Here is a 109,636-nt window from a genome sequence, read left to right as displayed (position 1 = left end):
CTCCTTCAACGGCTTCCTCCCGCAGGCCGGTGTCGCGACGCACGTGGCCTGGGCACGCGGTGACGGCGTCCGGGTCGACCACGCGCTCGAGCCGGGCCAGGAGGTCAGCACGTCCTACGACCCGATGCTCGGCAAGGTCATCGCCGTCGGCGCCGATCGCGAGGAGGCGCGCGGGCGCCTGGTCCGCGCGCTGGACCGCACCGAGATCGCGGGTCTGACCACCAACGCCGGGTTCCTGCGGGTGCTGGCCGAGTCCGACGAGTTCCGCGACGCCACGATCGACACCGCGTGGCTCGACCGCAACGAGGTCCCGGCTCCCGACGACGCGGTGGCCGTGCAGCTGGCCGCGGCCGCGCTCGCCCCGCCCAGAGGGTCCGGGCCGTGGCAGTCCGACGGCTGGCGGCTGGGCGGCGACGCCGCGCCGGTCCGGGTCGTCGTCGGCACCGAGCTGGTCGACGTACGCCCGACGGCGTCCGCACCGGCCGCGTTCGTCCGGGTCACGTCGAACGCCGTGGAGGTGATTGACCGCGGACAGCGCTTCGTCTTCGACCGTCACGACCCGTTCGCCGACACGGCCGCGGCCGCGGGCGACGGCACCCTCCTCGCGCCCATGCCCGGCACGGTCCTGGCGGTCAACGTCGCCGAGGGCCAGGCCGTGGAGGAGGGTGAGACGCTGGGCGTGATGGAGGCGATGAAGATGGAGCTCGCGCTCAAGGCGCCCTTCGCCGGCACGGTCACCACCGTCGGCGCCACCACCGGCGACCTCGTGAAGCTGGGCGCGGTCCTGTTCACCGTGGAGGAGCTGTCGTGAGCACCCTGCCGATGACCGTCCGGGCCGAGGGGATGCCGGAGCGGGTGACGATCTACGAGGTCGGTCCCCGCGACGGCCTGCAGAACGAGCAGGCGATCGTCCCGGTGGCGGTCAAGGCCGAGTTCGTACGACGCCTCGTGGCGGCCGGCCTGCCGACCGTGGAGGCGACCAGCTTCGTGCACCCCACGTGGGTCCCACAGCTCGCCGACGCAGCCGAGCTGATGACCGAGCTGGGCGACGAGGGTCGTGACCTCCCGGTGCTCGTGCCCAACGAGCGCGGGCTCGACCGGGCCCTCGAGCTCGGGCTGCGGCACGTGGCGATCTTCGGCAGCGCGACGGAGACCTTCGCGAGCAAGAACCTCAACCGCACCTTCGACGAGCAGTTCACGATGTTCGAGCCGACCGTGGCCCGGGCCCGCGAGGCCGGTCTCGACGTGCGGGCCTACGTCTCGATGTGCTTCGGCGACCCCTGGGAGGGCGCGGTCCCGATCGACCAGGTCGTCTCGGCCGGCACCCGGCTGCTCGACCTCGGGGCGAGCCAGCTCAGCATCGGCGACACCATCGGCGTCGCGACCGCCGGCCACGTCACCGCGCTCGTCGCGGCGTTCGCCGAGGCCGGCGTCGGCACCGACCGGCTCGCGATGCACTTCCACGACACCTACGGCCAGGCGCTGGCCAACACGTTCTCCGCGCTCCAGGCGGGCATCACCACCTTCGACGCGAGCGCCGGCGGCCTCGGCGGCTGCCCCTACGCCAAGTCGGCCACCGGCAACCTCGCCACCGAGGACCTGGTGTGGATGCTGACCGGTCTCGGGATCGAGCACGGCGTCGACCTCGACGCCGTCGTGTCCACCAGCACCTGGATGGCCGCCCAGCTCGGCCGGCCCAGCCCCAGCGCCGTCGTACGCGCCCTCGGGACCCCCGGGTAGTCCACCGGGATCCTGTCGTCCGGCGGGTCGCGGGGCAGCCATTTCCCGGTGGACCACCGGGCTCGGGCACAATCAGCGCCATGAGCCGCGTCGTCCACCTCCACATCGGCGCCCCCAAGACCGGCACGACCTACCTGCAGGACCGGCTGCTGCTCAACACCGCCTCGCTCGCGCGTCACGGCGTGACCATCCCCGGCCCGCGCGGGGGCCGGTCCGACATGTTCCACTTCCGGGCGGCGCTCGACCTGCTCGACCAGGACTGGGGCGGGGCGCCCGGGCACGCCGAGGGCGCGTGGGCCGCGATGATGCGCAAGGTGCAGCGTGCCGAGGGCAACGTCGTGATCAGCCACGAGATCCTCGCCGGCGCCAAGCCCGACAAGGTGGCCAAGGCCCTCAACGACCTCGCCGGCCACGAGGTGCACGTCGTCTACTCGGCGCGCGACCTCGGCCGCCAGCTGCCCGCGGCGTGGCAGGAGTCCATCAAGCAGGGCCGCAAGTGGCCGTTCAAGCGGTTCCTCACCAAGGTCGAGCGCGGCCAAACCTGGTTCTTCAACGCGATGGACCTCCCGACCGTGCTCGCGCGCTGGGGGGCCAAGCTGCCGCCCGAGCGCGTCCACGTGGTCACCGTCCCGCACGACCGTGGTCCCAACGGCGACGAGCTGTGGCTGCGCTTCTGCCGGGCGTTCGGCATCGACCCGGCGTGGGCACCGCTCGACTCCGAGCGCGACAACCGCTCGCTCGGCATCGCCGAGACCTCGTTGCTGCGCAAGCTCAACCGGCGCCTGGAGCTCGGCGTGTGGCGCGACCCCGCGTACGACGCCCTCATCCGCGAGCTGCTCGCCCAGCAGGTGCTGGTCTCCCGCGAGGCGATCCCGGTCCGGCTGCCGCCCGACCGCTACGACTTCGCGGAGCAGCAGGCCGACGCCTGGATCGAGTGGATCAAGGGCAGCGGCGTCGACGTGGTCGGCGACGTGGAGGACCTGCGCCCGCGCCGTCCGGCCGAGACCGAGAAGTGGAAGGACCCCGACCAGGTGCGCGCCAAGCTCGAGCTCGGCGCCGCCCTCGACGCCCTGACCGTGATGACTCAGGAGGCGGCCAACCGCGCGACGGCCGAGACGGTCGGCGGCCGGCTCCGCGACGCCGCGCGTCGGCTGCGGGACCGGTGACCGCCAGCGCCACCCGACCGGCGGGGTCCGTGCACGGGTGGGTCGCCCACCTGCGTGCCGGAGGAACGACGCCGTGGCTGGAGTGGACCGGCCCCGGCGATGCCGGCGAGCAGCACGCCCGCGCGCTGCCCGGCGCCCAGCAGCTCGAGCTCCTGCGCCTGGTCAACCTGGCCCGCGGCCGCCACGCCGGCAGCGACGAGCGGCTCGCGGACCGCGTGCTGGCCGCCCCCGCCGCGGGGCGCGGCAAGGCCGACCTGCCTCTGGTCGGCGCCCCCGCGACCGGCTTCGGCGCTCGGCCGGTCGACCCCGCGACCGTGGGCGCCCACGAGCTGCTGCGGGTGGCGAGCACCCTGCTCGCCGACGACCTCGTCGCGCTGGGCCCCGACCCGGTGAGGCGCGGCGTGCCGAGACCGTGGCGCCGCCGCTTCCGGCTGGTCGGCGACCCGGTGGTCGTCGCCGCCGCGCGCGAGCATCTGCTCGGCCGCGGCCGGCCCGAGGGCGGTCCCCGGCCGTTCGTGGTCGCGGTCGGCGGCCCCCTCGACGACCTGCTGGCCCACACGTGGACCCAGCGCTGCTTCGAGCACGGCAGCAGGCCGTGGGGCGACTGGCTGCGATTCTGGCGCGAGCGCGACCAGCTGCCCGCGCGCGTGGACCTCGACGACTCCGTACGACGCTGGGGCGGGCGCCGACCGTTGGTCCGCGTCGTCACCGACCTCGACCGGCTCCCGGGCCACGTCGGCGTGCGCCGGCTGCCCCCGGTCCGCGTGCCGGGCGCCGACCAGGCCGAGCTCGCCCGTCGCATCTCGGCCGTCGTCGGCATCCGGGTGCCCGTCGCCGAGCGGCCGGCGCTGATGCGGACGCTGCAGCGACGGATGCCCGACAACGGCGTCGCCCCCGTCGTCGTACCCGATGCGGAGCAGGACTGGGTCGCGTCGTCCGCGGCCCGCATGACACGGCGGCTGACCCGCGCTGGCTACCCTGTCGTCGGCGACCTCGCCGACCTCGCGCCGCGCGCCGCGGCGGACCGACCCGGCCCGTCCGGGCCTGCCGGGGTGGACGGCCGGCAGGTGCTGGACCTGGCGATCAGGATGATCGTCGACCCCGGCTGGCGCGCGGGGCAGAGCAGCACGGAGAGGAGCGTGGAGCGGTGAGCAGGCGGGTGCTGCTGCACGTGGGCTGCCCGAAGACCGGCACGTCCTACCTCCAGGACGTCCTCTTCCGCAACCAGCCCGTGCTGCGCGAGCACGACATCCTCTACCCCGCCGACCGGTTCGACGCCCACTTCCTCGCCGCCCTCGACCTGATGACCCTTCCGTGGGGCGGCATCGAGACCGAGGCCGTCGGCGCCTGGGACCGGCTGGCCGCCGAGGTCCGGGAGTGGCACGGCACCTCGATCATCAGCCACGAGATCTTCGCCCGCGCCACCCCGACCCAGGTGGAGCGGGCGCTCGCCTCCCTGGGCGACGCCGAGGTCCACCTCGTGCTGTCGGTGCGCGACCTGGTGCGCCAGGTCCCGGCCGAGTGGCAGGAGAACGTCAAGCACCGCAGCCACATCACGTACGCCAGGTTCCTGCGCACCATCCGCGACCCCGACCGCGACTCCCGCATCGGCTCGTGGTTCTGGGCCGTGCAGGAGATCCCCGACATCCTCGAGCGGTGGGGCTCCTCGCTGCCGCCCGAGCGCGTGCACCTGGTGACGCTGCCCCCTCCGGGCGCGGACCGCGGCGAGCTGTGGCGCCGGTTCTCCCGGACCTTCGGGCTCGACGGGCTGCCGCTCGACCTCACCGCCGAGCGCGAGAACCCGTCCCTCGGCGTCCCGGAGACCTCGCTCCTGCGCACCATCAACGAGCGCGTCACCTCGATCATCGCGCCGCCCGACTACCGCCCCCTGGTGCGCGAGACGCTGGCCCACCAGACGTTGTCGCGCAGCGTGGCCTCGGCGCGGCTCGGCCTCGCGCCCGAGGACCACGCGTGGGCGCGCGGGCTGTCGGCGCGCTGGATCGAGGTGCTCGCCGAGCGGGGGTACGACGTCGTCGGATCGCTCGACGACCTGCTCGGGCCCGACGCGGGTGCCTTCGCCGACCCCGACTCCGCGACCGCCGACCAGCTGCTCCCGCCGGCGCTCGATGCGATCAGCGCGCTGCTGGTGGAGGGCGCGCGGCTGCGGGCGGTCGAGGAGCGGCTGCACGGCGAGCTGCGCGACGCCCGCGAGGAGCTCGAGCGCGCCCGGGCGACCACCGCCTACCGCGCGAGGCGCAAGGTGGTCACCACGCTCGAGGGCAGCCCCGCCGGCCGGGGCTCGCTCGACGCCTACCGGAGGCTGCGCGGGCGCAAGGGCTGACGGGCGCCTGGCGACCACGTCCAGGGCTCAGCGCCGGCGCGGCAGCATCTCGCGGTCGGCGTAGCGACCGATCCGCCAGGTGGCGTAGCCGTCGGCGCCCATCCCGACGACCCCGCCGACCAGCGGGATCTTGCGGCCCAGGGTGGTCGCCAGTCGCTTGCCGGCGATCCGGGTGACGATGTCGGTCGCGACGACGGCCGAGATGGAGCCGTCGATGGTCGGGTCGTGGACCGGCGCCGTGGCGATCGCCATCGGCGTGCTGGGCAGCTTGCGCTTCCTCACGAGTTCGTCCACCTGCTCCTCGCCCAGCAGGAGGGTGAGGATGGCGTTGCGCACGCGTGGGTCGGCGAGGTCGTGACCGCGCAGGTGGGCGATGCCGGCCACCATCCGGCACTGCAGGACCGCGAGGCCGGTGACGTTGGCGGGGATGGTGATCGCCATGGTGATCATGCCGCCGACGTTGGTGGCGAACCCCTGCGCGCCGGCAAGCCGGACGTTGTTCTCGATCACCTCGTGGATCGCGCGCTCGACGTTGCCGCGCTGCTCGCGCAGCTGCTTGTCGGCAGCGATCGCGGCCGGGGCGAGCGGGCCGACGCCGTCGATCGCCCGGTTCAGCGCCTCGCGCACGAACGCGCCGGTCAGCCCCGGCGCGATGTCGTGCATCCGGGGTGCGAGCTGTCGCTCGACGGTCTCCTTCAGGCCCATGCCCCCGATCGTACGGTCGCTCGCCCAGCCGGCGGAGCGCCCTGCGTGCGCACGAGGGACACCAACGGGCGTCCCGGTCGGTTGGGTTGTTCGCTAGCGTGCGAAGGGTGCCCATCGTCCCCGCTCCGACGCCGTGGGCCTTCCCGCCGTGCTCGACGTGGGACCCCGACGACGACCTCGTCGCGCTGGGCGCGGACCTCGAGCCGGGCACGCTCGTCACCGCCTACGGCCTGGGCCTCTTCCCGATGCCGGTCACCCTGGACGGCGAGGAGCACCTCGGCTGGTTCTCGCCGGTGGAGCGGGGCGTGCTGCCGCTCGACGGGCTGCGCGTGTCCCGGTCTCTGCGCCGGTCGGCGCGCGACGTCGAGATCCGCATCGACACCGCCTTCGACGAGGTGGTCTCCGCGTGCGGGAGCCCGGACCGGGCCGACGGCTGGATCACCCCGGACTTCCGGCACGCCTACGGCCGTCTGCACCGCCTCGGATGGGCGCACTCCGTCGAGGCCTGGCGCGACGACCGGCTGGTGGGCGGGCTCTACGGGGTGAGCGTGGGTGGACTCTTCGCCGGCGAGTCGATGTTCCACCGCGAGCGCGACGCCTCGAAGGTGGCACTGCTGTCGCTGGTCGAGCTGCTGCGTGACCGGCACGCCGACCGGAGGGTGCTCGACGTGCAGTGGCAGACACCGCATCTCGCGTCGCTGGGTGTCGTACGACGTCCGCGCGCGGACTACCTCGCCGCGCTCGGCCGGGCCCTCGAGGCGCCGCTGCCGGATCCCTTCCGGGTGGACGATTAGCGACCGCCACGGGAGGGTAGGCCCGATCGTGACGTGGTCCCGACGGGGGACGCGTCCCACCAGAGGGGGAAACCATGACCATCCGTGCCCGCCTGACCCTGACCAGCGCCGTGCTGCTGGTCGGCACCGTCACCTCGGCCTGCGGAGGGGGCGGCGGCGCTCCGAGCGACGCGAGCAAGGACGGGTTCTGCGAGGCGGCCAACAGCCTGATGTCCGACCTGGTGCCCGAGGACACCAACACGCCTGATCTGCCCAGCGACGAGGACATGGCCCAGGCGGTCAAGGACTGGGGGTCGCGGATGGAGGAGGTCGGCACCCCCGAGGGCATCTCCGACGAGGCGCGCAAGGGATTCGAGGCGGTCGTCGACCAGGCCAAGGACACCGACGCCGACGACTTCTCGATGGACAACCTCGAGGAGCTCGAGATGGGTGGCGCCGACGCCTCGGCGGAGGAGAAGGAGCAGGCCGAGGCCTTCGGCAACTACCTCACCGACACATGCGGCAACCCGATGGACGACATCGAGATGCCGGAGCTCCCGGAGGTCCCCGACTCCACCGAGTGACGTTGCTCGCGCCTCACCGGCGCAGCAGCCGCGGGCGACGTACGATGGCGGGCGGGGTTGCGGAGGGAGGATGCGGATGGCGATCACGCGCGAGGGCAGGATCTGCTCCTTCTGCGGCGAGCCCGGAGGCCCGGGGACCGACCTGCGACTGGTCGGCGGGCTGGGTGCCCAGGTCTGCGAGCGCTGTGTCGACGACTTCCACGGCATCCTCCACGACGAGGCGCAGTGGACCAGTGCCCGCGGGCCGTTCCCGTGGGAGCGGATGGACGACGCCGAGCTGCTGGCGACGCTGCCGCAGATCCTCGCGTCGGCCGAGCAGAACACCGCGTTCGCGCACGAGTGGGTCGACCTGCTCCGCAGCCGCAACATCTCCTGGGCGGAGATCGGCCGGGCTCTCGGGGTCTCGCGCCAGGCGGCGTGGGAACGATTCTCGCGCCGGACGGGCGACAAGGGCGCCACAGCGTGAAATCACCAGCGTCGTCAGGGTAGGCTTGACGCACGAGGCGTCGGTCGGGCTGTCACGGGGGTGGGCCCAGCCGGCGCCTCGACCACGTCCCGGGCAGGTGACGCGACGTCCGAGCAGCGTCCGAGCGAATGCGCGAGACCTACTTGAGCAGCTTGGACATCCGCCGGTCGGCGAGGGGCTTGCCGCCCGTCTGGCACGTCGCGCAGTACTGCAGGCTCGAGTCGGCGAACGACACCTCGCGCACGATGTCGCCGCACACCGGGCACTTCTGGCCGGTCCGCCCGTGGACGGCGAGGTTGCTCTTCTTCTCGCCCTTGAGCTCGCTGGCGGCGAGCCCGCTCGAGCGCTGCACCGCGTCGCCCAGCGTCGTGCGGACGGCGTCGTACAGCGTCTGCAGCTCGGCCTCGTCGAGGCTGTTGGCCGGCTTGAACGGCGACATCCGCGCGGCGTGCAGGATCTCGTCGGAGTAGGCGTTGCCGATGCCGGCGACGATCGACTGCATGCGCAGCACCCCCTTGAGCTGCTTGCGCCCCTCGCGCTCGAGGATCTGCTGGAGCACCTCACGCGTGAAGTCGTCGGAGAGCGGGTCGGGTCCGAGCCGGGCGACGCCCTCGACCTCCTGGGGGTCGCGGACGACGTAGATCGCGAGGCCCTTGCGGGTGCCGGCCTCGGTGATGTCGAGGCCGGGGCGGGTCTCGAGGTCGGGGTCGTCGATCACGATGCGGGCGGCGAGCGGGTTCTTCGAGCTGGGCTTGGCCGGCAGCGCGGGCACCTCGTCGCGCCACCGGATCCAGCCGGCCCGCGCGAGGTGGATGACGAGGTGCACCCCGCTCGCGTCGATGTCGAGGAACTTGCCGTGCCGGGTGACGTCGTCGACGAGCGTGCCGTGCAGCGCGTGCAGCGGCGGGTCGAAGGTCTTGAGCGCGCTGAAGGCGGCCAGGTCGATGCGGCTGATGGCGCGGCCGACCAACCGACCGCGCAGGTCCTGGGTGAGGGCTTCGACCTCGGGGAGCTCGGGCACGTGCATGAGTCTAGGCAGGGACTTGTGGGCCGAGTCACAATGGAACATGGCCCGTCAGCAGCTTCCTCGCACCGGAGCGGTCTTCTTCGACCCTCGCGGCGAGGACCGCTCGCTGCGCGTGACGTGGCACCAGGAGCAGCAGCTCGTCGTGCTGTCGCTGTGGCGCGACAACGTCTGCGCCGGCACCTTCCGGCTCTCCGCCGACGAGGTGCCCGACCTGATCGCGCTGCTGCGGCGTGGGCTCGACGAGGCGTACGACGCCGCCCGCGCGCGGGTGCAACGACTCGACCGGCCCAGCGAGGCGGGCTGACTCGCCGACTATCCGGCAATCTAGGGACCTGCCTAGATTGACGAATATGGTCGGATCGTGGACCCGATCCGGAACCCCTACGCCCCCGGTGCCGGGCAGCGCCCGCCCGAGCTCGCCGGCCGCGACGAGCAGCTCGCCGCGTTCGGCGTCGTCCTCGAGCGCGTCGCCAACGGCCGGCCCGAGCGCAGCCTCGTGCTCACCGGGCTCCGCGGCGTGGGCAAGACCGTCCTCCTCAACGCGCTGCGCGGCGCTGCCGTGCGCAAGGGCTGGGGCACCGGCAAGCTCGAGGCGCGGCCCGGCCAGGGCCTCCGCCGACCGCTGAGCAGCGCGCTCCATCAGGCCGTGCGCGAGCTCGGGCACCGCGACGAGGACTCGGTCGACCACGTCCTCGGCGTCATCAAGTCCTTCGCGCACCGTGACGCCGGCGCGGGCGCGAAGCTCAAGGACCAGTGGAGCCCGGGCATCGATGCCGCCGCCGTGCGCGGGCGCGCCGACTCCGGCGACATCGAGATCGACCTCGTCGAGCTCTTCACCGACCTCGGCGGACTGGCCGCCGACGTCGGCAAGGGCATCGGCATCTTCATCGACGAGATGCAGGACCTCGGGGCCGACGACGTGTCCGCGCTGTGCGCCGCCTGCCACGAGCTCAGCCAGTCGGGCCTCCCGGTCATCGTCGTCGGCGCCGGCCTGCCGCACCTGCCCGCCGTGCTGAGCGCGAGCAAGTCTTACAGCGAGCGGCTCTTCCGCTACCAGCGCATCGACCGGCTCTCCCGCGAGGCCGCCGACCGCGCGCTCGAGGCTCCGGCGGCCGACGAGGACGCGGCCTACGAGCCCGGCGCGCTCGCGGCGATGTACGACGCCACCGGCGGCTACCCCTACTTCATCCAGGCCTACGGCAAGGCCGTGTGGGACCTCGCGCCCCGCTCGCCGATCACCGCCGCCGACGTCGCCGTCGCCGCCCCCGAGGCGGAGTCCGAGCTCGCCGTCGGCTTCTTCGGCTCACGCTACGAGCGCGCGACCCCGGGGGAGCGCGACTACCTGATGGCGATGGCCGACGTCGCGCTGGGCCAGGCCGGGGCGGGCGGGGACGAGGACTCCGTCCCGAGCTCCGACGTCGCTGCGGCGCTCGGCAAGAAGCCGCAGTCGCTCTCCCCGGCGCGCGACTCGCTGCTCAAGAAGGGCCTCGTCTACTCCGGCGAGCGCGGCCGCATCGCCTTCACCGTCCCGCACTTCGGGCGCTACCTCCGCGAGCGCGGCTGAGCGGTGGCCCGCGGCTGAGCGGTGAGTGAGGCACGTTCTGAGGCCCGGAAACATGTCTCACTCACCGCCCGGCGCGCACCACCGGTTCTCGTCCCTCCTCGACCAGCTAGGCGGGTGTGGGAGGCGGTGTCCGGAAGGACGGCGGCAGCTCCTCGAGGAGCCGGAGCCAGAGCTCCGAGGCGGTGGGGTACGACGGCACGGCGTGGCGCAGCACGTGGACGGGCACGCCGCCGGTGATCGCCACGGTCGCCGCGTGGAGCATCTCGCCGGCCTCGGGGCCGACGAAGGTGGCGCCCAGCAGCAGCCGGGTGTGGGCGTCGACGACGAGCTGCGAGTCGCCGGCGACGTGGTCGCGCTGGAGGCTGGTGCCGGCGGCCGAGGAGGTCGGCACCCGGGTGACCACCACCTCGTGGCCGGCGTCGCGGGCCTGCGCCTCGGTGAGCCCGACGCTGGCGACCTCGGGCTCGGTGAACACCACCTGCGGGACCGGCGCCTCGCGGTCGGGCTCCCACGCGACCTCGCCGGCGGTGCGGGCCGCGATGCGGGCGCCGACGACGCGGGCCTGGTGCTTGCCCCAGTGGGTGAGCGGCGGACCGCCGGTGGCGTCGCCGACGGCGTACAGCCACTCGGGCATCCGGCCGCCGGTGACGTGGTCGGCGGTCAGGTCCACCGACGACAGGCCGAGGTCGTCGAGGCGCGGGCTGCGGCCGATCGCGAGCAGGACCTCGTCGGCCTCGAGCTCGCCGTGCGTGGTCGTCAGGGTGACGGTGCCGCCGTGGACCCGCCCGGTGCCGGTGGCCTCGGGGTCCGCACGATGCACGGCCTCGACGGTCGTGCCGAGGAGGACGCTCACGCCGCGCTCGCGCAGGCCGGCGAGCACCGCCTCGCCGGCGAAGGGCTCGGTGCGGCTCAGCAGCTGCCGGCCGCGGACGACCAGGGTCACCGACGACCCCAGTGCGGCCATCCAGGTCGCGGCCTCGCAGGCGACCACGCCGCCACCGACGATGACCAGCCGCTCGGGCACGTCCATGACGCCGGTCGCGTCGCGGGAGTCCCAGGGGAGCGCGTCGGCGTACTCCTGCGGGACGTGTGCCCCGCTGCCGGTGGCGATCACCACGGCCCGGCGCGCCCGGACGACCACGTCGCCGTCGGCCGAGGAGACGTGCACCGTCCGCTCGCCTGTCAGGCGCGCGTCGCCGCGCAGCACCGCGAGGCCGGCGCCCTTCGCCCAGTCGACCTGGCCGGAGTCGTCGTAGTGGGAGACCCAGGTGTCGCGGCGCTCGAGCAGCGCCTTGGGCGCGACGTGGGCCGTCGAGACGCCCGGCAGGTCGGCCGTCACGTCGGCCACCGCGACCGGGCGCAGCAGCGCCTTGCTGGGGATGCACGCCCAGTAGCTGCACTCGCCGCCGAGCAGCTCGCGCTCGATGAGGACGGCGGTCATGCCGGTGCCCTCGACGGCGTACTGCGCGGCGTTCTCCCCGGCGGGACCGGCACCGATGACCACGACGTCGTACTCGACTGTCTCCATGCTGGGACCCTACGGGTGCTCCGCGCGGATTCGAGGTCCGCTTGCCCGTTCAACTAACATTTGCGCCGAGGGGAGTACCCCACCAACCTCCGTCGGTCACTACGGCGCCTCAGCAGGCGCCCCGGCGGGGACCGGCACCAGCACGAGCCGGCGGGAGAGACCTCAGGAACTGACACCTGAGGAGACCCATGTCGTCCATCGCGTCCCCCACCCTGTGGTTCGTCACCATCGGTGTGGTGCTCGCCCTGCTCGTCGTCGACTTCATCGCCACCCGCCGCCCGCACGAGGTCTCGATGAAGGAGGCCATCGGCTGGTCGGCGTTCTACGTCGCGCTGCCGCTGACCTTCGGCCTCTACGTCTGGAACGTCCACGGTGGCGACAGGGGGCTGGAGTACTACACCGGCTACCTCGTCGAGAAGACGTTGAGCGTCGACAACCTGTTCGTCTTCATGCTGCTGCTCGCCGCCTTCGCGGTGCCCGAGGTGCTCAAGCAGCGGGTGCTGCTCTACGGCATCGTCGGCGCGCTCGTGCTCCGCGGCATCTTCATCGCCCTCGGCGCGGCCGCGTTGTCCCGCTTCGACTGGGTCTTCCTGGTCTTCGGCGCGATCCTGCTCCTCACCGGCGTCAAGCTGCTGCGCGACGCGATCCGCGGCCAGGAGCACGAGGTCGACGTGGCCGAGATGCGCATCGTGAAGGTGCTGCGCCGCTTCATGCCGGTCAGCGACGAGTACGACGGTGCGAAGCTCACCGTGGTCCGCAAGGGCGTGCGGATGCTCACGCCCTTCGCGCTCGTGACCGCCGCGGTGTTCGCCACGGACATCGTCTTCGCCGTCGACTCGGTGCCGGCGGTCTACGGCATCACCGGCGACCCCTACCTGGTCTTCGTGACGAACGCCTTCGCCCTGCTGGGCCTCCGCGCGCTCTACTTCGTGCTCGAGGGTGCGCTCGGCGCGCTGCGCCACCTCAGCTACGGCCTCGCCGCGATCCTCGGCTTCATCGGCGCCAAGCTGGTGCTCCACTGGGCGCACCTGGTCTGGCCGTCGGTCCCCGACGTGCCGACGCTGACCTCGCTGTTCGTGATCCTCGGCATCCTCGGTGTCACCATCGCGACGAGCCTGTGGGCCAACAGGCGCGACGCCGACACCACCGACGACGAGCCGGAGGTCGTCGGCACCCGCTGACGGGGTCAGTCGACCGTCAGCATCGTCGCCCCGAGGCCGATCATCATCGTGCCGCCGGTGGCGCTGAGGGCGTCGAGCCGCGCGGGGCGGCGTGCGAACCACGTGCGCGCCGTCCCCGCAGCGATCGCCCAGGTGCTGTCGGACGCTGCGGCCAGGACGCCGAAGACGAGCCCGAGCAGCATCGTCTGCAGCGCCACCGGGCCACCCGGGTCGGTGAACTGCGGGAGGAAGGCCACGAAGAACACGATCGTCTTGGGGTTGGTCGCCCCGACGGTGAAGCCGATCCGCACCGGGTGCCCGCGCCGGACCGGCGCCGAGGCGTCCATCGCCAGCCGCGCGTCGCTGCGGTGGCGGATGGCCTGCACGCCGAGCCACACGACGTACGCCGCACCCAGGACCTTCACCGCGGTGTACGCCGTCGCGCTCGCGGCCACGACCGCGCCCAGGCCGACCGCGACGAGGGCGACCTGGGTCACGAGGCCGAGCGCGTTGCCCACGACCGAGAGCAGCGCCTCGCGCCGGCCCACGGTGAGCGCGCGGCCGATGGTGAAGAGCAGGCTCGGGCCCGGCACCTGGATGAAGAGGATCGAGGCAACGAGGAAGGCGACCCACTGGCTCGACGACGGCATGGCCACAGTGTGCGGCCCGCGCCGGTGTGACGCGAAACTGTTTTGCCGTGGCCGCTGAGTCTCTGGGAGACTCAGGGTCCAGGGCGCAGTCCGCCGCCCAGCCCGACGCGCCGGCCCCAGTCCGCGCACACGGCGAAGGGGAGCAGATCCTCGGACGCATCCGTGAGTCAGGTTCGTCGACGCCCGCTGCAGCGGCGTACTGGGGGCGCAGCGCAGTCGAAGGTGATCGACCATGACCAGGAACAGTGACTTCAAGCAGGTCGTCCGCGCCCGCATGGCCGCGACCGGCGAGGGCTACACCGCCGCCCGGGCGGCCCTCGAGCAGGAGGCGTACGACGCCGCGCGCACCGAGCAGGAGCGCCTCGTCGGACGGCTCTTCACCGACGGGCGCATCGAGCGCGTGCCGGCCAAGCGCAAGGTGCGCGCGGCCGTGCTGCTCGAGGTGCTCCGCCGCTTCGAGCCCGGCCGCGACTACTCCGAGCCCGAGGTCAACGGGGTGTTGCTCGGGGTGCACGAGGACTTCGCCTACCTGCGCCGCGAGCTGGTGAACTACCACTACCTCGAGCGCGCGGACGGGCGCTACCGGACAGCCGCGCAGGCGCCGACCCGCTCGGCGGTCGAGCGGCAGGAGATCCCGGCCTGGGAGTCCCACTGGCTCCCGGCGTTCCTCTCCGGGTCCTTCCCCCGCGAGCGGTGACGCGGCAGGCTGGGCGCATGACGGCAGGCATCGATCCCTCGGCAACCCCCTCCGGCACCGGGTGCAAGGAGTGCGAGGACGGCGGCGGCTGGTGGGTGCACCTGCGACGGTGCGCCCAGTGCGGGCACATCGGGTGCTGCGACTCGAGCCCCGCCCAGCACGCGACCGCGCACCACGAGGCCACCGGGCACCCGGTCGTGCAGAGCTTCGAGCCCGGCGAGGACTGGTTCTGGGACTACAGCCGCTCCGAGGGCGTGTCCGGCCCCCGGCTGGCCGACCCGCAGAGCCGTCCCGGCGAGCAGACCGTCCCCGGCCCGGCCGACCGGGTGCCGGACGACTGGCGCGACCACGTGCACTGAGGCCGGTCCCGCCCGCCGGGGTGCCGTGTCGCGCGTCCTGCGCGTGCCATGGTGAACCCATGCGACGTACGCCGCGCGCCCGCCGCGACCGGCCGGCCGTGGACCGGCCGCAGGTGGTGGCCCACCGCGGCAGCAGCCACGAGCAGGCGGAGCACACGCTCGCCGCCTACGTGAAGGCGCTCGACGAGGGAGCCGAGGGCCTGGAGTGTGACGTCCGGCTGACGGCTGACGGACACCTGGTGTGCGTGCACGACCGCAACCTGCGGCGTACGGCGGCCATGCCCGGGATCGTGTCGACGATGAACCTCGCCGAGCTCGACGAGCTCGACTTCGCCTCGTGGAAGAACCCGTGGGGCGACCTCGACGACGACGCCCCGGAGCGGGACCCGGACGCCGGCAAGGTGCTCACGCTGCGCAAGCTGCTGGAGACGGCGGCCGACTACGACCGCCACGTCGAGCTCGCCATCGAGACCAAGCACCCCACCCGCTACGGCGGGCTGGTGGAGCGCCGCCTCGTCGAGGTCCTCGGCGACTTCGGGTGGGACCGGGCCGGCTCGCCGGCGCGGGTGATGAGCTTCTCCCTCAACGCCGTGAACCGGGTGCGCCGGCTCGCGCCCGGGCTCGACGTCGTGATGCTGGTGGAGAAGGCGCACCACTGGCCCGTGCTGCGGCCGGTCGTCGGGGACGACTGGATCATCGGTCCCGGGGTCAAGGAGCTCCGCGACCACCCGGGGCTCGGACGCCACCTCGTCAAGGAGGGGCGCGAGATCCACGTCTGGACGGTCAACACCGCCGACGAGCTGGACGTCTGCCTCGACCTCGGGGTCACCGCCGTCATCAGCGACCGGCCGGCCTACATGCTGGAGCTGCTGGGGGCCCAGCCGCCCTCCGCGGGAGGCGGAGCGGACAACTAGGGTTCGCGGTATGGCCAAGAAGTCCCGCAACCGCACCCAGTCCGCCCCCGCCGCCGGCGAGGTCGGCCCCCGCCAGCCGTGCCCGTGCGGCTCGGGCAAGCGCTACAAGGCCTGCCACGGCGCGGCCGGCGGCGCGGCGCCCACCTTCGTCGCGCGTCCGTTCGAGGGGATGCCGAGCGAGTGCGACGTCATCGCGCTGCGCGAGCTCGTCCCGGCCGCCACGGCCCCGCTGACGCTGAAGGACGGGGACCGGAAGGTCCGCCTGGCGACCCTGCTGCCCGGCGCCGCCCCGGCGATGGTGCGCGAGTCGGGCGACATCTGGCTCGGCCTCCAGGTCCAGCACTCGTACGGCAACCCGGCCCGTGACCTCGGCGCCGTCCTCGAGGCCGCGCTGGCCACCGAGGAGCCCGGCATCGTCGGCCTGATGACGGCGCCCGGCGAGGGGCCGAGCATCCAGGACCTGATCAGCGACTCGAGCCTCGACATCACCGTGCACGACGGCTTCGAGTACTGGATCGACGACATCCCCGAGCGCGACGCGACGATGGAGGCGGCCCTCGAGCAGGCCAACGGCGGCGTGATGCCCACCAGTCGGCTGACCTCGGTCGAGGCGGCGTACTGGACCAACGTCGGCACCAAGGAGCACCTGCGCTGGGTCATGCCGCACCCCGAGGAGGAGCTCCTCGACGCGCTCGCCCGGCTCCACGCCGCCGGCAAGGATTCCGTGGCGGAGGACTCCCGGTTCGTCGGCATGTTCCGCGCGCACGGGCTGCTCGCGCCGGTCTGGGACCTTCCGGTCGGCACGGGGGCAGAGGTGCTCGAGGAGCCCGCGGCGCAGTTCGCCAAGGACCTCGAGGAGGCGCTGCAGGGCGGGGAGCTGAGCGCACCCGAGCGGTCTGCACGAGCAGGACTCGCCAACCGTCAGGTGACGATCCGGTAAGTCCCGCTCCACCATCTGACCACGGCTCGAACACAACGGATTCAACGGTTGTGCCCGCCCTTCCGGGCGGAGTAGATTCGTCTCTGCCCGGTCGTTGTTGTTTCCCCCGTCAACAACGACCGGGCGTCCTATTTCTCCGGGGTTCGTCCTCAGGCGGCGTGGCGGCCGACCCCGCGGAGTCGTCGTTCCAACGGTGACCACCACCAGTAGGCCAGGACGATGACTGCGGCGGCCACCCAGACCCTGACGTCGTACGTCGCCACGTAGAACGTGACCGCCCCGAGGACGCAGCCCGCGAGCATCACCACGTCGCTCTTCCTCCGCCTGACGGCCAGGTTGTACGGCTGGCGGTCCGACCAGCCGAGGCCGGACCGACGGCTGGCCCGCACCGTGCCGTACGCACGGAGCACCAGCCCGCCGAGCACGAGCACGAAGGACACGTCGACCAGCGCGCCGTGGACGCCGGCCAGGCCCAGGGGGATGCGCTCGCCGCCAGCGGTCCCGGAGAGCGCCACGACCCGTCCGTCCACGCGGTGCGCGACGGCTCGTCCACCGAGGTCGACGGCCTCGTCGACGTCGGCGGGAAGGAGGTGGACGATGTCGCTGTCACCGGGCTCGGCATCGACGTTCCTGACGTAGGCGTCCACCATCCGCGTGCGGCGTGAGTCGTTGTACGGACCCAGGACGACCGGCTCCTGCGCCAGGCAGTCGGTCCCGGTCGCCGCCGCGCAGACCGCCCCGGCACGGAGCACGCGCGCCTCCGCCACCGACGTCCGGATGTCGGCCAGGAGCAGGACGACCACCCCGAGGGCGAGCACGGCGAGGGCAGTCACCACCCACAGGCGGCCGCCGGCCGCGGCGCGCGGATCGACACCCCCGAGACTCATGGGGCGAGGCTAGGCCTCAGCCGTCCTCGCGCGGCGCTCTCACGCGCCACGCCTCTAGGTTGTCGAACCCCTTGGCCGAGACCCGTCGGGCCCGGCGGAACCGCCAGGGCGTCTCGCCGTCGTCGCTGCCGAGCGCCTCGTGGACGCCGGCGTCGACCAGCACGCTGCCGGGCCGGGCGGCCGAGGTCAGACGGGAGGCGGCGTTGACCGTGGACCCGAACACGTCGCCGAGGCGTCGTACGACGGACCCGTGGGCGACGCCGGCCCGCACGGCCGGGAACGGGTCGTCCTCGTCGGCCCCGCGGGCGGTCAGCTCCAGCGCGACGTCGACAGCGGCGGCGGGGTCGGCGACGGTGAACAGCACCTCGTCCCCGATCGTCTTGATCACCTGGCCGCCGTGGTCGACCACGAGCGCGGTCGTCTCCTGCTCGAAGCCGTCGACCCACTGCACGAGCGCAGGTCCGTCCAGGCTGCGGCTCTGCGTGGTGTAGCCAACGATGTCGACGAAGCAGACAGCCAGCTGTGACTCGGTCGTGGTGAGGGTGCTGGCGTCGTCGAGCAGGTGCTCGGCCGCGCTCGCCAGGTGGCGGCGCCAGACGTAGCTCTGCAGCGCCTCGACGCGGGGCAGCACGTCGCTCGCGAGCCCGGTGAGGTCTGCCAGCCCGGCGACCGGGTCGCCGTCCTCGCCGTCCTCGCCCGCGAGTCCCGCGAGGAGGCTGGTCTGCCACTCCGCGAGCCTGGCGTAGCTGCGGCCCCAGGTCCGGACGAGGGCGGCCTGCGAATCCGGGGGCAGGATCCCGATGCGGACCAGGTCGGCGGCGAGCCGCAGCGCCTCGACGTCGCCCTCGACGAAGGCGACGTCGTCGTCGGCGCGGTGCGGGAAGCCGAGCTGGTGCCAGAGCGTGACCGCGAGGTCGAGCGGCACGCCGGCGCGCTCGGCGACCTGCACGCGGGTCAGGGTCGGCTCCTCGCCGAGGACGAGCGCGCCCAGGGCGCGGGCCGCGTCCGGCCCGACGTCCGGCCCGCCCTCCACCGGGTCAGCTCCCCTCGAGGCGGCCCGCCGCCGCGGCGCGGATAGCGGCGCCGAACGACGGGACCTGCTCGACGAGCTCCTCGATCGTGTCGCGGGTGAAGTGGACGACCTTCAGCGGTGTCAGCGCCACGACCGTGGCCGAGCGGAGGGTGCGGTTGACGATCGCGCCCTCGCCCACGACGGAGCCGGGGCCGAGGGTGGCGACCTCCACGCCGCCCTTGCGGACCGACACCTCGCCCTCGGTGATGAGGTACGCCTTGTCGGCGGGGGTGCGCTCGGCGATCGGCGACCAGCCCTGCGGGAGCGTCAGCGTGCGACCCGCTGCGAGCACGCGCCGGGCGTCGGCGGGGTCGAGCGCGTCCAGGATCGATTCGGTCATGCCCCCTCAACGATCCACGGGGCCGGACGTGATGCCCTCGAGCGGAATTCGGTCAACAGGTGTTCACCATTGCGTCGAGGCACCCCGGGTCAGTCGGCGTGCAGCGGCTCCCGCGCGATCGGGCAGCTCATGCAGCGGGGCCCGCCGCGACCCGAGCCGAGCTCCGACCCGGCGATCCGGACGACCTCGATGCCCGCGTCCTCGAGCCGGTCGTTCGTCTCGTCGTTGCGCTCGTAGGCCACCGCCACCCGCGGCGCGAGGGCCAGGGTGTTGTTGCCGTCGTCCCACTGCTCGCGCTCGGCGGTGACCGGGTCGAGGCCGGTGTCGATCTGGTGGAGCGTGTCGATCTGCATCGCCTTGGCCGCCGCGACGAGGAAGGGCTCGGAGTCGCTGACGCTCAGGGTGAGGTCGGACTCGCCCGAGCCCGGGTCGTCGAGCGTGACCGTCACCGCGCGGAGGTTGTCGGCGACGTTGGGGTACATCACGACCTTGTCGACGTCGACCATCGTGCAGACGGTGTCGAGGTGCATCGTGGCGCGCTCCTGCGCGATCGGCACTGCCAGCACCGTGTGGGCGAGGTCGGCGTGGAAGACCTGGCGGGCGAGCCGCTCGACGCCGGCGGGCGTCGTACGCTCGCCGACACCGACGGCGATGACGCCCGGGGCCAGGAGCAGGACGTCGCCGCCCTCGACGTGCTCGTTGTGCCAGCCATGGATCTTGCGGGTGCCGGCGAAGCGCGGGTGCTCGGTGTAGATCAGCTCGGTCAGCTGGGTCTCGCGCTTGCGGGCGGGCATCGCGAGGCTGGTGACGGCCACGCGGTCGCGCACCCACACGCTGGAGTCGCGGGTGAAGAGCAGGTTCGGCAGCGGGTCGATGAGGAAGTCGTGCGGGTCGAGCAGGCTGGTCACGAGGCCGTGCCCGCCCTTGACCTCGTCGTTGCGGATGCCGGCGGTCAGCACGTCGGTCAGCTCGGCGGGGGAGAGGTCGCGCAGCGCCTGCGCGAGGTAGCGCCGCATCGTGTCGCCGAGGTGCAGCCCCGACAGCGCGCTCGTGATCGCGTGGTTGCGGGCCATCTCGCTGTCGAGCGTCTCGGTGAGCAGCTCGGTCAGGTAGAGCACCTCCACGCCGCGGTTGCGCAGCGTCTCCGCGAACGCGTCGTGCTCCTCCTGCGCCCGGCTCACCCACGGGATGCCGTCGAAGAGCAGGCGGTCGTTGTTGCGGGGCGTGAGCCGCTTCAGCTCGTTGCCGGGGCGGTGGAGCATGACGGTGGCCAGGCGGCCGACCTCGCTGTCTGCTCCGTGCGGGGTGGTGACCATAGGCGGGACTCTAGCGCTCGCCCTCGGCTCGACACGTGTCCGAAAAGCTGCCCCCGATCCGGGGCTGCAGGGGCAACATCCCGGACACGTGTGGGTACGGCGTCACGCGGCCTCGGCGTGGCCGGGGAAGTGCGGTCGCCAGTCGTCGCCCAGCCGCAGGGGGACCCCCGGCATGCCTCGCGACAGCAGCACCCGGTGCACCCGTCGCAGGGTGCGCAGTGGGTCCTTGTAGATGCCGGATGCGACCACGACGACGAGGCGCCACTCTGCGTCGTCGATGTCGGCCTTCCGCTCGAGGTCGTCCTCCCAGGTGTCCAGGACCTCGACGTGGTGGCGCCCGTCGTACTCGACCGCGAGCCGGGCGAGTGGGTAGCAGAGGTCGTACCTACGTACGACCGCCCCGAGGTCGTCGCGGACCACGAGGTTCACGACCGGTTCGGGCAGGCCGGCGAGCACGAGCAGCATGCGCAACCGTGTCTCCATGGGAGAGTCGACGTCGCGCCGGACGAAGCGCGCTGCCGCCAGCGCCTTGCGGGAATCCCGGTGCCTGCTGTGCTCGCAGGCGCGGACCAAGCCCTCCGGTGTCACACCCCGGCGACGTACGAGCCAGTCGCCCACGACGACCAGGTCGACGAGCCCGAGCTGTCCCCCGAGCTCGATGAACATCGCTACGTCACCGGAGACCCGCAGACCCCGCTCGACCACGACACCGGTCGGGTCCCCGACGTGGCAGCGCAAGCCACGGTGGTGGCGCCGGAGCTTCTGGTGCCACACGCTCACGTGCTCGTCGGCGATCGTCGGGACCGGAGCGCCCTTCACCCGGGCCGCGGACACATGGCTAGCCCAGGCATCTTCGCACTGCAGCACGAGCGCTCCCCGGACACGCTGGAGGGCCGTCGGCGGTGTCGTCGAGGAGACGAACACGTTGCGGAACAGACGTCGGTAGCCAGGGCCGCGCAGCACCCTGTCGGTGAGCCCGTTCTCGAGACCATCGGCGCGAAGGAACGGCAGGCTGGGGTCGAAGGTCATGCCCCAGCGTCGGCGATCCGGCGCCAGCGCGTCGGTCGTCCTCCACAGCCCACCCGCCACGCGCACACGTGTCCGAGTTGTCGCCCCTCAGACGAGAATCCGAGGGGAACATCTCGGACACATGTGCAGCGGCGGACAGTCGGCCTCCGGCTGGTCAGGACTCCCCGCGCCACTCCTCGCGGAGGAGGGCGTACTCGTAGGAGTCGGTCCAGCGGCCCTTGGACCAGAAGTCACCGATCCGGTGCACCTCGCGGCGCATGCCGAGGCGCTCGCAGAGGGCGGCGGAGCGCTCGTTGCGGGCGTCGAGGTTGGCGACGATGCGCCGCAGGCCGTAGTGCTCGAAGCCGAGGCGCAGCACGGCGCGCGCGGCCTCGGTGGCGTAGCCGCGGCCGGCGTGCTGCGGGAGGACGGTCCAGCCGATCTCGCCCTCGCTGAGCCCGGTGCCCTGGAGGATCAGGACCGAGTCGCCGACGACCTCGCCGTCGTGCTCGACGACCAGGCCGACGAAGAGCCCGTCACCGGGCTGGGCGCGGCGCCGCACCATCTCGCGCACCTCGGCCGCGTTCATCGTGCGGGTGAGCAGGAGGCTCGCGTAGGCCTCGTCGGCCCAGGCGCCGACGAAGGCCTCGCCGTCGCGGGCCTCGAAGGGACGCAGCACCAGCCGCTCGGTGCGCAGCGGCCAGACCGGCGGCACCGGGGTGAGGAACTCCGCGCGCGGACCGTCCACCCACTGCTCGCGCGACGTCGGGCCGCCGAAGCGCAGCCGGTCGTACGCCGTCATGGGCAGCAGGATGGAGTCGAGGCCCGGCACCGCGAGGACGCCGTCGACCGCCTGCCCGAGCGTGCCGCGGCCGACGGGGTCGTGCGGGTCCCGTCGCAGGACCTCGACCGCCGCTGACACCTCGGCGATGCGCTCGGTCTTCTGCCGGATCCGCACCGGCGACACGTCCTTCAGGCACACGTACTGCCCGGAGAGGTAGGCCTTCCACTCCAGCTCGCCGACCTCGGGCTCGTCCTCCCAGAAGGCGACGAACCAGTCGTGCAGCCGCTCGACCCCACCGGCGACCTCGGCGAGCTCGCCGTGCGCGGCGGGGACCATCGGCGTGCCGTCGGAGAGGACGTACGACGGCAGCGGCAGGCGGCCGGCCAGCATCTGCTCGATCGCCTCGGGGGTCGCCTCGACGAAGTGGTCGCGGACGTAGGCGTCGTCCTGGTCGGTCATCGGATGGTCGCCGTTCACGGCGACGAAGCGGTCCCGGACGGCGGCGACCGGGTCGCCGCTCATCGCGTCATCTCCCACACCGTCAAGGCTGCCATGAAGACGCAGACGGCCGCACCCACGTAGTGCAGCACCGAGAGCCTCACCCGCTGCAGCAGCAGCCGGCCGACGATGACCGCCAGCCCGGAGACCGCGAGCAGCGCGCCCCAGGCGCCGAGGAACACCGAGACCGGGTCGTCGTACTTGGCCACGAGCGAGATCGTCAGCAGCTGCGACAGGTCGCCCCACTCGGCCGCGAACAGGACGACGAACGAGGTCGCCACGACCTTGAGGCCGTGGGCCGCGGAGTCGGCCCTGGCGGCGTACTCGTCCTCCTGTGCCTCCTCGTCGGCGTCGGCGGTGCGCGCGGCGCGGAAGAGGATGACCGCGCCGATCGCGAACATCAGCGCGGCGACGGTGTGGATGAGCTGCTCGGGCAGGAACGAGGCGGCCTTGCCGATGCCGACCGCGACGGCCGTCTGGACGAGGAAGGCGAGCCCGACGCCGATCCAGACGAAGAGCGGTCGCATCTTCGTGGACATCACCAGGGTGGCGATGAACGTCTTGTCGGGGAGCTCGACGACGAAGATGGCGCCGAAGGCCAGGGCCACGACGAGGGGATCGATCACCGAGCGAGTGTGCCAGTCGTGCGTCGCGCCTGATCAGTCGGCCCGGAAGGAGTCGGCGGGGTAGACGCCGAGCACCTTGACCTCGGTGGTGAAGAACGCCAGCTCCTCCAGCGCGTTGCGCACGCCCGGGTCGTCGGGGTGGCCGTCGACCTCGGCGAGGAACTGGGTGGCGGTGAAGTGCCCGCCGACCATGTAGCTCTCCAGCTTGGTCATGTTGACGCCGTTGGTGGCGAAGCCGCCGAGCGCCTTGTAGAGCGCGGCGGGGAGGTTGCGCACGTTGAAGATGAACGTCGTCACGACCGGGCCGTTGCCGGCCGGCGCCTGCTCGAAGTCGCGGGACAGGACGACGAAGCGGGTGGTGTTGTGGTCCTCGTCCTCGATCTCCTCGCGCAGCACCTGCAGGCCGTAGATCTCGGCGGCCAGCGGCGGCGCGATCGCGGCCTGGGTGGGGTCGCCGGACTCCGCGACCTCGCGGGCGGCGCCGGCGGTGTCACCCGCGACGACGGGCGTCAGGCCGAGCTCGCGGATCACGCCGCGGCACTGGCCGAGGGCGTGGACGTGGCTGTGCACGGTGCGCAGCGACTCGGTGCTCGCCTCCGGCAGGGCCATCAGGGAGAACTGGATGCGCAGGAACCGCTCGCCCACGATGTGCAGGTCGGAGGTCGGCAGGAAGTGGTGGATGTCGGCCACCCGGCCGGCGATAGAGTTGTCGATCGGGATCATCGCCAGGTCGGCCTCGCCGCTCTCGACGGCCGCGAAGGCGTCCTCGAACGACGCGCACGGCAGCGGCTCCCAGTCGGGGTAGGCCTGCTGGCACACCAGGTGGGAGTTGGCGCCGGGCTCCCCCTGGTAGGCGATGCGTCGGGTCACGTCGGCGAGTGTGTCACCTCCGGCCGTGTCCGACCGGCCGTGACCAGTCGCCGAACATAGGCTTCCCCGCATGCTCGATGTGGTCGCCGTCGTCCTCGCCGCCGTCGCCTGCGCGCTCGCCGCGCTCGCCCTCCGTCGTACGACGACACGCTCCGGCGGCGAGGGCGTCGACGCCCTGCCCGAGGACGTGCACGGCCTGCGGCAGGAGGTCGCGGCCCTCAAGGCGGAGAGCTCCGACGCGCTGCGGCACCTCTCGGTCGTGCGCTACGACGCGTTCGGCGACGTCGGCGGGCACCTCAGCTGGAGCCTCGCGGTGCTCGACGACTCCGGTCACGGGGTCGTCCTGACGTCGATCCACGGTCGGAGCGAGGCCCGCACCTACGCCAAGTCCATCTCCTCCTGGTCGTGCGAGCAGCAGCTCTCGCCCGAGGAGGAGGAGGCGATCGAGCACGCCCGTCCCTGAGGGACGACCTGCGCTCAGCGGGGAACGCGGACCAGCAGCCGCCCGTGGATGCACTCCATCCAGAGCTCGCGGCCCTCGCCGATGGAGTCGCCGTCGAGCTGGCGCGGGGTGTCGGCCGACGCCTTGATCCGCACCCGCGAGCCGGTGCGTCGGTCGAGGGTCTCGTCGACGACGGAGCTCTTGCGGAGCACGCGCATCGCGACCGTGATCCATGACAGGAACTGGCGCGGGTGGATGATCACCACGTCGAGGATGCCGTCGTCGAGGGTGGCGTCGGGCAGCAGCGGCATGCCGGCCTGGAGGAACCCGACGTTGCCGACGACGACCGTGCGGGCGCGGTGGACCGTGGGCTCCTCGTCGTCGATCTGGATCTCGACCTTGACGGCGGGGAACATCAGCGACCGCAGCCCGGAGACGACGTACGCGACCCAGCCGATCTTCTTCTTGATGTCCTCGTTGACGCCCTCCATGATCGCGGCGTCGAAGCCCATCCCTGCCATCACCATGAAGTGGGTGTCCTCGATGCCGTCGCCGCCGACCTCCACCATGTCGATGGCCCGGTCCTGGCCGTTGAGGGCGATGTCGATCGCGGAGCGGATGTAGAGCGGCACCCCGAGGTTGCGCGCGAGGAGGTTGCCCGTGCCCGCCGGGATGATGCCGACCGGGATGCCGGTGCCGGCGAGCTCGGCGCACACCTCGCGCACGGTGCCGTCGCCGCCGCAGACCATGACCAGGTCGGCACCGGCGACGGCGGCCTTCTCGGCCATGCCGGTGCCGGGGTCCTCGACGGTCGTGTACTGCCACGTCGGCTCGGACCAGCCCGCCTCCTTCGCCATCGCCGAGACGAGCGACCGGAACTGGCCGACGTCCTCGACCTTGATCGGGTTGAGGATCACGGCGAGCCGCTTCTCCGAGGCGTACACCTCCGGGAGCGGCTCCGACCTCGCCGCGATCGAGCGTGGCCGCGGGTCGATGAACGCGAGCGCCAGGAAGAAGACCGCGAGGGCCATGAGCGAGCCGCCGATCACGTCGGTCGGGAAGTGCCGACCGAGGAGCACGCGGTCCACGCAGACGAGCAGCCACCACGCGACGACGACCGCGATGCCGGCGCGGCGCAGGCTCGTACGACGTACGAACAGGACGAGGAGCATGACGAGCAGCGCGGCGAAGGCCGCCGTCGAGGACGCGTGTCCCGACGGGAAGCTGAAGTTGGCGTGAAGCCCCAGGGCGTCCTGCCAGTCCGGGCGGTCGCGCCCCAGCAGGCGCTTCAGCACGGTCGTGGCGACCGAGGTCACCGTCATCACGACGACGACCAGCAGGGCCGCCCACCGGTGGCGGCGCAGGAGCAGGACGAGCGCGAGCACGATGGTGAGGACGGTCATCCCGATCGTCCCGAACGCGACCTCCACCACGCGGAGGCCGTCCACCAGCAGCGCGTGGTCGTCGGCCCAGTCCTCGAGCTGCCGGCCCTCCACGTCGAACGCGTCGAGCGGGGCCCGGTCGCGGGTCACGAGGAAGGCGAGCACCGCGAACAGGGCGGCCGCGAGGGCTGCCCCGCCGAGAGCACGGCTGCGGGAGGCGGGAGTCACCCGCGAAGTATGCCCAAACCCGATCGTGCGCCCCACGCCCCTCCGGATAGCCTTGCGCTTGTGATCGATCCGCGCCTGCTCCGTGACGACCCCGACCGCGTGCGCGCCGCCCAGGCCAAGCGCGGCCTGTCCGATGACGTGGTGGACCGGGCGCTGGCGGCGGACTCCGCCCGGCGGCAGGCGATCGCCGACTTCGAGGCCAAGCGCTCGGAGCAGAAGGCCAGCGGCGCGCTCGTGGCCAAGGCGCAGGGCGAGGAGAAGCAGGCCCTGCTCGCGCAGGTCAAGGAGCTGGCCGCGAGCGTGAAGGCGGCCGAGGCCGCCCGCAACACCGCCGAGACCGAGTGGGACGAGGCGATCAAGGCCATCCCCAACATCGCCGCCGACGAGGCCCCGGCGGGCGGCGAGGACGACTTCGTCACCCTCGAGCACGTCGGCACCCCGCGTGAGTTCGACTTCGAGCCGCGTGACCACATCGAGCTCGGCCGGATGCTCGGGGCGATCGACCTCGAGCGTGGCGCCAAGGTCAGCGGGTCGCGCTTCTACTTCCTCACCGGTGTCGGCGCGCAGCTCGAGCTCGCGCTGGTCAACATGGCGATGGACCAGGCCCGCAACGCCGGCTTCACGCAGGTGATCGCGCCGTCGCTGGTCAAGCCCCGCGCGATGGAGGGCACCGGCTTCCTCGGCCAGGCCGCCGACGACGTCTACCGGATCGAGGGAGAGGACCTCTACCTCGTCGGCACGTCGGAGGTCGCGATGGCGGCCTACCACTCCGACGAGATCCTCGACGCCGGCTCGCTGCCGCGCCGCTACGCCGCCTTCAGCCCGTGCTTCCGCAAGGAGGCCGGCTCGCACGGCAAGGACACCAAGGGCATCATCCGCGTCCACTGGTTCGACAAGGTGGAGATGTTCGTCCACACGACCGTCGAGGAGTCGTACGCCGAGCACCAGCGGCTGCTGGCGTGGGAGAAGGAGTTCCTCGACAAGCTCGAGCTCGCCTACCGCGTCATCGACACGGCTGCGGGTGACCTGGGGCTCAGCGCGCAGCGCAAGTTCGACTGCGAGGCGTGGATCCCCACGCAGGGCAAGTACCGCGAGCTCACCTCGACCTCCAACTGCACCGACTTCCAGGCGCGCCGCCTCGACATCCGCACCCGCGACGACAAGGGCCAGACCGTGCCGGTCGCGACCCTCAACGGGACGCTCACGGCGATCCCGCGCGCCATCGTCGCGGTGCTCGAGACCCACCAGAACGAGGACGGCTCGGTCACGGTGCCGCAGGCGCTCCGCCCCTACCTCGGCGGCCTGGAAGTGCTGAAGCCCCTTGGCTGACTGGGAGCCCAAGGTCGTCGCGCTGGACATCGACGGCACCCTGCTCAAGTGGGTCGACGGGCAGACCGAGGACTACGAGACCATCAGCGAGCCGGTGCACGACGCCGTGCACCGCGCGCTCGACGCCGGCGCGCACATCGTGCTGGCGAGCGGCCGCTCGCCCCACGGCATGACGACCATCGCCGACCTCCTCCACCTCCCGCGTGAGGAGGCCGACCGGCTCTGGGTCGTCGCGTCCAACGGGGCGGTCGTCTTCCGCTACCCGCCGATGGAGGTCGTCCACGAGGAGACCTTCGACGCCGCCCCGGCGGTCGCAGCGGTGCTGGAGCACCACCCGCGCGCGCTGGTCGCCGTCGAGGAGCGTGAGGTCGGCGGCTACCGCGTCAACCGCGTCTTCCCCGAGGGCGAGCTCTCCGGCGAGCAGCTGATCACCCACGTCGACGACATCGTCGGCGAGCCGGTGAGCCGCGTGATCGTCCGCGACCCCGAGGCGACCGCCGACGACTTCATCGAGCTCGCGGCCAACCTCGGCCTGCACGGCACCGACTACGTCGTCGGCTGGACGGCGTGGCTCGACCTGTCCCCGGTGGGGGTGTCGAAGGCGTCGGGGCTCCAGCACGTCTGCGACGAGCTGGGCCTCACCGCCGCCGACGTGCTCGCGATCGGCGACGGCCGCAACGACATCGAGATGCTCCGCTGGGCCGGCCGCGGCGTGGCGATGGGCCAGGCTGTCGAGGAGGTCATCGCCGCCGCGGACGACGTGACCGCGACCGTCCACGACGAGGGCGCTGCCGTCGAGATCTCGCGCTGGTTCCCGCAGGACTCCTGACCGTGGACGAGGGCGTCACCTTCACCGCGGAGCTGTGGCGCTGGACGGCGCGCGAGGAGTCGGCCGACGCGGGCGCCTGGTGCTTCGTGACCTTGCCCCTCGACCTCGCCGACGAGGTGCGCGAGCGGGCGGGTGAGCCGCGCGGCTTCGGGTCCGTGAGGGTGCGGGTGCGGGTCGGCACGACCACCTGGGACACCAGCGTCTTCCCCGATGCCGCCTCCGGGAGCTTCGCGCTCCCGGTGAAGAAGTCGGTCCGCACGGCCGCAGGCGTCGCCGAGGGTGACCTGCTGACGATCACGCTGTCCGTCCGGGACGGCGCGTGAGCGCGCCCCGGCTGGTGGCGACCGACCTCGACGGCACGCTGCTCGACTCGGAGGGACAGGTCTCGGCACGCACCCGCGCGGTGCTCGACCAGCTCGACGCGGCCGGCGTACCCGTCGTCTTCACCACCGGCCGTCCCATCCGCTGGATGGAGGAGCTGTGGGCGGCGGTCGGCGGGCACGGTCTCGCGATCTGCAGCAACGGCGGGATCGTGTACGACGTCGCGCGCCGCGAGGTGCGCACCGCACGGACCATCCCGGCCGAGGTGCTCCTCGAGGTGGCCGCGCGGCTGCGCGCGGACCTTCCCGGCACCGTATTCGCGCTGGAGAAGACCACCGGCTTCGCCAAAGAGCCCGACTTCATGCCGCGCCTGGCGGTCAACCTCGCCCCCGACGTGCCGACCGGCCCGCTCGAGGACCTGGTCGACGACACCGTCGTCAAGCTGCTCGCCCGCCACGAGGACCACGAGCCCGAGCCCTACTGGGAGCTCGTCGCCGGGCTGCTCGGCGAGCAGGTCGTCACCACGTGGTCGTCGGTCGGCACGCTGGTGGAGATCAGCGCGGCCGGCGTCACCAAGGCGTCGACGCTGGCCACCGTGGCCGCGGAGATGGGGCTCGGTCCGGACGACGTCGTGGCGTTCGGCGACATGCCCAACGACCTGCCGATGCTCGAGTGGGCCGGCACGTCCTACGCGATGGCCAACGCCCACCCGACCGTGCGCGAGCTCGCCGACCACCTCGCGCCCCACCACGACGAGGACGGTGTCGCCACGGTGCTCGCCGAGCTCTACGAGCTCCCTCGCTAGGCTTCCCGCCATGATCCGTGCCGTCCGACTCGCCTCTGCACTGCTCCTCGCGTGCCTCGGCCTCGTGGTGACGGTCCAGGCCCCCGCCTCGGCGGCCGACTGCACCTGCAGGCAGAGCGGCAAGCTCGATCAGCAGGTGGAGCGCGCCGACGCGGTCTTCATCGGCACGGTCGACAACGTCGAGGTGGCCAGCAAGGACCACACCTACGACGTGACGGCGTCGCGTGCCTACAAGGGCTCGCCCGAGCGCTCGACGCAGGTCTTCTCGGCCGGCGGCACGAACGCCTGCGGCCTCGGCGAGCTGGCCGTCGGCACCTCCTACCTCTTCCTCGCCACCGGCACCGAGGCGCCCTTCGAGGCCGACAGCTGCGGTGGCACCAGCGAGGCCAACCCGACCAAGGTCGCCAAGGTCGAGGCCCTCCTCGGTGAGGGCACCTCCGTCGAGCCGCCTCCGCCGCCGACCGCCCAACGCACGCTGGTCGAGGACTCCCCGCCCGCCGGCTTCGCCCGCGCTGCGGCCCCCGGCGCTGCGGCCGCGATCATCGGCCTCCTCGGCCTCGTCGTCGTACGACGCCTCGCGCGCTGACGTCGTGCTCGCCCGCGTCCTCGCCGCCCTGGCGGTGCTGGCGGGCGGGCTGGTGCTCGGCTCCGCGGGTCCGGCCGTGGCCTGCAGCTGCGTGGGCGGTGATCCGGTCGACCTCGCGCACAGGGCAGACGTCGCCTTCGTCGGCGTCCTGGCCAGCGAGCGCGCGGACGGCGACGTCGTCGCCCACCTCTTCACGGTCGAGGACGTCCGCACCGGCGACGTGCGCCGAAGCCAGGACGTCGTGACGCCCGACGCGGGAGAGGCATCCTGCGGTGTGGACTGGGCGACCGGGACCAGGATGGTCGTGCTCGCCCACGTGGACGAGGACGGCCGCCTCGCGTCCGACCGGTGCAGCGGCTCGGTGCTCACCACCGACGCTGCGTACGACGCCACGCTGCAGGCGCTGGGCGACCCCCGCGACCCGCTGCCGGGACGATCGATGGTCGCCCTCGACGAGGCGAGCGGTCAGGAACTGCTCTGGTCCGCCGCCGCGGTCGGGGTCGTCGGCGCGCTCGGGATGGTCGTCGTACGTCGTCTCGTGCGCTGAGGCGTCAGAGGTACATGCCGCCGCGGTTGCCGGCGGAGTCGTCGTCGCCACCGGTGGGCATGTTGGGCATGCCGGTCGGCGGCTGCGGTGCGTGGCCGCCGTGGCCGGCCGGAAGGGCGCGGCGCATCTGCTCGAGCTGGGCGCGCGAGGCCATCTGCTGGGCGTAGATCGCCGTCTGGATGCCGTGGAAGAGGCCCTCGAGCCAGCCCACGAGCTGGGCCTGCGCGATCCGCAGCTCGCCCTCCGACGGGGTGCCGTCCTCGGTGAACGGCAGCGACAGCCGCTCGAGCTCCTCGACCAGCTCCGGGGCGAGGCCGCTCTCCAGCTCCTTGATGGAGGCGGCGTGGATGTCCTTGAGGCGGTTGCGGCTGGCCTCGTCGAGGGGCGCGGCCTTCACCTCCTCGAGGAGCTGGCGGATCATGCTGCCGATCCGCATGACCTTCGCCGGCTGCTCGACCAGCTCGGTGATGTGCCGCTCGCCGTCGCCGTCCTCGTCGTCACCGTCGTCCGCCACCTGCGTCATCGCCGGGAGAGCGCTCGCCGGGATGGTGCCGATGGGCTGGCCGTCGGGACCGACGACCACGACCTGGTCCTCCTCCTGGCCGCTGGGGCCGCCGGTGGACTCGGGCTGCTGCTGGTCGGTCATGGCCCAACCCTATGACCCGCCCGGTGGTCGCCGCCTCGGGCGCGGTGCGTGAGCCACATTCCGGAGGAGGGGAATGTGGGTGGGACACCGCCCGCGGCGTGTCGTCCTCCGACTCGCCGTACGAGCGGTGCGTGAACCACATCCCGAGCAAGCCGAATGTGGGTCACTCACCGCCCGCGGAAGCCTCAGAGGGTCAGGACGATCTTCCCTGCGCGGCCGCCGTCGTCCATCAGCTGGTGCGCGCGGGCGACGTCCTCGAGCGGGAGCGTGGTCTCGACGATCGGGCGCACCTGCCCGGAGGCGACGAGCGGCCAGACGTTCTCGACGACCCCGCAGCAGATCTGGGCCTTCTCGGCGAGCGGCCGGGCGCGCAGCGACGTCGCGGTCACCGAGGCCCGCTTGCGCAGGAGCGCGTTGATGTCGAGCTCGCCCTTGGCACCGCCCTGCATCCCGATGATGACCAGGCGGCCCCCGGTGGCGAGGGCGGTGACGTTGCGGCCGAGGTACTTGGCTCCCATGTTGTCGAGGATGACGTCGGCGCCGCCGGCCTCGTCGAGCACCTCGACGAAGTCCTCGTCGCGGTAGCTGATCGCCCGCTCCGCGCCGAGCGAGCGGCACAGCTCGAGGGTCTCGGGGGAGCCGGCGGTCGTGTAGACCTCCGCGCCGCGGGCCGCTGCGAGCTGGATCGCCATCGTGCCGATGCCGCCCCCACCGCCGTGCACGAGGAAACGCTCACCCTTCTCGAGGTGGGCGGTCATGAAGACGTTGGACCAGACGGTCGCTGCGACCTCGGGCAGGCACGCCGCCTCGACCAGGGAGACGCCGGACGGCACCGGCATGACCTGGCCGACCGGCACGGCCACGCGGGCGGCGTACCCCCCGCCGGCCAGCAGCGCGCAGACCTCGTCGCCGACCTTCCAGCCCTCGACGCCCTCGCCGAGCTCTGCGATCCGGCCGCTGCACTCGAGGCCCAGGATGTCGGAGGCGCCGGGCGGCGGCGGGTAGAAGCCCTGCCGCTGCAGGGTGTCGGCGCGGTTGACGGCAGTGGCGACGACGTCGAGCAGCACCTCCCCGGCGGCCGGGCGCGGGTCGTCGACCTCGCCGACGGACAGGACGTCGGGTCCGCCGGACCCGGTGGAGACGGCAGCACGCACGTGATCAGTCCTCGTAGAGGTCGCTGGAGTGGTCGACCGAGGAGTCGTCGGGCACCTCGTCGTCGATGTCGTCGGGGTCCTTGGCGTCGGCCGGTCGGTCCCAGCTCTCGGCGAGCTGCTGGGCGCGGGCGGCGAGCCGCTCGACCTCCTCCGGGTCCGCGTCGCCCGCCCCGACCGCCACGCCCAAGAGGTAGGCGGTGATGGGCGCCGCGGTCTTCTGCACGTTCTGCGCGGCAACGCGGGCGAGGTCGAGGACCAGCCCCTCGTCGACCTCGGTCTCGACGTCGAGCACGTCGGCGAGCTCGTCGATCCAGTCGTGGAGGTTCACGGGTCCAATCTCTCGCACCCCACCCGGGTGCGGCAAGGGAGCCCCGTCAGCGCCGCAGGTCCCTCAGGTCGGCCCACGAGTCGACGTCCACGGCCTCCTCACCGGTGGCCGGCACCGCGGCGAGGTCGAGGGGTGCGAGCAGGCGGTGCAGCGCCATCCCGTGCTGCCCCTCCCGGTCGGGGCGTACGACGGCCAGGCGGGCCGCGTCGAGCACACCGGCCAGCTGCCGACGGCCGTCGCCGCCGACCAGGAACGCCCCGTCCCGGCCGGCCGCCGCCTCGCGCAGGCGACGCATCGTCGCGGCGGTGACCCGAGGCATGTCCACTGCGAGCACACCGACGAGGCGGGGCTCGCGCAGCAGCGCGTCGACCCCGGTGAGCAGACCGGCCACCGGCCCGCCGCGGGGCGGGTCCTCCACGACGCATGTCACCGGCCGCGCGGTCCGCACGGTGTCCGGTCCGACGACGACGACCTCGTCGGCGTCGAGGAACGCGTCGACGGCGTACTCCAGGAGCGACCGGCCGGCCAGCTCGACGGACGCCTTGTCGACCCCGTCCATCCGCGCGGCCGTGCCGCCTGCGAGGACCACGCCGCAGAAGCCGCCGGCGGTGAGGTCGAGGTCCATGGCGGCATCCTCCCAGCCGCACGTGCGCCCGACGCCGCCCGCAGGGTGGCCGCTCTACGCTGGGGTCATGGACCCCACCCCAGGGCTGGCCGACCAGCTGCGCGTGCGCGTCCACCAGTGGGCGAGCGGGCTCGACCCGGACGCCAACCGCGCGCGCCTCGCCGAGGTGTCGCCGGGGGCCGACCTCGTCGTCCTCCCGGAGGCCTTTGCCCGTGACTTCGGCCAGGCCGGGTCCGACGTCAGCCCGTTCGCGGAGCCGGCCGACGGCCCGTTCGCCCGCGAGGTGGCGCGCGTGGCCGACGCGACCTCCTCCACCGTGGTGGCCGGGATGTTCGAGGTCGCGGACGACCCCGCCCGACCGTTCAACACCCTCGTCGCCGGCGGGCCCAGCCCGGCGACGTACCGCAAGATCCACCTCTACGACTCCTTCGGCTACCGCGAGTCCGACCGCCTCACCGGCGGCGCGGTCGAGCCGGTGGTCGTCGAGGTCGGTGGCTGGCAGGTCGGCCTGATGACCTGCTACGACCTCCGCTTCCCCGAGCTGGCGCGACGCCTCGTCGACGCCGGTGCGGAGGTCCTCGTCGTCCCCGCGGCGTGGCTCCCGGGCGACCGCAAGGTCGCGCACTGGCGGACCCTGCTCGCGGCCCGCGCCATCGAGAACACCTGCTTCGTCGTCGGCGCCGGGCAGCCCGAGCCGCGCTACGTCGGTCACTCCGCGGTCATCGGCCCGCTGGGTGACGTCCTCGCCGAGGCCGACGGCGCCGATCAGGTCATCGAGGCGGTCCTGGACCGCGCCGACCTCGACGAGGCCCGCCGCACCAATCCGTCGCTGGCCAACCGACGGCTGTAACCTCCTCCGTCGTGCCTTCCCCGTCCTCCGACAGCCCCCGCGGGTCCTCCCGCGGCAAGCGGGCTGCCGAGCGCCCGCCCTCGCGGCTGCGGCTGAAGCGGAAGGCACCCGCGCCCGAGCCCACGCGGGTTGTCCGGGACGAGACAGCAGCGCCGCCCGCGCCTGCGCCTCGTGCGGAGCCGGTGCCCGCCCCGGTCGCGGAGCCGGTCGAGGAGCCGGCCCCCGAGCCCCGCGCCGTACCCGTGACACCCGTTCGTCCCACCGCGCCGGCCGAGCCGGCCCAGACGGACGAGACCGGCCCCGACGGACCCCGTCGGTCGCTGCTGGCCTTCTGGTTCGCCGTCCTGCTCCTCGGCGCGGTCGCCCTGGGCTGGTCGGCCCTGAGCGGCACGTTGAGCGACGTCCCGGCCCTCGGTGACACCGGCACCGCGCCCGGGTGGCTCGACGGCGCGGGCGCCACCGCCGTCGTCACCGCGCTCTCCTGGCTGCTGGCCACCCGCACCGCCGGTCGCGCGCTCGTCTCCGCCGGCCTCGCACTGGTGCTGGCCGTGGCCAGCCTCCTGGTGGGCGGCAAGGTGCTCCCGACGGGGGCCGCGGTGATGACGTGCGTGGTGGGCAGCGTGTACGCCGTCATGGTGACGGTGCCGGCGATCACCGGCTGGAAGGCGATGCGCGAGGCGTTGATCGCCTCACTGGTGGCCGCGGTCGCCGCCTTCGCCGCGGTCGGCTTCGAGCCCACCGTCGCGATCGAGCGCTTCGAGATCGTCTCCCTGCTGCTGGCGCTCGTCCTGGTGCTCGCGATCGTCTACCGCCTCGGCGCGGGCCTGCACGGCCTCGGTCGTCGGGGGATGATCGTCGTCGCCATCGGTCTCGGCGTCCTCTTCGCGACGCTGGCGTACGCCGAGCTGCTGCGGCGCTACGGCGCGCAGAGCTTTGTGTCGTCGGTCCTCGACTTCGCCGACTGGACCGCGGCCCGCATCGGCGCGTTCCCGCGGCCGCTCGTGGTCCTGCTCGGCATCCCGGCGCTCGTGTGGGGCACGCACGTCCGTGCCCGGCGGCGCCAGGGGTGGTGGTTCTGCGCCTTTGGCGTGGCTGCGACCGTGCCGCTGGCGACGGGGCTGGTCAACCCGGACACCTCCTACCTCGAGGCGGGCCTGCGAGCGGCGTACTCCCTCGCCCTCGGACTGCTGATCGGCTGGCTCGTGATCCGCGCGGACCTCGCCCTCACCGGGCCGAAGGGACGCGGCGGACGCCGCGCCGAGGAGGCCGGGCCGCACCGTCCCGAGCCGCGCCGCTTCGCCGAGCTCTGAGTCCGCCCACGGCCTGCTGCGGGCCGGTGCCGCGATCAGCGGCTACGCCCGGGTAACCGCTAGCGTCGGGTCCATGGCCCGCCCCACCTCCCTCGAGATCGTCTCCGAGCTGGTCGCCAACGTCCTCACCATCGAGGTCGCGGAGGGCGACCGCGTGGAGGCCGGTGACACCGTCGTGCTGCTGGAGTCGATGAAGATGGAGATCCCGATGCTCGCCGAGCGCGCGGGCACCGTCACCGCCGTCAAGGTGACCGAGGGCGACGTCGTGCAGGACGGCGACATCCTCGTCGTGCTCGACTGAGGCACCCGATCGCGCGCTGGCGCGCGTGGCTAGTGTCGGAGGAATGGAATTCCGATACCTCGGCAACAGCGGACTCAAGATCTCCGAGATCACCTACGGCAACTGGCTCACCCACGGCTCCCAGGTCGCGAACGACGTCGCCAAGAAGTGCGTGCGCGCGGCGCTCGACGAGGGCATCTCGACGTTCGACACCGCCGACGTCTACGCCAACACCGCGGCGGAGACCGTGCTGGGCGAGGCGCTGAAGGGTGAGCGGCGCGAGTCGCTGGAGATCTTCACGAAGGTCTACTGGCCGACCGGCCCGAAGGGCAAGAACGACACCGGCCTGTCGCGCAAGCACATCATGGAGTCGATCAACGGCTCGCTGCAGCGTCTGCAGACCGACTACGTCGACCTCTACCAGGCGCACCGCTACGACGTGGAGACCCCGCTCGAGGAGACGATGCAGGCGTTCGCCGACATCGTCCGGCAGGGCAAGGCGCTCTACATCGGCGTCAGCGAGTGGACCGCCGACCAGATCCGCGCCGGCGTCGAGCTGTCGAAGGAGCTCGGCTTCCAGCTGATCTCCAGCCAGCCGCAGTACTCCATGCTCTGGCGCGTCATCGAGGACGAGGTCGTGCCGACGTCGAAGGAGCTCGGTGTCTCGCAGATCGTGTGGAGCCCGATCGCGCAGGGCGTGCTGACCGGCAAGTACAAGCCCGGCCAGGCCCCGCCCGAGGGCTCGCGCGCCACCGACACCAAGGGCGGCGCCGACATGATCTCGCGCTTCATGCGTGACGAGGTGCTCACCGCCGTCCAGGACCTCGAGCCGGTCGCGAAGGACTGCGGCCTGTCGATGGCCCAGCTCGCCATCGCCTGGGTGCTGCAGAACGACAACGTCGCCGCCGCCCTCGTCGGCGCCTCCCGCCCCGAGCAGGTCGCCGACAACGTCAAGGCCGCGGGCGTGAAGCTCGACGCGGACGTGATGTCCCGCATCGACGACGCCCTCGGCTCCGTCGTCGTACGCGACCCGGGCAAGACCGCCGAGGGGACGCCCAAGACGCGCGCCGTCTGAGGTCTGTCCGGATCGTCGCCTGGAGTCACCGGATACCCGGTGACTCCGGGCGGATCGTGAAAGTCTCGAGCCACCTGGTGGCACCGAACCTCCACGATCCCTGTCAGGGGACGTGAGCCTCGGCCCAGGCGGCGCCGGCGTCGCGGGTGCGTCGTACGTCTCCCACGGTGACGACCAGCACCGTCCTCGGCTCGTCCACGGGGTGACCGTGGACCACCGCACGTGCGGCGGATGTGGCCCCGGAATCGGTGGTTCGAGGGCCGCATCCGCCGCACGTGCGCACACGTGTCCGAGATGTCGCCCTCGTGCCCCGTGTTCAGGGGCCGTTTCTCGGACACGTGTCCGAGCGGAGCGTCAGACGACGACCCGGGTCACCCGGTAGCGGACGAAGGCAGGCACGGCGAGGGCGGCGACGACCGTGCCGATGATCACGAGCACCCCGCCGCCGGCCGCCGCGACGGCGGCGCCGGTCACGGCAGCGGTCGCGCCGTGGAGGACGTCGGCGACGCGTGGTCCGCCGGCGACCACGACGATGAAGATCCCCTGCAGCCGACCGCGGACGGCGTCGTCGGCGGCGGCCTGGAGCATCGACATGCGGAACGCTGCGGAGGCCATGTCGGCCGCGCCGCCGACGGCGAGCATCAGCACCGCGATCGCGAGGAACAGTGCCGGGGCGAGCGGCGTGAGGAGCGCGGCGACGCCGAAGCCGACCATGGCGGCGCCCCAGACGAGGATCGACACGACGACCGCGAGGCCCTGACGCTCGACGCGCGACACCCAGCCGGACAGCACGCCGCCGACGACGGCACCTGCCGGGATCGCGGCGAAGAGGAGCGCGAAGGCGAGGCCGCCCTCGTCCGGTCCGTCGAAGTAGACGTGCGCCATCTCCGGGAACAGCGCCCGCGGCATGCCGAACACCATCGCGATCAGGTCGACGACGAAGGACATCATCAGCACCGGCTGGGTCCGCAGGTAGCGGAAGCCGTCGACCACCGCGCGGATGCCCGGGGTGACGCTCGCCCCGATGACGGGGATCGGCGGCAGGCGTACGACGGCACCGAGCGTCGCGAAGAGGGTGATCGTGTCGAGCAGGTAGAGCCACGAGAAGCCGATCAGCGGGATGAGCGCGCCGCCGACGAGCGGGCCCGCGATGCCGCCGGCCTGCATGACGGTGGTGTTGAGCGTGTTGGCCGCCGGTAGCAGGTCGGGCTCGACGATCCGGGGCAGCAGGGCCGAGCGCGTGGGCTGGTTCACCGCGAAGAACGCCTGCTGGGCCGCGAAGAGGGACAGCAGCAGCCACACGTCCTCGGCGCCGAACGCGGCCTGGAGCCAGAAGCCGGCGCTCGTGGCGATCAGGCCCGTCGTGGTGATGAGCAGCAGGGTCCGGCGGTCGAAGACGTCGGCCAGCGCGCCGCCCCACAGCCCGAAGACCACCAGCGGGACGAGGCCGAAGATGCCGGTCAGTCCGACGTACGCCGACGACCCGGTCATCGCGTAGATCTGCGCCGGGACCGCCACGACGGTCAGCTGCGCGCCGACGACCGTGACGATGTTGGCCCGCCACAGCCGCCTGAAGTGCGGGTTGGCGAGGGGGCGGGTGTCCGCCAGCAGTCGCCTCTCCACCAGCGCAGGCTAGGTCAGGTGGAGGGGCTCGACGACGCCGGGTCAGGTCGGGACCGGGGGCAGGTACGGCGACCGGCCGAGGAGCCGCGTGACGATCACGCCGGTCACGGTCATCGCCAGGGCGATGCCGGCCAGCACGACGAGCTGGAACTGCGCCGCCACCGCGGGACTCGCGCCCCCGAAGAGGGCGCCCACGAAGGCGCCGGGCAGCGTGACGAGGCCGGTGGACCGGGTCTGGTCGAGGGTGGGGAGCAGCGACTCCCGCACGGCCTCCTGGCCGATCTCGAGGTGCGCCCGACGCGGAGTCGCGCCGAGCGACAGCCAGGCCTCGACCTCGTCGCGGCGGTGCCGGACACCCCGCAGGAAGTTGCGGCCGGACAGCGTCGCCGCGCTCATGGCGTTGCCGATGATGATGCCCGCCACCGCGACGAGGTAGCGCGGCTCGAGGTCGACGAGCCGCAGGGCGAACACCAGCGACAGGGAGACCCCGGCGCCCACCACCACGCCGACGACCGCGGCCCGTCGGCCGTGCCAGAGCTCGTGGAGCCGCCCGGACGCGGTGAACGACGCCGTCGCGAGCATCAGGGCCAGGAAGGCGACCACGGTCCAGGGGACCGCCAGGATCCCGCGCAGCAGGAGGGCGACGATGCTGAGCTGCAGCACCGCGCGGGCGAGCGACGTCAACGGCGTCCAGCCGAGCCCCACGCCGGAGCGCCACGCGAGCAGGACCGTCGCCAGGACGACGACCAGCAGGCCGGCGCCGAACCGGGCGTAGTCCAGGACGTCGTTCCCCACCCGGCGACCGTAGCCGCTCGGGGACCTCGTCCCGCTAGCATCGTCGGGTGGCGATGAGATCGGAGGCGACCGGGCTGGCGGCCGAGGCGGCCCTGTTCCACGCCCTGTCGGACCCGTCGCGGTTGCTGATCGTGCGCCACCTGTCGCTCGGCGAGCACCGCGTGGTCGACCTCACCGCCCACCTCGGCCTCGCGCAGAGCACGGTGTCGAAGCACCTGGCCTGCCTCAGGGACTGCGGGCTGGTGGCCTCGCGCCCCGAGGGGCGCGCCTCCGTGTGGTCGCTGACGCGCCGCGAGGAGCTGCTCGAGGTGGTCGCGACGGCCGAGCGGCTGCTCGCGCTCACGGGGGTCGGCCCGGAGCACCACTACGAGGAGCGGCACTCGTGACGGGCGGTCCTCAGAGCAGCGACGACCAGTAGGACCAGAAGCGCTCGAGGATCAGCAGCACGACCACCAGGAAGGTGCCGAAGACCAGCGGTCCGCGCCAGTCGCGCAGCACCTCCGCGAGCCGCCCGCCCGGGTCGGCCCCGAGCGCACCCGCGGCGACGTTGCGCGCCGTGACGTACCAGAAGAGCGGGATCACGACCGCCCACACCACCATGCAGTAGGGGCACAGCGCGCCGATGCGGTAGAGGCTCTGGAAGGCGAGCCAGCAGATGAGCGCGAAGGCCGCGGTGACCCCTGCCTGCAGGCCGAGCCAGTACCACCGCGCCAGCCGGCCGCCCGCGAGCAGTGCCGCTCCCGTCGCGATGACGACAGGGAAGGCGGCGACCCCGATGATCGGGTTGGGGAAGCCGAGCAGCGCGGCCTGCGCCGACTCCATCACGTTGCCGCAGCTGAGGACCGGGTTGATGCTGCAGGACGGCACGTAGCTGCTGTCCTCGGCCAGCCGGATCCGCTCGATCAGCAGCACCGCCGAGGCGAGGAGGCCGATGAGCCCACCGACCAGCAGTCCGATCGCGAGCGGGCGCTCCTGCGGCTCGTGGACGTCGACGAGGTCGTCGACGGAGGAGGGGGTGGTCATGGTGAGCCGGTCTCCTGGGCAACGGTGCGGTGCGGGTCGCCCCCATCCTCCGGCATCGCCCAACACGCAGCCCGACGGGGTTTGACGCGGCATCGCCATCTGGCGATGATGTAGACAGACGACGATGGAGGTACGGCGATGGGCGCAGGACACGGGCACGGCCACGCCGGTGCCCGGCACCGGTGGCGGCTAGCCCTGGCGTTCGGCCTCGTCGCGAGCTTCTTCGGCGTCGAGCTGACGGTCGGTCTGGCGACCGGTTCCCTCGCGCTGATCTCCGACGCCGGCCACATGGCGGCCGACGTCGTCGCACTGGGCGCCGCGCTGGTCGCCACGAAGATCGCCACCCGCCCCGACGGCACCGGCCGGCGCACCTACGGCTCCTACCGCGCGGAGGTCTTCGCCTCTGGTCTGACCGTCCTGATCATGCTGGGGGTCTCGGCCTACGTGGTCGTCGAGGCCGTACGCCGCATCGGCGAGGACGTCGAGGTCGCGTCGGGCCCGCTGCTGGTGGTCGGCGCCGTCGGGCTGGTCGTCAACCTCGTCTGCCTGGTGCTCCTGCGTGGCGGGGCGTCGGAGTCGATCAACGTCAAGGGCGCCTACCTCGAGGTGGTGGCCGACGCGGCGGGGAGCGTCGGCGTCCTCGCGGCCGGTCTCCTCGTCGAGGTGACGGGCGACGGGTGGTGGGACACCGTCGTCGCCGTGGCGATCGGCGTCTTCGTCTCGGTCCGCGCCGCGGTGCTCGGTCGCGAGGTGCTGGCGGTCCTCGGCCAGCACGCACCCCACGACGTCGACCTCGAGGCCGTCGTCCGCGACCTGGAGGCCGTGTCCGGCGTGGCCGAGGTCCACGACCTGCACGCCTGGACGCTGACCTCGGGCATGAACGTCGCCACCGCCCACCTCGTCCTGCGCGTCGGCGCCGACGCCCAGGTGGTGCTTGCCTCGGCCGGTGCCGCGCTGCGGGAGGGCCACGGCATCGAGCACGCGACGCTCCAGGTCGAGGCGCTCCCCGCGCAGGAGTGCCACGCAGCCACCTGGTGAGCGCTCCGAGCGCTCCTGACACACTGGGGCCCGGCCGCCCGACCGTCGTGGCGCCGAGAAGGGGGACCGGGTGACCGAGGCGGCAGCGACGACGATCGAGCACCCCGCGACACCCACCCTGGCGAAGACGGCCAACGTCCTCGCCAAGGGTGCGCTGGTCCTGATGCTGCTCTTCGCGGTCCTCTACCCCGACCAGGCCAACCTGCGCGACAAGGCTGCCGGCATGCGGGCCATCGGCTACCCGCTGATCTCCTTCACCGTGCCGGTCCTGTGGTGGGCGCTGTGGCGCGACCGCATCTCGTTCCCGTGGCTGCCGGACCTGCTCATCACCCTCACCTGCTTCACCGACATCCTCGGCAACCGGATGGACCTCTACGACACGGTCGTGTGGTTCGACGACTGGATGCACTTCATGAACACCGGCCTCCTCGCGGCGGCGTTCATCCTCCTCACCCTGCCGCGCGACGTCGGCTTCGGACGCGTCCTCGAGCGTGCGCTCGCCTTCGGCGCGACCGCCGCGATCGCGTGGGAGGTGGCTGAGTTCTTCGCCTTCATCAGCCGCTCGACGGAGCGCGAGTTCGCGTACGCCGACACGCTGGGCGACCTGTCGCTCGGCACCGCCGGAGCCGTGGTCGCGGCCGTCGTCCTCCACCGCACGTGGCGGCGCGGGCACCTGGTGCATCCGCGCCCGCTGGCCTGAGCATGCCCGCCTCCACCGGGCCCACGCGTGACGTGATCCCGCTCCGCGAGGCCGCCAGGGCCTGGTTCGCCATCTCGCTGCAGACCTTCGGCGGACCGGCGGGCCAGATCGCGGTCATGCAGCGCACCCTCGTGGAGGAGAAGCGCTGGATCGGCCAGCAGCGCTTCCTGTTCGCGCTGTCCTACTGCACCCTGCTGCCGGGGCCCGAGGCCCAGCAGCTCGCGACCTACGTCGGCTGGCTGCTCAACGGCGTCAAGGGCGCACTCGTCGCGGGCATCCTGTTCGTCCTGCCCGGCGTCGCGGCGCTCCTCACGCTCTCGGCCGTCTACGTCGCGTACGGCGACACCACGCTCGTCGAGGCGCTGTTCCTGGGCCTGGCCCCCGCGGTCATCGCCATCGTCGTCCAGGCGGTCGTCCGAGTGGGACGGAAGGGGCTGGGCCATCCCGCCCTGGTCGCACTGGCCGTGGCGTCGTTCGTCGCCCTGACCTTCCTCGGCGCACCGTTCCCGGCCGTCGTGCTCGTCGCGGCGGTCGTCGGCTGGGTGCTCGGTCGCCGCATCCCCGGCCTCACCCGACCGCCGAGGTCGGCCGTCGACGACGGGCCGCCGCCCCTCATCAGCGACGACCAGCTCCACGCCGAGAGGCCGTCCGGTCGCCGGGCGGCCCTCACGCTCGTCGTCGGCCTGGTCGTGTGGTTCGCCCCGGTCGCCGGTGCGGCGCTGCTGTTCGGCCGGCAGAGCACGTTCGTCGACCAGGGCCTGTTCTTCTCCGGGGCGGCGATCGTCACGTTCGGTGGTGCCTACGCCGTCCTGGCCTACGTCGCCCAGCAGGCCGTGGAGGTCTACCACTGGCTGCTGCCGGGCGAGATGGTCCGCGGCCTCGCGCTCGCCGAGACCACCCCCGGACCGCTGATCATGGTCGTCCAGTTCGTCGCCTTCGTCGGTGCCTACCGGGCTCCGGGAGACCTCGACCCGTGGGTCGCCGCCGTCCTCGCCGCGCTCCTGACGACGTGGGTGACGTTCGTCCCCTGCTTCCTCTTCATCCTCCTCGGGGCGCCGTACGTCGAGCGCCTCCGCGGCAACCGCGACCTCGCCGCTGCACTCGCCGGGATCACCGCCGCGGTCGTCGGCGTCATCGCGAGCCTCGCGGTGTTCTTCGCCCTGCACACGCTGTTCGACGAGACCGCACGGCTCACCGCCGGCCCGCTCGACGTCGAGTACCCCGTCCTCGGCTCCCTCGACGTCGCAGCGCTCGCCATCACCGGCCTCGGCTTCGGCCTCGTCTTCTGGCGGAGGTGGTCGGTGCTCCGCACCCTCGGCGCCTGCGCGCTCGCCGGCGTGGTGATCGGGCTCGCGACGCTCTGAGGACGCCCGGACACCCACGGCCGACGAGCCTGCGTGGACCGGGCTGACAGGATCGGCGGCATGCCTCCCGAGCGCACCACCCGGCAGGACCTGTCGGCATGGGCGGCGGTGGCACTCGTCTTCGGATCGTCGGCGGCGGTGCTCGTGGTCGAGCTCGTCGCGCTGCGGTTGCTCGCACCCCACTACGGGCTGACCCTCGAGACCAACACCCTCGTCATCGGTCTGGCGCTGACGGCCATCGCTGCCGGCACGTGGGCCGGCGGGTGGACCGCCGACCGAACCGCACCTCGCCCGCTCCTCGGGCCGCTGCTGGGCGTGTCGGGGGCCGCGGTCGCACTGACGCCCGCGGTGGTCCGCGGCGCCGCAGCCGCCGGCGACCCCGGGCTGCTCCTCCTCGCGGCCACGCTGTCGATCCTCGTCCCCGGCGTGCTCCTGTCGGCGGTCAGTCCGGTCGTGATCAAGCTCCGCCTCACCAGCCTCGCCGAGACCGGCACCGTCGTGGGTCACCTGTCGGGCATCGGCACGGTGGGCGCCATCGTGGGCACCGTCGTCACCGGCTTCGTGCTCGTCTCACGCGTGCCGGTCAGCGGGATCCTCGTGGGCCTCGGGGTCGTGCTCCTGGTGGCCTCGGTCCTGGTGCAGGTTGCCGGTCGTCGAGGACGCGGCGACGCCGTGCTCGGCGTCGTGGTGGCGCTCGGCGGGGTGGGAGCGGCGGCGGCGCCGAGCGGCTGCGACGTCGAGACGACCTACCACTGCCTGTCCGTCTCGACGGACCCCGACCGGCCGGACGGCCGCGTGCTGGTGCTCGACGGGCTGCGGCACTCCTACGTCGACCTCGAGGATCCGACCCACCTCGACTTCGCCTACGTCCGGGCGATGGCTGCCGCGATCGACGCGTCCTTCCCGGTCGGCCAGTCCCTGGCGGCGTACCACCTCGGCGCGGGAGGACTGACCCTGCCGCGCTGGCTGGCGGCCACCCGGCCCGGCACGACGAGCCGGGTCTCCGAGATCGACGCGGGCGTCGTCGATGCGGACCACCGGCTGCTCGGCGGCGGGCTCCCCGCCGGCGTCGAGGTCGTGGTGCAGGACGGTCGCCTGGCCATCGACGACCTCGACCCCGCCGGCCTCGACCTCGTCGTGGGAGACGCGTTCGGCGGGGTCAGCGTGCCGTGGCACCTTGCGACGCGGGAGGCGCTGGCGGGACTGGCAGCGAGCCTGGGCCAGGACGGGGTCTACCTCGCCAACGTCATCGACCACGGTGACCTCGAGTTCGCCCGCGCCTACGTGCGGACGAGCGGCGTGGTCTTCGAGGAGGTGGCAGTGCTCTCCGCCCCGGACGTGCTCGCCGGCGACGACGGCGGCAACCTGGTGGTGGTCGCCTCCCGCGAGCCGCTCGACCTCGCCGCCGTCGCGGCGGGGCTCGCCGAGCGCGGCCTCGGGTGGGAGGCGCTCACCGGCGCAGACCTGGACGCCTGGGTGGGCGACGCCCCGGTCCTCACCGACGACTTCGCGCCGGTCGACCAGCTGCTGACGCCGTACGGCCCGCCCGCCTGAGCAGGGCCTACGTGTCCTCGGGCAGGCACTTCTCGGCGACGTAGGGCACGACGTCGGCGATCGAGTCCACGACCTTCGTCGGCCGGTAGGGGAAGTCCTGCACCTGGTGGCGCTCGGTCGCCCCGGTCGCCACCAGGACGGTGCGCATGCCTGCCTCGAGGCCGCTGATGATGTCGGTGTCCATCCGGTCGCCGATCATCACGGTCGTCTCGGAGTGGGCGTCGATGCGGTTGAGGGCGCTGCGCATCATCAGCGGGTTCGGCTTGCCGATGAAGTAGGGCTGGCGGCCCGTGGCCGTGCTGATGAGGGCCGCGACCGACCCGGTCGCCGGCAGCATGCCCTGGGCGCTCGGGCCGCTGGGGTCGGGGTTGGTGGCGATGAAGCGCGCACCGTCGTTGATCAGCCGGATCGCGCGGGTGATCGCCTCGAACGAGTAGGTGCGCGTCTCGCCGAGCACGACGTAGTCGGGGTCCTGGTCGGTCATGACGTAGCCGATGTCGTGGACGGCCGCGGTCAGCCCCGTCTCGCCCACGACGTACGCCGACCCGCCCGGGCGCTGGTCGTCGAGGAACTGCGCGGTCGCGAGTGCCGACGTCCAGATCGACTGCTCCGGCACGTCGATCCCGCTGCTGCGGAGCAGGCGCACCCGCAGGTCGCGCGGGGTGAAGATCGAGTTGTTGGTGAGCACCAGGAACGGCACCCCCTGCTCGCGCAGCGCGGCGATGAACTCCTTCGCGCCCGGGATCGGGTCCTCCTCGCGCACGAGGACGCCGTCCATGTCGGTGAGCCAGGTGTGGACGGCGCGGGGTTCGGTCACCGGACCATTGTGGTGCACCAGCGCGACGTCATGGGAACCTCCGGCCCGGACCGGGGTCCCCATGACGTCCGCGTCATCGCGCGGAGTGGGCCCCGGCGGGTGCGTCGACGTGGCCCTCGACCGGCTCGTCCTCCACCGGGTGGCTGCGCTCGAGCCGGGCGCCCTCGACGTCGACGTCGGGCAGGATCCGGTCCAGCCAGCGGGGCAGCCACCACGCCGACTCGCCGAGCAGGTGCATCGCGGCCGGGATGAGCAGCATCCGGACGACGAAGGCGTCGAGGAGCACGCCGAAGGCCAGGCCGAAGCCGATCGGCTTGATCGTGGCGTCGTGGCTGAAGATGAAGCCGGCGAACACCGAGATCATGATGATCGCCGCCGCGGTGACCACCGAGCGTCCGGCGTGCAGGCCGTGCTGCACCGCGACCCGGGCGGGCGCGCCGTGGGCGTAGGCCTCGCGCATCCCGGACACCAGGAAGAGCTGGTAGTCCATCGCCAGCCCGAAGAGGATGCCGGTGGCGATGATCGGCAGGAAGCTCAGCACCGGCCCGGGCGCGTGGACGCCGAACAGGTCGGAGAGGAAGCCGATCTGGAAGATCGCCGTGATGCCGCCGAAGGCCGCCAGCAGCGACAGCACGAACCCGAGCGTCGCGGTGATCGGCACCAGGATCGAGCGGAACACCAGCACCAGGATGAGCAGGGACAGCCCGACCACGAGGACCAGGTAGGTCGGCAGCACGTCGGCGAGCTTGTCGGAGATGTCGATCCCCGCGCTGGCGTTCCCGGCCACGCCGAGGGTGGCCTCGCCCCCCGAGGCCGTCTGCGGGGTCAGCGTCCGGAGGTTCTGGACGAGCTCCGCGGTCGACTCGCTCGACGGCGATCCCTCGGGGATGACCTGGAAGGCCAGTGCGGACCGGTCCTCCGACGCGCCGATCGGCACGACCGCCTCGACGTTCCAGACCTGCCCGAGCTGCTCGCCCACGGCGGCCTGCTCGGCGACCACGTCGTCCTCGGCGACGGCCCCGGGCAGGTCGGCGACGACCAGCAGCGGTCCGTTGGACCCGTCGCCGAACTTCTCGGCCTGGACGTCGTACGCCTTGAACGCGGCGGAGTCCGGCGGCTGGGTCGAGCCGTCGGGGAGGCCGAGGCGCATCTGGGTCGCGGGAGCGGCCACGACGAGCAGGGCGACCACGCCCAGGGCGAGGACGGTCCAGGCCCGGGGGGTGCTCATCGGCCGGTCGCGCTCGGTGATCTCCGCGTCGCGGGTGCGCTCGCCCGCGGCCAGCCGCTCCCGCTCGCGACGACGCAGGATGCGCATGCCGGCGAGGGAGAGGATCGCGGGGGTGAGGGTGACGGCCATCAGGATCGCGACCAGCACGGCGACGGCGCCGACGGTGCCCATGAGGCCGAGGAACCCGACCCCGGTGACGTTGAGGGCGAGCAGCGCGACGATGACGGTCACACCGGCGAAGACGACCGCGTTGCCGGAGGTGCCGTTGGCCAGCCCGATCGACTCGTGCAGGTCGGCGCCCTGCTGGAGCTGGCGGCGGTGCCGGTTGATGATGAAGAGCGAGTAGTCGATGCCGACCGCGAGGCCGAGCATCACGCCGAGCACGGGCGTGACGGACACGAACTCGACCATCCCCGAGAAGGACAGGGAGGCGAGCGACGCGACGCCGACCCCGAGCAGCGCGGTGAGCAGCGGCAGTGCCGCGCCGAGCACGGTCCCGAGCATGACGAACAGGACGATCGCGGCGATGACGACACCGGCGACCTCGCCCGGGCCGAGGATGGACGGAACGGTCTGCGCGATGTCCTGGGAGGGGTAGAGGTCGACCCCGTCGATGCCGGCGTCGGCGACGAGGTCCTCGATCTCGGTCTTCACCTCGGTGGTGACCTCGTTGGTCGAGACGTCGAAGGTGACGTTGGCGACTGCCGCGCTGCCGTCCTCCGACACGGTGCGGAAGCCGGACGAGAGCTCGGACAGGGTGGCGCCCTGCTCCAGCCGGGGTGCCTGCTCGTCGACCTTCGCCTGCTGGCGGTCCAGCTCGGCCTGCCCGTCGTCGAGCTGCTTCTCGGCGTCCTCGAGCTGCGGGCGGATGGCGGCGATCGTCCCGTCCTCACGTGCCTGCGCCCGCTGCTCGTCCAGCAGCTGGCGGCCGGCGTCGATCTGCGCCTGCGCCGCGCGGAGCTGGCCGAGGCCGTCGTTGAGCTGCCGGCGACCGTCGGCGACCTGCTCCGCCGACGAGTCCAGGTCGTCCTGGGTGGCGAAGGGGTCGGACACATCCGCGACGGAGTCGACCTCCTCGAGCCGGTCGAAGAGCGCGTTCAGCTCGCGCTGCTGGTCGGAGGTGAAGGCGCTCCCGTCGGTGGTCTCGGCGACGATCGAGCCGTTGCCCCCGCCCGTGCCCTCGAAGTCCTCCTCCAGCTGCTGGGACACGCGCGTCGTGGGCGTGTCGGGAAGCGTGATGTTCGACGACAGCGCGCCGGCGAAGGACAGGTAGGTCACCACGGTGACGGCCAGGACCGCCAGCCAGGCGCCGATGACGGCCCAGTGGCGGCGGGCCGCGAAGCGACCGATGCGGTAGAGGAGCTCAGCCATGGTGGCGGCGTGCCTTTCGTTGCGGTGTGGGAGTCGGGTGGGTCAGCCGGCGTCGCCGGTGCGGAGGCGGACCAGGACGCGGTCGAGGAGCGCGTCCCAGTCGGCTCGCGCCTCGGCAGGCACGTCAGGTGCGAGGTCGGGGTGCCCCTCCAGCCAGAGGCCGGCGATGGTCACGATCCCGGTGAAGAGGAGTGCGAGGTCGAGCTCCAGGTCGACGGGGTCGAGGCCGGGTGCGCGGTCGACGAGCTGCTCGCGCAGGCGGCCGCCGACGTGGTCGAAGGCGGTCCGGGAGATGCCCTGCGCCCGCTCGTCCCCGATCTCCGGGCAGCCGAGGACGCGGTGGATCGTCGCGATGGCCGTGGGCAGGTCGACGCCACGGGTGGCCTCTGCCACCGCGTCGAGCGCGGCCCGGCCTCCCGCGGCGCCCGGCGGGAGGTCGGCCGTACGCCGATCGACCTCACCGAGCAGGTCCACCGTCGCCTCGGCGAGGATCTGCTCGCAGACCGCCACGAGGAGCTGGTCGAGGCCGGCGACGTGGTTGAAGACCGTCCGCCGGGACACCCCGGCGCGTGCGGCCACCTGCTCGACGGTGAAGCCGTCGGGGCCGTGCTCGGTCGCGAGGGCCCGGGCGGCGTCCAGGATGGCGTGCCGCCGCTCAGCGCGCAGCGCGCTGCGGCCGTCGGTGGGCGGGGCGGTGGTCACGCACCCCATTGTTGCACTCAGTGCAAATAGATCCACATCGGCGTCGGGCCTGTGAAATGACACACGGCACGGCCCCTGCGAGGGCCGTGCCGCAGTCGCGTTGGTGATGCGCGGTTCCACCGCCGCTGGGGGGACCGGATGTCGGCGGGAGGACGACGTCCGGGGACGGTGGACGAGCGCGACGGAACGCGACCGCCGTGCCCAACCAGTGATGGGACGGGCCCACCCGAGCCCCATGACGCGAAGTCGGACAGAATTTTCTGCCGAGCGGTCAGCCGGCCTCGGCGACGGTGGCGGGGCGCGTCGCGCTGCGCACGCGGTCGACGAGCTCGGCGAGCGCGAACGGCTTGCCGAGGACGTCGTCGGCACCGGCGCCCAGGCAGGCGGCGACGTGCTCGGGCCCGGCGTGGCCGGAGGTCACCACGATCGCGCCGAGGAAGCCGTCCTCGCGCAGCGATGCGGTCGCCTCGAGGCCGTCCATGTCGGGCAGGCCCCGGTCCATCACGACGACGGCGACGTCGTTGCGACCGATCGTGGCGCGAGCGTCGGCACCGGTGTCGACGGTGAGGACCTCGAAGCCGGCCCGTCCGATCGCGAGGGCCATCACCTGTGCGAGGTCGGGCTCGTCCTCGACGATCAGCACGGTGGGCACGCACCTACGGTACAAGCGAAATACACGGCACACCCACAGAACGGTGAAATGCCGTCAGGTGGGACGGCAGCACCCGTGGCGCGGGGTCAGCCGGGGGCGGGTCCCCCGTGACGCGCCTCGCCGTAGAGGCGCTCGAGCATCAGGTGGGCCGAGACCGGTCGGCGCTTGGTGGGCGTGCGGTCGCTGGTCGCCGCCTCCAGCAGCACCCGGGCGATGTCGCGGACCTTGCGGTTGGTGTCCACGGAGAAGACCTGCAGCAACGCCCATGCCGTGTCGGCGTCGACGCTGTAGAGCTGCATGAGCACGCCCTTCGCCTGCTCGATCACGGCGCGGTGCTCCAGGAAGTCGCCGACCGCGGAGTCCACCTCGGAGTGCACGGCGTCCTGCCGCAGGTCGGTGATGTCGACGAGGTGGCCGTGCACGACCGGCGTACCGTCCTCGCGCTCGAGGTGGCCGGCCGCGAGGACGACCCGCAGGTCGTTCCGTGCGGTGCGGATGCGGTGGAGGAAGGAGAAGGGTTGGTCGCGCCCCAGCAGCGCCTCGCGCGACTCCCACGCCGCCGCGACGTCGTCGGGGTGGATGTGCCGCATCACGAGCTCCGTCGTGGGCACCACGGCGCCGGGCTCGAAGCCGTGGATCGCGAACATCGTGTCCGACCACGTCCACTCGTCGCTGTCGGGCCGGTAGGTGTAGCGACCGACCAGGGCAGCGCCGGAGGCCCTGAAGCCGTCCCCTGCCGACCGGTGCATGGTCGAATCCTGCACAACCGGGTGCCCGTCGTTCAAGGGGACGATCGCGGTCCTCAGGCCGGGTCGGTGACGTCCGCGACCTGCGCGCCGAGGTGCGTGACGAGGTCGTCCGCGGCGAGGGCCGCGGCGACCCCGTGCGCCCCCGCGCCGATGGAGATCGTCCGACCGGCGATGCGTTCGTCGGCGACGACGGGCAGCTCGGTCCGCGACCCGAACGGCGTGATCGTGCCGCGCTCGTAGCCCGTGACCTCCCGCGCCGCGTCCGCCGACGGCATCGAGATCCGGTTGACGCCGAGGAGCGCGCGGAGCTTGGGCCACGAGATCTCGCGGTCGCCCGGCACGAGGACGAGGAGGTGGTCGCCCTCCCCGCGGCGCACGACCATCGTCTTCACGATCGCCGACGGCTCGACGCCGCGCGCGGCGGCCGCCTCGGCGAGCGAGCCCACCCGCCCGTGACGGGTCACCCGGTGCGCGATGCCCGACGCGGCCAGGGCTCGGAGCGCGGGGTTGTCGTCGTCCACCCGGCGAGCGTACGACGGGCCGGACAGCCGCGGAACGACGATCGGGCCGGTCCGCGGAGGACCGGCCCGATCGGGTGGCGGTGACGGAGGGATTTGAACCCTCGGTGGACTTGCGCCCACAAACGCTTTCGAGGCGTTCTCCTTAGGCCGCTCGGACACGTCACCGCGCCGAACGTTACTAGAGGGCGGTCGCGAGCCGGAAACCGGCGGTGGTCCAGCCGTCGGCCACCAGTCACGCCGCAGCCATGGCCACCGGCGGCGTACGGCGGTAACTTTCGGCGCACGCCCGTGCTCGTGCCGAGCCCGGGCGGGAAGGAGCGACCGTGGCCGCCGTCCGTCGAGTACGAGACCTTGCCCGTGCCGCCCTGCCCCGCAGCGTGGGGGAGCGCCTCCCGGCCGCGCCGCCGGAGGAGGTCACCCAGCTGCTCCACGACACGCGCTTCCAGCGCGCGGTCGCCGCGGCGGCCGACGAGCAGGGCCGCGACGAGGGGGAGGTCTGGTCGGAGGTCACGGGCTACCTCCACGAGATGGCCGCCGCTCACGACGACCGCACCGCCCAGGGGTGGGCGCGTCTGGGCGACTGGTTCCTGAGGGCGTACGACGTCCTGGTCGACGAGGACGACATGCAGGCGCTGCGGCGCCTCGACCGCTCCCACAGCCTGGCCCTCGCGTTCAGCCACCGGTCCTACCTCGACGGGATGGTCATCCCGAACGCCCTGTCGTCGCGGCGCTTCTCGCCGACCTACACCTTCGGCGGCGCCAACCTCAACCTGCCGGTGATCGGCACGGTGGCCAGTCGCACCGGCCTCATCTTCATCCGCCGGGCCACGCAGGAGATCCCGGTCTACCGGCTCGCACTGCGCTCCTACATCCGGCAGATGGTCACGAACAAGCGCAACCTCGCGTGGTCGATCGAGGGCGGCCGCACCCGCACCGGCAAGCTGCGCCCGCCGGTCCACGGCATCCTCAAGTACCTCGCCGACACGGTGGAGGGCGAGGACGAGGGCGGGGAGGCGCCCGACGTGCAGGTGGTGCCGCTGTCGGTGGTCTACGACCAGCTGCACGAGGTGTCGCTGATGACCGAGGAGGCGCGCGGGGCCAAGAAGACGCCCGAGGACTGGCGCTGGCTGGTGCGCTTCGCCCGGCTGCAGCGCAACCGGCTCGGCCGGGCCTACCTGACCGTCGGCGAGCCGTTCTCCCTGCGCGAGCGGATGGCCGAGCTCGCCGCTGAGGGCGTCACCGGCCACCAGGCGGTCGAGCGGGTCGCGCTCGACATCTCCCACCGGCTCAACCGGGCCACGCCCGTCACCACCACCGCGATCGTCTCGCTCGCCCTCCTCGGCGCCGACCGCGCGTTGACCGTCGAGGAGGTCCTCGACACGGTCGAGCCGCTCGCCGCCTACATCGACGCCCGCCAGTGGCCCGTCGCAGGTGCTGCCGACCTCCGGGACCGCTCGACGATCCGTCGGGCGCTGGCCGACCTGACCCGCAGCGGCGTGCTGACGGCGTACGACCGGGGCACCGAGCCGGTCTGGAAGATCGGCGACGACCAGCACCTGGTCGCCGCGTTCTACCGCAACACCGTCATCCACATCCTCGTCGAGCGCGCCATCGGCGAGCTCGCGCTGCTCACCGTCAGCGAGCTCGAGCCGGGCGCGGAGCTGCCGCCCGGTGGCGAGCTGCAGGTGGGCTGGGAGGAGGCGAAGCGGATGCGCGACCTGCTGAAGTTCGAGTTCTTCTTCCCCTCGCGCGCCGGCTTCGAGGACGACCTGCGCACCGAGCTGCGGCTGCTGGTCGGCGAGGGCATCAGCGAGATGACGCCGACCAAGGCCCGCGAGCTGCTCGTCGGCGCGCGCCCGCACCTCGCGCACCTGGTGCTGCGGCCGTTCCTCGACGCCTACCTCGTGGTCGCCGACCGGCTGGCCGACCGCGGTGACGGCCCGGTCGACGAGGCCGACCTGCTCGCCGACTCGCTGGCCGTCGGCCAGCAGTGGGCGCTGCAGCGGCGGGTCGCCAGCGAGGAGTCCGTCTCGCTCGAGCTGTTCCGCACCGCGCTGGCGCTCGCCCGCCACAAGGGCCTGCTCGAGGGCGGCGAGGGCGTCGGGTCCGCGCGCGAGGCGTTCGCCGCCGAGCTGCGCGACTCCGTGCGGCGGGTCAACATCATCGGCGAGATCGCGGGCGACACCACGACGGTGGGCCACCCCGCGCCCCAGCCCAGCTCAGTGTCCGACCAGGAGCGCGTGTGAACGGGCTGTCCACCGCGGTCACCGACGCCATCACGGCGATCGAGGCCGGACCGCAGGGGCCGTCGGTCGCCGCGTTCTTCGACCTCGACGGCACCCTCGTCGCCGGTTACACCGCCGCCACGTTCTACGGCGACCGCCTCAAGGGCCGCGACGTCTCGCCCGCTGAGTTCCTCCGCACGGTCGTCACCGCGGTGGACGGCGAGCTCGGCGGCGACCCGACCCGCATCGCCCACGTCGCGTTCGCGGCGATGCGCGGCGAGTCGGAGGAGGCCTTCGCCGACCTCGGCGAGCGGCTCTTCCGGTCCAAGATCGCCGGCACCATCCGCCGCGAGTCCCGCGCGCTCGTGATGGCCCACCAGCGGGCCGGCCACACCGTCGCGGTCGCCTCGGCCGCCACGAAGTACCAGATCGCCCCCGTCGCCCGCGACCTCGGCGTCGAGCACCTGGTGTGCACCCGGCTGGTCGTCGAGGACGGACAGTTCACCGGCGCCACCGACGGCCCGATGCTGTGGGGGCGCCACAAGGCCAGCGGCGTCCGCGCCTTCGCGCGCGAGCACGGGATCGACCTCTCCCGGTCCTACGCCTACGGCAACGGCTACGAGGACGTCGCCTTCCTGTCGTCGGTCGGCAACCCCACCGCCCTCAACCCGCACCGCGACCTGCGCGCCGCGGCCGCGCGCCTCGGCTGGCCGGTGCTCGACCTCAGCGACCCGGTCGGAGGCTCGCTGCTAGCCGCCGGTCGTACGGCGGCCGCGCTCGCCGGCATGAACGCCGGCGTCGGCCTCGGCCTGGCCTACGGTCTGGCGCGCGGCGACCTGCGCGAGGGCCGCAACACCGCGATCCGCCTCGCCACCCACCTGCCGATGGCCCTGGCGGGGGTCTCGATGGACGTGCTCCACCAGGAGCGGCTCTGGACCCACCGCCCCGCGATCTTCGTCGCCAACCACCAGAGCTCGCTCGACATCCCCGTCCTCGGCCGGCTGCTCGAGCGCGACTTCACCATCGTCGCCAAGAAGGAGGCGCGCTGGGACCCGCGCGCCGTGGTCGGCTCGGTCGTGATCGACCCGGCGTGGATCGACCGCTCCGACTCGGAGTCCGCCCGCGCGACGCTCGACGGCGTCGTCGACCGGATCCGCTCCGGGACGTCGCTGATGATCTTCCCGGAGGGCACCCGCTCGGCGACGCCGGTGCTCGGGCCGTTCCGCAAGGGCGCCTTCCACCTCGCGGCGCAGGCCGGTGTTCCCGTGGTGCCGGTCGTGCTGCGCAACACCGGTGAGCTGATGCGACGCAGCTCGCTGGTGCTCAACCCCGGCGTCGTGGACGTGTGCGTGCTGGAGCCCGAGACTGACTGGAGCGTGGACGACATGAGCGAGCGCATCGCGGCGCTGCGCACGAAGTTCGAGGAGACCCTCGCGAGGTGGCCCCAGTGAGCACCGAGGAGGACGTCGAGCGCTGGGTCGGTGCGGCGGGGTGGTCGTCCGCACCTGACCTGACGCCGATGCAGACGCTGCTGTGGCGCGCGGAGCGCCACCCGGTGCAGTCCTCGACCTCGACCGTCGTGATCGACCTCGACCAGGCGCCGGACTGGGACCGCTTCGTCGCCGCGACCGAGTGGGGCACCCGGCTCGTACGCCGCCTGCGCCAGCGCGTCGTCGAGCCGGTCGTGCCGACGGCCGCGCCGACGTGGGCCGACGACCCGACCTTCGACCTCGGCTACCACCTCCGCCGCGAACGGGTCGCCGACCGCGAGGAGATGCTCGTCCACGCCGCCCAGATCGCGCTGCGACCCTTCGACCGCACCCGCCCGCTCTGGGAGGGGGTGCTCTTCGAGGGCATGCCGGACGGGGCGGCGTACGTCCTCAAGATCCACCACGCGCTCGCCGACCCCCTCGGCACGGTGCAGCTGCTGTCGATGCTCCAGTCCGGACGGCGCGCCCACACCCCGCGCAAGCCGCTGGGCGAGGAGGCCGAGGCACCGGTGGAGCCCGACCCGGTCGACCTCGCCGTCAGCGGGCTGCGCACCGGCGTCGCCTCGTTGCCCGAGGTGGCGGTGGCGACCGTGCGCCGCGTCGGGCGCGCGGTCGTGCGGCCGCAGGTGGTCGCCGGCTCGACCCTGCGCTACGGCGCGTCCGTGCGTCGGCTGCTCACGCAGGCCGCACGACCGTCCCCGGAGCTGTCGCCGCGCACCGGTCGCATGTGGTCGTTCCTCACGCTGGACGCGCCCCTCGAGCAGGTGCGCACGGTCGCCCGGCTCGGCGGCGGCACGCTCGACGACGCCGCCGTGGCGCTGGTGCTCGGCGGGTTGCGCCGCTACCACGCCCGCCGCGGCAGCACGGTCGGCGAGCTCCCCGTCGGGGTGCGCGTCTCGCTCGACCGGGCCGACGACCTCGGCAACCGGTTCGCCGGGGCGTTGATCTCCGGGCCGATGTCCATCGAGGACCCGGTCGACCGGGTCGCCGCCGTGCGCGGGGAGGTCCTGTCGCTCCACACCGAGCGCGCCCTCGAGGTGCTCGACGCCGCGGCGCCCCTGCTCAACCGGATGCCGTCGTTCGTCGGGGCGTCCGCCCTCCGCACGGCCGAGGCCCCCGACGCCTTCGTCCTCACCCTGCCGGGACCCCCGCGCCGGCGCTACATGGCCGGCGCCGAGGTCCAGGGGATGTACGTCCTCGGGCCGCTGCCCGGCGCCGCGCTGACCGTCTGCCTGGTGACCTGCGGCGACACCGCCTGCATCGGCGTCAACGTCGACGCGAGCGCGGTCGCCGACCTGGCGGGGCTGGCCGACTGCCTCGCCGAGGAGGTCGCGGCCTTCACGGGTTGAGCGGGTTGGGCGGTCCGTGAGCCACATTCGGGCGCCGCGGAATGTGGCTGGGACACCGCTCGGCGACACATCAGTCGGTCGGACCGACGTAGCAGAGCATCCGGTAGTCGACCCCGTCCTCGATGTTGACGAAGCCGTGCCGCTCGTAGAAGCGGCGGGTGTCGACGTCGACCTCGTCGACGTTGATGTGCATCTCGGGGGCCCCGAGGTCGCGCACGAGGCGCCGGCACAGGGCGAGGACCTGGGTGCCGATCCCGCCGGAGCGGAGCCGGGGTACGACGTAGAGCTCCTCGAGCTGCGCGACCGGGCCGTCGAACCAGATGGCCGGGCGCAGGCTCACCAGGGCGAACCCCACCGCCTCGTTCTCGTCCTCGGCGAGCACCGCGACGATCTCGGGCAGCACCAGGAGCCGGCCGAACCGCGCGGTCAGGACGTCGGCGTCGTCGGTCTCGGTCTCGAACTCGGTGTTGAAGTCCCAGAGCATCCGGCCCAGCACGGCCGCGTCCCCGGGGGTGGCGCGGCGGACGGTGGTCACCGGAGCCCGGCCGAGCGGTGGCCGGCGAAGAAGCCGTCGAGGAGCGTGGTGGACTCGGCGGCCAGCACCCCGGCGACGACCTCGGGACGGTGGTTGAGCCGACGGTCGCGCACGACGTCCCACAGCGAGCCGACGGCGCCCAGCTTGTCGTCGTACGCCCCGAAGACGAGGCGGTCGACCCGGGAGAGCACCACCGCGCCGGCACACATCGTGCAGGGCTCGAGCGTGACGACGAGGGTGCACCCGGTGAGGCGCCACTCGCCGCGGGCGGCCGCGGCGGCGCGGATCGCGACGACCTCGGCGTGGCCGGTGGGGTCGTGGTGGGACTCGCGGGTGTTGTGTCCCGTGGCGACGACCGCGCCGGACGCGTCGAGGACGACGGCGCCGACCGGTACGTCGTCCGCCTCCAGCGCAGCCCGCGCCTCGGTCAGGGCCAGGCGCATCGCGCCGTCCCAGGGTCCCGGGGCGGTCATGAGGGGGTGCTCATGCCGAGGTGAGGCCGACCGCGTCGTCGAAGAGCTCGCCGAACCCGAGACGGCGGGCGATCTCGGAGAGCATCTCGTCAGGGTAGAGCTCGACGTCGTCGAGGAGGGCGCCGAGATCGATGGCGTGGAGCCCGAGGTCGTCGAGCAGGCCGAGGTCGCCGGCCGGCACCTCGACGTCGTCGTCCTCCGGCGGCGGCAGGCCGAGGAAGTCGATGACCGACTGGGCCAGCTCCCACTCGTCGGCGGCGGTGACGTCGGAGAGCAGCACGCGCGTGCTGGGGCCGGAGACCCGCACGACCACGAAGAAGTCCTCGTCGACGGCGACCATCCCCACCGCGCCGTCACCGCGCGCGACCTGGCGCAGGGCGTGGCTGAGGGAGTCGACGGAGTCGAAGGCGGGCGCGGCGATCTCCTGCACCTGCCACGTCCCGTCGTCGCGGAACGCGGCCAGCGCGAAGTCGACCTCGCCGGTCTGCTCGGACATCCCCAGTACCTCCCTCATCCAATGTCGCAGAAAGGATGGGGACCGCCAACCCTCTCCGGCACCTCGATCGGCCAGCGGGCTCCCCACTAGGGTGAGCCCCATGCGCCTGCACGTGGTGAACCACCCGCTCGTCTCCCACAAGCTCACCGTCCTGCGCGACGAGTACACGGACTCGCCGACGTTCCGTCGGCTGACCGACGAGCTGGTGACCCTCCTCGCCTACGAGGCGACCCGCGAGGTGCGCGTCGACCCGCGGCCGATCACCACGCCCGTCGGTCCGACGACCGGGGTCTACCTCGCCCAGCCGAAGCCGATGGTCGTCCCGATCCTTCGCGCCGGGCTCGGCATGCTCGACGGGATGATGCGCCTGCTGCCGACCGCGGAGGTGGGCTTCCTCGGGATGGTCCGCAACGAGGAGACCCTCGAGGCCTCGACCTACGCCGAGCGGCTCCCCGAGGACCTCTCGGGCCGCCAGTGCTACGTGCTGGACCCGATGCTCGCGACCGGCGGCACGCTCGCCGCGGCGGTCCGCTTCCTCACCGACCGGGGCGCCGACGACATCACCGCCATCTGCCTGCTCGCAGCGCCCGAGGGTGTCGACAACCTCGAGAAGGGCCTCGCCGGCCTCGACGTGCCGGTCACGGTGGTCACCGCCGCGCTCGACGAGAAGCTCAACGACAAGGGCTACATCGTCCCCGGCCTCGGCGACGCCGGCGACCGCCTCTACGGCGTCGCTCACTGACCGACACCGGTCCTCAGAGGTCGACCACCAGCGCCCGGTGGTCGGAGAGCGGCAGCTCCACCACCCTGCCCGCGGCAGGCGGAAGGTCGCCGTCGGCCAGGACGTGGTCGAGCTGCGCGCGAGGAGTGTGGGCAGGAAACGTCAGGCCCGACACGAGCGGACGCATCCGCGCGATGCGTGACGCGCGGTCAGGCCCCATGTTGAGGTCGCCCATCAGCACGAACGGCCGGTCGGCGCCCGACAGCGAGTCACGCACCCGCGCGAGCTGGCGCCCGTTCCACCACTCGACGAACGTCAGGTGCACGTTGGCCACCGTGACGACGCCGTGCGGCGTCTCCACCGTGGCGGCGACGGCCACCCGGGGCTCGTCGCGGACGAGCTCGGGCCGTCGCGATCCCCGGAACTTCATCGGGAACCGCACCGGCACCGGGCCGAGCCGGACCGTGTGCCAGGCGCGGACGGGGTACCGCGACAGCAGCGCGATGCCGTACGCCGCGCTGTCGGGCTGCTCGTCTCCCACTGCCGCCATCCAGGTGGCGCCGGGAACGCCGCTGAGCGCCGCCACGAACCGGTGCTCGGGCGCACCCATCGCCTCGGCGGCGAGCGCGGTGAGGTCGGCGTCGGACGAGCGGGCCTGGTAGCGGTCCACCTCCTGCAGCGCGAGCACGTCGGCGTCGAGCGAGGCGATCGCGGCGGAGAAGCGGTCGAGGTCGACCCGGTCGTCGGCCTGCGACCGGCCGTGCAGGATGTTGAAGGTGGCCAGGCGCACGGGGTCCCGGTGCCCGTGGCGGGTGAAGTCATGCGCGTTGGGTACTTCGTGTCATGCCGGTTGCTCCGTCGCCCGAGTCGCAGGACTCCCTGCGGGAGGCTCTGAAGCGCGTCGCCGTCGTGCTCAAGGAGGGCGGCGTCCCGTTCGCCCTGACCGGCGGGTACGCCGTGTGGGCGCGGGGCGGTCCCGAGTCGGTCCACGACGTGGACTTCCTGGTCGCGGCCGAGGACGCCGACCGTGCCGCCGAGGTCCTCGAGGCCGGCGGCGTGGAGGTGGTGCACCCTCCCGAGGACTGGTTGTTCAAGGCGTTCAGCGACGGAGCCATGGTCGACCTCATCCACCGCCACTCGGGCGGTCCCGCGCAGCGCGCGCTCGTGGAGGACGCCGACGTCCTCGAGGTGCTGTCCGTGGAGATGCCGGTGCTCTCCGCGACGGAGGTGCTCGTGCAGAAGATGCTGGCGCTCGACGAGCACTACTGCGACTTCGGCGCCATGATCCCGGTCGTGCGGGCCCTCCGCGAGCAGGTCGACTTCGGCCGGGTGCGGGAGGAGACCGCCGACAGCCCGTTCGCCGCGGCACTGCTGTTCCTGCTCGAGCGGCTCGACGTGGTGCCTCCGGCCTAGCCGCGCCCCGATGTGGTCCACGCCACATGAGACGACGGTGTGGGCGCGGCCTATTCGGTACGTTGTGCGCGGCCCGACCTTCCAGCCGCCCGTCCGGCCACATCAGGAGGCAGCAGTGCGCATCGGCATCCCCCGTGAGTCCCGGCCCGGAGAGACGCTGGTCGCCGCCACGGCGAAGACGGCGTCCCAGCTCGCCGCGCTCGGGTACGACGTCGTGGTGGAGCAGGGTGCCGGCGAGGCGGCCGACCAGCCCGACGTGGCCTTCACCGACGCGGGCGTGGAGGTGGTCCCGGCGGACGAGGTGTGGGCCAGCGACGTCGTCGTGAAGGTCAACGCACCGACCGACGACGAGATCGGCCGGCTGCGCCACGGCGCCACGGTCATCGGGCTGATGGCGCCCGCCCGCAGCCCCGAGCTGGTCGAGCGGCTCAGCGCGGCCGGTGTCACGGCGCTGGCGATGGACGCCGTGCCGCGCATCTCCCGCGCGCAGTCGATGGACGTGCTGTCGTCGATGGCCAACGTCGCGGGCTACCGCGCGGTGATCGAGGCGGCCCACGAGTTCGGGCGCCTCTTCACCGGGCAGGTCACGGCTGCGGGCAAGGTGCCGCCGGCCCGCGTCTTCGTCGTCGGCGCCGGCGTCGCCGGGCTGGCCGCGATCGGTGCGGCGGGCTCGCTGGGCGCGGTCGTGCGGGCCTTCGACGTACGGCCCGAGGTCGCCGAGCAGGTCGAGTCGATGGGCGCCGAGTTCGTCACCGTCGACATGGAGCAGGAGGTCTCCTCCGACGGCTACGCCAAGGAGATGACCGCCGAGCAGGAGGCGGCCACTGCCGCGATGTACGACGAGGAGGCGCGCGCCGCCGACATCGTCATCACCACCGCGCTGATCCCCGGCCGTCCCGCGCCGCAGCTCATCACCGCGGAGACGGTCGCCGCGATGAGGCCCGGCTCGGTCGTCGTCGACATGGCTGCCGCCAACGGGGGCAACGTCGCCGCGACCGTCAAGGACGAGAAGGTCGTCACCGCCAACGGCGTCACCGTCCTGGGCTGGACCGACCTCGCCGGCCGGCTGGCCGCACAGACCAGCCAGCTCTACGGCACCAACATCGTCAACCTGGTCACGCTGCTCACGCCCGGGAAGGACGGCGTGCTCACGCTCGACACCGACGACGTCATCCAGCGCGGCATCGCGGTCACCCTCGTCGGCCAGGTGATGTGGCCGCCGCCACCGGTGCAGGTGTCGGCCGCACCGGCGAGCCCGGCGCCCGCGGCCGTCGCGAAGGAGCCGGCGGCCGAGAAGGTGCCGCCCGACCCGCGCCGCAGGCTGTACGCCGCCGGGCTCGCGGCCGTGCTCTTCCTCGCGCTCGCGACGGCGGCGCCGGCGAGCTTCCTGCCCAGCCTGACCGTCTTCGTGCTCGCGGTGGTGATCGGCTTCTACGTCATCGGCAACGTGCACCACGCGCTGCACACCCCGCTGATGAGCGTGACCAACGCGATCAGCGGGATCATCGTGGTCGGGGCGATCCTCCAGGCCCCGATCGACAACGTCGCGATCCAGGTGATCGCGGGGGTCGCCATCCTGCTCGCCAGCATCAACGTCTTCGGTGGCTTCCTCGTCACCCGGCGGATGCTCAACATGTTCCAGAAGGGCTGAGCGGGTGGAATCGAACGTGGTCTCCTTCGTCACCGGCGCCTACATCCTCGCCGCGCTCCTGTTCATCCTCGCGCTCGCCGGCCTGTCCAGGCACGAGACGGCTCGCCGAGGCAACGTGTTCGGCATGGCCGGCATGGCCCTCGCCGTCGTCGCCACGCTGCTGCTCGTCCTCGACTACCTCACCGACGACCTCATCGTCGACAAGACGCCGATCGTGGTCGGGCTCGTCATCATCCTCGTCGCCGGCACGGTGGGCGCGACGATCGGCATCCGGCTGGCCCGTGGCGTCGAGATGACCGGCATGCCCGAGCTGATCGCGATGATGCACAGCTTCGTCGGCCTCGCGGCCGTGCTCGTCGGCTACAACACCTTCATCGAGGTCGCCTCCGCCCACAGCGAGGTGGGGCTGGAGTCCGACGCGGTGCACAACGCCGAGGTCTTCCTCGGCGTCTTCATCGGCGCGGTGACCTTCACCGGCTCCGTCGTGGCCAACCTCAAGCTGAGCGCCCGGATGAGGTCGGCACCGCTGGTGCTGCCCGGGCGCCACCTGCTCAACCTGGCCATCCTCGTGGTGTCGGCCGTGCTGATGGTGTGGTTCATGCAGACCGACGGCTGGGTCGGGATGGCGCCGCTGGCGATCATGACCGTCCTCGCGCTCGTGCTCGGCTTCCACCTCGTCGCGGCCATCGGCGGCGGCGACATGCCCGTGGTCGTGTCGATGCTCAACAGCTACTCGGGATGGGCCGCGGCCGCGGCGGGCTTCATGCTCGGCAACGACCTGCTGATCGTCACCGGCGCCCTCGTCGGCTCGTCGGGTGCGATCCTCAGCTACATCATGTGCAAGGCGATGAACCGCTCGTTCGTGAGCGTCATCGCCGGCGGCTTCGGCTCCGACGGCGCCGTGTCCGGTGAGGCCCGCGACTACGGCGAGCACCGCGAGATCCAGGCCGGCGACGTCGCCGACCTGCTCGCGCACGCGTCCTCGGTCGTGATCACCCCCGGCTACGGCATGGCCGTCGCGCAGGCGCAGTACCCCGTCGCGGAGATGACGAAGAAGCTGCGCGAGAGGGGTGTCGACGTCCGCTTCGGCATCCACCCCGTCGCGGGTCGCCTGCCCGGCCACATGAACGTGCTGCTCGCCGAGGCGAAGGTGCCGTACGACATCGTGCTCGAGATGGACGAGATCAACGACGACTTCCCGGACACCGACGTCGTCCTCGTCATCGGCGCCAACGACACGGTCAACCCGGCCGCGCTCGAGGAGCCGGGCTCACCGATCGCCGGGATGCCCGTGCTCGAGGTCTGGAACGCGCGCGACGTGATCGTCTTCAAGCGGTCGATGGCCACCGGCTACGCCGGCGTGCAGAACCCGCTCTTCTTCAAGGACAACACCCAGATGCTCTTCGGTGACGCCAAGGACAAGGTCAACGAGATCGTCGCCGCCCTTTCCGCCGAGGAGCTCGCGCGACGGTAGTCACCCGGCTCCGGTGCGTGCCTCGAGCGCTCGCAGCACGGCGACCATGTCGGCGCGGCCGTGCCCCAGCTCCTCGGCCTCCGCGAACAGGTCGCGGCACGTCTCGAGGACGGGCGAGGAGACGCCGGCACGACTGGCGGCCTCGGCGATCAGCCGGCTGTTGTAGTGCACGTCGCTGATCGATGCCTGCACCCCGAAGTCGCCCTCCACCAGCTTGTCCAGCTTGATCCGGGAGACGCTGCTGGCCATCGGTCCCGAGTCCAGGACCGAGCGGAAGACCTCCAGGTCCAGGCCGTTGCTCTCGGCGAAGTGGAACGCCTCCGCCAGCCCGGTGACCTGCGTGATGAGGAAGAGGTTGACGGCCAGCTTCATCCGGGTCGCGTTCGGGACCTCACCGCACCTCACAGTGGTGGCGCACACCGGCGCGAGCAGGGGGAGGACCGCGTCGGCGGCTGCGTCCGGGCCCGCCACCATCCCCACGAGCTGACCGGCCTCCGCGGGGCGGCGCGAGCCCGACACCGGCGCCTCGACGTAGCGACCGCCCGCCGCCACGGTCTCCTCGGACAGGCCTGCGGAGTACGACGCCGCCGTCGTGCCCATGTGGACGAGCGTGCGGCCGGCCACCATCTCGGCGAAGCGCGGCGTCCCGCGCTCGAGCACCTCGTCGAGCACCGAGCCGTTGGCCAGCATGAGGAACACGGTGCGCGAGTCGTGCAGCACGTGGGCCGGACTGCGGGCGACCGTGGCGCCGGCCTCGGCCACCAGCTCGGCCTTGTCGCGGGACCGGTTCCAGACCAGCAGGGGCGTGCCCGCGCGAGCCATGTTGAGGGCCATGGGAAGGCCCATGTTCCCGAGCCCGATGAATCCGACAGCCATCCGCGCCTCCTGCGACTCGTGCACCGCCGCTCCCCGACGGCACCGCTCACTCGCTCGACCCGACCGATCCGTGCTCCAGCGTGCCGTCGGCCGCGGTGGCGGGCCAGCGGGGATCCGGTCAGGCGTCGCCGGATTGGCGCCACGACGTCGTACCGAGGTCAGGGGGACGCCCCCAAGCGGTCAGCGCCGCCCGGGTCAGCCGACCGTCGTGCCCGCGAGCATGCCGATCAGGTAGGTCACGCCCATCGCGAGCAGGCCACCGGACACGTTGCGCACGACGGCCGGCAGGCGCGGGCTGTAGCCGATGCGGGCACTGACGAACCCGGTGAGCGCCAGTGCCGCGACGACGCTCAGGACGGTCACCAGCACCCGGACGCCGTCGGGGACGAACGCGACGACCAGCAACGGCAGCAGCGCGCCGATGGTGAAGGCGAGCATCGACGCCCACGCGGCGTGCCACGGGTTGGTCAGGTTGTCGGGGTCGATGCCGAACTCGATGTCGGCGTGGGCGCGCAGCGCGTCGTGCTCGGTGAGCTCGCGGGCGACCTTCTCGGCCGTCTCCGGCGAGAGGCCCTTCTCGACGTACATCGCGGCGAGCTCGCGCTCCTCTGTCTGCGGCATCTGGCGCAGCTCCGCGGCCTCGAGGTCGAGGATCGACTTCTCGGAGTCGCGCTGGGTGCTGACCGAGACGTACTCGCCGGCGCCCATGCTCAGGGCGCCCGCGGTGAGTGCCGCGATGCCGGCGATCACGATCGCGCCGCTGTCGTCGGTGGCACCGGCCACGCCCATCACGACACCCGCGGTGGAGACGATGCCGTCGTTGGCACCGAGCACCGCGGCCCGCAGCCAGTTGAGCCGCGCGCCGACGTCGTCCCCGAGGTCCTCGTGGAAGTGCCTGGGGTCCTCGTCGGTGCCGATCTCAAGACTCATGCACGTACTCGCTTCGCTCCGTGCGCGCATGAGGCACTGGGGAGGCTGTGTTGGATGGCTCGCTCCGCTTGCTCACGTCCTCGATCGTCGCTCGCAGCCGGGGGGCGCGCAACGAAGGTGAGGCTTGGCTGCGTGGCCTACGACGTCAGCCCAGCGCGTACGTCCCGACGACCTCGTGGCGTGGTCGGCGGCGGGCACCCTCGCCGAGGTACGACGCCACGAGCGCGACCTCGTCGAGGTCCCACCCGGGGCCCTCGTAGCCGTCGAGGAGCCGCGCCCACGACGTCACGTTGTCGGGGTGTCCGAGTCGGGCGAGGGTGAGGTGCGCGCGGAAGCGCTGACCGTCGACCCGGGCGCCGGCCTTCGCCAGCGCCGTACGACAGCCGGTCGCGAGCCGGTCGAGCTCGGTGCGGCCGGCCTCGTCGGTGTCGAGCCGCGCGAAGAGCACCCGCGCCCGGTCGGGGTGCGGGAAGGCGCCGCCGCCGGCCAGCCGCAGCCGGACCGGCCGGCGCTTCCCCGCCGCGCGCTCGAGGCGCGCGTCGAGGTCGTCGAGCGACCGGTCGGGCACGTCCTCCGCGAACGCGAGGGTGAGGTGCCACTGCTCCGGCACCGTCCAGCGGTACGCCGCGGCCTCGCGCCGGACCGACAGGAACTCGTCCAGGTGGGCGACGGCCTCCTCCGGCGGCACCGCCGCCACGAACATCCGCGTCATGGTCAGAGACCGAGGTCGCGCCCGATCAGCATCTTCATGATCTCGTTGGAGCCCGCCCAGATCTTGGTCACGCGGGCGTCGCGCCAGGCGCGGGCGACGCGGTACTCGTTCATGTAGCCGTAGCCGCCGTGCACCTGCACGCAGTGGTCGAGCACGTCGTTCTGCAGCTGCGAGGTCCACCACTTCGCCTTGGCGGCGTCGACCGGCGTCAGCTCCCTCTTGGTGTGCGCGACCACGCACGCGTCGACGAACGCCTGGGTGACGTCGACGCGGGTGACGAGGTCGGCGAGCAGGAACTGGGTGTTCTGGAACGAGCCGATGGGCTGGCCGAACGCCTGACGGTCCTTGGCGTACTGCACCGTCTCCTCGAGGATCTGCGTGGCGTGGGCGAGGTTGGTGATCGCCGAGCCGAGGCGCTCCTGCGGGAGGAACTGCATCATCGAGATGAACCCGGTGTCGAGGGGGCCGACGAGGTCGTCGTTGCTGACCCGCACGTCCTCGAAGGAGAGCTCGGCGGTGTCGGAGTCGTCCTGGCCGACCTTGTCGAGCACGCGGCCGACGCTGAAGCCCCCGAGGGTGGTGTCGACGGCGAAGAGCGAGATGCCCTTGGCCTTCTTCTCCGGGCTGGTGCGGGCGGCGACGAGCACGATGTCGGCAGAGCCGCCGTTGGTGATGAAGGTCTTGGAGCCGTTGATCACCCAGTCGTCGCCGTCGCGCACCGCGGTGGTGCGGAGGTTCGCGAGGTCGGAGCCGCCGCCGGGCTCGGTCATGCCGATCGCGGTGACGATCTCGCCGGTCGCGCACCGCGGGAGCCAGCGGGCCTTCTGGTCGTCGTTCGTCAGGTGCACGAGGTAGGGCACCGTGATGTCGGCGTGGATGCCCACGCAGCTCGGCAGGGTCATGTTGACCTTGGCGAGCTCCTCGGTGAGCACGGCGTTGAAGCGGTAGTCGCCGGCCTCGGAGCCGCCGAACGCCTCCGGGATCTCGAGGCCGAGGAAGCCCTGCTTGCCGGCGGCGAGCCAGAAGTCGCGGTCGAGGCCGTGGTTGTCGGCGTACGTCTCGAGGTGCGGGGTGACCTCACGGTCCAGGAACTGCTTGACCGAGGCGCGGAAGGCCTCGTGGTCCTCGTCGTAGATCTCACGCTTCATACGGCTATGTTACCCGCGAGTCACCAAGCCGCGCCCATCACCCGGAAGAGGGTCCGGGACGACCGGATTCGAAGTAACGTCGCGGTCGTCGGGCTCGGGACAGGTGGCGGGAGCGGTGATGAACGACGACGGGCTGTGGGTACGCCCGAGGGGACGTGCGTGGGGCAACGAGGCCCAGCGCGCGGTGCTGCACGCGATCGCGGAGGACGTCGCGAAGCGCACGCACCACAAGGTCGTGGCGATCGAGGCGCTGCGTCCCGACGGATACCTCGAGTTCGTGGCGATCGCCGGTGACGAGGCCGCGCGCGACAAGATGCTCGGCCAGGCCTCGCCGCTCGACCTCGACCACATCCACCGGCTCGGCCTCGAGATGGCCGGCTGGTGGCACATCCCGAACGAGCGGCTCGACGACGCGACCCGCGCCTGGCTGGACGAGTTCGGCCACCGCCCCGACGTGCCCGCGTCGGGCCTGCCCGGCGGTTGGGACCCCGACGACCAGATGGTGCGCCTGCTGCACAACGAGGACGGCGAGCTGCGCGGGCTGCTCTACCTCGACGAGCCGCTGACCGGGCTGCGTCCGACGCAGGAGAGCGTGGCGGCCATCAACGCCGAGGCCGGGGTCCTGTTCGAGGCCGTCATCAGCATCGTCGAGCGCGAGCTCTACGGCGAGCAGGTGCGGATGGTCACCCAGGCGCGGCGCGCGATCGAGAGCGTACGACCGGGGCTGGGCGTGCAGGACCTCCTGAGCGGGCTGTCGCGCGCGATGGTCGAGGCGATGGACGTGGCGACCGTCGACGTCATCGCGGTCGGGTCGGAGGTGTCCGGCCTGGAGGAGGACCGGCGCCACGTGTCCGAGCTGATGCGGGCGCAGTGGTCTCGGCGCGGCCACGTCGTCGTCGAGCGCCAGCGGACGTGGAGCATGCAGGAGGACTCCATCGAGACCCCGCCCTCGCTCACGCGCCTGCTCGACACGTACGGCCTCGGGTCGGGGCTGCTGGTGCCGATCGGCGCGGGCGAGGAGTACCTCGGCACGCTGTCGATGGGCCGGGTCCCCGACGCACCGCGCTGGAACGCCTCCGAGATCAACGCCGCGACGACGGTCGCCTCCGACCTCGCGCGGCTGCTGCTGGAGGCCCGGCTGGTCGAGCGCGAGCGGGCGCTCAACGCCGAGCTCCGCGACGTCAGCGACTACCGCCGCGACATGGTCCTCACACTCGCCCACGAGCTGCGCAACCCCGTCAGCGTGCTGTTCTCCCACCTCGAGCTGCTGGGCCTGGACACGCACTCCGAGGAGTCGAGCCAGTCGCTCGAGGCGCTCGACCGGGCGGCGCGGCGCATCGAGGACATGGTGGCGGACCTGATGACTCTGGCCACGGTCAGCGACCCCGACCGCGGCGCCCCGATGGGCGAGGTCGACCTGACCGCGCTGGTGCGGGAGACGAGCGACTTCCTCGCCCCCACCGCGGCACGGGCCGGGGTCGAGGTGGAGATCGTCGTGGCCGACGACCTCGTGGTGACGGGTGAGGAGGCCGGGCTGCAGCGGATGGTCTCCAACCTGCTCGCCAACGGCGTGAAGTACACCCCCGAGGGGGGCCGGGTCGCGATGGACGTCTCGCGCCGGGCGGTGGACGGGGTCGACGGCGTGCTGGTCACCTGCGTCGACACCGGAATCGGGATCGCGGCCGGCGAGGTCGACAAGGTGTTCACCCCCTTCTTCCGCTCGAGCAGCCCGGAGGCACGCAAGCGCCCCGGCACTGGCCTCGGCCTCGCGATCATCGAGCGGGTGGTGACCGGTCACGACGGGACGGTCGCCGTCGACTCGCGGCTCGGTGAGGGCACGACCTTCACGGTCTGGCTGCCGGTCGGGGGCCCGCAGGCACCCCGCTGACGCTGCCTCGAGCGGCAACAGTTCGTCCACAGCGTGGGCCACAACCACCGAAAACGGTCCGGCGGTCCCTGATGCCCGCCTACGATCCAGATGCCGGTGGGGAGGGCGAGGACGCCATGGAGCAGGTGCGGACAGGGGAGCGCAGGACGCGTGACCTCAGCTGGGGCGACGCGCGGGCGCGCGCGCTCATGCACGCCCTCGCCCGCGACGCCGCCAGCCGTGCGGGCTTCCGCGTCTGCGCCATCGAGGTGGTCCGGCCCAAGGGCCTGCTCGAGTTCGTCGCGATCCACGGCGACCCGACCAGCGCCGAGGAGCGCCTCGGCACCGCGTCGCGCCTGTCCGACATGCAGCTCGTCTTCGGCCAGGGCGAGGACCACGGACACTTCCTCTGGATCCCGTACGAGAACCTCACCGAGGAGATCCGCGAGCGCATCGACGGCGTCGTCGTCGTCCCCGAGATCGCCGGCACGGGGGCGCCGGGCGAGTGGCACCCGATGGACATGCTCGTCGCCCGGATCGCCGACGAGCGCGGCGACCTGCGCGCCCTCCTCTACCTCGACGTGCCGGACGACCGGTCCCGGCCCGACGACGCCCGGCTGCGCGAGATCGGCGACGAGCTCGCCACGATCCTGCGCTCGGTCCTCACGGTCGTGGAGCGCGAGGAGTACGCCGACCACATGCGGGTCATCCGGGCGACCCGGCGGCTCGCGCGCTCGAACCCCGCCCGCCACGACGTCAACCACCTGCTGCGGGAGGCCCGCACGACCCTGCTCGGGGCGCTGTCCCTCGACGAGCTGGAGATCCGGGTCTTCCTCGACGAGGGCGTCGACACCCCTGACAGCCTGGACCTGAAGATGGCGCCCGACGTGCGTCGCGCCCTCGACGAGGCCGCCGCGCGCGCGTGGGCCCACCAGCGGGTGCTCATCATCGAGCCCGGGCACGTCTGGGGCGACCCCGGGCTCGCGACGTACGCCGACTGGTTCACCACCGCGCTCGACAAGGCCGGCTACGAGGCGATCGTCGTCGCGCCCGTCGGTGTCGACGACGAGGTGCTCGGCATGCTGATGTGCGCGCGACGCACGGGCTCGCGCCGCTGGACCGACGGCGAGGGGGTCGCGGCGCTCGAGCTCGGCCACGACCTCGGCCGCGCGATCGCCAACGCCCGCGCGACGCAGCGCGAGCGCCACCTGCTCGAGGAGCTGCGCGAGCTGGAGGTGGCGCGGCACTGGTTCCTCCGCGAGCTCACCCACGAGATCAACAACCCGATGACGGTGATCGCGGCCAACGCCGAGTTCCTCGCGTCCAGCGAGACCATCGACGAGCGCGACCAGCGGCGGGCCCAGGCCATCCTGCGCGCCAGCGAGCGGCTGGGCGACCTGCTCCAAGGCCTGTCGATGCTGTCGCAGGTGAGCGACCCGCAGCAGCCGCCGGCCATGCAGCAGGTCGACCTGGTGCCGGTCGTCGAGGAGACGCTCGCGGCGATGACCGCGGTCGCCGAGCGCTCGGGCATCACGCTCCACCTCGTCGGCGACGTCGACGAGGCCGTCGTCCAGGGCGACCCGCGCGAGATTGCCAGCGCCGTCTCCAACCTCGTCGACAACGCCGTGAAGTACTCCGACGCCGGTCACGAGGTGTGGCTCGGCGTCGAGCGCCGGCCCGACGGCGGGCTGTCCTTCGTCTGCGACGACGAGGGGCTCGGCATCTCCGAGGCCGACCAGGCCAACCTCTTCGCCCCGCTGTTCCGCTCGACCAACGAGGCGGCGCTGGTGCGGCCCGGCACGGGCCTGGGCCTGGGCATCGTCCGGGAGATCATGCACCGCCACGGCGGCAGCATCGAGGTCGAGTCGACGCTGGGCCGCGGCACGCGGGTCCGCCTCCACTTCCGGCCGTTCGTGCCCCGGCCGGCGTGAGGTCCGGCCCGAGGGCCTGAGTGCCTGAGTGCCTGAGGAGCTGCTCAGGAGCGCAGGACGTCCTTCGGGGAGGGCGCCTCGACCTCCACGTCCCGGCCGAACTCCGAGAACGCCAGCGTGCCGCCGTCCTGGGTGGACGTCGACTCCATCCTCACGACGTGGTGCGGCGCCTCGCTGCGCACCCAGACCATCTCGTCGTGCGCACCGCCCGGTGACGCGGTGAGCTGGACGACGGTCTGCCCGTCGAGGCTGCTCTCCTCGCCGACGGTGGCCGGGACGGCGTCGCGGTCGCCGCCCTTCTCTCCGCCCTTCTCTCCGCCCTTCTCGTCGAGGTCGACGACCTCGAAGGCCCGCAGCAGCGCATCGAAGTCGCAGAGCGACGTGGCCTCCTTGCCCTTCAGCGGCAGCCACGAACGGCTGAGGCGCTGGAGCGCGGTCCGGGGCAGCGCACCGCCCCCGAGGCGGTGGAAGGCACTGGCCTCGCCCCGCACCCACGCGCGGTCGCCGATGCGGCGTACGTCGAGGTGGCTGCCGCCGATCCGGAGGGTCCCGGTGCACCGGTCCTCGCGGTCCAGGCTGAGGTCGACGAAGTACTGCTCGCCCTGGTCGCGCACCTGGCCGGTCAGGCGCAGGCTCGACACGCCTTGCATCGCCTCGCCGGCGGCGGCGACGATCGCCTCGCCGTCCTGCTTGGCGAAGTCGCTGGTGGTGAGGTCGGCGTACACGCTGCAGCCGCTGACGGCAGCAGCCAGCATGACGGCCGTCGCCGCGCCACGGATCGTTCGCATGGGTGTCCCCTCGTCCTGAGCCGGACGATCACACCACGCCCAGCCGCGCGGCGCAGGCGAATCGGGGAGCTCAGGAGAGCAGCTCGTCGACCCACGCCGGGACGAGGCGCGTCGCCGGACCCTGCCGCGACTCCGCGAAGTCGGTGGCGCCGGCGCTCGGCTCGAGGTTGAGCTCGAGGGTGGCGCCGCGCGCCCAGTGGACGAACGCCGCGGCGGGATAGACGACGCCGGACGTGCCGATCGACACGAACAGGTCGCACGCCTCGAGCGCCTCCTCGACGAGGTCCATGCCGTAGGGGATCTCGCCGAACCACACGATGTCGGGCCGCAGCCCGGCCGCGCCGCAGGCGGGACAGGCGGGCCCGTGGGCCAGCGGGCCGTGCCACGCGTGGCGCTCGCCGCAGCGCGTGCACCAGGCCGACTGCAGCCGGCCGTGGATGTGGTGCACCCGGCGGGAGCCGGCCCGCTCGTGGAGGTCGTCGACGTTCTGGGTCACGACCAGCAGGTCGTCGCCGAGCGCGTCCTCCAGGCGTGCGAGCGCGTGGTGCGCGGCGTTGGGCTCGACCCCTGACAGCGCGGCCCGCCGCGCGTCGTAGAACCGCTGGACGAGGCCCGGGTCGTCGGCGAACGCCTCGGGCGTGGCGACCTGCATCGGGTCGTGGCCCTCCCAGAGCCCGCCGGAGTCGCGGAACGTGGTCAGGCCGCTCTCCGCCGAGATGCCGGCACCGGTCAGGACGACGATCCGCATGCGTCAGTCCTACCCCAGTCCAGCCAGCCGTCCACCCGTAGGGGTGCGCGTCGGCTGGAGGTGTCGGGGTCGCTCGGGTAGACAGGCGGCCATGACTGACGTGGGAGGGACGTCGGACGCTGTCGCGTTCGTCGGCGAGTGGGACGGTCCGGTCGTGGCGACCGCGGTGCACGCGGGGCACGGGCTCCGCCCCGAGATCGCCGAGGCGATGGTGCTCGACGAGGCCGAGCGCTTCCGCGAGGAGGACCCCTTCACCGACCGGCTCGCCGCCGTCGTCCCCGACCGGGTGGTGACCAACCGCTCCCGCTTCGAGGCCGACCTCAACCGGCCGCGCCGCGAGGCGGTCTACCGCAAGCCCGACGACTGCTGGGGGTTGGAGGTGTGGCGCGACGGCGAGCTGTCCGACGAGCTCTTCCACGGCAGCCTGGCGACGTACGACGCCTTCTACGACGCCCTCGCGCCGCGGCTCGACGCCGTGGCCGAGCGCGGCCCGTTCGTGCTGCTCGACGTGCACTCCTACAACCACCGGCGCGACGGTGCCGACGAGCCGCCAGCTCCGGCGTCGGAGAACCCCGAGGTCAACGTCGGCACCGGCAGCGTCGACGACGACCTCTTCGGGCCGCTCGTGGAGCGGTTCGTGGGCGACCTGCGTGACGCCTCGCTGGGCTGCGGCCCGATCGACGCGCGGGAGAACGTCGCCTTCGAGGGCCGCAACCTCGCCTGGTGGGTCCACGACCGCTACCCGCGGGTCGGGTGCGTGCTGGCGCTGGAGTTCAAGAAGACCTTCATGGACGAGTGGACCGGCGAGCTGCACGCCGACCGGTTCCGCCGCGCGCAGGTCGGCCTCGCCGCGGCGCTGCCCGGACTGCACATCGAGCTCGAGAAGCTGCGGTGACCGAGGGCGACGACCCAGCGCGGCCCGGAGCGGAGCTCAGCGTCGCCGACCTGGCCGTCGACCACCACATCTCGCTGCTGGCGCAGAGCTTCCGCTTCCTCCTCGACGTCACGCCCGTCGACGCCGACGACCTCCGCGACGACTTCCTGTCGGGCCGCGTGAGCGAGCCGCCGTTCACCTACCGCGAGCTCGAGACCGACCCCGCCGTCGTACGCGCGGAGCTCGACGGCATCGACCTCACCTCCGTCGAGGACCCCGTCCTCGGCCAGCTGCTGCGCGCCAAGCACCGGGAGATGGAGCTGCAGCTCGACATGCTCGAGGCGCGCGACACCGAGGACTTCCTGCCGCTCAGCGTGGAGCTGTACGGCGGGGTGTCGCCGTCGCTGCGCACGCAGGCCGAGGCGCTCCTGGCCGGCATCACCCGCACCGAGCCGAGCGACGACCCCCTCGACGCCGAGTCCTTCCTGGCGCTCGCCGAGGCCGAGATCGCGCGCTACCGCGACGAGGACCCCGACCTCGACATGCACGCCGAGATCCGCCCCGACGTCAACGGCGTCATGGTGTCGGGCGACGTGCTGCTCATCGGTCCGGAGACCAAGGTCCAGCAGGCGCGTGCCCAGGCCCTGATCCACCACGAGGTCGGCACCCACCTCGTCACGCAGGCCAACGGCAGCCACCAGCCGATCAAGGTGCTCGGGGTCGGCCTCGCCGGCTACGACGAGACGCAGGAGGGCCTCGCCGTCCTCGCCGAGATCGCCTGCGGCGGCCTCACCGCCTTCCGCCTGCGGCAGCTCGCCAGCCGAGTCGTCACCGTCCACCGCCTCGTCGCGGGGGCGACCTTCGCGGAGGCGCACGAGGCGCTGGTCGCCGACGACTTCCCGAGCGGGAGCGCGTGGACCACCGTGATGCGGGTCTACCGCTCGGGAGGGATGACCAAGGACGCGATCTACCTCCGCGGCCTCGTCGAGCTGCTCGAGCACCTCGGCTCGGGCGGCGCGCTCGACCAGCTGTGGCTCGGCAAGTTCTCCCTGCGCGACCTGCCGCTGATCGGCGACCTCGAGTCCCGCGGCCTGCTGCGACCGCCTCGCGTCCTGCCCCGCTACCTGCACGACCCGGCCGCCCACGACAACCTCGCCCGGGCGGCGGGCACCGAAGATCTCAGCACACTCCTGGAGGGACACGCATGAAGATCGGATTCGTCGTCAACGACATCGAGACGGAGAAGGCGGAGTACACCACCAACCGCCTCGCCCTGGCCGCGAAGGAGATGGGGCACGAGGCCTGGTACATGGGCATCGGGGACTTCGCCTACGAGCCCGACGGGTCGTTGAGCACGAAGGCGCGCGCCGGCCACGCCAAGACGTACCGGTCCCTCGAGCGCCACATGTCCGACGTCAAGCGTCCCGACGTCGAGGAGCTCATCGGCATGGACGAGTTCGACGTGGTGATGCTGCGCAACGACCCCGCCGACGACGCCGACACCGACCCGTGGCGCAACAACGCCGGCGTCGCGTTCGGCCAGCTGTTCGCCTCCAGCGGCGTGCTCGTGGTGAACGACCCGACCAGCCTCGCCAACGCCCTGTCGAAGGCCTACTTCCAGCACTTCCCCGAGATCGTCCGCCCCCGCACGCTCATCTCGCGCGACGAGGCGATGATCGAGGAGTTCATCAAGGACCTCGGGGGGAAGGCGGTCCTCAAGCCGCTCCAGGGCTCCGGCGGTGCGGGTGTCTTCCTGGTGGACCGCAAGGAGGCCCCGAACCTCAAGCAGATCATCGAGGCGATCTCCCGCGACGGCTACGTCGTGGCGCAGGAGTACCTCCCCGAGGCGGCCAAGGGCGACGTCCGGATGTTCGTGATGAACGGCCAGCCGCTGGTCGTCGACGGCGCCTACGCCGCCTTCCGTCGTACGCCGTCGACGAAGGACATCCGCTCGAACATGTCCGCCGGGGGCAAGGCCGAGAAGGTCAAGGTCACCGACGACATGCTGCAGATGGTCGAGGTCGTCCGTCCGAAGCTGGTCGCCGACGGGATGTTCCTCGTGGGCCTCGACATCGTCGGCGACAAGCTGATGGAGATCAACGTGTTCAGCCCCGGTGGCCTCGGCAGCGCGCACAGCCTCTACGAGGTCAACTTCGCGCCCGCGATCATCGCCGAGCTCGAGCGCAAGGTGAACATCCGCAAGCACTACCCGGAGATCGACAACCACACCCTCGCGACCAGCTGACGCCACCTGGGTCGCTGGTCGAGGAAGGCGCCCTGGCGCCTGTCACGAGACCTCTCGATCAGTAGTACCAGGGGAACGGCGACCAGTCGGGCGCGCGCTTCTCGAGGAACTGGTCGCGTCCCTCCTGGGCCTCGTCGGTCATGTAGGCCAGGCGGGTCGCCTCGCCCGCGAAGAGCTGCTGGCCGACGAGGCCGTCGTCGAGCAGGTTGAAGGAGTACTTCAGCATCCGCTGGGCGGTGGGCGACTTGCCGTTGATCTTGCGGCCCCAGTCGAGGGCCACCTTCTCGAGGTCGGCGTGCTCGACGACGCGGTTGACCGCGCCCATCCGGTGCATCTCGTCGGCGTCGTACTCGTCGGCGAGGAAGAAGATCTCGCGGGCGAACTTCTGGCCCACCTGGCGGGCGAGGTAGGCCGAGCCGTAGCCGCCGTCGAACGAGCCGACGTCGGCGTCGGTCTGCTTGAAGCGGGCGTGCTCGCGGCTGGCGAGCGTGAGGTCGGCGACGACGTGCAGGCTGTGCCCGCCGCCGGCCGCCCAGCCGGGGACGACGCAGATGACGACCTTCGGCATGAAGCGGATCAGCCGCTGGCACTCGAGGATGTGCAGGCGGGCGAGCTTGGCCCGGTCGATGGGGCTCGGCTCCTCGGCGCCGGTGTCGCCGGCGCCGGCGGAGGTGTCCTCGTACTGGTAGCCGGCCCGACCGCGGATGCGCTGGTCACCGCCGGTGCAGAAGGCCCACTTGCCGTTCTTGGCGCTCGGGCCGTTGCCGGTGAGGATCACGCAGCCCACGTCGGCCGACGTACGCGCGTGGTCGAGCGTGCGCAGCAGCTCGTCGACCGTGTGGGGACGGAAGGCGTTGAGCACGTCGGGCCGGTCGAAGGCGATGCGGACGGTGCCGTGCGCGCGGGCGCGGTGGTAGGTCAGGTCCGTGAGGTCGTCGAAGCCGGGCACGACGTCCCAGTCCTCGGGGTCGAAGATCTCGCTGACGCCCTCGATCGCACTCATGCGCGTGAGGGTAGTTCAGGACGAGACGGCTGCCGTCGGGACCCACGTTCGACGGTCTTGTCCTGAACTACCCCGGCAGGAGGGTGTGGAAGAGGACCGCCGGCCGTGGTGTTGTGGCAGGCATGGCACTGACTGGAACCTATGTCCCGAGCAAGGCCGAGTGGGTACGCAACCAGGTGGAGGCCTACGAGTCCACCGGCGGCGAGGAGGCCAACACGCTGCCCGGCACGAAGTACCCGATCGTGGTCATCACCTCGGTCGGCGCGAAGTCGGGCAACCTCCGCAAGAATCCCGTGATGCGCGTCGAGCGCGACGGCGCCTACCTCGCGGTCGCCTCGAAGGGCGGGGCCCCGGACAACCCGGAGTGGTACTACAACTTCGTCGCCCATCCCGAGGTCGAGCTGCAGGACGGCCCGGAGCCGCACCTCTACAAGGCCCGCATCCTCGAGGGCGAGGAGCGCGCGGACTGGTGGGAGCACGCCGTCGCCACCTGGCCGACGTACGCCTCCTACCAGACGAAGACCGACCGCGAGATCCCGCTCTTCCTCCTCGAACGCGCCTGAGGTCGTCACCGGGGGCCACCTACGCTGGTGCCCTCGGGACGAAGGGGACGGCATGGCCAGCGGGGCAGCGCGGGACACGATCAGGGTGTACCTGCTCGACGACCACGTGGTCGTACGACGCGGCCTGCGGGCCGTGCTCGAGGTCGAGGACGACCTCGAGATCGTGGGGGAGTCGGGCACGGTCGCCGAGGCGGTGCCGCAGATCCTCGCGCTGGTGCCCGATGTCGCGGTGCTCGACGGCCGGCTGCCCGACGGCACCGGGATCGACGTGTGCCGGCAGGTGCGGGCGGCCGATCCGCGGATCCGGGCCCTCATCCTGGCCGGCGACCACGACGACGACGCACAGGTCGACGCCGTCCTGGCCGGCGCCGGTGGCTACGTGATGAAGCACGTGGACACGCCCGAGCTCGTCGACGGGATCCGAGCGGTCCGGCTCGGCCGCTCCCTCATCGACCCCACCGTCGCGATGCGGGTCGTGGAGCGGATGCGCGACGACGAGGTGCCCGAGGGGCTGTCGCGGCTGACCGAGGGTGAGTCGCGGGTCCTCGACCTCATCGCGGAGGGACTGACCAACCGGCAGATCGGTGAACGGCTGCACCTGGCCGAGAAGACGGTGAAGAACCAGGTCACCGGACTGCTCGCCAAGCTGGGCGTCCAGCGGCGCACGCAGGCGGCGGTCATGGCCGCGAAGCGCAAGCGGGGCGGGTCGTCGGAACGACGCCGGTGACGGTGCGGCTCAGGCGTCCCTGGGCCGGTCGCGGATCGCGCTGAGCAGCGAGTCGACCGCGTCGGCCGGCGGCGAGGCCGCCTCCTGGTTGGACTTCTCCAGCTGGGCGAGCAGCTCGGCGCGGTGGACGGCGACCGACCTCGGCGCGTCGATGCCGATGCGCACGACGTCGCCGCGCACCTCGAGGACCGAGACGGTGACGTCGTCGCCGATGACGACGCTCTCGCCCGCACGACGACTCACGACCAGCATGCCGTCACGCTACCCGAGGCGAGGGTGGGCGCCTCACGCGATCAGCGGTGTGGCCACCGAGAGGCCCGGGTCGTCGAGCACGACCTGCACGGCGCGACGGGTGGCGACGTCGAGCACCACGGGCGCTGCCAGGTTGGCCGTGGTGCTGGCGAGCGAGTCGCCGGCCGTCAGGACGCACAGGACGACGAGGTCGTCCGCGGAGCTCGTGCCGAGGTCGGTGAGGACGCCCTCGTCCACCTCGGGGGAGTAGTCGGGGAAGAACGGTGCCGGGGGCACGACGAGGAACCGCAGGCCCGGGTCGTCGAGCGAGCTGAGGCTGCAGAGGACGCCGTCGTCGTCGACCTGCACCAACGCGAAGCGTTCGCGGCCGGGGAAGCCCGGCAGGGGCTGGGCGAGCTGGATCACCGGGATCTCGGGGGCGCTCGTCGGCATCGTGGTCTCCATCGTGGCGATCATCGCAGAAAGTCCACCAGGCTCGGCTGCAGGACGCGGGCGGTCGCAGCGAGGGCCGCCTGGTAGGCGACCTCCTGCATCTTCAGGTCGACCATGGTGCGGGGGAGGTCGGCGTTCTCGATCTCTGCGAGCGAGCTGGTCAGCGACAGCTCCGCGTCGGCCGCGGCCGTGGCCGCCCGCTCGACCCGCGCGGCGCGTGCGCCCACGTCGGCGCGCGCGACCACGAGGCGTTCGCCGTCGGTCTGCAGGGCGTCGACGCCCGCCCGGATGCCGGCGGTGTCGCCCGAGCGCAGCGCCGCGGAGAGCGCGGAGAGGTGGTCGAACACGTTGTCGCCGTCGGGTCCGTAGGCGGTCGGGCCGGGCACCGACACGTCGACCACCACGCCCTCCGCGACCGTGCGGCCGACCGGGTGGGAGTCCCCGGCGAAGGTGACGACGCCACCCGACTCGGTGAACGCCGCGGAGCCGGCCGTGGTGCCGCCCAGCACGGGCCGGTCGACGTACGTCGTGTTGGCCGCGCCGAGCAGCGCGGCACGGAGCTGGTCGACCTCGGTCGCCAGGGCCTCGCGCGACTGCTGTCCGGCGGCACCGCTGACGGCCTGCAGGCCGAGCTCGCGGGCCCGACGTACCAGGTCGCTCGACGCGCCCAGGGTGCTGTCGAGGCTGTCGAGCCAGCCGGTGCCGTCCTCGGCGTTGCGGACGTACTGCTGCTGGGCGCCGATCCCGGCGCGCAACCGCATCGCCGTCGCGGCGTCGCCCGGGTTGTCGGAGGCGCGGTTGAGGACGCGGCCCGTGGACAGGTGCTCCTGGATCTTGGCGAGCCGCGTCAGGCTCCCGTTGAGCCGGTCGAGCGACCGGTCGGTGAGCATGGACTGGGTCACCCGCGTGATGGTCGCCATCGTCAGCGCACCAGCCCGGTCCGGTTGATCAGCGTGTCGAGCACCGAGTCCAGGGTCGTCATCACCCGGGCCGCGGCCTCGTAGGCGCGCTGCGACTGCATCATCGTCACCATCTCCTCGTCGAGGTTGACCCCGGACAGCTGCTCACGCGCCCCGTCGACCTGACCGGTCAGGTTGGCCTGGGTCGCCGCGAGCCGCCGGACCGAGGCGACGTCGGTGCCGAGGCCGGTGACGAAGCGCTGGTAGGCCTGCTCGGGCCCGGCGAGCGCGCCGGCGATGGCGGTCGCGTTGGACCCGTCGCGGCTGGGCCCACCGGCGACGCCGGACGCGGCGAGCGCGGCGGGGTCGGTCACGAGCAGGACCAGCGGGCCGCCGGGGGCCGTCGGATCGACGGCGAAGAGGGGCTGTCCCGGTGCGCCCGTGGCGTCGTGGCCGGCACCGTGCGCGGCGTTGACGGCGTCGGCCAGGTCCCGGGCGACGGACTCGATGCCGGCGCGGAGCCCGGGGAGCGTGGTGGTGAGCAGCTCGACGGCCCCGCCGATCTCGCCGCGCAGCCCGGCCACGGCCACGGGCGCACCGTCCGGCGGGGTCACCGCCAGGGCCAGGGGCAGGCCGTCGGTCGTCCCGTCGGGGGCGATCCCGCTCGAGACCGTCAGGCTGCCGGCCCGGTTGCCGTACACCAGGGCCACGCCGCCCACCGTGACGTCGAGGCCGCCACGGCCGTTCTCCACGGCGGTGCCGCCGGTCAGCTCCGCCAGGCGCAGTGCCATCTGGTCCCGGGCGTCGAGCAGCCCCGACGGGTCGTTGCCCGAGAGCCGCGCGGCGGTGATGGCCTCGTTGGTCGCGGCGAGGTCGGCAGCCAGCGTGTTGGTCGCGTCGAGGTCCGCGAGCAGTGACATCCGCTGGTCGCCCTCCTCGGCCTCGACGTTGCGGCGCTGCGCGGCGACAGCGTCGACGAGACCCTGCGACGTGGCCAGCACCTGCGCGCGTACGGCGTCGGAGCCGGGGTTGTTGGCCAGGTCGTGCCACGCCTTGCGCACGTCTGCCAGCGCGCTCGAGATGCCGTCCCCGGCCGGCTCGCCGAGCGACGCCTCGACGCGCGCCAGGGCGGCCGCTCGCGTGTCGAGGTAGGACTGGGTGCCGTGCTCCCGCCGGGCCCGCGCGTCGAGCAGCGGGTCCACGAGCCGGTCGACGGAGCCGACCCGCACGCCTTCGCCGTGGCCGTCGTACCTGCTCCACATGGCCGGCTGCACCGGGGCACCGACGGAGACCCCGACCACACGGCGCCGGGCGTAGCCGTCGGTCGCCACGTTGGCGATGTTGCCGCTCGCCACCTCCATCACGGCCTGGTGGTAGCGCAGCGCGCCGGCCGAGGTCGTCAGCGACCCGAAGGTGCCCGCCACGTCACAGGCTCCGGTCCACGAGGCGGTTCCGGAGCGGGTCAGCGGTCGCGGACCCGTCGGCGGCGTAGCCGTCGACCGAGTCGCCGAGGGAGAGCAGCGTCTCGCGGGCCGACCGGTAGCCGGCCGAGATCAGGTGCTTGTTGGAGTCGGCGAGGCGGGTGATCTCGTGGGTGAGCTGGACGAAGGCGTCGCGGTGCTCGGTGAGGATCGTGCGCCACGGGTCGTCGGCCGCCTCGGCCAGGGCGGCGAGGCTGAGGTTCGCTTCCATCCCGAACGCGGCGGCCGCGGCGTCCGCGGCCACCGAGCGCAGGACCTCGGTCTCGCGGATCGTCGACAGCAGCTGGTCGATGTCCCGGGTCGCGTGCGCGAGCCAGCGACTGCGCCCGCTGGCGAGGACGAGCTGCTCGACCTCGAGCCGGTAGTGCAGCTCCTCGAGGAGCTCGCGCTCGCGCCAGAGGACGAGGGAGAGCCTCTCCACGGCCGCGGGCCTGGTGTCGGTGGTGTTCACGACACCTCCATCGGCCACGAGCCGGTCCACCTGAGGAGTTCCGGGTCGGACGCCGGACGGTCGTCCGCGCGGGTCGGGCCATGCCGGCGGGGCGGGCCGGACCAGGGACACATGGCCCGTTCGGGCCATGGGTGGCGGGACCACCGTCCTCCATCCGGCTGTTGCGGCACCCACTTCTGCAGATTTGGCAACAAAAGATCCACGGCACGTCAACGATCTACCCCGTGCTCGGTAGTCAGATCCTCTCCTTCCCCGCTCGCGACGGTGCTGTGACCCACGTCACGGCAACAGAAAACCCTCCGATCGTCCACGCGACGGTCGACGAGCTCGTGACGTCGCACATCCCGCTCGTCGGACACCTCGTGCGTGAGGTCCTGGCCCGGGTCCCCGGCCACGTGGACCGCGACGACCTGACGTCCGCCGGCCTGACCGCCCTGGTGCAGGCGGCGCAGGGGTTCGAGGCCGAGCGCGGGGTGCCGTTCGCCCGCTACGCCTCCACCCGCGTCCGCGGAGCGCTGCTCGACGAGCTGCGCGGGATCGACTGGGCGACGCGCGCCGTACGACGTACGGCACGGGGCCTCGACGAGACGAGGGCGCGCCTGACCCAGAGCCTCGGCCGGGTCCCGACCGACGCGGAGGTCGCCTCGGCGCAGGGCATCCCCGTCGAGGAGGTGCTGGCCAACCGCGAGGACCTCGCGCGGGCGCAGGTGATGTCGCTGGAGGCCGACGACGCCCACGGGTCCTACGCCTCCACGCTGGTGTCCACGACCCCCACGCCGGAGCAGGCCGTGCAGCACGCCGAGCTCCTCGCCTACCTCGCCCACGCCGTCGCCGAGCTGCCGGAGCGGCTGCGCCGCGTCGTCGAGGGCTACTTCCTCGCGGAGCAGCCGATGGCCGAGCTGGCCGCCGAGCTCGGCGTCACCGAGTCACGCATCTCACAGCTCCGCGCCGAGGCGATGGTGCTGCTGCGCGACGGCATCAACTCCCAGCTGGACCCGCACCTGGTGCCGGCCCACGACCGCCCCGAGGGTGTCGCCGCGCGTCGGCGCGAGGCCTACTTCGCCGCGGTGGCCGAGCGGCACGCCGCGGTCGGGTTGCTCGTGCCGCAGGTGGCGACGAGCGCCTGATCCCGGCCGCAGGAAAAGTCCTGCTCCCAATTCCTCAGGTCGCCGCCCGGCCGACCGAAGAGGACCTCGACGGAGTCCACGGACGGACTCCAGCAGGTGATCCAGAAACCACGGAAGGAATCCATCATGGGTCTTCGCATCAACCAGAACATCGACGCCGCCAACTCGTACCGCAACCTGTCGGTCACGCAGGGCCAGATGTCGAAGTCGCTCGAGAAGCTGTCCTCCGGCTTCCGCATCAACCGCGCCGCCGACGACGCGGCCGGCCTGGCCATCTCCGAGGGCCTGCGCTCGCAGGTGGGTGGCCTCAAGGTGGGCGCCCGCAACGCCCAGGACGGCATCTCGGTCACCCAGACCGCGGAAGGCGCCCTGACCGAGGTCCACTCCATGCTGCAGCGCATGAACGACCTCTCCGTGCAGTACGCCAACGGCACGCAGAACACGGACTCGCAGACCGCGCTCAAGAGCGAGTTCGACCAGCTGAAGACCGAGATCGGTCGCATCGAGGACAACACGAAGTTCAACGGCAACGCCCTGTTCGGCGGCGCGACGGCCATGTCCTTCCAGGTGGGCTTCGAGTCCACCGACAAGATCGACATCGCCACCACGGCGACGGCCAGCTTCAAGACCAGCATCGCGGCCCTGGACATCGCGACCTCGAAGTCCGAGGACGTCCAGGCCGAGATCACCAAGGTCTCGTCCCAGCGGGCCGAGCTCGGTGCCGTGCAGAACCGGTTCGAGCACACCATCAACTCGGTGAACGTCGCGATCGAGAACCTGTCGGCGTCGGAGTCGCGCATCCGCGACACCGACATGGCCCAGGAGATGATGAGCTTCACCCGCTCGCAGATCCTGTCCCAGGCCGGTACGGCGATGCTGGCGCAGGCCAACCAGGCCTCGCAGGGCGTGCTGTCCCTCCTCCGCTGATCGGCTGAGGGAGCTCTCACCCACCTGATGCCGGGCGGGTCGCGGCCGTCGCGACCCGCCCGGCACCACCGGCCCCACCGGGGCCGACCGACGAGAGGGGACGGCGATGGGATCGGCCAGCATCAGCGGGCTCGGCAGCGGCCTCGACACCGCTGCGATCATCGACCAGTTCATGCAGCTCGAGGCGGCCCCACAGACGCGGCTCAAGTCGCGGGTGGCGTCCGAGAAGTCGGTCGTCTCGCTCCTCCAGGCGCTCAACACCAAGGTCGCCGCACTGGCGACGAGGGCGGCCGACCTGGTCAAGCCGGGCGGCTTCGACGCCGTCACCGCCACCAGCTCGGACACCAAGGTCGCCGTCACCGCCACCGGCGCGGCGGACGCGGGCGGCTTCTCGGTGCGGGTCGACCAGACCGCCGCCAGCCACCGGCTCGAGCTCGCGACCGCTGTCGGGCTGGACACCGCCGACGCGGTGCCGACCGCCCTGCGGCTGGACCGGCTCGACGGGTCGACCCCGGTCGACCTCACCACCGACGGCACGCTCGCCGGGCTCGTCAGCTCGATCAACGACCCCGCCAACGCCACCGGCCTGCGTGCCACCGCCGTCAAGGTCGGCACCGACCAGTACCGCCTCGTCGTGGAGTCCGCGTCAAGCGGCGCCGCGGGCGACTTCACGCTCACCGCCGGCGACGGCTCCGACCTGTTGGGCGGGGCCACCGTCCGCGCCGGACGCGACGCCAAGCTCACGATCGGTGACACCGTGGTCGCCACCTCGGCCACCAACACCTTCGCCGACCTCGTGCCGGGGGTGAGCATCACGCTCGCGGCCGACGCCGCGGCCGGCACCACCTCCCAGGTGGCGATGACCCGCGACCCGGCCACGGCGTCGGCGGCGCTCAAGGGCCTCGTCGACGCGGTCAACGCGGCACTGTCCGACATCGACACCCAGACCCGGACGGGTACCGGCACCAAGGGGCCGCTGGCCGGCGACAGCACCCTGCTCGCCGTACGAGGTCAGCTGCTGTCGTCGGTCTTCGCCGGCGACGGTGGCAGCCTCGCCGACCTCGGTCTCCAGACCGACCGCTACGGCAAGCTCGTCCTCGACGAGGCGGCCTTCAAGAAGGCGTACGCCGCCGACCCCGCCGCCGTCCAGACCCGTCTGACAGCGTCGGGCACGGGCTTCGTGTCCCGCGTCGGCGAGGTGGCGAAGGCCGCCAGTGACCGGGTCGACGGCTCCCTCACCACGGCCATCACCGGCCGCAACGACGCGATCAGCCGGCTCGACGACGGCATCGAGGCGTGGGACCTCCGGCTCGAGCTGCGACGGACCGCGCTCACCCGGCAGTTCACCGCGCTGGAGACCGCGCTCAACCAGATGAACAGCCAGTCCTCCTGGCTGGCCGGTCAACTCTCCTCACTCACGACCTCGGGAAGCTAAGGACAGCACCCTCATGGCCTACCCCACCCCCGCCGCCTACCTGCAGGCGTCCGTCGAGACCGCCAGCCCGGCCCGGCTGCTCGTGATGCTCTACGACCGGCTCGCCCTGGACTGCCGCCGCGCGGTGGCCGCCCAGGAGTCGGGCGACCACGAGACGGCGCGCACCCAGCTGCTGCACGCCCAGGACATCGTCGCCGAGCTCCAGTCCTCGCTGCGCCCCGACGCCTGGGACGGTGGCCCGGCCCTCAACAGCCTCTACTCGCACCTCCTCGTCCAGCTCGTGCGGTCCAACGTCGACCGCGACGTCACCAGGACCCGGCACTGCCTCGACCTCGTCGACGGGCTGGCCGAGGCCTGGCGCGAGGCCGCGCTGCAGACCGCGGCGACGGCGTGATCGGCCGGGTGCCCGAGGACGGCGAGGAGCTGTTCCACGCCTGGAAGACGGCGATCGACGCGCTCGAGCGGGACGTGCTGCTGGCCGAGCGACTCGCGGCCGACCCCGCCGGCGTGCTCGCCCAGGGCCTGGAGCTGCCGAGCGGGTGGGTGCCCACGGGCCTGGACGGGACCGTCCCGGCGACCCTTGCCGAGCGGGCGCGCGACCTGCTGCGTCGCCAGTCGGACGCCCGCGGGCAGCTGGCGGGTGCACTCGAGCGGACCCGCGTCGACCTCGGACGGGTACGCCGTCCCGCGACCGCCGCGCGGGCGGCAGGGCCGGCGTACCTCGACATCTCGGCCTGAGCCACCGGGAGGCGCCGCCCGGGTGGTGCGGGCATGGCCCACTCGGGTGGTGGGCGCCGGGACCAAGGTCCCGACCTGTCCCACCAGGTGAAGAAGTCGGGCCGGTTTCCTCAGCGAGTGCGCTGCCGGGCCGATGCGTGGGGTGAGCACGGAAGGCTCGCCCCCCGCCGACGGACCGGCACCCGACTTCTCCTGCAGGAGCATTCGTGTCCCTCGGCATGCCCGACGCCGTCTCGTCAGTGCTCGCCTCGGCCCTCGACGGCCTCGCGACCCGGCAGAGCGTGATCGCCGACAACATCGCCAACGTCGACACCCCGGGCTTCCGTGCCACGAGCGTCGACTTCGAGGCGTCCTTGACGGCCGCCCTGCAGCGCGGAGAGATGTCCGCCGCTGGCGTGACCCCCACGACCCGCCCGACCAACGCTCCCGTCGGCCAGGACGGCAACAACGTCGACCTGCGTCAGGAGTCGCTCGCCGCGGTCCAGTCGCAGTTCCAGTACCAGGTCATGACCCGGGCCGTGTCGGACCGCGCCTCGCTCGTGTCGATCGCGGCGGGGGCGATGTGATGGGCGCCTTCGACATGCTGCGCATCGCCAACAGCAGCCTGGGCATGCACCAGACCTGGCTCGACGCGCTCGCCCACAACATCGCCAACGCCTCGACCGTGCGCGCGACGTCCGACGACGCCTTCCAGGAGCAGCTGGTCGTCGCCACCGCGCGGCCCGACGGCGGCGTGGACGTCAGCGGCATCGAGCTCGGCGACGCCGAGGGGATCCTCCAGCACGCCCCCGACCACCCGCTCGCCGACGCGGACGGCATGGTCCGCGCTCCGGGCATGGACATGTCCGTGCAGATGACCTCGCTCGTGCAGGCCCAGCGCGGCTTCCAGGCGTCGGTCCAGGTCACCCGCACGGCGCAGGACGCCTACACCGCCGCGCTCCAGATCGGACAGCGCTGATGAGCATCGGTGGCATCGAGGCGATCAGCGGCTTCACGCCGCTCGCCGCACCCGTGGTCGCGTCGCCGTCGGCCGCGTCCGCCCCGACCCGCGGCGTGGACTTCGGCAACCTGGTCCTCGACGGGCTCGAGCGCCTCGAGGGCGTCCAGGACACCGCCGACACGCTGGCGGTGCAGGCTGCGTCCGGCACCCTGCCCAACATCCATGACTACACGCTGGCCGCGACCGAGGCGGAGGTCGCGACCAAGCTGACCGTCGCGGTGCGCAACAAGGCCATCGAGTCGTTCACCGAGATCATGCGGATGCAGGTCGGATGAGGACCGGGATCACCCGCGCGCTGGACCGCTACCGCCGTTCCTTCGCGCTCTTCAGCCCCGGCCAGAAGGTCGTCGCGATCGTCGGCACGGGCGCGCTGCTGCTGGCGGCTGTCATGGTCTTCCGCTGGGCGTCCGCGCCGTCGTACGCACCGCTGTTCTCGAACCTGTCCGCCGAGGACGCATCGGCCGTCGTCGAGCAGCTCGAGGCCGACGGCGTCGCCTACGAGATCGGCGGGGGCGGCGGCACCATCTCCGTGCCCCGCGACCAGGTCTACGCCACCCGCATCGCCCTCTCCGGCGAGGGCATCCCGTCCGGCAGCAGCGACACCGGCTACGCGCTGCTCGACGGCCAGGACATCTCCACCTCCCAGTTCAAGGAGCAGACCGACTTCAAGCGGGCGATGGAGGGCGAGCTCGCAGCCACGATAGAGGCGATCGACGGCGTCGACACCGCCGTGGTCCACCTCGCCCTGCCGCCGAAGCAGGTCTTCGCCGAGGAGCAGGACCCGGCCACCGCATCCGTGCTGGTCGACACCGGCGGCAACGCGCTCGCGCCCGACCAGGTGCAGGCCGTGGTGCACCTCGTGGCCTCCAGCGTGGACGGGCTCGACCCCGCCAAGGTCACCGTCGCCGACGCGACGGGGCAGGTCCTCTCCGACAGCGGTGACTCCGCGAGCGGCCTCAGCAGTGGCCGCAACCGCCAGGTGCAGGACTACCAGGACCAGCTGGGCGCCAAGGCGCAGGCGATGCTCGACCGGGTCTTCGGGCCGGGCAACTCCTCGGTCCAGGTCACGGCCGTGCTCGACTTCGACAAGGTCGTCACCGAGACCACCACCTACGGGCGTGCGAAGAACGCGCCCACGCTGTCGGAGTCGGTGCAGAACGAGACCTATTCCGGGTCGGGGGCGCCCGGCGCCGCGAGCGGCGTGGTCGGGCCCGACACCCAGATGGAGACCGGCGCCGGGAGCGGGGACGGGAGCTACAACAACTCGTCCACCGTCCGCGAGAACGGCATCGACAAGGTCGTCGAGCAGTCGGAGACCGCGCCGGGGTCGGTCGAGTCGCTGCACGCTGCCGTCGTCATCGACACCAACTCGCCGGTCGCGGTCGACGCCAGCGAGATCGACGCGCTCGTGTCGTCCGCGATCGGGATCATCCCGGAGCGGGGCGACACGATCGAGACGTCGAGCGTCCCGTTCGACACCACGGCCAAGGACGCCAACGCCGCCGCGCTCGAGCAGGCCAAGGCCGCGGAGGCCCTCGCCAAGCGCAACGCCTGGCTGCGCAACGGCGCGCTCGGCGGCGGCGTGCTGCTGCTGGTCGGCCTGGCCTGGCTCCGTGCCCGCCGACGGGCACAGGCGCGTGAGGACGCCACGACGTACGTCGTCGAGCAGCTCCGCCAGGAGCAGGCGGCCCGTGCCGCCGTGCAGTCGGCACCCGCCGTGGCCGAGGCCCCGACGGCGCTCGCGCTGGCGCCCGTGGTGGAACCGGTGGACGGGATGCGCGACGAGCTCGTCGCGCTCGTCGAGCGGCAGCCGGACGAGGTGGCCTCGCTGCTGCGCGGCTGGCTCGTGGAGCGACCCTGATGAGCGTCATGACCGGGCAGGGGGCCCGCAAGGCCGCGATCGTGCTGGTGCGCCTCGGCAAGGAGCGCGCCGCACAGGTCCTCGCCCACCTGAGCGAGGAGGAGGTCGAAGCGGTCTCCGCCGAGATCGCCCAGCTCGCCTCGGTCGAGCCGGCCGAGACCCAGTCGGTGATGGGGGAGTTCTCCGACCTCCTGACCGCGCGCCAGCACATGCTGCAGGGCGGCATGGACCTCGCCCGCGACCTCCTCCAGCGCTCGTTGGGCGACGACCGGGCCGAGGAGGCCGTGCAGCGGCTCCACGCACGCGCCGTCCAGCTGCCGTTCCGCTTCCTGGCCCGCGCCGACCCCGCGCAGCTGCGCTCCTTCATCCGGGAGGAGCACCCGCAGGTCATCGCGATCGTGCTCGCCCACATGACGGCGGAGCGGGCCTCCCTGGTGCTGTCCGGGCTCTCCTCGGACCTGCAGGCCGAGGTCGCGCACCGCATCGCCACGATGGACCGGGCCAACCCGGCCGCGGTGCGGGTCGTCGAGACGGTGCTGGAGCGCCGGCTCTCCTCCGTGCTGCAGCCCAGCACCACCTCGCGCGTCGGCGGCGTCGGTCCACTGGTCGACATCATCAACCGCGCCGACCGCTCGACCGAGCGCCAGATCGTCGAGGGCCTGGAGTCCCTCGACGCGGGGCTCGCCGAGGAGGTGCGCAGCCGCATGTTCGTCTTCGAGGACGTCGTCGGGCTGTCGGACCGCGACGTGCAGCAGGTGCTGCGCGAGGTCGACACCGCCCAGCTCGCACTGGCGCTCAAGGGCGTCTCGGTGCAGGTGCGCGACAAGATCACCCGCAACCTCTCCGAGCGAGCGGCGGAGAACGTGCTGGAGGAGGTCGAGATCCTCGGCCCGGTGCGGATCGCTCAGGTCGAGGAGGCCCAGCAGGCGGTCATCGCCACCATCCGCACGATGGAGGAGCGCGGCGAGGTCGTCGTGCGGCGGGGAGGCGACGATGAGTTCGTCGACTGAGACCCGGCGCCCGCCGGAGGGCCTGCTGCCACCGGTCTCGTCGCTGCGGGTGCCGGAGCTGCGTCCGGTCGAGACCACGCGCGAGGCCGCGCGGGCACAGGGCTACGCCGTCGGGTGGGCCCAGGGCCGTCGCGAGGCCGAGGCCTCCGCCCGCGCCGAGGCCGAGGAGCGGGCCGCCGCCGACGCCGAGCAGGAGGCGCGCCGCGAGGCCGAGCACACGGCCGCCGTGGCCGCGCTGCACGAGGCCGCCGGTGCCGCCCATGCGCTGCTCGTCGCCGCGTGCCGGCGCGTCGACGACCAGGCCGGCGCCCTGGCGCTCGAGCTGACCCGCACGCTGGTCGGCACGGCCCACCCCGACGCCACGCACGTCCTCGACCGCGTGACCGGACTGATGCCGGAGCACCCGATCGTGTCGGTCCGGCTGCACCCCGACGTCGCGGCCCTTGCCGGAGACCTCCGGGAGCTGTCGGTCGCGGTCGTCGAGGACCCCACGCTGGGTCACGCGGATGCGGTCGCCGAGGCCGACGACCACGTCGTCGACCTCCGCGTCGACGAGGCACTGGCCCGAGTCTCCCGGGTGTTGGGATGACCGCCCTCACGCCCGACCTCCGGGCCCGCGCCCTCGGCGCCGTCGCCCCGCTGCGGCTGGGACGGGTCGCCGAGCTCCTCGGCCTCCAGGTCCGGGTCACCGGCCTGCCCGCCGCCGTCGGCGACCTCGTGTCCGTCGACGGCCGCTCCCACGTGCTCGCGGAGGTGGTCGCCAGCGGACCCGGCGGGCTGACCTGCCTGCCCCTCGGCAGCACGGCCGGCCTGCAGGTCGGCGACGTCGTACGCCACACGGGCGGCCCGCTCCTGGTCAACGTGGGTGACGAGCTGCGCGGTCGCGTCCTGGACGGGCTCGGCCGTCCGGTGGACGGCGGCCCCTCGCTCGACCACCTCCCCCGGGTCGGCGTCGGCCAGGTCGCGCCTGCGGCCCTGAGCCGCCCTCGCATCGACCACCAGGTCGGCCTCGGCGTGCGTGCCCTCGACGCCCTCACACCCTGCGGGCGGGGCCAGCGCATCGGCATCATGGCCGGCTCCGGCGTCGGCAAGTCGAGCCTGCTGTCGATGGTCGCGCGCGGCACCGACGCGGAGATCTCGGTCATCGCGCTGGTGGGGGAGCGTGGTCGCGAGGTGCGCGAGTTCATCGAGAACGACCTCGGCCCCGAGGGACTCGCCCGTTCCGTGGTGGTCGTCGCCACGAGCGACGCGCCGCCGGTCGAGAGGCTCCGGGCGGCGAGCGTCGCCACGCGCATCGCCGAGCACTTCCGCGACAGCGGCAAGCACGTCGTGCTGATGATGGACAGCCTCACCCGCGTCGCGATGGCCCAGCGGGAGATAGGCCTGTCGGCCGGCGAGCCGCCCGCCACCCGCGGCTACCCGCCGAGCGTGTTCACCCTGCTCCCGCAGCTCCTCGAGCGCGCGGGCACCTCACCCGCCGGCAGCATCACCGGGCTCTACACGGTGCTCGTGGAGGGCGACGACATGCAGGACCCCATCGGCGACACCGCCCGGTCGATCCTCGACGGCCACGTCGTGCTGTCTCGCCGCCTCGCGACGTCCGGGCACTTCCCCAGCATCGACGTGCTCGAGTCGATCTCCCGCGTCACGGGCGCGGTCACCGGGCCCGAGCAGCGCGCCGACGCGACCCGCCTCCGCCGCCTGCTCGCCGCCCACCGCTCGGTGCGCGAGCTCGTCGAGATCGGGGCGTACGTCGCCGGCGCCGATCCCGACGCGGACGTCGCGCTGGCCCGCATGCCCGCGATCGACGCCTTCCTGCAACAGGACATGGACGACAGCACCCCGACGGCCGAGACGTGGGCGCGACTGCGGGAGCTGGTGGCCTGATGGCACGCACCCCCGCCCAGGACCCGGACGCCGGCATGCGTGCCGTCGCCCGCGTGCGCGGCGTCCGCGAGCAGGACAGCCGGCTCGGCGTCGCCCGGGCCGCCGCGGACGAGCGCGAGGTCGTACGTCGCCTCGACGCCGCCGTCGCGCTCCTCGCCGCCACCTCGGACCCGGGCGACGCCGACCCGGCGTCCTACGGCGCGGCCCGCCACGCCGCTGCCGCGCTCGCGGCCGACGTCACGGCGTCCCGGGCCGCGCTCACCTCGGCGACGACCCTCACCGCGGTGGCCCGCGAGCACTGGCAGCGGGACCGCACCCGGCTGTCGGCCGTCGAGCTGCTGCTCGAGCGGCGCGAGGAACGTCGTCGGGCCGAGCGGGAGCGGCGGGAGCGGGTCGAGGTCGACGACCTCGTCGCCGCGCGCTGGCTCCGCACCCGGTCCCTCGCCGAAGCGGAAGGGCTGGGATGAGCATCGTCGACGTCACCGCCCGGATCTCCCAGATCCAGGCGCAGCTGGCCATGCTGCCGCGCGCCACAGGCACCGCCGGCGCGGGCGGGTTCACGGACGTGCTGTCCCGGACGTCCGGGACGGGGTCGACCCCCGCGGCGTACGCCCCCGGGGGCACGTCCACCGCGCTCGGTCCCGAGGGGTCCGTCAGGGGCGACGCCGTGGTGTCCCGCGCCCTCGAGATGGTCGGGCTCCCCTACGTCTGGGGCGGCACCGACCCCGAGCGCGGCGTCGACTGCTCGGGACTGGTGCAGGCGACCTACGCGACCTTCGGGATCGACCTGCCGCGGCTGTCCGCGGACCAGGCCCGTGCCGGCACGCCGGTGGCGAGCCTGTCCGAGGCGCTGCCGGGCGACCTCATCGCGTGGGACAACTCCAGCCGCAACGTCGGCGCCGACCACATCGCGATCTACATCGGCAACGGGATGATGATCGAGGCGCCCCGCCCCGGCGGCGAGGTGCAGGTGGTGCCGGTGACGACGCCGCCCGACTTCATCCGTCGCATCCTCGCCGACCCGGCGCCGTTCGCGACCACCCCGGTGGGCACCACGCCCCTCACCCGTACGGCAGCCGCGACGGCACCGACGATCCCGGCGGGCACGCCCTTCGCCGACCTCTTCCAACGCGCCGGCACCACCCACGGCGTGGACCCGGCGCTGCTCGCCGCCGTCGCGCGGCAGGAGTCGGGCTACGACCCCCGTGCGGTGAGCCCGGCCGGTGCGCAGGGGCTGATGCAGCTCATGCCCGGCACCGCTCGCGGGCTCGGTGTCGCCGACCCCTTCGACCCGGTCCAGGCCGTCGACGGCGCAGCCCGCCTCCTCGACGACCTGATGGCCCGCTTCGGATCCGTCGAGCTGGCCCTGGCCGCCTACAACGCCGGCCCGGGGGCGGTCCTGCGCTACGACGGGGTCCCGCCCTACCCGGAGACGCGCGCCTACGTGCAGTCCGTCATGACCAGCTGGCAGGGAGCCGCATGACCATCACCACGCCAGGCCCCGCGGCACCCGGCCCGCTGCCCGCGAGCCCGGCTGCCCAGCCCGGATCCGCGCCCGTGCAGGGCGGCGCCGCCACGGCGGCCGACTTCGCCACCCTCGTCGCGCAGCTCGTGGCCGCGGGCGCACCCTCGGCAGGCCTCGCCGAGGACGCCGGGGCGGCCGAGGCGGCCGCAACCGACCTCGCGGAGCCCGAGGCACCGGCTGGCGGCGAGCCGGGCCCTGCTCTCGAGGCCACCGCGCTGCTCCTGGCGGTGCCGTCGGCCGTCGTCGTACCTGTCGCCGTGGGTGTCGGGCCGGTGACCGACACGGGCGCTGCCCCCGGTGTCGCGGCTGCCGTGACGGACGTCGGCGCCGAGCTCGCGGCTGCCGGGTCCCCGGACACGGCGCCGGTGCTCGTGCCGGGCGAAGGACGCCACGGCGCGGCGGACGGGCCGGGTGCCGCGACGAGCGACCCGGTCGTGCCGGCGGCCCCTTCCGCGACCCGGTCGGGTTCCGAGACCGCGTCCCAGCAGGCCGCCCCACCGCCCACCCAGCCCGTCCAGCCCGCCGTCCAGGCGGCACCGGCGCCGGTCGCTGCCGCAGGGATGACGCCTGTGGTGCCGCCGGCGGGTGTCGTGACACCGGCGTCGACCACCGGTGCCGCACTGGCATCCGCGCCACCCGCGCCACCCGCGATCGCGCAGGTCGTGCCCGAGGTGACGCGGCTGGTCTCGCGCGGCGACGGCGTGCACCGCCTGACGATGCGCCTCCAGCCGGAGGCGCTCGGCGAGGTGCGGGTCACCCTGACGGTGCGCGACGGCGCGGTGCAGGTGCACCTCTCCGGCGGCGAGGACGCCGCACGCGCGCTCGCCGAGGGCGCGCCCGAGCTGCGACGCGTGCTCGAGCTGGCCGGTGCCGGTGACGCGCGGGTCGTCGTGCGCGACCTCGCCGGGAACCAGCCGACCGGCCACGGCCAGCCCGCCGCAGGCGGGAGCACCGACGCGTCGTCGTACGGCGCCGACGGCGACACCCCCTCCCCGGGCACCCCCGGCGGAGGCACCGGACAGCAGGACCACCACGCACGGACGCGCGGTGGAGCAGCAGCCACGGACGGCCTCACCGACGGAGCGTCGACGCTCCGTCCAGACCCGGTCACCGGTGCCCAGCAGGGCATCGACCTGACCATGTGAGGAGGAATCGTGTCGATCTCCGCCACCGAGGCGACGACCACCACGACCAGCGCATTCCCGACGGGGGCGACAACGACGGCGTCCTCCGAGGACAAGCAGATGTTCCTCGAGCTGATGGTGGCGCAGCTGCGCTACCAGGACCCGCTCAACCCGACCGACTCCGGCCAGTTCCTCGCCCAGTCGGCGCAGTTCACCGCGCTGGAGAAGATGCAGGACGTCTCCGACCGCGTCGGTGCGCTGCTCGGCTCGCAGATGGCGTTCGGCGCCGGCGCGATGGTCGGCCAGCAGGTCTCCTGGATCGACGCCGACGGCGTCACCACCCACTCCGGCGTCGTCGCCGGCGTGACCTTCGGCGCCCAGGGCCCCGTCCTCGACATCGACGGCAGCCAGGTCCCGCTCGCGCAGCTCCTCTCCGTCGGCGCCACCGCACCCGCGGCGCCCGACGCCACCGACACCACCACGGCCTGAGCCGTCCGAAAGGAACCCACCATGCTTCGCTCTCTCTTCTCCGGCATCAGCGGCCTCCGCGCGAACCAGACGATGCTCGACGTCACCGGCAACAACATCGCCAACGCCAACACGGTCGGCTTCAAGGCCTCCACGACCGTCTTCCAGGACACCCTCAGCCAGGTCATGCGCGGCGCAGGCGCCGCCGGGGCGGGCAACGGCGGGACAAACCCGATCCAGGTCGGGCTCGGCGTGCAGGTCGCCGCCACCCGCGGAAACTTCACCCAGGGCTCCGCCCAGACGACGGGCGCGGCCACCGACCTGATGATCCAGGGCGACGGAATGTTCGTCCTCGGGTCGGGCAACGAGCGCATCTACACCCGCGCTGGCGCCTTCACCTGGGACGAGGACGGCAACCTCGTCTCCTCCAGCGGCAAGAAGGTCCAGGGCTACGGCCCCGGCGGCGCCGGCGGTGCCCTCGTCGACATCAACCTCGACTCGCTGGCGGCCACCCTCCCCGCGGGCGTCGAGATGACGTCGTACTCCATCGGCGCGGACGGCGTGCTGCGCGGCACCTTCTCCGACGACGTGCAGCGCGACATCGCCGTCGTCGCCATCGCCGACTTCACCAACCCCGCCGGCCTCGAGCGCGTCGGCGAGACGGCGTTCCGCGCCACCGCCAACTCCGGCGCCCCCGAGCTCGGCGTCGCCGGTCAGGGCAGCCGCGGCGACCTGATGGGCGGCACGCTCGAGATGTCCAACGTGGACCTCTCCGCCGAGTTCACCAACCTCATCCTCGCCCAGCGTGGCTTCCAGGCGAGCTCGCGCGTGATCACCACGTCCGACCAGGTGCTCGAGGAGCTCGTCAACATCAAGCGCTGACGCACCCGCTCCAGGGGTGGCGCCGGCGGTCCGCGGTTCGCGGGCTGCCGGCGCCCTCTGCGTGGTGGGCGAGGCGCTCCCAGCCAGCAGCAGCGCAGGTCCGCGCCGGTGGCGCCAGGCATGCGCTCGGGTGAGCCGACGAGAGGTCATCCCGAATGCTGCGTTCTGAGGCTCTGATCATCTGGGTCCAGGGCCGAGTCAGCGCCGGGGGCGTTGTCGGTGGTCGTCGGTAGAATCGAACACATGATCGAGACGCTGGCAGGCCGTGGAGCAGGTGAGGTCGAGGACCTCACCGCTCGTGATCTGCTGGCGCTCGCACGGGACCGCAAGTCCGTCGAGGACCGGGCCGCTGCTGACCTGTTGGTCGTGGCCGCCCGGTGGGCTGACCTGCACCCGCCGGAGTCGATCCACGATGCGGCTGCCTTCACCGTGCCCGGTTCGGAGCACGAGGAGCCGATCGCGGGTGAGGGCGCGCCGCTGGTCGCGGAGTTCTGCCTCGCCGAGCTCGGCGGCGTCCTCGGGGTGTCGACGACCGCGGCGAAGAAGCTCGTCGGCCATGCCCTCGAGCTGCGCCACCGCCTCCCGCGGCTGTGGGACCTCGTGCAGGCCGGCCGGGTGCCGGCCTGGAAGGCCCGTGCGGTCGCCGAGACGACGATCCACACGTCGCCGGCCCTGACCCGTGACGCGGCGGCGTTCGTGGACGCGCAGGTCGCGGCGGTGGTCGGGCGGGTCGGTCCGGCGCAGCTGGACCGGCTCGTCGCGGAGGCGATCAAGCGCTACGACCTCGCCGAGGTGGATCCGGCCGCGGACCCGGAGGACGGCTACCTGTCGGTCGACCCGCGCCACGTCACCATCCACGACGACGACGTGCACTTCGCCGGCACGATGCGGATGGAGGCGGAGCTCGACATCGCCGACGCCCTCGACCTCGACCGGGCGCTCGCCCACGGCGCCGCCACCTTGAAGGCCCTCGGCTCCGATGCCTCGCTCGGGGCGCGCCGCTCGGCTGCGCTGGGCGACCTCGCCCGCACGCAGACCGCGCTCGACCTCTCGGGCCCGGGTGCCGACCGTGAGCACCTGCCCGCCGCGCGGGAGGTCGTCCTCCACGCCCACTTCGACGCCGCCTTCTCCGGAGACACGACCGTCTTCGGTCCGACCGGTCGGATGGAGCAAGGCAAGCGGCTGATCCTGCTCGACCAGATCCGATCCTGGTGCGCCGACTCCCGCACCAGGGTCACCATCAAGCCCGTCATCGACCTCGACGCCGACCTGTCGACCCCGAGGTACGAGGTCCCCGACCGGATCCGCGAGCAAGTTGTTCTCCGGGACCGGACCTGCGTGTTCCCGTGGTGCACCCGACCGGCTCGGGGCTGCGACATCGACCACGTCACCGAGTTCGACCACGACGCCGCAGCCGAAGGCCGACCACAACCCGGGCCAACCGCTACCCGCAACCTCGCCGCACTGTGCAGGTTCACCACCGGCTCAAGACCCACACCGCCTGGCGCTACCGGATGACGGCGAACGGCTGCTTCGAGTGGACCTCACCCCACGGCCACCACTACCGACGAGACCGCACCGGCACCACTGCGATCCACCAGGCCGAACCACCTGACCCTCCCGGCATCCCGCACCCACGCCGACGATGACCCCGCCCCACACCCCGCCACCCGAGTGATGGCGGGGCCGCAGGCACGCATGGCCGTCGATCCCCGGTCCCTGATCCGGCAACGGGGCGCACAGGTCGTCGAGCTGCACCTCAGCGGGGCCATCGGTGAGACGCTCGGCGTCGCGCAGGACGACATCACCCTCGACAGCCACGCGATCGGGCCCGCTCCACGCCGAGGACCTGGCTCATCGGTTTGCTCCGCGGGCCGGCGTCGTGACGCGGCTCGGCGTCGTGGCGCGGCTTGGCGCGGGATGAGGGCGTCCTGGTCGACCACGCGCTCGAGCCCGGTCCGGAAGTCAGTGCCTCCTTCGGTCCGATGCTCGATTGAGGTACGCCGCACGGTCGGGGCCCGACCGTGCGGACGTGCTGCGTCTGGGGTGTCCGCCCACGACGCGAGCCCCGTCAGCCGTCCTGCTTGGCCAAGGTCGTGGTCCGGGTGCTCGGGCCACCAGCGGACGTCGTCCGTCCGGACGCCTGCAGCAGCCCGGGAGGCCTCGACCGTGGCCGGAAAGGTGATCGGCGCCGCGAGGTCGACGTGGTACGCCGAGCCGTCGCGCACGGTGGCCAGAGCGAGCCCGTCGCGCCGCACCCCGAAGCCGAGCGCGACGACGTGGACGAGCGGGACGGCGGTCGTGTACGCCGCCCAGGCGCCGGCCCACTCCACCACCGAGGCGGCGACCGCTCTCCCGTCCACGGCCCACGTCACCTGCCGCCACCCCGCCGGACCGCCGGCGCGGGCAGTCGCGGTGTCCAGCAACCGGTGGCCGTAGCCGGCGTCCCTCCCGGTCAGGTCCGGCATGGTCGCGTCGACGACGGACAGCAGGGCCCGGGACCGGGCACGGTCCTCGACGGCAGGCCCCGGGTGGAAGTCCAGCTCGTTGCGGAAGGACCCGACGTGCACCCACGGCCGCGTGGCATCGCGCGGCGTGCTGCCGTGGCCGAGCCGCACGCCATCGGCGCGATGGCCGAGCCGTCCGTCAACGTGGTCCAGCCAGCGCGGGCCGTCGGGTCCGCCGGCCAGGCCGTACACGGGGAAGTCCAGCGGTGGGTGGCTCGTCCTCATCCCGCCAGTCTGCCGTCGGCGGCGACGGCGGCCCGCACTTCCCGCCCGCGTTCTCCTCAGGTCCCCCCGCCGACGGCCGAAGGAGGACGTGAGGCCCACGGACGGGCCTCGCGTTGACAGCACAGGGATGGTGCACCGACATGATTGTGTTGACCCGACTCTCGGGCTCCGCGTTCGTCCTGAACGCCGACCTGATCGAGCGACTCGACAGCACGCCGGACACGGTGGTGACGCTCGTCGACGGCAAGAAGTACGTCGTCGCGGAGGGGCTGACCCAGGTGGTCGACCAGGTGCGTGCCTGGCGCGGCGGCATCATCGCCGCCAGCGCCGGACCGGACGCCCAGGCCTGGGTGCAGCGCACCCACCTGGCCGCGGTCCCCGCTCCGGCCGTGCGAGGGGTGGAGGACTGATGGATCCGGCAACCCTGATCGGGGTCTTCGCCGGCCTCGTCATCATCGTCATCGCCAACGTGATGGAGGGCGGCGACCCCACGAGCCTCCTCCTGGTCCCGCCGATGCTGCTCGTGTTCGGCACGACCCTCATGGTGACCATGGCCGGCGGCACGATCTCGGACGCCAAGCACGCGATGGCGTCGCTCAAGACGGCGTTCACCGCCAAGGTGCGCCCGGCCGGCGACGTCGTCCCGATGGTCGTCGCCCTCGCCGAGAAGGCCCGCCGCGAGGGCCTGCTCGCGCTCGAGGAGGACCTCAAGTCGGTCGACGACCCGTTCCTCGTCAAGGGAGTCACCCTGGCGATCGACGGCACCGACCCCGAGGAGGTGCGCGACATCCTCGAGGCCGAGGTGCACGCCACCAAGTCGCAGGGCAAGCACTCCGCCAAGTTCTTCGCCGACGCGGGTGCCTACGCGCCGACCATCGGCATCGTCGGCACGGTCATGGGCCTGGTGCACGTCCTGGAGAACCTCGCCCAGCCGGAGGAGCTCGGCCACCTGATCGCCGCCGCCTTCATCGCGACCCTGTGGGGCGTCATGTCGGCCAACGTGATCTGGCTGCCGATCGGCAACCGGCTCAAGCGCCTGACCGAGCTCGAGGCCGCCCGGATGGAGCTCGTCATCGAGGGCGTCGCGGCCATCCAGGCGGGGGCCAACCCCCGCATCATCGCCCAGAAGCTGTCCTCGCTCCTGCCCGCCGGCGAGCAGCCGGCGTCGCTCGACAAGGCCGCCTGACATGAGGAGCGGGAGTCGCCGGAAGCGCCGCGAGGAGCCGGAGGAGCACGAGAACCACGAGCGCTGGTTGGTGACGTACGCCGACATGGTGACGCTGCTGATGGTGCTCTTCATCGTGATGTTCGCGATGAGCTCGGTGGACCAGAGGAAGTTCAACGCGCTCAAGGACGGACTCGCCGCCGGCTTCGGCGACTCGACATCGGTCATGACCGGTTCCGAGTCGGTCCTCGAGCAGCCCGGCGTCGCGGCCATCGAACCGGTGCGTCCGGACAACTTCATGGGCGCCGCCGCGAAGCCGGCCGTGCAGACGAACGACCAGGACGTCGCCGAGGCGCAGGCGGAGCGGGCGCGGCTCGACGAGCTGGGCGAGCGGCTCGCCGATGCCCTGCGCGAGGCCGGCCTCGCGCACGACGTCACCCGCCGGATCGACGGCCGCGGGCTCGTGGTCAGCCTGACCTCGCGCCACGTGGTCTTCGAGCCCGACCGCGCCGAGCTGAGCCCGCGCGGCCGCCGGGTCCTGGACGTCGTCGCGCCGGTGCTGCGCGGGGCGACCGAGGACCTCCGCATCGACGGCCACACCAACCAGGTGCCGGTGAAGCCGCGGTTCTTCGCCACCGACTGGGACCTCTCCTCAGCCCGCGCGATCACCGTGCTGCGCTACCTCGACGAGGTGGGAGGCATCCCCGGCGAGCGCCTCAGCGCGGCGGCCTTCGGCCACGAGGTTCCGCTCGTCGACCCGAGCCGACCGGGGTCGCAGCGCATCAACAAGAGGGTCGACATCGTCGTCCTCTCCGAGCTCCCGGAGGCCTCGCGAGCGCTGCTCGACGACGTCGCTGCGACCGCGACCCGCCCCACGTCCGACGACCACAACGACGGAGGAACGTCATGACCAGTGCCACGCTCGACCGCCCCGCTGCCGCGGAGGCCGCGGCACCCGAGGCCGGGAAGGGGAGGAAGAAGCTCGTCATGATCGGTCTGGTGCTGGTCGTCGGCGCGGCCGCCGGCTGGTGGTTCCTCCTCAGGCCCAGCGGCCCCACCGAGCCGGTGCCCGGCGAGGTCATGACGCTGGAGCCGATCCAGGTCAACCTCGCCGACGGCCACTACCTCCGGCTCGGGCTCGCGCTCCAGCTCTCCGCCGACGCCCACGAGGCCGACGGCAGCAAGGCCCTCGACGCGGCGATCGACCTGTTCAGCGGCACCGAGCAGGCCGCGCTCGTCAAGGCGGGACAGCGCCAGGAGCTCAAGCACCGGCTCGAGCAGAAGCTCCACGACGACTACCACGGTGACGTGCTGGAGGTGTACTTCACCGAGTTCGTCACCCAGTAGCGGCCCGCACCCGCCGGGACACGTCGTCCCGAAGTCCTCAAGTCGGGCCCGAACGGGCCGATACGGGTAGTCGTGACGCCCCTGCAGCCCCGCGACGACCTGTCACCCGCGCACCTCGGTGCCCGGGGCCGTCGGCGCGCCCGCAGCGGTGCGACGCCGACGCCGTACGACTTCCGCCGGCCGATGCAGCTCTCCCGCGAGCACACCCGCCTGCTCGAGGTGAGCCTCGACGGCTTCGCGCGGCAGATGGCCACCGTCGTGACCTCGGCGCTCCGGACGGTCTGCACGGCCCAGCTCGTCGGCGTGGGCCAGCAGACCTACGCCGAGCACGTCGCCACGCTCGACGACCAGACCTTCGCGGTCGCCGTCGCCGCCGAGCCCCTCCCGGAGCTCCTGCTGCTCGACCTCCCCCTGGCGGCGGTCATGAGCGCCATCGACCACATGCTCGGCGGCGCCGGCACGGGCGAGCAGCCGCGACGTGTCCTCACCGAGCTCGAGTCCGCGGTCGTGCACGACCTGCTGGTGGAGCTGCTCGCGCAGCTGGGTCACAGCCTCAGCGGCATCGTGGCGACCACGCCGGCGCTCGTCGGGGTGGAGTACGACGCCCGCCTCGTGCAGGCGGCCGCGCCCGGCGACGCGGTGGTCGTCGCCACGTTCGACCTCGTGGTCGAGGAGCACCGCCACCGGGTGACCGTGTGCCTGCCGCTGGCCGGGCTCCACCCCCACCTCGTCCGCGCCGCGGCGCCGGCGCCCGTCACCGACCGCGAGCGCGAGCAGCGCTCCCGCGCGGCCGAGCTGGTGGACCGCCGTTTCCAGGACGTGCCGGTGGAGACCGCCGTCCGTTTCCGCACGACCCGACTGGCGCCTGACGCGCTGACCGCCCTCGCGGTCGGCGACGTGGTGCGCCTCGCGCACCCCGCCACCGCGCCGCTCGACGTCGTCGTCGGCGAGACCACCTTCGCCCACGCCACGGCCGGGACCCATGGTGCCCGCCTCGCCGCGCTCGTCGTCGGCACCACCAAGGAGAACGCATGAGCACGCTGACCGACACCGAGATCCTCGCCGGCCCGGTGGCGCGAGCCGCTGCTGCGGCCGCCGCCGTCCTGCCCGCCGCGACCCCCCTCGTTGCGGGCACCCCGGTGCCCGGTGCCGTCGGTGCGGACGCCGGGTTCGCCGGTGCCGTCGTGACCGAGCTGCACCTGCCGGGTGCACCCCGGGTCGCCGTGCTCGTCGGCGCCGAGCTGGTGGAGGTGCTCGCGAGCAGCCCGCTCGGTGGGCTCGACCTGGCGGCGGCCACCCAGCCCGCCCTCGAGGCCGCCGCTGCGGCGCTCGGGACCGGGTGCGGGGCCGCACGCGAGGTCTCCGTCGACCTGGTGGACGCCGACCTCGGCGGCCCGTTCGTCCTCGTGCCGCTGCTGGGGGCCGGCGTGGCCCGCGGCGCGCTGCTCGTCGCGGACGCCGCTGTCGTCGCAGCGGCAGCGGTCGACGCCGTTCCGCCCGTTGTCCCGTCGCCTGCCGGACCGGGAAGCGTCCCGGCCGCGCGCGGCATCGAGATGCTGCACGGCATCGACCTGGAGGTGGCCGTCGAGCTCGGCCGCACCCGCATGACGGTGCGCGAGCTGCTCGCCCTGTCGCCGGGCGAGGTGCTCGAGCTGGACCGTGCCGCCGGGAGCCCCGCCGACCTGCTCGTCAACGGGCGCCTCATCGCCCGCGGCGAGGTCGTCGTCGTGGAGGAGGACTTCGGCCTGCGGATCACCGAGATCGTCGACGAGAGCGCAGCAGGCTGACGTGCTCGAGCTCACCGTCCGGCTGATCGCCTCCCTGGCGGTCGTCGTGGGTCTGATGCTGCTGCTCGCCCGGGTGGTCGGCAAGCGGTACGGCACCCGGGCCGGGTCGCCCGTGCAGGTGCTGCACCGCCAGCCCCTGTCGCGCAGCGCGTCCGTCTCCGTCATCAGCGTCGCCGGCCGGGTGCTCGTGGTCGGCAGCACCGACCACCAGGTCAGCCTCCTCACCGAGCTCGACCCGGAGGAGCTGGGTGAGCCGCACACCGAGGGGGAGATCGCGGAGGCTCCGGAGGAGGCGCCGGCGCCCGCACCGACCGTCGTGCCCACCCTCGTCGCACGTGGCGGCTCGCACCGCGCGGCGCCCGCCCCACGTCGTACCGGCTCCGACGGTGGCGCGCTGGCGGGGTCGGTGCTCTCCCCGCAGACCTGGCGCGAGGCGCTCGCGGCCGCCACGGGAAAGGCGTCGTGACCGCGCGCGTCCGGGTCGCGCACGCCCTCGCCGGTCTCCTGGCCACGACCCTCGGCCTCCTCGGCGTGCTCCTCGGGCTCACCGCGACCCCCGCCGGCGCCGCGCCGGCGTCTCCCGCCGCGGCGTCCCCCGCCCTGGCGATGACCCCCACGGCGCCCGACGGGCCCCGCGCCCCCCAGGGTCCGGACGGCCCCGGCACCGACAGCTCGGTGACGATCGACCTCGACGGCCTCACCGACAAGCCCGGCACCCCGGTCACGGTCATCCTGGCGCTGACCCTGCTGTCGCTGCTCCCCGCGATCCTGCTGACCTGCACCAGCTTCACCAAGGTGCTCGTCGTGCTGGGACTGACCCGCAACGCCCTCGGCCTTCAGGGGATCCCGCCCAACCAGGTGCTGGCCGGGCTCGCCCTCTTCCTGTCGCTCTTCATCATGGCTCCGGTGCTCAGCGAGATGAACGACACCGGCCTGCAGCCCTACCTCGACGGCGACAAGACGACCGCGGTCGCCTACGAGGACGGCGTCGAGCCGCTGCGCGACTTCATGCTCGACCAGACCGGCGACGACGAGCTCCGGCTGCTGACCAGCGTGGCCGGACGCGACCTGCCGGCCAACCGTGACGAGGTGTCGATGGCGACCCTGGTGCCGGCGTTCGTGCTCAGCGAGCTCAAGCAGGCGTTCATCATCGGCTTCATCATCTTCATCCCCTTCCTCGTGATCGACATCGTCATCAGCGGGGCGCTGATGGCCCTCGGCATGATGATGATGCCGCCGGTGATGGTGTCGCTGCCGTTCAAGCTGCTGCTCTTCGTCCTGGTCGACGGGTGGGGCCTGGTCATCACCTCCGTCGTCTCGAGCTACGAGTAGGCACCCGTGACCGACACCACCGTCATCAACATCGCCCTGCAGACCATGCTGGTCGCGCTCAAGCTGTCCGCGCCGATCCTGGTCACCTCGCTCGTCATCGGCTTCACCATCTCGCTGTTCCAGTCGATGACCCAGATCCAGGAGTTCACCCTCGCCTTCGTGCCCAAGCTGGTGGGCGTGGGGATCGCGCTGCTGGTCTCGGGTGGCTGGATGCTGCAGACCCTCGTCGACTTCACCCGGGACCTGTTCGCGATGATCCCCACGCTGCTGGGCTGATCCATGACCCTGACCGTCGCGGGTGAGCCGTTGCTGGCCTACCTGCTGGCCTCGGTGCGCATCATCGCCTGGCTGGCCCTCGTCCCGCCGTTCGCGGGTCGCGCGATCCCGGTCGCGGCCAAGGTCGTGCTGTCCCTCGGGCTGGCGTTCGCGGTGGTCCCGTCCATCGAGGGCGGCAGCATCCCCACCGCGACCGGCGAGCTGCTGGTCACGACGCTCACCCAGGTCGTGGTCGGCTCGGCCCTCGGCCTGGTGACGTACGTCCTGCTGGCCGCCGTCGCGACGGCCGGCTCTCTGGTCGACACCTTCGGCGGCTTCCAGCTGGCGCAGGGCTTCGACCCGCTGTCGATGAACATGAACACCGTCTTCGGCAAGCTCCACCAGATGCTCGCGGTGATGATCCTCTTCGCCACCGGCGGCCACCTGCTGGTCCTCGGTGGGCTGCTGCGCACCTTCGACGTCCTGCCGCTCGGTGACGCGCCGCAGGTCGAGGGCGCCTCCCACGTCCTGGTGACGGCGTTCGGGATGTTCTTCGTCACCGCGGTGCAGATCGCGCTCCCGCTCGTGGCGGTCCTCTTCGTCGCCGACCTCGGCCTGGCGCTCCTCACCAAGGTCGCGCCGCACCTCAACGCGATCAACGTGATGTTCCCCGCCAAGATCGGCCTGACCCTCCTGCTGCTCGGCATGTCCTTCCCGGTGCTGCCGGAGGCGGTCGCCCGTCTCGTCGACCTGGCGAACGAGGCCCAGTTCGCGCTCGTGGGGGGCTGAGCGGTGTCGGAGGAGAAGACCGAGCAGCCCACCGCCCGCCGGCGCAAGGAGTCGCGCAAGGAGGGCCAGGTCCCCCGCACGCAGGAGCTGGGTGGCTGGGCGACCCTCATGATCGTGGCCCTCGTGCTGCCACCACTGCTGGGCCGCGAGCTGACCGCCCTCGCCGAGCTGATGCGTGACTGCTTCAGCCTCCGCGGCCCGGTCGAGGTCTCGGACGCCACGACCCTGCTCGGGCGCGGCGCCCGGCACGTGATGGTCACGCTGGTGGTGCTGGGCACCGCGGTGATGCTGGTGGGCGTCTCCGCGGCGCTGGCGCAGGGCGGCTTCTTCGTCGCGACGAAGTCGGTGAAGCCGTCGCTGAAGAAGCTCGACCCGATCCAGGGCTTCAAGCGCGTCTTCGGACCGCAGGCGCTGTGGGAGGGCGCCAAGATCCTGCTCAAGAGCGCCGTGGTGGGCTTCGTTGCCTACGGCGCCGTCTCGGCCATCATGCCGCTGATCGGCGGCCTCGTGCCGATCAGCGCGGTGCTCGGGGTGGTCCGCGACGAGGTGCTCGGCCTGCTGCGGACCGTGGCCGTCGCCGGTCTCGTGATGGCCGCCGCCGACTACGTGATCGTCCGCCGGCGGATGGGGAAGAAGACCCGGATGTCGAAGCACGAGGTCAAGCAGGAGAGCAAGCAGACCGAGGGTGACCCGCTGCTCAAGGGCGCGATCCGCTCGCGGCAGCTCGCCGCGTCACGCAACCGGATGATGGCCGACGTGCCGACGGCCGACGTCGTGCTGGTCAACCCGACCCACGTCGCCGTCGCGTTGTCGTACGACGCCCAGCGCGGCGCTCCCCGGGTGGTGGCCCGCGGCACCGGCCTGGTCGCCCAGCGCATCCGCGAGCAGGCCGCCGAGCACGACGTGCCCCTCGTCCGCGACGTCCCTCTGGCCCGCGCCCTCCACCGTTCGACCACCGTGGGCCAGGAGATCCCGGCAGAGCTGTACGCCGCCGTGGCGCAGGTCCTCGCGTTCGTCATCTCACGACGGTCGGCAGGCGCCCGCGGGGGCGAGCACCGCAGTCCGCGACGCGAGAGCGAGCTGCCATCGGTGCCGGTCGCCGGTCGCCGGCGACGGTCCACTTCATCCATCGCGCCGGACGCGAACCCCTCAGGAGTCGCCGCCACCGGCCGATGAGACCGGTGACGCCAGGACGGCGTCGCTCCCGGTGCCACGGACGGCGCGGACCCCGCCTGCGACGACCTCCCCCGAAAGGCACCCTCCGTGGCCTCCAAGCGACTGCTCCAGCTGGGCGTGCCGGCCGGCATCGTGCTCATCGTCGTGATGCTGGTCGTGCCGCTGCCGCCGGTGGTGCTCGACATGCTGATCGCGCTCAACATCACCAGCGCGCTGCTCGTGCTCCTCGTGGCGATGTTCGTGCACAAGCCGCTGGAGTTCGCCGCCTTCCCGGCCGTCGTGCTCGTCCTGACGCTCTTCCGGCTCGCCCTCAACGTCAGCGCCACCCGCCTCGTGCTGCTCGACGGCTACGCCGGCAAGGTCATCGACACCTTCGGCCACTTCGTCGTCGGCGGGTCGTTGATCGTGGGACTCATCGTCTTCGCGATCCTGCTGGTCATCCAGTTCGTCGTCATCACCAAGGGTGCCGAGCGGGTGGCCGAGGTGGGCGCCCGCTTCACCCTCGACGCCATGCCGGGCAAGCAGATGGCGATCGACGCGGACCTCAACTCCGGCCTCATCGACGAGGACGAGGCGCGCCGCCGCCGCCACGAGGTGCACGCAGAGGCCGACTTCTACGGCTCGATGGACGGAGCGTCGAAGTTCGTCAAGGGCGACGCCATCGCCGCCATCGTGATCACCCTCGTCAACCTCCTCGGCGGCTTCGCGGTCGGGATGGCGCAGAAGGGCATGTCCTTCGGGGACGCGATCACGACCTACAGCCTGCTCTCGGTCGGCGACGGGCTGGTCTCGCAGATCCCCGCGCTGCTGCTCTCGACCGCCACCGGCCTCATCGTCACCCGCAACGTCGGCGACTCCGACATGGGGTCCGACATCCTGCGCCAGCTCACCAGCAACAAGCTCCCCCTGCAGATCGCCGGCTTCGCGGCCCTCGCCATCTGCCTCATCCCCGGACTGCCCAAGCTGCCCTTCATCGTCGCCGGCGGGATCATGCTGCTCGCCTCCACGAGGGTCGCGGCCCCGCCCGCCGCCGAGCCCGACGTGGTCTCGGCCGAGCAGGTGCTCGGGAACGCGCCCGACACCCCGGAGCTGCTCGCCGCCGAGATCCAGGTGGACCCGCTCGGGCTCGAGCTGTCGCCCGACATCATCGACCTCGTCGACGCGGCCAGCGGCGGCGACCTGCTCGACCGGGTCAAGGGCCTGCGGCGCAAGATCGCCGGTGAGCTCGGCATCATCGTGCCGCCGGTGCGCACCCGCGACAGCATCGACCTGCCGGCGAGCACCTACGCCATCCGGCTCTTCGGGATCGAGGTGGCGCGCGGGGAGGCGCCCCGCGGCACCGTGCTCGCCATCGGCGACAACCTGGCCGCCCTGCCCGGCCAGCCCACCCGCGAGCCCGTCTTCGGGCTGGACGCGTCCTGGATCCCCGCGGAGCTGCGGGTGCAGGCCGAGCTCAACGGGGCCACCGTCGTGGACCGGTCGTCGGTGATCACCACCCACCTCGCCGAGGTGGTCGGGCAGCATGCGGCGCGGCTGCTGGGACGCGAGGACGTGAAGACGTTGACCGACCTGGTCCGTCGCAGCCACCCGGTCGTGATCGAGGAGCTCACGCCCGCCCAGCTCAGCCTCGGGGAGGTGCAGCGCGTCCTGCAGGGCCTGCTCGCGGAGGGAGTGGCGATCCGCGACCTGGTCCGGATCTTCGAGGCCCTCTCCCTCAAGGCACAGGTCACCAAGGACCCGGACACGCTCGTCGAGGCCGCCCGTGCCGCCCTCGGCCCGGCCATCGCCGCCCCCCACCTTGCCGAGGGCGCCATCCACGTCATGAGCTTCGAGCCGATGCTCGAGCAGCGGATGCTCGAGGCGGTGCGACCGGGGGACCACGGTCCTGTCGTGTCCCTCGAACCCCTCACCGGACAGAGCGTGCTCGGTGAGCTCGCCGACCTGCGGACCGCCGCCGAGGAGCGCGGCCTGCGACCGGTCGTGGTGTGCGCGCCCCAGCTGCGGGCGGCCGTCCGTCGGATGGTCGCCCCGGCGCTGCCCAGCACGCCGGTGCTCTCCTACACCGAGCTCGTCGGTGCCGGCCAGGTGCGCTCGGTCGGCACCGTCACGGGCGACCGCCTGGCGGTGACGGCATGAGGCCTGTCTCCGGGCCGACCCTCGTGGTCGCCGCGCTCCTCACCTCGCCCGCCCTGGTGGACGCGGCGAACGGCGCGCTGCCGCTGGACGTGGCACTCACCCGCTACCTGCTCGTCGTCGGGCTCTGCTGGGCGCTGCTCTCGGCCGCCGCGGAGTGGCTCTGGGCCGAGCCCGACCCGGTGCCGACGAGCGAGCCGTCGCCCGGGCCCGTGCCCGACGCCGGCGCCCTGGCGGTCGACGCCGACACCGACGGGCACTGACCCGGCCTGCTCAGCTCGGCTGCGGAGGGGCCGGGTCTGCCCCGTCCACCGTGGCCTCGTCGTCCTCGTCGCGATGGGCGGCCGTCTCCGGGTCGGGGTCGACGTGCGCCGGGGCCTCGGGCTCGAACGGGTCCGAGGGCTGCGGGGTCCCCGCCTCGCCGGGCATGTCGGGCTGGGCGTCGTCCTGGGTCATGGCGTACGTCCTCTCTGCTGACACTCGCGGTCGCGATCCCGTACCCGGCGCCCCGAGCGCCCATGCGCCGGTCCGGACCTGCTGTCGCGCGCGTCCGGTTGGCCCCACAATGACGCCGTGACGACCACGCTGCCGACCCGCTCGGCGTTCGACGAGCCCGTCGACAACCCGCCGGCACGCTGGGTCGGCGCGCTGGTGCTCCTCAACCTCGGCGTGATGGCCGGGTGGTTCGGGCCGATCCAGGTGCTGCTCGCGCAGCAGGCCGAGCGGGTCGCCGCCGCCGAGCCCGGCGGCATGGGCAAGGAGGCGCTGCTCGCCGTCGTCCTCTTCAGCGGGGCAGCCGTGTCGCTGGTCGCCAACCCCGTGTGGGGCGCCTTCAGCGACCGGACGCGCTCGCGGCTGGGCCGCCGCATGCCGTGGGTGCTCGGCGGGGTCGTGCTCGGCGCGGTGTCGCTCCTGCTGCTGTCCGCAGCCGAGGGCGCCGCGACGATGGTGATCGCCTGGAGCCTGGTGCAGCTCGCGCTCAACGCCGCGTGGGCCGGGGGCGTCGCGGCGGTGCCCGACCAGGTGCCGGTCGAGCGCCGCGGACTGATCGGCGGACTCGTCGCGATCGCCGGCACCGTCGGCGTGCTCCTCGGCATCAAGATCGCGGAGGTCACCGGCTCGATCGCCCAGGGCTACCTCACGATCGCGGTCGTGATGCTGCTGCTCTCGGTGCCGTACCTCCTCGGCTCCCGTGACATCGCCCTCCCGGCCGACCACCCGCTCGAGCCGATGGACTGGAGGCGGCTGGTCCGCTCGTTCTGGGTCTCGCCGCGCGAGCACCCCGACTTCGCGTGGGCGTGGCTGACGCGGCTGCTGGTCAACCTCGGCAACTGGATCGCGCTCAACTACCTCTACTACTTCCTCACCGACGGCCTCGGGTTCGGCGGCGACGACGCCACCGCGAAGCTCGGCACGCTCGTGCTGATCTACGGCGTCTGCACCGTCGCCACCACCGTCGTCGTCGGCCACTGGAGCGACCGCGTGGGGCGCCGCAAGGTCTTCGTGATCTGGTCCGGCGTGCTCATCGGGGCGAGCTCGCTCGTGCTCGCCCTGTGGCAGGACTGGCCCGGTGCCCTGCTGGCAGCCGTCGTGCTGGGCGCCGGCTTCGGCGTCTACCAGGCCGTCGACTTCGCGCTCATCACCCAGGTGCTGCCCGGCGCCGGTGACCGGGCCAAGGACCTGGGTGTCATCAACATTGCGTCCGCGCTCCCGCAGGTGCTGGCGCCGGCGATCGCCGGCCTCATCCTCGTCGTCGTACGCCAGCTCGGCGGCCCCGTCGCCACGCACGGCGAGGGCTGGTCGCTCGGCTACGGGATCGTCTACCTCGTCGGGTTCGCCCTCTGCGTCCTCGGCTCGGTCTTCGTCACCCGCATCCGGTCGGTCGCCTGACGCCGTCGAGCGGTGGGTGAGACATCTTTTCGGGCCGCAGAACGTGTCTCACTCACCGCTCGGGGCGTCGTACTCCGCGTCGTGGGTCCGGGCGCCGGGCGCCTGCTCGTCGAGCGACTGGCGGTACGCCACGCAGCCGCGCATGAACCTCGGCCAGGGCGGGACGGCGATGTCCGGTTCGACCCGCTCCGGCAGGGTCGCCCACAGGTCGGGGTGGTGCCAGCAGAGGTCGTGGCCGGAGCTGTCGCGGTGCGCGCGCACGGCCGCGCGGAGGCGTAGCACCTCCGACACGAGCTGGTCGCGCGTCATCGAGTCGAGGTCGTCGTCCATCCGTCCAGTGTGCGCCGCGGACGCACCACCCGGTGGGTCAGTGGCTGATGGTCATCGCGAGCCCGACGAGGTG

General features: G+C 72.8%; 123 protein-coding genes and 1 tRNA gene (2 of these 124 only partly in view). 78 read left to right on the top strand and 46 right to left on the bottom strand.

Going from position 1 to position 109,636, the window contains the following annotated elements:
* From AC3A3L_RS07710 to AC3A3L_RS07690, 5 genes are all read left to right on the top strand, one after another.
* Positions 1–811, top strand: partial view of an acetyl/propionyl/methylcrotonyl-CoA carboxylase subunit alpha gene (locus AC3A3L_RS07710; protein WP_487639415.1) — the final stretch only. 1,025 nt of this gene lie to the left of the window's left edge; 811 of the gene's 1,836 nt are visible here — the last part of the coding sequence; the start codon falls outside the window, past its left edge; it ends in the stop codon at positions 809–811.
* Positions 808–1,740 carry a hydroxymethylglutaryl-CoA lyase gene (locus tag AC3A3L_RS07705; protein WP_487639414.1) on the top strand — a complete coding sequence of 311 codons (933 nt, stop codon included), beginning with the start codon at positions 808–810 and terminating at the stop codon, positions 1,738–1,740. The genes AC3A3L_RS07710 and AC3A3L_RS07705 overlap by 4 nt, the downstream gene beginning before the upstream one ends.
* Positions 1,741–1,820: 80 nt before the next feature.
* Positions 1,821–2,906: a hypothetical protein gene (locus tag AC3A3L_RS07700; RefSeq protein WP_487639413.1), complete on the top strand. Its 1,086-nt coding sequence runs from the start codon at positions 1,821–1,823 to the stop codon at positions 2,904–2,906.
* Positions 2,903–4,057 carry a hypothetical protein gene (locus tag AC3A3L_RS07695; RefSeq protein ID WP_487639412.1) on the top strand — a complete coding sequence of 385 codons (1,155 nt, stop codon included), beginning with the start codon at positions 2,903–2,905 and terminating at the stop codon, positions 4,055–4,057. The genes AC3A3L_RS07700 and AC3A3L_RS07695 overlap by 4 nt, the downstream gene beginning before the upstream one ends.
* A complete protein-coding gene (locus tag AC3A3L_RS07690; RefSeq protein WP_487639411.1) occupies positions 4,054–5,247 on the top strand; it encodes a hypothetical protein in 1,194 nt (397 codons plus the stop codon). Before AC3A3L_RS07695 ends, AC3A3L_RS07690 begins: the two co-directional genes overlap by 4 nt.
* A 27-nt stretch (positions 5,248–5,274) precedes the next feature.
* Here the strand turns inward: AC3A3L_RS07690 and AC3A3L_RS07685 are convergent, their stop codons facing one another.
* Positions 5,275–5,952: an EcsC family protein gene (locus AC3A3L_RS07685; protein ID WP_487639410.1), complete on the bottom strand. Its 678-nt coding sequence runs from the start codon at positions 5,950–5,952 to the stop codon at positions 5,275–5,277.
* 107 nt (positions 5,953–6,059) lie between these two features.
* Here AC3A3L_RS07685 and aat point away from each other — a divergent pair, with 107 nt between their 5' ends.
* The 3 genes from aat to AC3A3L_RS07670 all read left to right on the top strand — a co-directional run bounded on the left by aat (position 6,060) and on the right by AC3A3L_RS07670 (position 7,775).
* On the top strand, positions 6,060–6,746 hold the full coding sequence (gene aat, locus AC3A3L_RS07680) for a leucyl/phenylalanyl-tRNA--protein transferase (protein WP_487639409.1): 687 nt from the start codon (positions 6,060–6,062) through the stop codon (positions 6,744–6,746).
* Between the two features lie 74 nt (positions 6,747–6,820).
* Positions 6,821–7,309 (top strand): hypothetical protein, encoded by a 489-nt coding sequence (locus tag AC3A3L_RS07675; RefSeq protein ID WP_487639408.1) that lies wholly within the window; start codon positions 6,821–6,823, stop codon positions 7,307–7,309.
* Between the two features lie 76 nt (positions 7,310–7,385).
* Complete coding sequence (locus AC3A3L_RS07670) at positions 7,386–7,775, top strand: hypothetical protein (protein ID WP_487639407.1); 390 nt, start codon at positions 7,386–7,388, stop codon at positions 7,773–7,775.
* A gap of 139 nt (positions 7,776–7,914) precedes the next feature.
* Here the strand turns inward: AC3A3L_RS07670 and AC3A3L_RS07665 are convergent, their stop codons facing one another.
* Entirely contained in the window at positions 7,915–8,796 is an 882-nt protein-coding gene (locus tag AC3A3L_RS07665; protein WP_487639406.1) for an Fpg/Nei family DNA glycosylase, read from the bottom strand.
* A gap of 46 nt (positions 8,797–8,842) precedes the next feature.
* Here AC3A3L_RS07665 and AC3A3L_RS07660 point away from each other — a divergent pair, with 46 nt between their 5' ends.
* Both AC3A3L_RS07660 and AC3A3L_RS07655 read left to right on the top strand, forming a co-directional pair.
* Complete coding sequence (locus AC3A3L_RS07660) at positions 8,843–9,106, top strand: hypothetical protein (protein WP_487639405.1); 264 nt, start codon at positions 8,843–8,845, stop codon at positions 9,104–9,106.
* A gap of 57 nt (positions 9,107–9,163) precedes the next feature.
* Entirely contained in the window at positions 9,164–10,366 is a 1,203-nt protein-coding gene (locus AC3A3L_RS07655) for an ATP-binding protein (RefSeq protein ID WP_487639404.1), read from the top strand.
* 106 nt (positions 10,367–10,472) lie between these two features.
* Here the strand turns inward: AC3A3L_RS07655 and AC3A3L_RS07650 are convergent, their stop codons facing one another.
* On the bottom strand, positions 10,473–11,894 hold the full coding sequence (locus AC3A3L_RS07650; protein WP_487639403.1) for a dihydrolipoyl dehydrogenase family protein: 1,422 nt from the start codon (positions 11,892–11,894) through the stop codon (positions 10,473–10,475).
* Between the two features lie 188 nt (positions 11,895–12,082).
* Here AC3A3L_RS07650 and AC3A3L_RS07645 point away from each other — a divergent pair, with 188 nt between their 5' ends.
* A complete protein-coding gene (locus tag AC3A3L_RS07645) occupies positions 12,083–13,075 on the top strand; it encodes a TerC family protein (protein WP_487639402.1) in 993 nt (330 codons plus the stop codon).
* Between the two features lie 5 nt (positions 13,076–13,080).
* On the opposite strand, the gene AC3A3L_RS07640 is transcribed toward AC3A3L_RS07645, so the two are convergent.
* A complete protein-coding gene (locus tag AC3A3L_RS07640; RefSeq protein ID WP_487639401.1) occupies positions 13,081–13,704 on the bottom strand; it encodes a LysE family translocator in 624 nt (207 codons plus the stop codon).
* Positions 13,705–13,936: 232 nt separating this feature from the next.
* Between AC3A3L_RS07640 and AC3A3L_RS07635 the strand changes: the two genes are divergently transcribed.
* Genes AC3A3L_RS07635 through AC3A3L_RS07620 form a run of 4 tightly spaced genes read left to right on the top strand, consistent with a single transcriptional unit; the run spans position 13,937 to position 16,614 of the window.
* Complete coding sequence (locus AC3A3L_RS07635) at positions 13,937–14,401, top strand: DUF2087 domain-containing protein (protein WP_487639400.1); 465 nt, start codon at positions 13,937–13,939, stop codon at positions 14,399–14,401.
* 17 nt (positions 14,402–14,418) lie between these two features.
* A complete protein-coding gene (locus tag AC3A3L_RS07630) occupies positions 14,419–14,760 on the top strand; it encodes a UBP-type zinc finger domain-containing protein (RefSeq protein WP_487639399.1) in 342 nt (113 codons plus the stop codon).
* A gap of 59 nt (positions 14,761–14,819) precedes the next feature.
* Positions 14,820–15,674, top strand: a complete 855-nt coding sequence (locus AC3A3L_RS07625; protein ID WP_487639398.1) for a glycerophosphodiester phosphodiesterase family protein — start codon at positions 14,820–14,822, stop codon at positions 15,672–15,674.
* A gap of 10 nt (positions 15,675–15,684) precedes the next feature.
* Positions 15,685–16,614, top strand: coding sequence for a DUF5926 family protein (locus tag AC3A3L_RS07620; protein WP_487639397.1), 930 nt, complete (start codon positions 15,685–15,687; stop codon positions 16,612–16,614).
* Positions 16,615–16,763: 149 nt separating this feature from the next.
* Here the strand turns inward: AC3A3L_RS07620 and AC3A3L_RS07615 are convergent, their stop codons facing one another.
* The 8 genes from AC3A3L_RS07615 to AC3A3L_RS07580 all read right to left on the bottom strand — a co-directional run bounded on the left by AC3A3L_RS07615 (position 16,764) and on the right by AC3A3L_RS07580 (position 24,015).
* Positions 16,764–17,501: a hypothetical protein gene (locus tag AC3A3L_RS07615; RefSeq protein ID WP_487639396.1), complete on the bottom strand. Its 738-nt coding sequence runs from the start codon at positions 17,499–17,501 to the stop codon at positions 16,764–16,766.
* A 16-nt stretch (positions 17,502–17,517) separates the two neighbouring features.
* The gene (locus tag AC3A3L_RS07610; protein WP_487639395.1) at positions 17,518–18,534 is read right to left on the bottom strand and encodes an adenylate/guanylate cyclase domain-containing protein; all 1,017 of its coding nucleotides are present in this window, start codon (positions 18,532–18,534) and stop codon (positions 17,518–17,520) included.
* Positions 18,535–18,538: 4 nt separating this feature from the next.
* Positions 18,539–18,913: a cyclic nucleotide-binding domain-containing protein gene (locus tag AC3A3L_RS07605; protein ID WP_487639394.1), complete on the bottom strand. Its 375-nt coding sequence runs from the start codon at positions 18,911–18,913 to the stop codon at positions 18,539–18,541.
* Between the two features lie 89 nt (positions 18,914–19,002).
* Positions 19,003–20,229: an arginine deiminase gene (locus tag AC3A3L_RS07600; RefSeq protein ID WP_487639393.1), complete on the bottom strand. Its 1,227-nt coding sequence runs from the start codon at positions 20,227–20,229 to the stop codon at positions 19,003–19,005.
* Positions 20,230–20,331: 102 nt separating this feature from the next.
* A complete protein-coding gene (locus tag AC3A3L_RS07595; protein WP_487639392.1) occupies positions 20,332–21,258 on the bottom strand; it encodes a hypothetical protein in 927 nt (308 codons plus the stop codon).
* A gap of 154 nt (positions 21,259–21,412) precedes the next feature.
* Positions 21,413–22,543 carry a GNAT family N-acetyltransferase gene (locus AC3A3L_RS07590; protein ID WP_487639391.1) on the bottom strand — a complete coding sequence of 377 codons (1,131 nt, stop codon included), beginning with the start codon at positions 22,541–22,543 and terminating at the stop codon, positions 21,413–21,415.
* Positions 22,540–23,145: a TMEM165/GDT1 family protein gene (locus tag AC3A3L_RS07585; protein WP_487639390.1), complete on the bottom strand. Its 606-nt coding sequence runs from the start codon at positions 23,143–23,145 to the stop codon at positions 22,540–22,542. Before AC3A3L_RS07585 ends, AC3A3L_RS07590 begins: the two co-directional genes overlap by 4 nt.
* Before the next feature lie 33 nt (positions 23,146–23,178).
* Positions 23,179–24,015 (bottom strand): prephenate dehydratase, encoded by an 837-nt coding sequence (locus AC3A3L_RS07580; protein ID WP_487639389.1) that lies wholly within the window; start codon positions 24,013–24,015, stop codon positions 23,179–23,181.
* Positions 24,016–24,085: 70 nt separating this feature from the next.
* Between AC3A3L_RS07580 and AC3A3L_RS07575 the strand changes: the two genes are divergently transcribed.
* Positions 24,086–24,478, top strand: coding sequence for a DUF4446 family protein (locus tag AC3A3L_RS07575; RefSeq protein WP_487639388.1), 393 nt, complete (start codon positions 24,086–24,088; stop codon positions 24,476–24,478).
* Between the two features lie 14 nt (positions 24,479–24,492).
* On the opposite strand, the gene AC3A3L_RS07570 is transcribed toward AC3A3L_RS07575, so the two are convergent.
* Positions 24,493–26,067, bottom strand: a complete 1,575-nt coding sequence (locus tag AC3A3L_RS07570; RefSeq protein ID WP_487639387.1) for a bifunctional phosphatase PAP2/diacylglycerol kinase family protein — start codon at positions 26,065–26,067, stop codon at positions 24,493–24,495.
* Positions 26,068–26,127: 60 nt separating this feature from the next.
* On the opposite strand from AC3A3L_RS07570, the gene serS reads away from it, so the two are divergent.
* Genes serS through AC3A3L_RS07540 form a run of 6 tightly spaced genes read left to right on the top strand, consistent with a single transcriptional unit; the run spans position 26,128 to position 30,484 of the window.
* On the top strand, positions 26,128–27,396 hold the full coding sequence (gene serS, locus AC3A3L_RS07565; protein ID WP_487639386.1) for a serine--tRNA ligase: 1,269 nt from the start codon (positions 26,128–26,130) through the stop codon (positions 27,394–27,396).
* Positions 27,389–28,225, top strand: a complete 837-nt coding sequence (locus AC3A3L_RS07560; RefSeq protein WP_487639385.1) for an HAD family hydrolase — start codon at positions 27,389–27,391, stop codon at positions 28,223–28,225. Before serS ends, AC3A3L_RS07560 begins: the two co-directional genes overlap by 8 nt.
* A 2-nt stretch (positions 28,226–28,227) precedes the next feature.
* Entirely contained in the window at positions 28,228–28,548 is a 321-nt protein-coding gene (locus tag AC3A3L_RS07555; protein WP_487639384.1) for a DUF1905 domain-containing protein, read from the top strand.
* Entirely contained in the window at positions 28,545–29,351 is an 807-nt protein-coding gene (locus AC3A3L_RS07550) for an HAD family hydrolase (protein ID WP_487639383.1), read from the top strand. The genes AC3A3L_RS07555 and AC3A3L_RS07550 overlap by 4 nt, the downstream gene beginning before the upstream one ends.
* Positions 29,352–29,361: 10 nt before the next feature.
* A complete protein-coding gene (locus AC3A3L_RS07545) occupies positions 29,362–29,937 on the top strand; it encodes a hypothetical protein (protein WP_487639382.1) in 576 nt (191 codons plus the stop codon).
* A 4-nt stretch (positions 29,938–29,941) separates the two neighbouring features.
* The gene (locus AC3A3L_RS07540) at positions 29,942–30,484 is read left to right on the top strand and encodes a hypothetical protein (RefSeq protein WP_487639381.1); all 543 of its coding nucleotides are present in this window, start codon (positions 29,942–29,944) and stop codon (positions 30,482–30,484) included.
* 4 nt (positions 30,485–30,488) lie between these two features.
* On the opposite strand, the gene AC3A3L_RS07535 is transcribed toward AC3A3L_RS07540, so the two are convergent.
* From AC3A3L_RS07535 to mobA, 4 genes are all read right to left on the bottom strand, one after another.
* A complete protein-coding gene (locus AC3A3L_RS07535; RefSeq protein ID WP_487639380.1) occupies positions 30,489–31,130 on the bottom strand; it encodes a bacterial proteasome activator family protein in 642 nt (213 codons plus the stop codon).
* A 185-nt stretch (positions 31,131–31,315) separates the two neighbouring features.
* Positions 31,316–32,284, bottom strand: coding sequence for an NAD(P)H-quinone oxidoreductase (locus tag AC3A3L_RS07530; RefSeq protein WP_487639379.1), 969 nt, complete (start codon positions 32,282–32,284; stop codon positions 31,316–31,318).
* A 4-nt stretch (positions 32,285–32,288) separates the two neighbouring features.
* Positions 32,289–32,612 (bottom strand): DUF6457 domain-containing protein, encoded by a 324-nt coding sequence (locus AC3A3L_RS07525; RefSeq protein WP_487639378.1) that lies wholly within the window; start codon positions 32,610–32,612, stop codon positions 32,289–32,291.
* A 46-nt stretch (positions 32,613–32,658) separates the two neighbouring features.
* The gene (gene mobA / locus AC3A3L_RS07520) at positions 32,659–33,237 is read right to left on the bottom strand and encodes a molybdenum cofactor guanylyltransferase (RefSeq protein WP_487639377.1); all 579 of its coding nucleotides are present in this window, start codon (positions 33,235–33,237) and stop codon (positions 32,659–32,661) included.
* 67 nt (positions 33,238–33,304) lie between these two features.
* Here mobA and AC3A3L_RS07515 point away from each other — a divergent pair, with 67 nt between their 5' ends.
* The 4 genes from AC3A3L_RS07515 (at position 33,305) to AC3A3L_RS07500 (ending at position 36,752) form a co-directional block, all read left to right on the top strand.
* Positions 33,305–34,087 carry a carbon-nitrogen hydrolase family protein gene (locus AC3A3L_RS07515; protein WP_487639376.1) on the top strand — a complete coding sequence of 261 codons (783 nt, stop codon included), beginning with the start codon at positions 33,305–33,307 and terminating at the stop codon, positions 34,085–34,087.
* Positions 34,088–34,098: 11 nt separating this feature from the next.
* The gene (locus AC3A3L_RS07510) at positions 34,099–35,397 is read left to right on the top strand and encodes a hypothetical protein (protein ID WP_487639375.1); all 1,299 of its coding nucleotides are present in this window, start codon (positions 34,099–34,101) and stop codon (positions 35,395–35,397) included.
* A 73-nt stretch (positions 35,398–35,470) separates the two neighbouring features.
* Positions 35,471–35,698, top strand: coding sequence for a biotin/lipoyl-binding carrier protein (locus tag AC3A3L_RS07505; protein WP_487639374.1), 228 nt, complete (start codon positions 35,471–35,473; stop codon positions 35,696–35,698).
* 43 nt (positions 35,699–35,741) lie between these two features.
* The gene (locus tag AC3A3L_RS07500; protein ID WP_487639373.1) at positions 35,742–36,752 is read left to right on the top strand and encodes an aldo/keto reductase family protein; all 1,011 of its coding nucleotides are present in this window, start codon (positions 35,742–35,744) and stop codon (positions 36,750–36,752) included.
* Positions 36,753–37,106: 354 nt separating this feature from the next.
* Here AC3A3L_RS07500 and AC3A3L_RS07495 read toward each other — a convergent pair whose 3' ends face one another.
* Positions 37,107–38,375: an MFS transporter gene (locus tag AC3A3L_RS07495; RefSeq protein ID WP_487639372.1), complete on the bottom strand. Its 1,269-nt coding sequence runs from the start codon at positions 38,373–38,375 to the stop codon at positions 37,107–37,109.
* 42 nt (positions 38,376–38,417) lie between these two features.
* Positions 38,418–39,170, bottom strand: coding sequence for an ABC transporter permease (locus tag AC3A3L_RS07490; RefSeq protein ID WP_487639371.1), 753 nt, complete (start codon positions 39,168–39,170; stop codon positions 38,418–38,420).
* Between the two features lie 53 nt (positions 39,171–39,223).
* Between AC3A3L_RS07490 and AC3A3L_RS07485 the strand changes: the two genes are divergently transcribed.
* Positions 39,224–39,556, top strand: coding sequence for an ArsR/SmtB family transcription factor (locus AC3A3L_RS07485; protein WP_487639837.1), 333 nt, complete (start codon positions 39,224–39,226; stop codon positions 39,554–39,556).
* 10 nt (positions 39,557–39,566) lie between these two features.
* Here the strand turns inward: AC3A3L_RS07485 and AC3A3L_RS07480 are convergent, their stop codons facing one another.
* On the bottom strand, positions 39,567–40,193 hold the full coding sequence (locus AC3A3L_RS07480) for a vitamin K epoxide reductase family protein (protein WP_487639370.1): 627 nt from the start codon (positions 40,191–40,193) through the stop codon (positions 39,567–39,569).
* A gap of 138 nt (positions 40,194–40,331) precedes the next feature.
* Here AC3A3L_RS07480 and AC3A3L_RS07475 point away from each other — a divergent pair, with 138 nt between their 5' ends.
* From AC3A3L_RS07475 to AC3A3L_RS07460, 4 genes are all read left to right on the top strand, one after another.
* A complete protein-coding gene (locus AC3A3L_RS07475; RefSeq protein ID WP_487639369.1) occupies positions 40,332–41,231 on the top strand; it encodes a cation diffusion facilitator family transporter in 900 nt (299 codons plus the stop codon).
* A 70-nt stretch (positions 41,232–41,301) separates the two neighbouring features.
* The gene (locus AC3A3L_RS07470; protein WP_487639368.1) at positions 41,302–41,931 is read left to right on the top strand and encodes a DUF2238 domain-containing protein; all 630 of its coding nucleotides are present in this window, start codon (positions 41,302–41,304) and stop codon (positions 41,929–41,931) included.
* 2 nt (positions 41,932–41,933) lie between these two features.
* On the top strand, positions 41,934–43,295 hold the full coding sequence (chrA, locus tag AC3A3L_RS07465) for a chromate efflux transporter (protein WP_487639367.1): 1,362 nt from the start codon (positions 41,934–41,936) through the stop codon (positions 43,293–43,295).
* Positions 43,296–43,355: 60 nt separating this feature from the next.
* Entirely contained in the window at positions 43,356–44,849 is a 1,494-nt protein-coding gene (locus AC3A3L_RS07460) for a fused MFS/spermidine synthase (RefSeq protein WP_487639366.1), read from the top strand.
* 7 nt (positions 44,850–44,856) lie between these two features.
* On the opposite strand, the gene AC3A3L_RS07455 is transcribed toward AC3A3L_RS07460, so the two are convergent.
* The 7 genes from AC3A3L_RS07455 to AC3A3L_RS07425 all read right to left on the bottom strand — a co-directional run bounded on the left by AC3A3L_RS07455 (position 44,857) and on the right by AC3A3L_RS07425 (position 51,054).
* Positions 44,857–45,627, bottom strand: coding sequence for an HAD-IIA family hydrolase (locus tag AC3A3L_RS07455; RefSeq protein WP_487639836.1), 771 nt, complete (start codon positions 45,625–45,627; stop codon positions 44,857–44,859).
* Between the two features lie 112 nt (positions 45,628–45,739).
* The gene (locus AC3A3L_RS07450) at positions 45,740–48,265 is read right to left on the bottom strand and encodes an MMPL family transporter (RefSeq protein WP_487639365.1); all 2,526 of its coding nucleotides are present in this window, start codon (positions 48,263–48,265) and stop codon (positions 45,740–45,742) included.
* A gap of 42 nt (positions 48,266–48,307) precedes the next feature.
* Positions 48,308–48,967, bottom strand: a complete 660-nt coding sequence (locus tag AC3A3L_RS07445) for a TetR/AcrR family transcriptional regulator (RefSeq protein WP_487639364.1) — start codon at positions 48,965–48,967, stop codon at positions 48,308–48,310.
* A gap of 271 nt (positions 48,968–49,238) precedes the next feature.
* A complete protein-coding gene (locus AC3A3L_RS07440; protein WP_487639363.1) occupies positions 49,239–49,619 on the bottom strand; it encodes a response regulator transcription factor in 381 nt (126 codons plus the stop codon).
* Positions 49,620–49,705: 86 nt separating this feature from the next.
* Positions 49,706–50,368, bottom strand: a complete 663-nt coding sequence (locus AC3A3L_RS07435; RefSeq protein ID WP_487639362.1) for a PAS and ANTAR domain-containing protein — start codon at positions 50,366–50,368, stop codon at positions 49,706–49,708.
* A gap of 53 nt (positions 50,369–50,421) precedes the next feature.
* The gene (locus AC3A3L_RS07430; RefSeq protein ID WP_487639361.1) at positions 50,422–50,889 is read right to left on the bottom strand and encodes an aminoacyl-tRNA deacylase; all 468 of its coding nucleotides are present in this window, start codon (positions 50,887–50,889) and stop codon (positions 50,422–50,424) included.
* A 75-nt stretch (positions 50,890–50,964) separates the two neighbouring features.
* Positions 50,965–51,054: transfer RNA gene (locus AC3A3L_RS07425), tRNA-Ser, on the bottom strand.
* Between the two features lie 158 nt (positions 51,055–51,212).
* Here AC3A3L_RS07425 and AC3A3L_RS07420 point away from each other — a divergent pair.
* The 3 genes from AC3A3L_RS07420 to AC3A3L_RS07410 are packed head-to-tail and all read left to right on the top strand — an operon-like array spanning position 51,213 to position 55,953.
* Positions 51,213–53,135: a lysophospholipid acyltransferase gene (locus AC3A3L_RS07420; RefSeq protein ID WP_487639360.1), complete on the top strand. Its 1,923-nt coding sequence runs from the start codon at positions 51,213–51,215 to the stop codon at positions 53,133–53,135.
* Positions 53,132–54,565, top strand: coding sequence for an HAD-IB family hydrolase (locus AC3A3L_RS07415; RefSeq protein WP_487639359.1), 1,434 nt, complete (start codon positions 53,132–53,134; stop codon positions 54,563–54,565). The genes AC3A3L_RS07420 and AC3A3L_RS07415 overlap by 4 nt, the downstream gene beginning before the upstream one ends.
* Positions 54,562–55,953 carry a wax ester/triacylglycerol synthase domain-containing protein gene (locus tag AC3A3L_RS07410; protein ID WP_487639358.1) on the top strand — a complete coding sequence of 464 codons (1,392 nt, stop codon included), beginning with the start codon at positions 54,562–54,564 and terminating at the stop codon, positions 55,951–55,953. Before AC3A3L_RS07415 ends, AC3A3L_RS07410 begins: the two co-directional genes overlap by 4 nt.
* A gap of 70 nt (positions 55,954–56,023) precedes the next feature.
* Here the strand turns inward: AC3A3L_RS07410 and AC3A3L_RS07405 are convergent, their stop codons facing one another.
* The 3 genes from AC3A3L_RS07405 to AC3A3L_RS07395 are packed head-to-tail and all read right to left on the bottom strand — an operon-like array spanning position 56,024 to position 57,457.
* Entirely contained in the window at positions 56,024–56,488 is a 465-nt protein-coding gene (locus AC3A3L_RS07405) for a GNAT family N-acetyltransferase (protein ID WP_487639357.1), read from the bottom strand.
* Complete coding sequence (gene tadA / locus AC3A3L_RS07400) at positions 56,485–56,961, bottom strand: tRNA adenosine(34) deaminase TadA (protein WP_487639356.1); 477 nt, start codon at positions 56,959–56,961, stop codon at positions 56,485–56,487. The genes AC3A3L_RS07405 and tadA overlap by 4 nt, the downstream gene beginning before the upstream one ends.
* 10 nt (positions 56,962–56,971) lie before the next feature.
* Positions 56,972–57,457 carry a tRNA adenosine deaminase-associated protein gene (locus tag AC3A3L_RS07395; RefSeq protein ID WP_487639355.1) on the bottom strand — a complete coding sequence of 162 codons (486 nt, stop codon included), beginning with the start codon at positions 57,455–57,457 and terminating at the stop codon, positions 56,972–56,974.
* 100 nt (positions 57,458–57,557) lie between these two features.
* Here AC3A3L_RS07395 and upp point away from each other — a divergent pair, with 100 nt between their 5' ends.
* The gene (gene upp, locus AC3A3L_RS07390) at positions 57,558–58,199 is read left to right on the top strand and encodes a uracil phosphoribosyltransferase (protein WP_268112952.1); all 642 of its coding nucleotides are present in this window, start codon (positions 57,558–57,560) and stop codon (positions 58,197–58,199) included.
* A 13-nt stretch (positions 58,200–58,212) separates the two neighbouring features.
* Here the strand turns inward: upp and AC3A3L_RS07385 are convergent, their stop codons facing one another.
* Entirely contained in the window at positions 58,213–58,968 is a 756-nt protein-coding gene (locus AC3A3L_RS07385) for an endonuclease/exonuclease/phosphatase family protein (protein ID WP_487639354.1), read from the bottom strand.
* Positions 58,969–59,021: 53 nt separating this feature from the next.
* Here AC3A3L_RS07385 and AC3A3L_RS07380 point away from each other — a divergent pair, with 53 nt between their 5' ends.
* The 3 genes from AC3A3L_RS07380 to pntB all read left to right on the top strand — a co-directional run bounded on the left by AC3A3L_RS07380 (position 59,022) and on the right by pntB (position 62,716).
* Complete coding sequence (locus AC3A3L_RS07380) at positions 59,022–59,591, top strand: nucleotidyltransferase family protein (RefSeq protein WP_487639353.1); 570 nt, start codon at positions 59,022–59,024, stop codon at positions 59,589–59,591.
* 115 nt (positions 59,592–59,706) lie between these two features.
* Complete coding sequence (locus tag AC3A3L_RS07375; RefSeq protein ID WP_487639352.1) at positions 59,707–61,242, top strand: Re/Si-specific NAD(P)(+) transhydrogenase subunit alpha; 1,536 nt, start codon at positions 59,707–59,709, stop codon at positions 61,240–61,242.
* A gap of 4 nt (positions 61,243–61,246) precedes the next feature.
* Positions 61,247–62,716 (top strand): Re/Si-specific NAD(P)(+) transhydrogenase subunit beta, encoded by a 1,470-nt coding sequence (gene pntB / locus AC3A3L_RS07370; RefSeq protein WP_487639351.1) that lies wholly within the window; start codon positions 61,247–61,249, stop codon positions 62,714–62,716.
* Here the strand turns inward: pntB and AC3A3L_RS07365 are convergent, their stop codons facing one another.
* The 4 genes from AC3A3L_RS07365 to AC3A3L_RS07350 all read right to left on the bottom strand — a co-directional run bounded on the left by AC3A3L_RS07365 (position 62,717) and on the right by AC3A3L_RS07350 (position 66,382).
* Positions 62,717–63,592 (bottom strand): NAD(P)-dependent oxidoreductase, encoded by an 876-nt coding sequence (locus tag AC3A3L_RS07365; protein ID WP_487639350.1) that lies wholly within the window; start codon positions 63,590–63,592, stop codon positions 62,717–62,719.
* A 195-nt stretch (positions 63,593–63,787) separates the two neighbouring features.
* Positions 63,788–64,522, bottom strand: a complete 735-nt coding sequence (locus AC3A3L_RS07360) for a VIT1/CCC1 transporter family protein (RefSeq protein ID WP_487639349.1) — start codon at positions 64,520–64,522, stop codon at positions 63,788–63,790.
* Positions 64,523–64,667: 145 nt separating this feature from the next.
* Positions 64,668–65,234, bottom strand: a complete 567-nt coding sequence (gene thpR / locus AC3A3L_RS07355; protein ID WP_487639348.1) for an RNA 2',3'-cyclic phosphodiesterase — start codon at positions 65,232–65,234, stop codon at positions 64,668–64,670.
* Between the two features lie 2 nt (positions 65,235–65,236).
* The gene (locus AC3A3L_RS07350; protein WP_487639347.1) at positions 65,237–66,382 is read right to left on the bottom strand and encodes an acyl-CoA dehydrogenase family protein; all 1,146 of its coding nucleotides are present in this window, start codon (positions 66,380–66,382) and stop codon (positions 65,237–65,239) included.
* Between the two features lie 118 nt (positions 66,383–66,500).
* On the opposite strand from AC3A3L_RS07350, the gene AC3A3L_RS07345 reads away from it, so the two are divergent.
* The gene (locus tag AC3A3L_RS07345) at positions 66,501–68,270 is read left to right on the top strand and encodes a sensor histidine kinase (RefSeq protein ID WP_487639346.1); all 1,770 of its coding nucleotides are present in this window, start codon (positions 66,501–66,503) and stop codon (positions 68,268–68,270) included.
* Positions 68,271–68,341: 71 nt separating this feature from the next.
* Positions 68,342–70,180: a sensor histidine kinase gene (locus tag AC3A3L_RS07340; protein ID WP_487639345.1), complete on the top strand. Its 1,839-nt coding sequence runs from the start codon at positions 68,342–68,344 to the stop codon at positions 70,178–70,180.
* A 44-nt stretch (positions 70,181–70,224) separates the two neighbouring features.
* On the opposite strand, the gene AC3A3L_RS07335 is transcribed toward AC3A3L_RS07340, so the two are convergent.
* Together AC3A3L_RS07335 and AC3A3L_RS07330 are read right to left on the bottom strand one after the other, a co-directional pair.
* The gene (locus AC3A3L_RS07335) at positions 70,225–70,968 is read right to left on the bottom strand and encodes a hypothetical protein (RefSeq protein ID WP_487639344.1); all 744 of its coding nucleotides are present in this window, start codon (positions 70,966–70,968) and stop codon (positions 70,225–70,227) included.
* 70 nt (positions 70,969–71,038) lie between these two features.
* On the bottom strand, positions 71,039–71,716 hold the full coding sequence (locus AC3A3L_RS07330) for an NAD-dependent deacylase (RefSeq protein ID WP_487639343.1): 678 nt from the start codon (positions 71,714–71,716) through the stop codon (positions 71,039–71,041).
* A 91-nt stretch (positions 71,717–71,807) separates the two neighbouring features.
* Here AC3A3L_RS07330 and AC3A3L_RS07325 point away from each other — a divergent pair, with 91 nt between their 5' ends.
* The 3 genes from AC3A3L_RS07325 to AC3A3L_RS07315 are packed head-to-tail and all read left to right on the top strand — an operon-like array spanning position 71,808 to position 74,835.
* Positions 71,808–72,611 (top strand): N-formylglutamate amidohydrolase, encoded by an 804-nt coding sequence (locus AC3A3L_RS07325; RefSeq protein WP_487639342.1) that lies wholly within the window; start codon positions 71,808–71,810, stop codon positions 72,609–72,611.
* Positions 72,608–73,798: a peptidase MATCAP family protein gene (locus AC3A3L_RS07320; RefSeq protein ID WP_487639341.1), complete on the top strand. Its 1,191-nt coding sequence runs from the start codon at positions 72,608–72,610 to the stop codon at positions 73,796–73,798. The genes AC3A3L_RS07325 and AC3A3L_RS07320 overlap by 4 nt, the downstream gene beginning before the upstream one ends.
* Positions 73,795–74,835: a glutathione synthetase gene (locus tag AC3A3L_RS07315; RefSeq protein ID WP_487639340.1), complete on the top strand. Its 1,041-nt coding sequence runs from the start codon at positions 73,795–73,797 to the stop codon at positions 74,833–74,835. Before AC3A3L_RS07320 ends, AC3A3L_RS07315 begins: the two co-directional genes overlap by 4 nt.
* A gap of 58 nt (positions 74,836–74,893) precedes the next feature.
* Here AC3A3L_RS07315 and AC3A3L_RS07310 read toward each other — a convergent pair whose 3' ends face one another.
* Positions 74,894–75,838 carry a 1,4-dihydroxy-2-naphthoyl-CoA synthase gene (locus tag AC3A3L_RS07310; protein ID WP_487639339.1) on the bottom strand — a complete coding sequence of 315 codons (945 nt, stop codon included), beginning with the start codon at positions 75,836–75,838 and terminating at the stop codon, positions 74,894–74,896.
* A 122-nt stretch (positions 75,839–75,960) separates the two neighbouring features.
* Here AC3A3L_RS07310 and AC3A3L_RS07305 point away from each other — a divergent pair, with 122 nt between their 5' ends.
* Positions 75,961–76,401: a nitroreductase family deazaflavin-dependent oxidoreductase gene (locus tag AC3A3L_RS07305; RefSeq protein WP_487639338.1), complete on the top strand. Its 441-nt coding sequence runs from the start codon at positions 75,961–75,963 to the stop codon at positions 76,399–76,401.
* A gap of 52 nt (positions 76,402–76,453) precedes the next feature.
* Positions 76,454–77,128, top strand: a complete 675-nt coding sequence (locus AC3A3L_RS07300) for a response regulator (protein WP_487639337.1) — start codon at positions 76,454–76,456, stop codon at positions 77,126–77,128.
* 9 nt (positions 77,129–77,137) lie between these two features.
* Here the strand turns inward: AC3A3L_RS07300 and csrA are convergent, their stop codons facing one another.
* Genes csrA through flgN form a run of 5 tightly spaced genes read right to left on the bottom strand, consistent with a single transcriptional unit; the run spans position 77,138 to position 80,643 of the window.
* Positions 77,138–77,380 carry a carbon storage regulator CsrA gene (csrA, locus tag AC3A3L_RS07295; RefSeq protein WP_487639336.1) on the bottom strand — a complete coding sequence of 81 codons (243 nt, stop codon included), beginning with the start codon at positions 77,378–77,380 and terminating at the stop codon, positions 77,138–77,140.
* A 33-nt stretch (positions 77,381–77,413) separates the two neighbouring features.
* The gene (gene fliW / locus AC3A3L_RS07290) at positions 77,414–77,836 is read right to left on the bottom strand and encodes a flagellar assembly protein FliW (protein WP_487639335.1); all 423 of its coding nucleotides are present in this window, start codon (positions 77,834–77,836) and stop codon (positions 77,414–77,416) included.
* Positions 77,833–78,714, bottom strand: a complete 882-nt coding sequence (locus AC3A3L_RS07285) for a flagellin N-terminal helical domain-containing protein (RefSeq protein WP_487639334.1) — start codon at positions 78,712–78,714, stop codon at positions 77,833–77,835. Before AC3A3L_RS07285 ends, fliW begins: the two co-directional genes overlap by 4 nt.
* Positions 78,715–78,734: 20 nt before the next feature.
* Positions 78,735–80,135, bottom strand: coding sequence for a flagellar hook-associated protein FlgK (gene flgK, locus AC3A3L_RS07280; protein ID WP_487639333.1), 1,401 nt, complete (start codon positions 80,133–80,135; stop codon positions 78,735–78,737).
* A 1-nt stretch (position 80,136) separates the two neighbouring features.
* On the bottom strand, positions 80,137–80,643 hold the full coding sequence (gene flgN / locus AC3A3L_RS07275) for a flagellar export chaperone FlgN (RefSeq protein ID WP_487639332.1): 507 nt from the start codon (positions 80,641–80,643) through the stop codon (positions 80,137–80,139).
* A gap of 224 nt (positions 80,644–80,867) precedes the next feature.
* Here flgN and AC3A3L_RS07270 point away from each other — a divergent pair, with 224 nt between their 5' ends.
* The 32 genes from AC3A3L_RS07270 (at position 80,868) to AC3A3L_RS07115 (ending at position 107,606) form a co-directional block, all read left to right on the top strand.
* The gene (locus AC3A3L_RS07270; RefSeq protein ID WP_487639331.1) at positions 80,868–81,770 is read left to right on the top strand and encodes a sigma-70 family RNA polymerase sigma factor; all 903 of its coding nucleotides are present in this window, start codon (positions 80,868–80,870) and stop codon (positions 81,768–81,770) included.
* A gap of 126 nt (positions 81,771–81,896) precedes the next feature.
* Entirely contained in the window at positions 81,897–82,697 is an 801-nt protein-coding gene (locus AC3A3L_RS07265) for a flagellin N-terminal helical domain-containing protein (RefSeq protein WP_487639330.1), read from the top strand.
* A gap of 106 nt (positions 82,698–82,803) precedes the next feature.
* Entirely contained in the window at positions 82,804–84,132 is a 1,329-nt protein-coding gene (gene fliD / locus AC3A3L_RS07260) for a flagellar filament capping protein FliD (RefSeq protein WP_487639329.1), read from the top strand.
* A gap of 13 nt (positions 84,133–84,145) precedes the next feature.
* Positions 84,146–84,526: a flagellar export chaperone FliS gene (gene fliS, locus AC3A3L_RS07255; protein ID WP_487639328.1), complete on the top strand. Its 381-nt coding sequence runs from the start codon at positions 84,146–84,148 to the stop codon at positions 84,524–84,526.
* Positions 84,523–84,870, top strand: coding sequence for a hypothetical protein (locus AC3A3L_RS07250; RefSeq protein ID WP_487639327.1), 348 nt, complete (start codon positions 84,523–84,525; stop codon positions 84,868–84,870). Before fliS ends, AC3A3L_RS07250 begins: the two co-directional genes overlap by 4 nt.
* A 206-nt stretch (positions 84,871–85,076) precedes the next feature.
* Entirely contained in the window at positions 85,077–85,436 is a 360-nt protein-coding gene (locus tag AC3A3L_RS07245; protein ID WP_487639326.1) for a flagellar basal body rod protein FlgB, read from the top strand.
* Positions 85,436–85,828 (top strand): flagellar basal body rod protein FlgC, encoded by a 393-nt coding sequence (locus AC3A3L_RS07240; protein ID WP_487639325.1) that lies wholly within the window; start codon positions 85,436–85,438, stop codon positions 85,826–85,828. The genes AC3A3L_RS07245 and AC3A3L_RS07240 overlap by 1 nt, the downstream gene beginning before the upstream one ends.
* On the top strand, positions 85,828–86,145 hold the full coding sequence (fliE, locus tag AC3A3L_RS07235) for a flagellar hook-basal body complex protein FliE (protein WP_487639324.1): 318 nt from the start codon (positions 85,828–85,830) through the stop codon (positions 86,143–86,145). The genes AC3A3L_RS07240 and fliE overlap by 1 nt, the downstream gene beginning before the upstream one ends.
* On the top strand, positions 86,142–87,731 hold the full coding sequence (gene fliF, locus AC3A3L_RS07230) for a flagellar basal-body MS-ring/collar protein FliF (RefSeq protein ID WP_487639323.1): 1,590 nt from the start codon (positions 86,142–86,144) through the stop codon (positions 87,729–87,731). Before fliE ends, fliF begins: the two co-directional genes overlap by 4 nt.
* Entirely contained in the window at positions 87,731–88,741 is a 1,011-nt protein-coding gene (gene fliG, locus AC3A3L_RS07225) for a flagellar motor switch protein FliG (RefSeq protein WP_487639322.1), read from the top strand. Before fliF ends, fliG begins: the two co-directional genes overlap by 1 nt.
* Positions 88,725–89,330, top strand: coding sequence for a FliH/SctL family protein (locus AC3A3L_RS07220; protein ID WP_487639321.1), 606 nt, complete (start codon positions 88,725–88,727; stop codon positions 89,328–89,330). The genes fliG and AC3A3L_RS07220 overlap by 17 nt, the downstream gene beginning before the upstream one ends.
* On the top strand, positions 89,327–90,628 hold the full coding sequence (locus AC3A3L_RS07215; RefSeq protein WP_487639320.1) for a FliI/YscN family ATPase: 1,302 nt from the start codon (positions 89,327–89,329) through the stop codon (positions 90,626–90,628). Before AC3A3L_RS07220 ends, AC3A3L_RS07215 begins: the two co-directional genes overlap by 4 nt.
* Positions 90,628–91,095, top strand: coding sequence for a flagellar FliJ family protein (locus AC3A3L_RS07210; protein ID WP_487639319.1), 468 nt, complete (start codon positions 90,628–90,630; stop codon positions 91,093–91,095). Before AC3A3L_RS07215 ends, AC3A3L_RS07210 begins: the two co-directional genes overlap by 1 nt.
* A complete protein-coding gene (locus tag AC3A3L_RS07205) occupies positions 91,092–92,111 on the top strand; it encodes a transglycosylase SLT domain-containing protein (RefSeq protein WP_487639318.1) in 1,020 nt (339 codons plus the stop codon). The genes AC3A3L_RS07210 and AC3A3L_RS07205 overlap by 4 nt, the downstream gene beginning before the upstream one ends.
* The gene (locus AC3A3L_RS07200) at positions 92,108–93,298 is read left to right on the top strand and encodes a flagellar hook-length control protein FliK (RefSeq protein ID WP_487639317.1); all 1,191 of its coding nucleotides are present in this window, start codon (positions 92,108–92,110) and stop codon (positions 93,296–93,298) included. The genes AC3A3L_RS07205 and AC3A3L_RS07200 overlap by 4 nt, the downstream gene beginning before the upstream one ends.
* A 9-nt stretch (positions 93,299–93,307) precedes the next feature.
* Positions 93,308–93,766, top strand: coding sequence for a flagellar hook assembly protein FlgD (locus AC3A3L_RS07195; RefSeq protein WP_487639316.1), 459 nt, complete (start codon positions 93,308–93,310; stop codon positions 93,764–93,766).
* A 21-nt stretch (positions 93,767–93,787) separates the two neighbouring features.
* Positions 93,788–94,627, top strand: coding sequence for a flagellar hook-basal body complex protein (locus AC3A3L_RS07190; RefSeq protein ID WP_487639315.1), 840 nt, complete (start codon positions 93,788–93,790; stop codon positions 94,625–94,627).
* A 243-nt stretch (positions 94,628–94,870) separates the two neighbouring features.
* Positions 94,871–96,145 (top strand): HNH endonuclease, encoded by a 1,275-nt coding sequence (locus AC3A3L_RS07185; RefSeq protein ID WP_487639314.1) that lies wholly within the window; start codon positions 94,871–94,873, stop codon positions 96,143–96,145.
* 651 nt (positions 96,146–96,796) lie between these two features.
* Positions 96,797–97,066, top strand: coding sequence for a hypothetical protein (locus AC3A3L_RS07180; protein ID WP_487639313.1), 270 nt, complete (start codon positions 96,797–96,799; stop codon positions 97,064–97,066).
* A 433-nt stretch (positions 97,067–97,499) separates the two neighbouring features.
* Positions 97,500–97,769 carry a flagellar FlbD family protein gene (locus tag AC3A3L_RS07175; RefSeq protein WP_487639312.1) on the top strand — a complete coding sequence of 90 codons (270 nt, stop codon included), beginning with the start codon at positions 97,500–97,502 and terminating at the stop codon, positions 97,767–97,769.
* Positions 97,769–98,545, top strand: a complete 777-nt coding sequence (locus AC3A3L_RS07170; RefSeq protein ID WP_487639311.1) for a motility protein A — start codon at positions 97,769–97,771, stop codon at positions 98,543–98,545. Before AC3A3L_RS07175 ends, AC3A3L_RS07170 begins: the two co-directional genes overlap by 1 nt.
* Position 98,546: 1 nt before the next feature.
* The gene (locus AC3A3L_RS07165; protein WP_487639310.1) at positions 98,547–99,434 is read left to right on the top strand and encodes an OmpA/MotB family protein; all 888 of its coding nucleotides are present in this window, start codon (positions 98,547–98,549) and stop codon (positions 99,432–99,434) included.
* Complete coding sequence (locus tag AC3A3L_RS07160) at positions 99,431–99,871, top strand: flagellar basal body-associated FliL family protein (RefSeq protein WP_487639309.1); 441 nt, start codon at positions 99,431–99,433, stop codon at positions 99,869–99,871. Before AC3A3L_RS07165 ends, AC3A3L_RS07160 begins: the two co-directional genes overlap by 4 nt.
* A gap of 72 nt (positions 99,872–99,943) precedes the next feature.
* Positions 99,944–100,906 carry a flagellar motor switch protein FliM gene (locus AC3A3L_RS07155; protein WP_487639308.1) on the top strand — a complete coding sequence of 321 codons (963 nt, stop codon included), beginning with the start codon at positions 99,944–99,946 and terminating at the stop codon, positions 100,904–100,906.
* The gene (gene fliN, locus AC3A3L_RS07150; protein WP_487639307.1) at positions 100,903–101,658 is read left to right on the top strand and encodes a flagellar motor switch protein FliN; all 756 of its coding nucleotides are present in this window, start codon (positions 100,903–100,905) and stop codon (positions 101,656–101,658) included. The genes AC3A3L_RS07155 and fliN overlap by 4 nt, the downstream gene beginning before the upstream one ends.
* 1 nt (position 101,659) lies before the next feature.
* On the top strand, positions 101,660–102,124 hold the full coding sequence (locus AC3A3L_RS07145) for a FliO/MopB family protein (RefSeq protein WP_487639306.1): 465 nt from the start codon (positions 101,660–101,662) through the stop codon (positions 102,122–102,124).
* Positions 102,121–102,990, top strand: coding sequence for a flagellar type III secretion system pore protein FliP (gene fliP, locus AC3A3L_RS07140; protein WP_487639305.1), 870 nt, complete (start codon positions 102,121–102,123; stop codon positions 102,988–102,990). Before AC3A3L_RS07145 ends, fliP begins: the two co-directional genes overlap by 4 nt.
* 6 nt (positions 102,991–102,996) lie before the next feature.
* On the top strand, positions 102,997–103,266 hold the full coding sequence (fliQ, locus tag AC3A3L_RS07135) for a flagellar biosynthesis protein FliQ (protein WP_487639304.1): 270 nt from the start codon (positions 102,997–102,999) through the stop codon (positions 103,264–103,266).
* A gap of 3 nt (positions 103,267–103,269) precedes the next feature.
* Positions 103,270–104,034 carry a flagellar biosynthetic protein FliR gene (locus tag AC3A3L_RS07130; protein WP_487639303.1) on the top strand — a complete coding sequence of 255 codons (765 nt, stop codon included), beginning with the start codon at positions 103,270–103,272 and terminating at the stop codon, positions 104,032–104,034.
* Between the two features lie 3 nt (positions 104,035–104,037).
* Positions 104,038–105,210 carry an EscU/YscU/HrcU family type III secretion system export apparatus switch protein gene (locus tag AC3A3L_RS07125; protein ID WP_487639302.1) on the top strand — a complete coding sequence of 391 codons (1,173 nt, stop codon included), beginning with the start codon at positions 104,038–104,040 and terminating at the stop codon, positions 105,208–105,210.
* Positions 105,211–105,297: 87 nt separating this feature from the next.
* Positions 105,298–107,346: a flagellar biosynthesis protein FlhA gene (locus tag AC3A3L_RS07120; RefSeq protein WP_487639301.1), complete on the top strand. Its 2,049-nt coding sequence runs from the start codon at positions 105,298–105,300 to the stop codon at positions 107,344–107,346.
* On the top strand, positions 107,343–107,606 hold the full coding sequence (locus tag AC3A3L_RS07115) for a hypothetical protein (protein ID WP_487639300.1): 264 nt from the start codon (positions 107,343–107,345) through the stop codon (positions 107,604–107,606). Before AC3A3L_RS07120 ends, AC3A3L_RS07115 begins: the two co-directional genes overlap by 4 nt.
* 10 nt (positions 107,607–107,616) lie before the next feature.
* Here AC3A3L_RS07115 and AC3A3L_RS07110 read toward each other — a convergent pair whose 3' ends face one another.
* Positions 107,617–107,799 (bottom strand): hypothetical protein, encoded by a 183-nt coding sequence (locus AC3A3L_RS07110; protein ID WP_487639299.1) that lies wholly within the window; start codon positions 107,797–107,799, stop codon positions 107,617–107,619.
* Between the two features lie 117 nt (positions 107,800–107,916).
* Here AC3A3L_RS07110 and AC3A3L_RS07105 point away from each other — a divergent pair, with 117 nt between their 5' ends.
* Positions 107,917–109,233, top strand: a complete 1,317-nt coding sequence (locus tag AC3A3L_RS07105; RefSeq protein WP_487639298.1) for an MFS transporter — start codon at positions 107,917–107,919, stop codon at positions 109,231–109,233.
* Between the two features lie 48 nt (positions 109,234–109,281).
* Here AC3A3L_RS07105 and AC3A3L_RS07100 read toward each other — a convergent pair whose 3' ends face one another.
* Together AC3A3L_RS07100 and AC3A3L_RS07095 are read right to left on the bottom strand one after the other, a co-directional pair.
* Positions 109,282–109,563 (bottom strand): hypothetical protein, encoded by a 282-nt coding sequence (locus tag AC3A3L_RS07100; protein ID WP_487639297.1) that lies wholly within the window; start codon positions 109,561–109,563, stop codon positions 109,282–109,284.
* A 37-nt stretch (positions 109,564–109,600) separates the two neighbouring features.
* A protein-coding gene (locus tag AC3A3L_RS07095) for an ACT domain-containing protein (protein ID WP_487639296.1) crosses the window boundary here: on the bottom strand, positions 109,601–109,636 show its final stretch. 573 nt of this gene lie beyond the right edge of the window; the window shows 36 of its 609 coding nt (coding positions 574–609); its start codon lies beyond the right edge, outside the window — the gene reads right to left on this strand; the stop codon is at positions 109,601–109,603.

The organism is Nocardioides sp. Soil_C_8, from assembly GCF_057656315.1.
Note: the sequence above shows the minus strand (reverse complement) of the source record. Positions and strands in the feature narration are given on the sequence as shown.

Coding starts and splice junctions, on each gene's coding strand:
- AC3A3L_RS07485 (WP_487639837.1), top strand. CDS start 39,224: ATGAGATCGGAGGCGACCGGGCTGGCGGCCGAGGCGGCCCTGTTCCAC.
- AC3A3L_RS07240 (WP_487639325.1), top strand. CDS start 85,436: ATGGGCGCCTTCGACATGCTGCGCATCGCCAACAGCAGCCTGGGCATG.
- AC3A3L_RS07575 (WP_487639388.1), top strand. CDS start 24,086: ATGCTCGATGTGGTCGCCGTCGTCCTCGCCGCCGTCGCCTGCGCGCTC.
- AC3A3L_RS07515 (WP_487639376.1), top strand. CDS start 33,305: ATGGACCCCACCCCAGGGCTGGCCGACCAGCTGCGCGTGCGCGTCCAC.
- AC3A3L_RS07615 (WP_487639396.1), bottom strand. CDS start 17,501: ATGAGTCTCGGGGGTGTCGATCCGCGCGCCGCGGCCGGCGGCCGCCTG.
- AC3A3L_RS07175 (WP_487639312.1), top strand. CDS start 97,500: ATGATTGTGTTGACCCGACTCTCGGGCTCCGCGTTCGTCCTGAACGCC.
- AC3A3L_RS07185 (WP_487639314.1), top strand. CDS start 94,871: ATGATCGAGACGCTGGCAGGCCGTGGAGCAGGTGAGGTCGAGGACCTC.
- AC3A3L_RS07635 (WP_487639400.1), top strand. CDS start 13,937: ATGACCAGGAACAGTGACTTCAAGCAGGTCGTCCGCGCCCGCATGGCC.
- AC3A3L_RS07395 (WP_487639355.1), bottom strand. CDS start 57,457: ATGTCCGAGCAGACCGGCGAGGTCGACTTCGCGCTGGCCGCGTTCCGC.
- AC3A3L_RS07110 (WP_487639299.1), bottom strand. CDS start 107,799: ATGACCCAGGACGACGCCCAGCCCGACATGCCCGGCGAGGCGGGGACC.
- AC3A3L_RS07650 (WP_487639403.1), bottom strand. CDS start 11,894: ATGGAGACAGTCGAGTACGACGTCGTGGTCATCGGTGCCGGTCCCGCC.
- AC3A3L_RS07460 (WP_487639366.1), top strand. CDS start 43,356: ATGCCTCCCGAGCGCACCACCCGGCAGGACCTGTCGGCATGGGCGGCG.
- AC3A3L_RS07205 (WP_487639318.1), top strand. CDS start 91,092: ATGAGCATCGTCGACGTCACCGCCCGGATCTCCCAGATCCAGGCGCAG.
- AC3A3L_RS07700 (WP_487639413.1), top strand. CDS start 1,821: ATGAGCCGCGTCGTCCACCTCCACATCGGCGCCCCCAAGACCGGCACG.
- AC3A3L_RS07595 (WP_487639392.1), bottom strand. CDS start 21,258: ATGACCTTCGACCCCAGCCTGCCGTTCCTTCGCGCCGATGGTCTCGAG.
- AC3A3L_RS07265 (WP_487639330.1), top strand. CDS start 81,897: ATGGGTCTTCGCATCAACCAGAACATCGACGCCGCCAACTCGTACCGC.
- AC3A3L_RS07480 (WP_487639370.1), bottom strand. CDS start 40,193: ATGACCACCCCCTCCTCCGTCGACGACCTCGTCGACGTCCACGAGCCG.
- AC3A3L_RS07190 (WP_487639315.1), top strand. CDS start 93,788: ATGCTTCGCTCTCTCTTCTCCGGCATCAGCGGCCTCCGCGCGAACCAG.
- AC3A3L_RS07660 (WP_487639405.1), top strand. CDS start 8,843: ATGGCCCGTCAGCAGCTTCCTCGCACCGGAGCGGTCTTCTTCGACCCT.
- AC3A3L_RS07545 (WP_487639382.1), top strand. CDS start 29,362: ATGATCCGTGCCGTCCGACTCGCCTCTGCACTGCTCCTCGCGTGCCTC.
- AC3A3L_RS07645 (WP_487639402.1), top strand. CDS start 12,083: ATGTCGTCCATCGCGTCCCCCACCCTGTGGTTCGTCACCATCGGTGTG.
- AC3A3L_RS07630 (WP_487639399.1), top strand. CDS start 14,419: ATGACGGCAGGCATCGATCCCTCGGCAACCCCCTCCGGCACCGGGTGC.
- fliF (WP_487639323.1), top strand. CDS start 86,142: ATGAGGACCGGGATCACCCGCGCGCTGGACCGCTACCGCCGTTCCTTC.
- fliS (WP_487639328.1), top strand. CDS start 84,146: ATGGCCTACCCCACCCCCGCCGCCTACCTGCAGGCGTCCGTCGAGACC.
- AC3A3L_RS07310 (WP_487639339.1), bottom strand. CDS start 75,838: ATGAGTGCGATCGAGGGCGTCAGCGAGATCTTCGACCCCGAGGACTGG.
- upp (WP_268112952.1), top strand. CDS start 57,558: ATGCGCCTGCACGTGGTGAACCACCCGCTCGTCTCCCACAAGCTCACC.
- AC3A3L_RS07435 (WP_487639362.1), bottom strand. CDS start 50,368: ATGCACCGGTCGGCAGGGGACGGCTTCAGGGCCTCCGGCGCTGCCCTG.
- AC3A3L_RS07305 (WP_487639338.1), top strand. CDS start 75,961: ATGGCACTGACTGGAACCTATGTCCCGAGCAAGGCCGAGTGGGTACGC.
- AC3A3L_RS07590 (WP_487639391.1), bottom strand. CDS start 22,543: ATGAGCGGCGACCCGGTCGCCGCCGTCCGGGACCGCTTCGTCGCCGTG.
- fliD (WP_487639329.1), top strand. CDS start 82,804: ATGGGATCGGCCAGCATCAGCGGGCTCGGCAGCGGCCTCGACACCGCT.
- AC3A3L_RS07360 (WP_487639349.1), bottom strand. CDS start 64,522: ATGAGTCTTGAGATCGGCACCGACGAGGACCCCAGGCACTTCCACGAG.
- AC3A3L_RS07340 (WP_487639345.1), top strand. CDS start 68,342: ATGCCCGCCTACGATCCAGATGCCGGTGGGGAGGGCGAGGACGCCATG.
- csrA (WP_487639336.1), bottom strand. CDS start 77,380: ATGCTGGTCGTGAGTCGTCGTGCGGGCGAGAGCGTCGTCATCGGCGAC.
- AC3A3L_RS07315 (WP_487639340.1), top strand. CDS start 73,795: ATGAAGATCGGATTCGTCGTCAACGACATCGAGACGGAGAAGGCGGAG.
- AC3A3L_RS07170 (WP_487639311.1), top strand. CDS start 97,769: ATGGATCCGGCAACCCTGATCGGGGTCTTCGCCGGCCTCGTCATCATC.
- AC3A3L_RS07325 (WP_487639342.1), top strand. CDS start 71,808: ATGACTGACGTGGGAGGGACGTCGGACGCTGTCGCGTTCGTCGGCGAG.
- fliN (WP_487639307.1), top strand. CDS start 100,903: ATGAGCACGCTGACCGACACCGAGATCCTCGCCGGCCCGGTGGCGCGA.
- AC3A3L_RS07220 (WP_487639321.1), top strand. CDS start 88,725: ATGAGTTCGTCGACTGAGACCCGGCGCCCGCCGGAGGGCCTGCTGCCA.
- AC3A3L_RS07160 (WP_487639309.1), top strand. CDS start 99,431: ATGACCAGTGCCACGCTCGACCGCCCCGCTGCCGCGGAGGCCGCGGCA.
- tadA (WP_487639356.1), bottom strand. CDS start 56,961: ATGACCGCCCCGGGACCCTGGGACGGCGCGATGCGCCTGGCCCTGACC.
- AC3A3L_RS07670 (WP_487639407.1), top strand. CDS start 7,386: ATGGCGATCACGCGCGAGGGCAGGATCTGCTCCTTCTGCGGCGAGCCC.
- AC3A3L_RS07365 (WP_487639350.1), bottom strand. CDS start 63,592: ATGGCTGTCGGATTCATCGGGCTCGGGAACATGGGCCTTCCCATGGCC.
- AC3A3L_RS07505 (WP_487639374.1), top strand. CDS start 35,471: ATGGCCCGCCCCACCTCCCTCGAGATCGTCTCCGAGCTGGTCGCCAAC.
- AC3A3L_RS07200 (WP_487639317.1), top strand. CDS start 92,108: ATGACCATCACCACGCCAGGCCCCGCGGCACCCGGCCCGCTGCCCGCG.
- AC3A3L_RS07335 (WP_487639344.1), bottom strand. CDS start 70,968: ATGCGAACGATCCGTGGCGCGGCGACGGCCGTCATGCTGGCTGCTGCC.
- AC3A3L_RS07620 (WP_487639397.1), top strand. CDS start 15,685: ATGGCCAAGAAGTCCCGCAACCGCACCCAGTCCGCCCCCGCCGCCGGC.
- AC3A3L_RS07450 (WP_487639365.1), bottom strand. CDS start 48,265: ATGGCTGAGCTCCTCTACCGCATCGGTCGCTTCGCGGCCCGCCGCCAC.
- fliE (WP_487639324.1), top strand. CDS start 85,828: ATGAGCATCGGTGGCATCGAGGCGATCAGCGGCTTCACGCCGCTCGCC.
- AC3A3L_RS07535 (WP_487639380.1), bottom strand. CDS start 31,130: ATGACCGACCAGCAGCAGCCCGAGTCCACCGGCGGCCCCAGCGGCCAG.
- fliW (WP_487639335.1), bottom strand. CDS start 77,836: ATGATCGCCACGATGGAGACCACGATGCCGACGAGCGCCCCCGAGATC.
- AC3A3L_RS07165 (WP_487639310.1), top strand. CDS start 98,547: ATGAGGAGCGGGAGTCGCCGGAAGCGCCGCGAGGAGCCGGAGGAGCAC.
- thpR (WP_487639348.1), bottom strand. CDS start 65,234: ATGACGCGGATGTTCGTGGCGGCGGTGCCGCCGGAGGAGGCCGTCGCC.
- AC3A3L_RS07210 (WP_487639319.1), top strand. CDS start 90,628: ATGGCACGCACCCCCGCCCAGGACCCGGACGCCGGCATGCGTGCCGTC.
- AC3A3L_RS07675 (WP_487639408.1), top strand. CDS start 6,821: ATGACCATCCGTGCCCGCCTGACCCTGACCAGCGCCGTGCTGCTGGTC.
- AC3A3L_RS07380 (WP_487639353.1), top strand. CDS start 59,022: ATGCCGGTTGCTCCGTCGCCCGAGTCGCAGGACTCCCTGCGGGAGGCT.
- fliG (WP_487639322.1), top strand. CDS start 87,731: ATGAGCGTCATGACCGGGCAGGGGGCCCGCAAGGCCGCGATCGTGCTG.
- AC3A3L_RS07215 (WP_487639320.1), top strand. CDS start 89,327: ATGACCGCCCTCACGCCCGACCTCCGGGCCCGCGCCCTCGGCGCCGTC.
- chrA (WP_487639367.1), top strand. CDS start 41,934: ATGCCCGCCTCCACCGGGCCCACGCGTGACGTGATCCCGCTCCGCGAG.
- AC3A3L_RS07600 (WP_487639393.1), bottom strand. CDS start 20,229: ATGGTCACCACCCCGCACGGAGCAGACAGCGAGGTCGGCCGCCTGGCC.
- AC3A3L_RS07115 (WP_487639300.1), top strand. CDS start 107,343: ATGAGGCCTGTCTCCGGGCCGACCCTCGTGGTCGCCGCGCTCCTCACC.
- AC3A3L_RS07330 (WP_487639343.1), bottom strand. CDS start 71,716: ATGCGGATCGTCGTCCTGACCGGTGCCGGCATCTCGGCGGAGAGCGGC.
- AC3A3L_RS07455 (WP_487639836.1), bottom strand. CDS start 45,627: ATGGACGGCGTCCTCGTGCGCGAGGAGGACCCGATCCCGGGCGCGAAG.
- AC3A3L_RS07100 (WP_487639297.1), bottom strand. CDS start 109,563: ATGGACGACGACCTCGACTCGATGACGCGCGACCAGCTCGTGTCGGAG.
- AC3A3L_RS07350 (WP_487639347.1), bottom strand. CDS start 66,382: ATGAAGCGTGAGATCTACGACGAGGACCACGAGGCCTTCCGCGCCTCG.
- AC3A3L_RS07625 (WP_487639398.1), top strand. CDS start 14,820: ATGCGACGTACGCCGCGCGCCCGCCGCGACCGGCCGGCCGTGGACCGG.
- AC3A3L_RS07640 (WP_487639401.1), bottom strand. CDS start 13,704: ATGCCGTCGTCGAGCCAGTGGGTCGCCTTCCTCGTTGCCTCGATCCTC.
- AC3A3L_RS07130 (WP_487639303.1), top strand. CDS start 103,270: ATGACCCTGACCGTCGCGGGTGAGCCGTTGCTGGCCTACCTGCTGGCC.
- AC3A3L_RS07300 (WP_487639337.1), top strand. CDS start 76,454: ATGGCCAGCGGGGCAGCGCGGGACACGATCAGGGTGTACCTGCTCGAC.
- AC3A3L_RS07500 (WP_487639373.1), top strand. CDS start 35,742: ATGGAATTCCGATACCTCGGCAACAGCGGACTCAAGATCTCCGAGATC.
- AC3A3L_RS07605 (WP_487639394.1), bottom strand. CDS start 18,913: ATGACCGAATCGATCCTGGACGCGCTCGACCCCGCCGACGCCCGGCGC.
- AC3A3L_RS07685 (WP_487639410.1), bottom strand. CDS start 5,952: ATGGGCCTGAAGGAGACCGTCGAGCGACAGCTCGCACCCCGGATGCAC.
- AC3A3L_RS07345 (WP_487639346.1), top strand. CDS start 66,501: ATGAACGACGACGGGCTGTGGGTACGCCCGAGGGGACGTGCGTGGGGC.
- AC3A3L_RS07475 (WP_487639369.1), top strand. CDS start 40,332: ATGGGCGCAGGACACGGGCACGGCCACGCCGGTGCCCGGCACCGGTGG.
- mobA (WP_487639377.1), bottom strand. CDS start 33,237: ATGGACCTCGACCTCACCGCCGGCGGCTTCTGCGGCGTGGTCCTCGCA.